This is a genomic window from Veillonella parvula (assembly GCF_042850485.1).
Classification (GTDB): domain Bacteria; phylum Bacillota; class Negativicutes; order Veillonellales; family Veillonellaceae; genus Veillonella; species Veillonella parvula_Q.
The window spans coordinates 1,348,769-1,464,111 of sequence record NZ_AP031417.1 but is presented as its reverse complement, the minus strand read 5'-3'; the positions used below and the strand labels follow the sequence as shown (position 1 = coordinate 1,464,111).

General features: G+C 38.9%; 107 protein-coding genes, 1 tRNA gene and 1 pseudogene (2 of these 109 running past the window's edge). 107 read left to right on the top strand and 2 right to left on the bottom strand.

The window, feature by feature from the left end:
- The 7 genes from argF to ACGHIY_RS06560 form a co-directional block, all read left to right on the top strand.
- Nucleotides 1–347: the 3' portion of an ornithine carbamoyltransferase gene (argF, locus tag ACGHIY_RS06590; protein WP_390525389.1), read on the top strand. 664 nt of this gene lie to the left of the window's left edge; 347 of the gene's 1,011 nt are visible here — the last part of the coding sequence; its start codon lies beyond the left edge, outside the window; its stop codon occupies nt 345–347.
- Nucleotides 348–457: 110 nt separating this feature from the next.
- Complete coding sequence (gene argC / locus ACGHIY_RS06585; RefSeq protein WP_004698661.1) at nt 458–1,408, top strand: N-acetyl-gamma-glutamyl-phosphate reductase; 951 nt, start codon at nt 458–460, stop codon at nt 1,406–1,408.
- Between the two features lie 10 nt (nt 1,409–1,418).
- Nucleotides 1,419–2,276 (top strand): acetylglutamate kinase, encoded by an 858-nt coding sequence (argB, locus tag ACGHIY_RS06580; RefSeq protein WP_004696608.1) that lies wholly within the window; start codon nt 1,419–1,421, stop codon nt 2,274–2,276.
- 85 nt (nt 2,277–2,361) lie between these two features.
- Nucleotides 2,362–3,549 carry an aspartate aminotransferase family protein gene (locus tag ACGHIY_RS06575; protein ID WP_390525388.1) on the top strand — a complete coding sequence of 396 codons (1,188 nt, stop codon included), beginning with the start codon at nt 2,362–2,364 and terminating at the stop codon, nt 3,547–3,549.
- Between the two features lie 137 nt (nt 3,550–3,686).
- Nucleotides 3,687–3,869, top strand: a complete 183-nt coding sequence (locus ACGHIY_RS06570; RefSeq protein ID WP_042977898.1) for a hypothetical protein — start codon at nt 3,687–3,689, stop codon at nt 3,867–3,869.
- Nucleotides 3,870–3,964: 95 nt separating this feature from the next.
- A complete protein-coding gene (locus tag ACGHIY_RS06565) occupies nt 3,965–5,143 on the top strand; it encodes a M20 family metallopeptidase (protein WP_390525387.1) in 1,179 nt (392 codons plus the stop codon).
- 167 nt (nt 5,144–5,310) lie between these two features.
- Nucleotides 5,311–6,504, top strand: a complete 1,194-nt coding sequence (locus tag ACGHIY_RS06560) for an MFS transporter (protein WP_004696599.1) — start codon at nt 5,311–5,313, stop codon at nt 6,502–6,504.
- A 134-nt stretch (nt 6,505–6,638) separates the two neighbouring features.
- On the opposite strand, the gene ACGHIY_RS06555 is transcribed toward ACGHIY_RS06560, so the two are convergent.
- Entirely contained in the window at nt 6,639–7,625 is a 987-nt protein-coding gene (locus ACGHIY_RS06555; protein ID WP_004696596.1) for a GMP reductase, read from the bottom strand.
- A gap of 183 nt (nt 7,626–7,808) precedes the next feature.
- Here ACGHIY_RS06555 and thiT point away from each other — a divergent pair, with 183 nt between their 5' ends.
- The 70 genes and pseudogenes from thiT to pyrR all read left to right on the top strand — a co-directional run bounded on the left by thiT (nt 7,809) and on the right by pyrR (nt 83,295).
- Nucleotides 7,809–8,339: an energy-coupled thiamine transporter ThiT gene (gene thiT / locus ACGHIY_RS06550; protein WP_278457714.1), complete on the top strand. Its 531-nt coding sequence runs from the start codon at nt 7,809–7,811 to the stop codon at nt 8,337–8,339.
- A complete protein-coding gene (mobB, locus tag ACGHIY_RS06545; RefSeq protein ID WP_390525386.1) occupies nt 8,332–9,456 on the top strand; it encodes a molybdopterin-guanine dinucleotide biosynthesis protein B in 1,125 nt (374 codons plus the stop codon). The genes thiT and mobB overlap by 8 nt, the downstream gene beginning before the upstream one ends.
- Nucleotides 9,437–10,672, top strand: coding sequence for a molybdopterin molybdotransferase MoeA (locus ACGHIY_RS06540; RefSeq protein ID WP_390525385.1), 1,236 nt, complete (start codon nt 9,437–9,439; stop codon nt 10,670–10,672). The genes mobB and ACGHIY_RS06540 overlap by 20 nt, the downstream gene beginning before the upstream one ends.
- A gap of 356 nt (nt 10,673–11,028) precedes the next feature.
- On the top strand, nt 11,029–11,364 hold the full coding sequence (locus ACGHIY_RS06535; protein ID WP_128113931.1) for a cupin domain-containing protein: 336 nt from the start codon (nt 11,029–11,031) through the stop codon (nt 11,362–11,364).
- Nucleotides 11,365–11,368: 4 nt separating this feature from the next.
- A complete protein-coding gene (locus tag ACGHIY_RS06530) occupies nt 11,369–11,692 on the top strand; it encodes a zeta toxin family protein (protein ID WP_390525771.1) in 324 nt (107 codons plus the stop codon).
- A gap of 15 nt (nt 11,693–11,707) precedes the next feature.
- Complete coding sequence (locus ACGHIY_RS06525) at nt 11,708–12,730, top strand: AraC family transcriptional regulator (protein WP_287511408.1); 1,023 nt, start codon at nt 11,708–11,710, stop codon at nt 12,728–12,730.
- Nucleotides 12,731–13,093: 363 nt separating this feature from the next.
- A complete protein-coding gene (locus ACGHIY_RS06520; protein WP_024062029.1) occupies nt 13,094–13,360 on the top strand; it encodes a SemiSWEET family transporter in 267 nt (88 codons plus the stop codon).
- A gap of 265 nt (nt 13,361–13,625) precedes the next feature.
- Nucleotides 13,626–14,654 (top strand): AraC family transcriptional regulator, encoded by a 1,029-nt coding sequence (locus ACGHIY_RS06515; RefSeq protein ID WP_287511405.1) that lies wholly within the window; start codon nt 13,626–13,628, stop codon nt 14,652–14,654.
- Nucleotides 14,655–15,039: 385 nt separating this feature from the next.
- Entirely contained in the window at nt 15,040–15,942 is a 903-nt protein-coding gene (gene ttdA, locus ACGHIY_RS06510; RefSeq protein WP_054746885.1) for a L(+)-tartrate dehydratase subunit alpha, read from the top strand.
- Entirely contained in the window at nt 15,942–16,553 is a 612-nt protein-coding gene (gene ttdB, locus ACGHIY_RS06505) for a L(+)-tartrate dehydratase subunit beta (protein ID WP_024062026.1), read from the top strand. The genes ttdA and ttdB overlap by 1 nt, the downstream gene beginning before the upstream one ends.
- A 102-nt stretch (nt 16,554–16,655) precedes the next feature.
- A complete protein-coding gene (locus tag ACGHIY_RS06500) occupies nt 16,656–17,924 on the top strand; it encodes an SLC13 family permease (RefSeq protein WP_024062025.1) in 1,269 nt (422 codons plus the stop codon).
- A gap of 192 nt (nt 17,925–18,116) precedes the next feature.
- Complete coding sequence (locus ACGHIY_RS06495; protein ID WP_118091374.1) at nt 18,117–19,391, top strand: SLC13 family permease; 1,275 nt, start codon at nt 18,117–18,119, stop codon at nt 19,389–19,391.
- Nucleotides 19,392–19,783: 392 nt separating this feature from the next.
- The gene (locus ACGHIY_RS06490) at nt 19,784–21,454 is read left to right on the top strand and encodes a formate--tetrahydrofolate ligase (protein ID WP_390525384.1); all 1,671 of its coding nucleotides are present in this window, start codon (nt 19,784–19,786) and stop codon (nt 21,452–21,454) included.
- Nucleotides 21,455–21,483: 29 nt separating this feature from the next.
- Complete coding sequence (locus ACGHIY_RS06485; RefSeq protein WP_205112529.1) at nt 21,484–22,101, top strand: cyclodeaminase/cyclohydrolase family protein; 618 nt, start codon at nt 21,484–21,486, stop codon at nt 22,099–22,101.
- Nucleotides 22,102–22,281: 180 nt separating this feature from the next.
- Nucleotides 22,282–23,610: a nucleobase:cation symporter-2 family protein gene (locus ACGHIY_RS06480; RefSeq protein ID WP_012864632.1), complete on the top strand. Its 1,329-nt coding sequence runs from the start codon at nt 22,282–22,284 to the stop codon at nt 23,608–23,610.
- 214 nt (nt 23,611–23,824) lie between these two features.
- Entirely contained in the window at nt 23,825–24,265 is a 441-nt protein-coding gene (locus ACGHIY_RS06475; RefSeq protein ID WP_173014547.1) for an MOSC domain-containing protein, read from the top strand.
- A 26-nt stretch (nt 24,266–24,291) separates the two neighbouring features.
- Nucleotides 24,292–25,257, top strand: coding sequence for a GTP 3',8-cyclase MoaA (moaA, locus tag ACGHIY_RS06470; RefSeq protein ID WP_390525383.1), 966 nt, complete (start codon nt 24,292–24,294; stop codon nt 25,255–25,257).
- Nucleotide 25,258: 1 nt separating this feature from the next.
- The gene (locus ACGHIY_RS06465) at nt 25,259–25,561 is read left to right on the top strand and encodes a hypothetical protein (RefSeq protein WP_008601476.1); all 303 of its coding nucleotides are present in this window, start codon (nt 25,259–25,261) and stop codon (nt 25,559–25,561) included.
- An 83-nt stretch (nt 25,562–25,644) separates the two neighbouring features.
- A tRNA-Lys gene (locus ACGHIY_RS06460) sits at nt 25,645–25,720 on the top strand.
- 279 nt (nt 25,721–25,999) lie between these two features.
- Nucleotides 26,000–26,941, top strand: coding sequence for a Dyp-type peroxidase (locus ACGHIY_RS06455; protein WP_390525382.1), 942 nt, complete (start codon nt 26,000–26,002; stop codon nt 26,939–26,941).
- A 184-nt stretch (nt 26,942–27,125) separates the two neighbouring features.
- Nucleotides 27,126–28,625 carry a threonine synthase gene (gene thrC, locus ACGHIY_RS06450; protein ID WP_008601471.1) on the top strand — a complete coding sequence of 500 codons (1,500 nt, stop codon included), beginning with the start codon at nt 27,126–27,128 and terminating at the stop codon, nt 28,623–28,625.
- A 210-nt stretch (nt 28,626–28,835) separates the two neighbouring features.
- Nucleotides 28,836–29,723 (top strand): DMT family transporter, encoded by an 888-nt coding sequence (locus tag ACGHIY_RS06445; protein ID WP_008601469.1) that lies wholly within the window; start codon nt 28,836–28,838, stop codon nt 29,721–29,723.
- Between the two features lie 172 nt (nt 29,724–29,895).
- Complete coding sequence (locus ACGHIY_RS06440; RefSeq protein WP_039965060.1) at nt 29,896–31,563, top strand: ATP-dependent endonuclease; 1,668 nt, start codon at nt 29,896–29,898, stop codon at nt 31,561–31,563.
- Nucleotides 31,564–31,847: 284 nt separating this feature from the next.
- Complete coding sequence (gene mscL / locus ACGHIY_RS06435) at nt 31,848–32,315, top strand: large conductance mechanosensitive channel protein MscL (protein ID WP_039965058.1); 468 nt, start codon at nt 31,848–31,850, stop codon at nt 32,313–32,315.
- A gap of 123 nt (nt 32,316–32,438) precedes the next feature.
- The gene (locus ACGHIY_RS06430; protein WP_316060926.1) at nt 32,439–33,488 is read left to right on the top strand and encodes a D-glycerate dehydrogenase; all 1,050 of its coding nucleotides are present in this window, start codon (nt 32,439–32,441) and stop codon (nt 33,486–33,488) included.
- A gap of 82 nt (nt 33,489–33,570) precedes the next feature.
- Nucleotides 33,571–35,259 carry a glutamine--tRNA ligase/YqeY domain fusion protein gene (locus ACGHIY_RS06425; RefSeq protein ID WP_390525381.1) on the top strand — a complete coding sequence of 563 codons (1,689 nt, stop codon included), beginning with the start codon at nt 33,571–33,573 and terminating at the stop codon, nt 35,257–35,259.
- 190 nt (nt 35,260–35,449) lie between these two features.
- On the top strand, nt 35,450–36,082 hold the full coding sequence (locus tag ACGHIY_RS06420) for a hypothetical protein (protein ID WP_221740907.1): 633 nt from the start codon (nt 35,450–35,452) through the stop codon (nt 36,080–36,082).
- Nucleotides 36,083–36,186: 104 nt separating this feature from the next.
- Nucleotides 36,187–36,774, top strand: a complete 588-nt coding sequence (locus ACGHIY_RS06415; RefSeq protein ID WP_008714331.1) for a DUF3793 family protein — start codon at nt 36,187–36,189, stop codon at nt 36,772–36,774.
- Nucleotides 36,775–36,784: 10 nt separating this feature from the next.
- Nucleotides 36,785–37,204, top strand: coding sequence for a flavodoxin (locus ACGHIY_RS06410; protein WP_004696544.1), 420 nt, complete (start codon nt 36,785–36,787; stop codon nt 37,202–37,204).
- A gap of 398 nt (nt 37,205–37,602) precedes the next feature.
- Nucleotides 37,603–38,235, top strand: coding sequence for a transcriptional regulator (locus ACGHIY_RS06405; protein WP_004698662.1), 633 nt, complete (start codon nt 37,603–37,605; stop codon nt 38,233–38,235).
- A gap of 9 nt (nt 38,236–38,244) precedes the next feature.
- The gene (gene dpaL, locus ACGHIY_RS06400) at nt 38,245–39,456 is read left to right on the top strand and encodes a diaminopropionate ammonia-lyase (protein ID WP_390525380.1); all 1,212 of its coding nucleotides are present in this window, start codon (nt 38,245–38,247) and stop codon (nt 39,454–39,456) included.
- A 12-nt stretch (nt 39,457–39,468) separates the two neighbouring features.
- Nucleotides 39,469–40,779 (top strand): YgeY family selenium metabolism-linked hydrolase, encoded by a 1,311-nt coding sequence (locus ACGHIY_RS06395; RefSeq protein ID WP_004698551.1) that lies wholly within the window; start codon nt 39,469–39,471, stop codon nt 40,777–40,779.
- A 152-nt stretch (nt 40,780–40,931) separates the two neighbouring features.
- Nucleotides 40,932–42,125: a knotted carbamoyltransferase YgeW gene (ygeW, locus tag ACGHIY_RS06390; protein ID WP_004698646.1), complete on the top strand. Its 1,194-nt coding sequence runs from the start codon at nt 40,932–40,934 to the stop codon at nt 42,123–42,125.
- A 68-nt stretch (nt 42,126–42,193) separates the two neighbouring features.
- A complete protein-coding gene (gene arcC, locus ACGHIY_RS06385) occupies nt 42,194–43,129 on the top strand; it encodes a carbamate kinase (RefSeq protein WP_195394639.1) in 936 nt (311 codons plus the stop codon).
- Between the two features lie 54 nt (nt 43,130–43,183).
- Nucleotides 43,184–44,512, top strand: coding sequence for a putative aminohydrolase SsnA (gene ssnA, locus ACGHIY_RS06380; RefSeq protein ID WP_195394640.1), 1,329 nt, complete (start codon nt 43,184–43,186; stop codon nt 44,510–44,512).
- A 28-nt stretch (nt 44,513–44,540) separates the two neighbouring features.
- On the top strand, nt 44,541–46,232 hold the full coding sequence (locus ACGHIY_RS06375) for a selenate reductase (protein WP_390525379.1): 1,692 nt from the start codon (nt 44,541–44,543) through the stop codon (nt 46,230–46,232).
- Complete coding sequence (gene hydA / locus ACGHIY_RS06370; protein ID WP_390525378.1) at nt 46,229–47,578, top strand: dihydropyrimidinase; 1,350 nt, start codon at nt 46,229–46,231, stop codon at nt 47,576–47,578. Before ACGHIY_RS06375 ends, hydA begins: the two co-directional genes overlap by 4 nt.
- Before the next feature lie 17 nt (nt 47,579–47,595).
- Nucleotides 47,596–50,146: pseudogene (gene xdh, locus ACGHIY_RS06365) on the top strand (selenium-dependent xanthine dehydrogenase).
- Nucleotides 50,147–50,291: 145 nt separating this feature from the next.
- A complete protein-coding gene (locus ACGHIY_RS06360; RefSeq protein WP_004698561.1) occupies nt 50,292–51,677 on the top strand; it encodes a nucleobase:cation symporter-2 family protein in 1,386 nt (461 codons plus the stop codon).
- Between the two features lie 204 nt (nt 51,678–51,881).
- Nucleotides 51,882–53,069, top strand: coding sequence for a RuBisCO large subunit C-terminal-like domain-containing protein (locus ACGHIY_RS06355; RefSeq protein ID WP_004698549.1), 1,188 nt, complete (start codon nt 51,882–51,884; stop codon nt 53,067–53,069).
- A gap of 105 nt (nt 53,070–53,174) precedes the next feature.
- Complete coding sequence (locus tag ACGHIY_RS06350) at nt 53,175–53,981, top strand: MBL fold metallo-hydrolase (protein WP_004698746.1); 807 nt, start codon at nt 53,175–53,177, stop codon at nt 53,979–53,981.
- Between the two features lie 2 nt (nt 53,982–53,983).
- Nucleotides 53,984–54,463, top strand: a complete 480-nt coding sequence (rlmH, locus tag ACGHIY_RS06345) for a 23S rRNA (pseudouridine(1915)-N(3))-methyltransferase RlmH (protein ID WP_390525377.1) — start codon at nt 53,984–53,986, stop codon at nt 54,461–54,463.
- 111 nt (nt 54,464–54,574) lie between these two features.
- On the top strand, nt 54,575–55,030 hold the full coding sequence (locus tag ACGHIY_RS06340) for a CBS domain-containing protein (RefSeq protein ID WP_004696521.1): 456 nt from the start codon (nt 54,575–54,577) through the stop codon (nt 55,028–55,030).
- Nucleotides 55,031–55,193: 163 nt separating this feature from the next.
- Complete coding sequence (gene tig, locus ACGHIY_RS06335; protein WP_390525376.1) at nt 55,194–56,498, top strand: trigger factor; 1,305 nt, start codon at nt 55,194–55,196, stop codon at nt 56,496–56,498.
- 36 nt (nt 56,499–56,534) lie between these two features.
- On the top strand, nt 56,535–57,128 hold the full coding sequence (gene clpP / locus ACGHIY_RS06330; RefSeq protein WP_004696517.1) for an ATP-dependent Clp endopeptidase proteolytic subunit ClpP: 594 nt from the start codon (nt 56,535–56,537) through the stop codon (nt 57,126–57,128).
- Between the two features lie 12 nt (nt 57,129–57,140).
- Nucleotides 57,141–58,394, top strand: a complete 1,254-nt coding sequence (clpX, locus tag ACGHIY_RS06325) for an ATP-dependent protease ATP-binding subunit ClpX (RefSeq protein WP_004698679.1) — start codon at nt 57,141–57,143, stop codon at nt 58,392–58,394.
- 65 nt (nt 58,395–58,459) lie between these two features.
- Entirely contained in the window at nt 58,460–60,769 is a 2,310-nt protein-coding gene (gene lon / locus ACGHIY_RS06320; RefSeq protein WP_004696511.1) for an endopeptidase La, read from the top strand.
- Entirely contained in the window at nt 60,769–61,467 is a 699-nt protein-coding gene (gene yihA, locus ACGHIY_RS06315) for a ribosome biogenesis GTP-binding protein YihA/YsxC (protein ID WP_024062006.1), read from the top strand. The genes lon and yihA overlap by 1 nt, the downstream gene beginning before the upstream one ends.
- Complete coding sequence (locus tag ACGHIY_RS06310; RefSeq protein ID WP_120055435.1) at nt 61,464–62,435, top strand: polyprenyl synthetase family protein; 972 nt, start codon at nt 61,464–61,466, stop codon at nt 62,433–62,435. Before yihA ends, ACGHIY_RS06310 begins: the two co-directional genes overlap by 4 nt.
- A gap of 1 nt (nt 62,436) precedes the next feature.
- Nucleotides 62,437–63,327, top strand: coding sequence for a twin-arginine translocase subunit TatC (tatC, locus tag ACGHIY_RS06305; RefSeq protein WP_120055433.1), 891 nt, complete (start codon nt 62,437–62,439; stop codon nt 63,325–63,327).
- Between the two features lie 20 nt (nt 63,328–63,347).
- Nucleotides 63,348–66,005, top strand: a complete 2,658-nt coding sequence (locus ACGHIY_RS06300; protein WP_008714302.1) for a valine--tRNA ligase — start codon at nt 63,348–63,350, stop codon at nt 66,003–66,005.
- 12 nt (nt 66,006–66,017) lie between these two features.
- A complete protein-coding gene (locus ACGHIY_RS06295) occupies nt 66,018–67,325 on the top strand; it encodes a bifunctional folylpolyglutamate synthase/dihydrofolate synthase (RefSeq protein ID WP_390525375.1) in 1,308 nt (435 codons plus the stop codon).
- Nucleotides 67,326–67,334: 9 nt separating this feature from the next.
- Nucleotides 67,335–68,573, top strand: coding sequence for an O-antigen ligase (locus tag ACGHIY_RS06290; RefSeq protein WP_004696499.1), 1,239 nt, complete (start codon nt 67,335–67,337; stop codon nt 68,571–68,573).
- Between the two features lie 528 nt (nt 68,574–69,101).
- On the top strand, nt 69,102–70,607 hold the full coding sequence (locus tag ACGHIY_RS06285; RefSeq protein WP_004698680.1) for an acetyl-CoA hydrolase/transferase family protein: 1,506 nt from the start codon (nt 69,102–69,104) through the stop codon (nt 70,605–70,607).
- 28 nt (nt 70,608–70,635) lie between these two features.
- A complete protein-coding gene (locus ACGHIY_RS06280) occupies nt 70,636–72,282 on the top strand; it encodes a methylmalonyl-CoA mutase (protein ID WP_004696495.1) in 1,647 nt (548 codons plus the stop codon).
- A gap of 28 nt (nt 72,283–72,310) precedes the next feature.
- Nucleotides 72,311–72,706 carry a cobalamin B12-binding domain-containing protein gene (locus tag ACGHIY_RS06275; RefSeq protein WP_004696492.1) on the top strand — a complete coding sequence of 132 codons (396 nt, stop codon included), beginning with the start codon at nt 72,311–72,313 and terminating at the stop codon, nt 72,704–72,706.
- 79 nt (nt 72,707–72,785) lie between these two features.
- The gene (meaB, locus tag ACGHIY_RS06270) at nt 72,786–73,724 is read left to right on the top strand and encodes a methylmalonyl Co-A mutase-associated GTPase MeaB (RefSeq protein WP_004696489.1); all 939 of its coding nucleotides are present in this window, start codon (nt 72,786–72,788) and stop codon (nt 73,722–73,724) included.
- Nucleotides 73,725–73,775: 51 nt separating this feature from the next.
- Entirely contained in the window at nt 73,776–74,198 is a 423-nt protein-coding gene (gene mce, locus ACGHIY_RS06265; RefSeq protein ID WP_004696488.1) for a methylmalonyl-CoA epimerase, read from the top strand.
- Between the two features lie 150 nt (nt 74,199–74,348).
- On the top strand, nt 74,349–75,878 hold the full coding sequence (gene mmdA, locus ACGHIY_RS06260; RefSeq protein WP_390525374.1) for a methylmalonyl-CoA decarboxylase subunit alpha: 1,530 nt from the start codon (nt 74,349–74,351) through the stop codon (nt 75,876–75,878).
- Between the two features lie 73 nt (nt 75,879–75,951).
- Complete coding sequence (locus ACGHIY_RS06255) at nt 75,952–76,296, top strand: OadG family protein (protein WP_195213103.1); 345 nt, start codon at nt 75,952–75,954, stop codon at nt 76,294–76,296.
- A 23-nt stretch (nt 76,297–76,319) separates the two neighbouring features.
- Entirely contained in the window at nt 76,320–76,487 is a 168-nt protein-coding gene (locus ACGHIY_RS06250; RefSeq protein WP_004696483.1) for a hypothetical protein, read from the top strand.
- Between the two features lie 101 nt (nt 76,488–76,588).
- The gene (locus ACGHIY_RS06245; protein ID WP_004696481.1) at nt 76,589–76,978 is read left to right on the top strand and encodes a biotin/lipoyl-containing protein; all 390 of its coding nucleotides are present in this window, start codon (nt 76,589–76,591) and stop codon (nt 76,976–76,978) included.
- A 70-nt stretch (nt 76,979–77,048) separates the two neighbouring features.
- Nucleotides 77,049–78,170, top strand: coding sequence for a sodium ion-translocating decarboxylase subunit beta (locus ACGHIY_RS06240; RefSeq protein WP_195213104.1), 1,122 nt, complete (start codon nt 77,049–77,051; stop codon nt 78,168–78,170).
- A 194-nt stretch (nt 78,171–78,364) separates the two neighbouring features.
- Nucleotides 78,365–78,622, top strand: a complete 258-nt coding sequence (locus tag ACGHIY_RS06235) for a hypothetical protein (protein ID WP_004696478.1) — start codon at nt 78,365–78,367, stop codon at nt 78,620–78,622.
- Between the two features lie 38 nt (nt 78,623–78,660).
- Nucleotides 78,661–79,962 carry an SLC13 family permease gene (locus ACGHIY_RS06230; protein WP_390525373.1) on the top strand — a complete coding sequence of 434 codons (1,302 nt, stop codon included), beginning with the start codon at nt 78,661–78,663 and terminating at the stop codon, nt 79,960–79,962.
- A 241-nt stretch (nt 79,963–80,203) separates the two neighbouring features.
- Nucleotides 80,204–80,467: a SemiSWEET family transporter gene (locus ACGHIY_RS06225; protein WP_302942460.1), complete on the top strand. Its 264-nt coding sequence runs from the start codon at nt 80,204–80,206 to the stop codon at nt 80,465–80,467.
- Nucleotides 80,468–80,957: 490 nt separating this feature from the next.
- The gene (locus tag ACGHIY_RS06220; protein WP_005386021.1) at nt 80,958–81,122 is read left to right on the top strand and encodes a DUF362 domain-containing protein; all 165 of its coding nucleotides are present in this window, start codon (nt 80,958–80,960) and stop codon (nt 81,120–81,122) included.
- Nucleotides 81,123–81,229: 107 nt separating this feature from the next.
- Nucleotides 81,230–81,670, top strand: a complete 441-nt coding sequence (gene lspA / locus ACGHIY_RS06215; protein ID WP_004696470.1) for a signal peptidase II — start codon at nt 81,230–81,232, stop codon at nt 81,668–81,670.
- Nucleotides 81,671–81,756: 86 nt separating this feature from the next.
- Nucleotides 81,757–82,680 carry an RluA family pseudouridine synthase gene (locus ACGHIY_RS06210; protein ID WP_390525372.1) on the top strand — a complete coding sequence of 308 codons (924 nt, stop codon included), beginning with the start codon at nt 81,757–81,759 and terminating at the stop codon, nt 82,678–82,680.
- Between the two features lie 93 nt (nt 82,681–82,773).
- Nucleotides 82,774–83,295, top strand: a complete 522-nt coding sequence (gene pyrR / locus ACGHIY_RS06205; RefSeq protein WP_004696466.1) for a bifunctional pyr operon transcriptional regulator/uracil phosphoribosyltransferase PyrR — start codon at nt 82,774–82,776, stop codon at nt 83,293–83,295.
- Nucleotides 83,296–83,419: 124 nt separating this feature from the next.
- On the opposite strand, the gene ACGHIY_RS06200 is transcribed toward pyrR, so the two are convergent.
- Nucleotides 83,420–84,763 carry a nucleotidyltransferase family protein gene (locus tag ACGHIY_RS06200; protein WP_118091358.1) on the bottom strand — a complete coding sequence of 448 codons (1,344 nt, stop codon included), beginning with the start codon at nt 84,761–84,763 and terminating at the stop codon, nt 83,420–83,422.
- 186 nt (nt 84,764–84,949) lie between these two features.
- Here ACGHIY_RS06200 and ACGHIY_RS06195 point away from each other — a divergent pair, with 186 nt between their 5' ends.
- The 30 genes from ACGHIY_RS06195 to hemZ form a co-directional block, all read left to right on the top strand.
- Nucleotides 84,950–85,513: a hypothetical protein gene (locus tag ACGHIY_RS06195; protein WP_004696462.1), complete on the top strand. Its 564-nt coding sequence runs from the start codon at nt 84,950–84,952 to the stop codon at nt 85,511–85,513.
- 3 nt (nt 85,514–85,516) lie between these two features.
- On the top strand, nt 85,517–86,722 hold the full coding sequence (locus ACGHIY_RS06190) for an acetate/propionate family kinase (RefSeq protein ID WP_004698711.1): 1,206 nt from the start codon (nt 85,517–85,519) through the stop codon (nt 86,720–86,722).
- Between the two features lie 152 nt (nt 86,723–86,874).
- Nucleotides 86,875–87,495 carry a hypothetical protein gene (locus tag ACGHIY_RS06185; RefSeq protein WP_390525371.1) on the top strand — a complete coding sequence of 207 codons (621 nt, stop codon included), beginning with the start codon at nt 86,875–86,877 and terminating at the stop codon, nt 87,493–87,495.
- Nucleotides 87,496–87,581: 86 nt separating this feature from the next.
- Nucleotides 87,582–88,148, top strand: a complete 567-nt coding sequence (locus ACGHIY_RS06180; protein WP_390525370.1) for a Maf family protein — start codon at nt 87,582–87,584, stop codon at nt 88,146–88,148.
- Between the two features lie 172 nt (nt 88,149–88,320).
- Nucleotides 88,321–89,019 carry a DNA repair protein RadC gene (gene radC, locus ACGHIY_RS06175; RefSeq protein ID WP_004696456.1) on the top strand — a complete coding sequence of 233 codons (699 nt, stop codon included), beginning with the start codon at nt 88,321–88,323 and terminating at the stop codon, nt 89,017–89,019.
- Nucleotides 89,020–89,298: 279 nt separating this feature from the next.
- Nucleotides 89,299–90,336: a rod shape-determining protein gene (locus ACGHIY_RS06170; RefSeq protein WP_004698656.1), complete on the top strand. Its 1,038-nt coding sequence runs from the start codon at nt 89,299–89,301 to the stop codon at nt 90,334–90,336.
- Between the two features lies 1 nt (nt 90,337).
- Nucleotides 90,338–91,255: a rod shape-determining protein MreC gene (mreC, locus tag ACGHIY_RS06165; RefSeq protein ID WP_004698531.1), complete on the top strand. Its 918-nt coding sequence runs from the start codon at nt 90,338–90,340 to the stop codon at nt 91,253–91,255.
- A complete protein-coding gene (gene mreD / locus ACGHIY_RS06160) occupies nt 91,252–91,746 on the top strand; it encodes a rod shape-determining protein MreD (RefSeq protein WP_008714280.1) in 495 nt (164 codons plus the stop codon). The genes mreC and mreD overlap by 4 nt, the downstream gene beginning before the upstream one ends.
- Nucleotides 91,747–91,765: 19 nt before the next feature.
- Nucleotides 91,766–93,688: a penicillin-binding protein 2 gene (gene mrdA / locus ACGHIY_RS06155; RefSeq protein WP_008714278.1), complete on the top strand. Its 1,923-nt coding sequence runs from the start codon at nt 91,766–91,768 to the stop codon at nt 93,686–93,688.
- A gap of 1 nt (nt 93,689) precedes the next feature.
- A complete protein-coding gene (locus ACGHIY_RS06150; protein WP_105086663.1) occupies nt 93,690–94,613 on the top strand; it encodes a P-loop NTPase in 924 nt (307 codons plus the stop codon).
- Nucleotides 94,614–94,621: 8 nt separating this feature from the next.
- Entirely contained in the window at nt 94,622–95,725 is a 1,104-nt protein-coding gene (gene rodA / locus ACGHIY_RS06145; protein ID WP_083791376.1) for a rod shape-determining protein RodA, read from the top strand.
- Between the two features lie 55 nt (nt 95,726–95,780).
- Entirely contained in the window at nt 95,781–97,664 is a 1,884-nt protein-coding gene (locus tag ACGHIY_RS06140; RefSeq protein WP_390525369.1) for a TIGR03960 family B12-binding radical SAM protein, read from the top strand.
- On the top strand, nt 97,636–98,331 hold the full coding sequence (locus ACGHIY_RS06135) for a TIGR03936 family radical SAM-associated protein (protein ID WP_316138547.1): 696 nt from the start codon (nt 97,636–97,638) through the stop codon (nt 98,329–98,331). Before ACGHIY_RS06140 ends, ACGHIY_RS06135 begins: the two co-directional genes overlap by 29 nt.
- 34 nt (nt 98,332–98,365) lie before the next feature.
- Nucleotides 98,366–99,793 carry an Rne/Rng family ribonuclease gene (locus ACGHIY_RS06130; RefSeq protein ID WP_287541265.1) on the top strand — a complete coding sequence of 476 codons (1,428 nt, stop codon included), beginning with the start codon at nt 98,366–98,368 and terminating at the stop codon, nt 99,791–99,793.
- 27 nt (nt 99,794–99,820) lie between these two features.
- Nucleotides 99,821–100,399 carry a manganese efflux pump MntP family protein gene (locus ACGHIY_RS06125; protein ID WP_390525368.1) on the top strand — a complete coding sequence of 193 codons (579 nt, stop codon included), beginning with the start codon at nt 99,821–99,823 and terminating at the stop codon, nt 100,397–100,399.
- A gap of 203 nt (nt 100,400–100,602) precedes the next feature.
- A complete protein-coding gene (gene rplU, locus ACGHIY_RS06120) occupies nt 100,603–100,914 on the top strand; it encodes a 50S ribosomal protein L21 (protein WP_004696434.1) in 312 nt (103 codons plus the stop codon).
- Nucleotides 100,915–100,916: 2 nt separating this feature from the next.
- Nucleotides 100,917–101,231: a ribosomal-processing cysteine protease Prp gene (locus ACGHIY_RS06115; protein ID WP_008601403.1), complete on the top strand. Its 315-nt coding sequence runs from the start codon at nt 100,917–100,919 to the stop codon at nt 101,229–101,231.
- Between the two features lie 12 nt (nt 101,232–101,243).
- A complete protein-coding gene (gene rpmA, locus ACGHIY_RS06110) occupies nt 101,244–101,528 on the top strand; it encodes a 50S ribosomal protein L27 (RefSeq protein WP_004696430.1) in 285 nt (94 codons plus the stop codon).
- A gap of 154 nt (nt 101,529–101,682) precedes the next feature.
- Complete coding sequence (locus tag ACGHIY_RS06105; RefSeq protein ID WP_060919192.1) at nt 101,683–102,339, top strand: ATP-binding cassette domain-containing protein; 657 nt, start codon at nt 101,683–101,685, stop codon at nt 102,337–102,339.
- The gene (locus ACGHIY_RS06100; RefSeq protein WP_060919191.1) at nt 102,336–103,100 is read left to right on the top strand and encodes an ABC transporter permease; all 765 of its coding nucleotides are present in this window, start codon (nt 102,336–102,338) and stop codon (nt 103,098–103,100) included. The genes ACGHIY_RS06105 and ACGHIY_RS06100 overlap by 4 nt, the downstream gene beginning before the upstream one ends.
- A gap of 296 nt (nt 103,101–103,396) precedes the next feature.
- Nucleotides 103,397–104,419, top strand: coding sequence for an iron ABC transporter permease (locus ACGHIY_RS06095; protein ID WP_060919190.1), 1,023 nt, complete (start codon nt 103,397–103,399; stop codon nt 104,417–104,419).
- A gap of 1 nt (nt 104,420) precedes the next feature.
- The gene (locus ACGHIY_RS06090) at nt 104,421–105,419 is read left to right on the top strand and encodes an iron ABC transporter permease (RefSeq protein ID WP_060919189.1); all 999 of its coding nucleotides are present in this window, start codon (nt 104,421–104,423) and stop codon (nt 105,417–105,419) included.
- Nucleotides 105,420–105,433: 14 nt separating this feature from the next.
- A complete protein-coding gene (locus ACGHIY_RS06085; protein WP_390525367.1) occupies nt 105,434–106,243 on the top strand; it encodes an ABC transporter ATP-binding protein in 810 nt (269 codons plus the stop codon).
- 1 nt (nt 106,244) lies between these two features.
- On the top strand, nt 106,245–107,333 hold the full coding sequence (locus ACGHIY_RS06080; protein ID WP_316708500.1) for an ABC transporter substrate-binding protein: 1,089 nt from the start codon (nt 106,245–106,247) through the stop codon (nt 107,331–107,333).
- 310 nt (nt 107,334–107,643) lie between these two features.
- Complete coding sequence (gene hydG, locus ACGHIY_RS06075; RefSeq protein WP_077708570.1) at nt 107,644–109,062, top strand: [FeFe] hydrogenase H-cluster radical SAM maturase HydG; 1,419 nt, start codon at nt 107,644–107,646, stop codon at nt 109,060–109,062.
- A 194-nt stretch (nt 109,063–109,256) separates the two neighbouring features.
- Nucleotides 109,257–111,239, top strand: coding sequence for a single-stranded-DNA-specific exonuclease RecJ (gene recJ, locus ACGHIY_RS06070; protein ID WP_390525770.1), 1,983 nt, complete (start codon nt 109,257–109,259; stop codon nt 111,237–111,239).
- Nucleotides 111,240–111,250: 11 nt separating this feature from the next.
- Entirely contained in the window at nt 111,251–113,491 is a 2,241-nt protein-coding gene (locus ACGHIY_RS06065) for a RelA/SpoT family protein (protein ID WP_390525366.1), read from the top strand.
- Nucleotides 113,491–114,126 (top strand): MBL fold metallo-hydrolase, encoded by a 636-nt coding sequence (locus ACGHIY_RS06060; protein ID WP_120055413.1) that lies wholly within the window; start codon nt 113,491–113,493, stop codon nt 114,124–114,126. Before ACGHIY_RS06065 ends, ACGHIY_RS06060 begins: the two co-directional genes overlap by 1 nt.
- Nucleotides 114,127–114,167: 41 nt before the next feature.
- Nucleotides 114,168–114,656: a Fur family transcriptional regulator gene (locus ACGHIY_RS06055; RefSeq protein WP_004696420.1), complete on the top strand. Its 489-nt coding sequence runs from the start codon at nt 114,168–114,170 to the stop codon at nt 114,654–114,656.
- Nucleotides 114,649–115,343, top strand: the 5' end (the start) of a protein-coding gene (hemZ, locus tag ACGHIY_RS06050) for a coproporphyrinogen dehydrogenase HemZ (RefSeq protein WP_390525365.1). The gene runs 733 nt beyond the window's last position; only the first 695 of its 1,428 coding nucleotides appear in the window; it begins with the start codon at nt 114,649–114,651; its stop codon lies off the right edge, out of view. The genes ACGHIY_RS06055 and hemZ overlap by 8 nt, the downstream gene beginning before the upstream one ends.

Here is a 115,343-nt window from a genome sequence, read left to right as displayed (position 1 = left end):
TTAAAGGCTTAGATGTCATTTACACTGGTGTGTGGGTAACGATGGGCGATACTTACGATATGTGGGAGGAACGTATCAATACATTTAAACCGTTCCAAGTAAATGCAGAAATGATGGCATTAACTGGTAATCCCAATACTAAGTTCTGTCACTGTTTACCTGCGTTCCACAACACAGAAACACAAGTAGGTAAAGATATTTATGAACGGTTTGGCATGGATGGCATTGAGGTAACCGAAGAGGTATTCGAAGGTCCAAACTCATTGGCGTTCCAAGAAGCAGAAAATCGTCTCCACACGATTAAGGCAGTTATGGTTGCTACCTTTGGAAATTATCCATTGAAATAAGTTCATCTTCCTAAATGGTGATGTATGGTATCGTTTGTTTTCTATTTATATTGGATAAAGGGCTATATAAATAGGTGTGAGTCACCAATAGGTGAGAATTGAGGTTTATTATGACACCCCATAGAGTATTTATTGTCGGTCATGAAGGCACAACGGGTCTTAGAATTCATGAACGATTATCCGATCGAAAAGATATAGAACTCTTAGCGACTGCTGATGAGGATCGCAAAAATGTAGAGGCCATTAAAGTGGTTGCAAAAAAAGCGGATCTTGTATTTCTTTGCTTACCTGATGTGGCATCTAAGGAAATTATGGCCGCTATTGGTGATTTTCCATGTAAGGTTATTGATACTTCTACAGCGTTTAGAACTACAGCTGGTTGGGCATATGGGTTCCCAGAACTTGGTGAAAGCTACAAAACAGATATTGCAACTAAAAAACATATTGCAAATCCTGGCTGTCATGCGAGCGGTATGATTGCTTGTATAGCGCCTCTTGTAAAAGCAGGGCTCGTGCCAGCGGATTATCCTTTCACCATTACATCCTTAACAGGCTATAGCGGTGGTGGTAAGAAGATGATTGGTCAATATGAAAGCAGTCCTAAGGACTATTTCCTTTATGCGCCTCGTCAATATGGGCTTGGCCAAGAACATAAACATTTACCCGAAGTACAACATGTATGCGGCCTTAGTGAAGCTCCAATTTTTATGCCAATTGTTGATGATTACTACTCTGGAATGGAGGTTACCGTAGGTATTCATAGTCGTTTATGTCATAAACCTGTTTGTATTGATAAGGTACAACAAACGTTAGAATACTTTTACAAAGATAGTACAATCGTTACGGTTGCACCATTTACTGAAAATAGCAATAGCGGTATGTTAAACGCTAATCAATTGAGCAATACGGACAGTATGAAAATCTATGTCACTGGTAACGATGAACGCATCATGGTTCACGCCATTTTCGATAATTTAGGTAAAGGTGCATCGGGTGCCGCCGTTCAATGTATGAATATTGCATTGGGGTTACCAGAGGATACTGGTTTAGTATTAGGTTAGAGAGGAATCTATGAAGAATGTAACAAATGCAATGCGGGCGCATATCTTAACGGCGGCCGTTCCATATATAAAACAATACACAGACCAGTACGTTGTCGTTAAATACGGTGGCAATGCCATGGTGGATGAAGAGTTAAAGAAATCTGTCATGAAGGATTTACTATTACTTCAATTAGTGGGGGTAAAAGTAGTCCTCGTTCATGGTGGTGGTCCAGCTATTAATAGTACCTTAGAGGCGATGCAAATTGAATCACATTTCGCTAATGGATTACGCGTTACCGATGAAGCAACGATGGATGTTGTACAAATGGTGCTAGCCGGCAAGGTGAATAAAGGGCTCGTGGCGGATTTAACGGATCTTGGTGGCAAAGCTGTTGGCCTTTGTGGTGTAGATGGCAACATGATTCAAGTTCATAAACAAAACGAAGAACTTGGTTATGTAGGTTATATTGATACCATTGATACGAGTATTATCCATGACGTAATTAGCCGTGGCTATATTCCGGTTATTTCTTCTATCGGCATGGGAGCCGATGGCAAGACATATAATATTAATGCTGATACGGTAGCCGCGAAAATTGCGGGCGCTCTCAAGGCGGAAACCATGGTGGCTATGACTAATATTGATGGTGTACTGCGAGATGTGCATGATCCAGATTCTTTAATTTCTAAAATTACAATGGCCGAGGCAGCTCAGTTAAAAGCGGATGGCGTCATTGCAGGCGGTATGATTCCAAAGGTAGATTGCTGCTTAGAGGCCATAGAAGCAGGGGCACAAAAGGTATTCATCATTAATGGTGAAATTCCACATGCCATTCTTATCGAGTTATTAACCGATGAAGGCCTTGGTACAATGTTTGTTGCTTAATATAGTAAACATAATACTGGTAATCATCTATTGGGTATCTTTTACATAGATAGACGACGGCATGACCGTACATTTGGAGGATATAATGAGTAATGCAATCGATTTTGAACAACAAGATAAAGAATATATAGCCAATACGTATGGTCGGTTCAACGTATGCTTTGAAAAAGGAAAAGGTTCTCTCTTGTGGGACGTAGATGGTAAAGAGTACATCGACCTTGGTTCTGGTATTGGCGTAACCGCTTTTGGCGTTGATGATGATGAGTGGACTGAGGCTGTTACTAAGCAGTCTCATGCATTGAATCATATTTCTAATTTATACTATTCCTTGCCACAAATTGAGCTAGCGAAACAGCTCTGTGCGAAAACGGGGATGAAAAAGGTATTTTTTTCTAACTCTGGTGCGGAGTCTAACGAATGTGCTATTAAGGCAGCGCGTAAATATAGCCATGACAAATATGGCGAAGGGCGTCATATAATTGTTACCTTAGTCAATAGTTTCCACGGTCGTACTATTACCACCTTGTCTGCTACAGGACAAGATGTATTCCATCAACATTTCTTCCCATTTACAGAAGGTTTTATTCATACACCAGCCAATGATATTGACGCGGCCTTAAAAGCTCTTGATAATCCAGCAGTTTGTGCCATCATGATGGAACCTATCCAAGGTGAAGGTGGGGTTATGCCCTTAGATAAAGAGTTTGTCCAAGCGGTAACAAAATATGCGCATGAACACGATCAACTGGTACTCATCGATGAGGTACAAACTGGTAATGGTCGGACTGGTAGTCTATATGCATACCAACAATTTGGCATTGAACCAGATGTGGTATCTACTGCAAAAGGCTTGGCGGGAGGTCTACCAATGGGGGCTACTTTGTTCAATGAAAAGATGCAGTATGTTTTAAATGCTGGTGCCCACGCTACTACCTTTGGGGGAAATCCAATCTGCGCGGCTGCAGGGAACACTATTATTAGCCGGTTAACTCCTGAATTTCTCGATTCTGTAAAAGTAAAAGGGGAATACGTAAAATCTACCTTAACTGGTAAACCTGGTGTCATTGGTGTTAGTGGTATGGGGCTCATGCTCGGTATTGAGACTACAGTAGATGCAAAAGCTGTCATTGCAAAATGTTTAGAAAAGGGCGTAGTATGCTTATCTGCTAAAAATAAGGTACGACTTTTACCAGCCCTTAATATTCCACAAGAGCAATTAGAAAAGGCGGTACGTATTTTAGCTGAAGTGATTGAAGAATTAGCTGAAAAATAAGAATTCGTCTAGCTTTCATAAATATTGTTTACTATAGTTATGTAACATTGAACTATGGAAATAAACCGATGATTATATAGACTTTACTCCGTATTCGTGTTACCCTAAAAGAAACAGTCTATATTGGAGGAGTAAATATGAATACAGAATCCTTACGTAATGAAGTATTGGTTCCAGCGGTAGCAAAAACGTTGGACATTGCGGCAAAAGCAAAGCCTACAAAAGAAGAACTTATCACAACGGCAAAAATCACTGCTGCTGTGACAGTTGCAACGGCTATTGTATCCTTAGCGGTACAAGCGGTATTGCGCAACCGATAAGAAACTAAGAAAACGACATGGCGTTGCCTGTCGTTTTCTTTTACTTTTACCATGTTATTCCTAGTAATGTTGGGATTTAGTGAGGAGGCGATATCATGCATAGTCGCGATTTAATAGAGCAATATAAAGGCTACGTGCAAGATTGGCGTAGATATTTTCATAAACATCCAGAGCTTAGTAATGAAGAGTTTGAAACGACGAAGACCTTGGCTAAAGAGCTAGAGTCTATGGGCGTAGAGGTTCATGTAGATACAGACCGTGGTATCGGATTAATCGGCATTATTCATGGTTTTAAGCCTGGCAAAGCCATTGCGTTACGTGCTGACATCGATGCATTGCCTGTTCATGAACATAATGCAGTAGATTATAAATCTGAAGTAGAGGGTAAAATGCATGCCTGCGGTCATGATGGACATATGGCTATTTTACTAGGTGCGGCAAAGATGCTAATGTCTATGAAAGACCGCATCGAAGGCGATGTATATTTAGCATTTCAACCTGCGGAAGAAACTGGAGCAGGGGCTCCGGATTTCATTAAGTTTGGCGATTGGTATGATAAGGTAGATGCTATCTTTGGAGGGCATGTGTGGATCGATTTGCCAGCGGGTCTTGTGTCTGTTGAGGAAGGTCCTCGTATGGCTGCAAGTAGCCAAATTACTATTAACGTAAAAGGCAAACAAGGTCATGGTGCGCAGCCACACCAAGCGGTCGATGCTATCGTGGTGGCTAGTGCCATCGTTATGAATTTGCAAACTGTGGTTTCTCGTAATGTGAGTGCCCTTGATTCCGTCGTTGTTACGATTGGCAATATTCACTCTGGCTCAGAATGGAATGTCATTCCTGGGGAAGCTTCCATGGGCGGTACGGTTCGTTTCTTTGATCCAAACCAAGAACAATACATTGTCGATACGATTCGCCGCATTGTGAAACACACTGCAGAAGCCTATGGAGCGACTGCTACATTAGAATATATAAAAAAAGTGCCTCCTACTATTAATGATCTTGAATCCAGTGAACTTGCAGAACGTGTCGTTATTGATACATTAGGTGAGGACAAGCTTTCTAAGATGCGTAAAGTAATGCCTGGAGAAGATTTTGCTTGGTATTTACAAGATAAACCGGGATGCTTTGCCTTTATTGGTATTCAAAACCCTGAAGTAGAAGCTACATACGATCATCATAATAATAGATTTAATATGGATGATACCGTATTATCTGCAGCATCTGCGGTGTATGCGGAATATGCCATTCAGTGGTTAAAAGAAAATAAATAAATTTTAACCCAATAAACCCCTTTACTTTTTTCGTAAAGGGGTTTATTATATTCCAATATTAGTCATATGTAATTAAAATGGTTTCCTGTAATAGTGCATATTTTAGAGCTTTGCGGATAAAAAGGACCTTTCTTCGCCGGACGGTTCTAGAAGCCAGAAAGGATGTAATGAACGATCAAGTTTCTATTTCAACAGCAAATATTCGTGGTGCTTTTGGGGCATTTTTTATCCCTGGTATGTACACAGCTTTATGGGCTGGTTTTGTGCCATATTTAAAAGCAAAACTTAGTATTGGTGAAGATGTATTAGGTTCCATGATTTTGTTGCTCGGTGTAGGTTCTTGTTTATCCATGGCTATAGCAGGTAAGCTTGTAGAAAGCTTTGGGTGTAAGAGAGTCGTTTTGTTAGCTAGCTTTATTGGTATGGTATCTCTTGCCATCGTTACTATGTGTCCTACTATTGCTACAACAACAGTAGCCCTGTTCTTTTTTGGTATTGGTGTAGGCCTTAGTGGTGCTTCTGCTAATTTACAAGCTATCCTAACAGAAAAGGTGAGCAAAAAACATTTAATGGGCGCCTATCACGGTGGCTGGAGCTTAGGTGGTTTTACTGGTGCCGGTGTTTTGCTCGTGCTTTTAAAAATCTTATCGCTGCCTGTTAATGAAAGTATTTGGGGGCTACTCATCGTATTATTTATTGCGATGGTCATAGTTAGCCAATTTATGTTGACCTTTGGTAGTGACCCAAATGCAAAGATTACTAAAAAATCTAAAAGTCCATTGTCCTTCCATCCAATCGCTCTTATTTTTGGTTTATTGTCCTTTGTTTCTTACTTGGTAGAAGGTGCTGTAGGGGATTGGAGTGCATTATATTTATTTGAAGATAAAGGGATTCTTATCGAAGAGGCTGTCATGGGTGTAATGCTCTTTAATGGTACTATGTGTATAGGCCGTTTGCTTGGTAATAGATTAGGTAAACACTTAACATCAAAGCAAGTTGTTGTTGGTGGCTACTTACTTGGCTCTATTGCGATGGGGCTTATCGTGTTCTTGCCAGGTCATGCATCCATGTATACTTACTTATTATTGGGTATTTCATTAGCTATGATAGTACCAAACCTATTCTCTGCAATGGGGGAACAAAATGTCATTCCTATGACACAAGCGGTCGCTACATCCACAATGCTCGGTTATATGGGGATTCTGATGGGGCCTGCCTTGATTGGCTTCATTGCGCACGGTACAAGTCTTACAGTAGCATTTATTGTATTGACTACATTGCTTGTTGTAAGTGCAGGTATTGGTAAATACGCATACCATTTAATGAGTAAAGACTGTGGTCTTAGTGAAGAACAGATTTAATAGTCTATAATTAAGGAGCTACGATTTTCGTATCGTAGCTCCTTTTTCATATTTTTATATTTTATGTATTTCTCGCATTAAAAAGACACAGGTTTTGAACCTGTGTCTTTTAGCGTTATTATATATTGATTAGATTAGCGATCGCCATTGAAGATAGAGTTTTTAACAAGTACATAGTCTACTTTGCGAATGGCTTGTAGAGTTGTACCGCCAGCGTAAGAGATAGCGGATTGTAAATCTTGCTCCATTTCAGTTAATGTATCAAAGATAGAACCTTTGGAATCGATGAAGATTTTTTTACCTTCTACATTTTTGCGTTCCCCTTTTTGGAACTCAGAAGCGGAACCAAAGTATTCTTTTACAGCTTTGCCGTCAACAATCTTTTCTTCCCCTGGGGATTCCTCGTGACCTGCAAAGAGGGAGCCAATCATAACCATAGTAGCACCAAAGCGAATGGATTTTGCGATGTCGCCATGGTCACGAATACCGCCGTCAGCGATGATAGGTTTAGTAGCTGCTTTTGCGCACCAGCGAACAGCCGCTAATTGCCAGCCACCAGTACCAAAGCCAGTTTTCAATTTTGTGATACATACTTTACCAGGACCGATGCCTACTTTAGTCGCATCAGCACCAGCATTTTCTAGTTCACGAACTGCTTCTGGAGTGCCTACATTACCAGCGATAATGAAGGTTTCAGGTAAGTTCTTTTTTATGTATTGAATCATTTCGATGACCGCATTGGAATGACCATGTGCAATATCAATAGTGATATATTCTGGGGTTAAGTTTGCTTTCTTAAATTCATCAACTAAAGCAAATTCTTCAGCTTTTACGCCGATAGAAATAGAAGAATATAGGTTAAGGTCGTGCATGCGTTTTACAAAGTCCATACGACGTTCTGGTTGGAAACGATGCATGATATAGAAATACCCTTCACGAGCTAATTTTTCAGCCAACTCTTCGTCGATAATAGTTTGCATATTAGCAGGTACTACTGGCAAGCGGAATGTGCGTTTACCTAATTTTACATGTGTATCACATTCGCTACGACTGGAGACAATACATTTGTTAGGAATCAATTGCACGTCTTCATAATCAAAGATGTTAGTTGTATTAATCATAGTTTCTATATCTCCTTCGAGTATTACATATTGAACCTGTACCATTATACAAGAGACTCATAAAATTTTCAATACATTCCGAATATTTTGTTTGGTATAAGGGATAAACTGTAGTACAATACAAGTAGATTGTATAAATAATATATTCATTTATAGATATATGGTAAAAGGAGGTTGATTAATGTGGAACAGTCTAAAACCCGTATGCTTGCTGAAGCTGGCGTAGCAATTGCCATTGCTCAAGTGTTGTCATTTATTACGATTTTTCATATGCCACAGGGGGGCTCTATTAAGGCGGCAGCATTGGTACCACTCATGATTTACGCGTATCGTTGGGGCGGAACACGAGGTATCTTCGCAGGTGTTGTATATGGTATATTACACTTTATTTTAGGCTTTAAATCATCTGTTCATTATTTAAGTATTATATTAGACTACCTGGTTGCTTACGGTGCTATTGGCGTTTGTGGTTATTTTAAAGATTCTCTTTCTGGTCTTATCACTGGATCCATCGTAGGTATTGTATTGCGTTGGGGAGCATCTGTTACGAGCGGTGCTGTAGTCTTTGCTAGCTATGCTCCACAAGGGCAGAATCCTTGGGTTTATTCCATGATTTATAATGCATCCTATATGGTGCCAGATGGTCTTTTAAATATTGCAGTTTTACTATTCATCTACCAAGGTGTTAAACGAGGTTTACAACGTCGTGGATAAATTAGGTTTAATTATTTTGGCTGGAGGACTCAGTACTAGAATGGGGCAACCTAAAGCTTTGTTGCCTTGGATTAATGGTGAAAGTCTTATATCTCATGCACTTCGTAAGGGATTAGATGCAGATGTTCAAGATATTCTTATCTCTATCGGTGATGACGAGCAATTAGGACTTGCTATCCAGACTCATATTATAGATACATTATCGAACGATGAGAAAAATAAGGTTTCTATTGTTCGGGATTCTGTTGGGCGATGCGGACCTTTAGGGGGGCTGTATAGTACTCTAGCTGTTGGCACTAGTTCTGCTTATGCGGTAATGGCAGTAGATATGCCATTCATGGAAATGGATTTGTATTATGATTGGCTCTATCAAGTAGATCATAATGATTGGAATGCCATTGTCCCATATAGTGAAAGTGGTAAATCTGAGCCGATGGCGGGTATTTATAGGCCATATATTGCGTCCTTAATTCAATCTATTCTTGTTGGCGAAAATGTATCGTTGCATCATGCCCTCGATGTTATTGGTCATGTAGAATCAATTGATGCTACTGATTTTAGTTGGGAGCTAAGCAATATTAATCGATTTGAAGACTATCAATGGGCGCGAGCTTTAGCGGAAAATGAATTCCGCCGTGTACCTTTAATTAGTGTGGTCGCATCGAAACGTAAAACAGGTAAGACTACTGTTGTAACGCGCCTTGTGTGTGAGTTACAAAATATCGGTTTATCCGTTGGTGTAGTAAAAAGCGATAAGCATGGCTTTCAGATGGATCATGAAGGAACAGATACAGACCTTGCCTATAAAGCTGGAGCTGATGCGGTTGCAATTGCAGGGCCTACTGAAACAGCGATTCGTATACGCACGAAAGAACAATCCAACTTGTATGAAATATCACAGTTTATGCCTGTAGATATAGTTATACTAGAAACGAGATCCCAAGGGATTGCCCCAATTATAGAGGTTACTCAAGAGGGATATACGGAAGAGTTGATCTCGGACCCAATGGACCGAGTGGCGACGATAGAAATTAGCAAATTGGATCAAGACGTACCTGAATTGGTACGCCACATACAGGAAATGATGAGGAGTTTAAATGGCCGTCGTTACTGTTGAGAAGGCTCTCCAATTATGGGATGAGGCCTTACAAACGCAAGTTCATAAAGTTGAAACGATTGCAGTTAAAGCTGCGAAGGGATACGTACTAGCAGAGGATATTATTGCGCCAACGGATGTACCTGCTTTTTCAAAATCTGCAATGGATGGGTATGCTATCGCCTATGAAGAAGGTCGTAATGAATATATCGTTGACGGCATCATTGGAGCTGGTGTTGTATGGAGACAGCCTGTAAAGCCTGGCCATGCAGTACGGATTATGACTGGTGCACCAGTACCAGATACATGTGATACCGTTATCATGCAGGAACAAGTAGTAGGCACAGGTGAACCGCATACATCGATTACAATTCAAGGTAAATATCGTTGTGGTGATCATATTATTCCACAAGGTGAAGAGTGTAATGTCGGTACTATTGTGATTCCGCACGGTACAGAGGTAACATCTACAGTACAAACCATTTTGACGGGACTTGGCATTATTGAGATCTCTGTTAATGTCATGCCTCGTGTATTAGTTCTTACCTCTGGTCATGAGGTTATTGAACCTAGTGAAAGCTTAACGCCTGGTAAAATTTACAACTCCAATCGAGCTATGATTTGTGGACTCTTAGAGGACTTAGGTTTTCACAAGATAACACATTATCATGTAAGTGATGCTCCAGAGGCGTTAGACTCTGAAATCAATCATGTTTTAAAACTTAGTGAAGAAGCAGATGTTATAATCAGTTCTGGTGGTGTATCGGTAGGTCTTTTTGATACGATGCCTCTTATTTATGAAAAATTGGGGGCAGAATCTATCTATGCCCGTATTCAAATGCGACCGGGTGCAGCATCCTATGGTGCGGTTACCCCGAAAGGTCAGATTATCTTTGGCTTGTCCGGTAATCCAGGGGCTGCTTTTAATGGATGGCATTTAATCGTAGCACCTACCTTGAAGCGTTATAAAGGGTTGGCTAATTGGACGACTCCAGTGGTGGCTTGTGTAATGGATACAGAAATCTTCAAACGTAATGTTTTTGATCGCTATGTACAAGGAAAAGTGGTGTTCGGCGGTGGTGTGCCACGCTTTGTGGCTAACCGTCATTTTAATAGTAGTAGCATGTTAGGGCTATATACTGTGAATGCGTTGGCATGTATTCCACGAGGAACTCATGAAGTACATCCTGGTGATACATTTAATGTGTATCTATTAGGCTTGCTGCCTGCAGTTTAGACCCTTTTGATTTTTAGACTCTTACTCTAAGGCATTAGATTTTTTAGAGTTATAGCGTTTTAGAGTTTTAGATACAAATATACTAGTTAAAAAACTATAATATTTATAGCTAACCATAATGTAAAAAAGACGAGGTTTCTTAGGAGGCCTCGTCTTTGCGTTTATTCAAAACATTTCGTTTATCCAAAAATAATTTTAATTTTGTTACCAAAGATACTGAAATTAAATCTCAATTAAATTATAATAAAATTAAGGGAAGGATATTTTTTAGTTATATCAATTGGTTTTGATAAAATTGTTTTAATCTACTTTTTATTTACTTTTACTATTATATAGCTATATAAGGAGTGATTTCTATGAGTAAGACTTTCACAAAAAATATCCCGGTAAACGAAATTTTGCATTTAGGTGAGCACCTAGAGTATAAAGAGGGGCAAGTGATTAGTATTACAATTGCTCAAAATGAGCGACTCAGCATTACACTATTTGCGCTGCCTAAGGGGGAAGAAATCTCTACGCATGTAACAGTAGGCGATGCGATTGTGCAAATCCTCGATGGAGAAGCGCATATCGTTGTTGGTGATACGGAGCATAATGTGAAGACTGGTGAAACCTTGATCATGCCGTCTGAAGTGCCTCATAGTTTGGATGCACGAGAAAGCTTCAAGATGCTGTTGACTGTAGTTAAATAAATATATCATAATAAATGCATCCCTTATATCAATAAGGGGTGCATTTTATATGTATTCTTTACAAGCCAGAGCTACACCTAAAGAGCATCACGATGAAATTGTGAAATCTTTGGTATCTAATATTAATGAACTTGAACAGAGTGGACTTTTTGAAAGCGTTCAAGTGTATAAACGTGATTTAGTACAGGTGTATCATTCAAAACAATGCACTGAACCTGTTGGACCTGTGGTAGACCAAATTTTATTCGGTTCTTGGTCTCAGGATGAAATCGATTTGTTGGTGCTAGGTAGAATACAAGAACAGGAGCTGCGAAAGCAGTTATGTTAAAGGACTTTGGAAATTATGGATTACTTCGACTATTCATATAAACATAATTACATAGAGTTTAGCAGCAACATATATCGAGTTGGTACATACCATTACAATTGGTATGGGAAAACGGAGATTTTTATCTTGTTAAAAGGGCGCGTTGAGATGAGTTGTAATGATGAGGTGTTTACATTAGAGCCCTTTGATGCGGTTATTATTTCCCCTCAAGTAGGCCATTCAACACTAGCTCTTGAAGAAGATGTAATCGCTTTTTCAATTCGTGTAGGACATGAGTTTTATCAACAGTATGATTCAGAGTTTGGTTCGTACCATTTTGTTGTTCGTTCCGATGAAAGCACTCGTCATAATCAATTTTTTACAACCTTGCGCCACCATGCAGCTATGATGATGTTGTTGATGGCTAAAGGTGAAAGTCCCGTACATCGCATGTGGGTAGAGCATCATTATTTAGCATTAGCTGGCGATGTGTTTAGGGAGTTTGATCCAGTTAAACTTGTTCATGAAAATGTTAGACCTGGTGATATAAAGCCGGCTACCTTTGATAAGATGATTGCTTATATCGATGAACATTATCAACAAAAAATTGAGTTAGAAGATATTGCTAAAATTGGTGGCTATAATGTAGCTTATACCTCTCAGTTCTTTAAGCGACAAATGGGTATTTCCTTTATTGACTATCTATTACGTTTGAGACTAAGGGAGGCAACAACTCGTTTGACTAGCTCTGATGAGGCAGTTGCTAGGATAGCTAGCAGTTGTGGCTTTGCAGATATTAAAGCCTTTAATGTGGCTTTCAAAAAACATTTCCACTTGACACCAACAGAATATCGTAAACAAGTAAAAGAAATTGGACGTAAAACAACATTACAAAATGGGGTAGAAATTGTTTCTGTTGAAAATCAAGATGTTCTAGATTTGTTACACTCGTTCTTGTCCTACGAAGATGATTCAAGAGCTAAGAGCGAGCTAGAGTTTATGAGTCAAAAACTAGAAACCTTAAAGGCGAAGTTAGCTGATGTTGTAAAGGCGTTATAATTAGTAGTCTAAATTAATGGTCTGACTCCGACTTGTTGTAAATAGAAGTTGGCTTAATGTAAATTAAATTTTTTTGACCATATAGAAATATTGGAATTGGGTGATTTTCTATATATATATAAATACTCTAAAGGTACTAAAAAAGCACTACTTTTGATAGATAGAGCTTTTTTGCATGTATTTTATAGGTAAATTTATATAATTTTATAGTCTCTAAATAAGAAAAACATATAGAAAACCTTAACTTTTGCTTAATTTAATTCAAAAAATTACCTTTTAATATGGATAGTTAGATTATCCAAACTGAGTAAAATATACTTCATCAGGAGTTCAAAATAATCAGTTAATAATTTTGGAGGATATATGAATCGAGTAAAATTTATGGAAAACTTAGGGAAGGTAGCAACTGTAACTGCTGTAGCAATGTATGTATCTTACTTCCCACAAATTATGAATAACTTAGCGCATCCAGGAACTGGTGATTGGATCCAACCATTAGTGGCGGCTATCAACTGTACATTATGGGTATTATACGGTTTGTTTAAAGAACATAGAGATATTCCAGTAGCATTAGCCAATGCACCAGGTATCTTCTTCGGTTTAGCAGCAGCTATTACGGCTCTTATGTAATATTGATGAGTAAGGCTGTTTTGTTATTAAAGTTTGGTATAAATATAATAATTAAGATGTCGTTGACCAAAGTTAAATAAATATATCATAATAAATGCATCTCTTAGATTAGGAAGGGATGCATTTTTGTATTTCGGTTTTAACTATCTGGTAGGTATTGAAATTAGTGGAGAAATCTTTGCTTGTATTATTTTTACCAGAAAAGATTACCTTTTAATAATTAGTTGTTTGATTTTACAGTGTTTACAGGGAATGATTAGATATCATGGATTACTTTCACTATACATATAAACACAATCATATAGATTTTAGTAGCCACATATATAAGGTTAGCACATATCATTACAACTGGCATGGAGAGACTGAAATTCTTATCTTGTTGAAGGGTCGTATTGAGATGAGTTGTAATAGTGAGGTTTTTACGATGGAACCTCTTGACTCTATTATTATTTCTCCTCAGGTGGGGCATGCCACCCTAGCGCTTGAAGAGGATACGACGGCTCTTGTTATTCATGTAGGGAAAGACTTTTTCCAGCAGTTTGATCCAAATTTTGGAATGTATCAATTTGTGGTGCGTTCAGATAAGTCGAATCGGCATAATTCGTTTTTTACCTCTTTACGACATCATGCAGCGATGATGATGTTGATAAAGGCGAATGGTGAAAGTCCCATTAATCGTATGTGGTTAGAACATCATTATTTAGCATTAGCTAGTGAGGTATACGATGAAATTAATGCGGTTAAGTCGATATATGTACATTCAAAGCCTGTGGATATGACTGTAGCTACCTTTGATAAGATGATTGCTTATATTGATGAAAACTATCAACAAAAGATTGAGCTAGAAGATATTGCAAAAATTGGTGGATATAATGTGAACTATACATCACAATTTTTTAAACGCCAATTAGGAGTCTCTTTTCTTGAGTATCTGTTGCGTTTGAGACTACGTGAGGCCACAGTTCGTTTGGTCAACTCTGAGGATGGGGTAGCGCATATTGCGAGTAGTTGTGGCTTTGCAGATATTAAAGCCTTTAATGTGGCCTTTAAAAAGCACTTCCATACCACGCCATCGGAATATCGCAAGCAAGCAAAAGAATTAGGACGTAAGACAAAGCTTCATGATTGGAAGGAGATCATCTCTACACAAGAGGAAGATATTATAGAAGTACTACAATCTTGCTTACCCTATGAACATGATACTAGGCATAAGCTTGAGCTAGAGGAAGCGAATCAAAAGTTACAAGATGTTAGAGCTCAGCTTGAAGTAGTTGTTAGGAAACTACAGGGCTAGGATCACATTTTTATATCACTGTAATGGTGGAATTATTTCATCATTTTAAGTTCTAATTATGATGAATATACAATCATTAGGTATAGGTAAATTTGTATATATTATAATCCTATAAAAATAAATGGTAAAAGAGCACTACTTTTCGATAGGTAGTGCTCTTTTTGATATTTTGGTATAGGTGTAATTGTATATTTTAAATGGGTAAAAATATAATCATATAGGTGATTTTGTATTAATTTGTCTTGCTTTCACCATCAAAAAACAACTTGTAAATTGGATAGTTATATTCTGAAAAAAGAGTAGAATGAAATCATCGAAAGGAACTAAGGTTCCGAAACAGAAATAATTTGCATCTTAAATAATGAAGTCTTTTTGGAGGTTTACGATGAGTACGAAAGAACAACAAGTGCAAGAAATGACAAATGTCATTGCAAAGTTCATTGCTTATGTAGCAAAAAAGTTGCCTGATGATGTAGAGGCTAAAATCAAAGAGCTTGCAGCAGATGAAAAAAATCCATTAGCAAAAACAATTTATGAAACAATGAAAAAGAATCAGGAGTTGGCCTTCGATTTAAATCGTCCATCCTGCCAAGATACAGGTGTTCTACAGTTTTGGGTGAAGGTTGGTTCAAACTACCCATTGATTGGTGAATTGGAAGAAATCTTGCGTAATGCTACATACCAAGCAACACAAGATGCGCCACTTCGTCATAACTGTGTAGAAACATTTGATGAATTTAATACTGGTAAAAATATTGGTCGTACAGCACCTTACATTACTTGGGATATCGTACCTGGTCGTGATGATGTAGAAATCTTCCCATACATGGCTGGTGGCGGTTGTTCCTTGCCAGGCTCTGGTAAAACATTGATGCCAGGTGAAGGTTATGAGGGAGTAGCTAAATTCGTATTAGATTTGATGACAAGTTATGGTTTAAATGCATGTCCTCCATTATTGGTTGGTGTAGGTATTGCTACATCCATCGATACTGCGGCAGCTATGTCTAAAAAAGCCTTGATGCGTCCCGTATCCTCTAAAGCAGATAATGAAAAAGCAGCATACATGGAGCAATTACTGGAAGATGGTATTAACGCATTGCACATTGGGCCACAAGGTATGGGTGGCGATAAATCCGTTATGGGCGTAAACATCGAGCACGGCTCTCGTCATCCATCTGTAATTTCCGTAGCTGTAAACGTTGGTTGTTGGAACCATCGCCGCGGTCATGTAGTATTTGATAAAGACGGTAAGTACGAAATTCTATCTCACAAAGGAGTGACATTCTAATGGCTAAACATATTTTGACAACACCAATTCAAGCTTCTGATCTCGAAGGTATTAAAGCAGGGGATATTATTTACTTAAATGGTCACATCACAACATGCCGTGATGTAGCTCATCGTCGTCTTGTTGAATATGGTCGTGAATTACCAGTAGATGTTCGTAACGGTGCCATCTTGCATGCTGGTCCAATCGTGCGTGACCATGGGGATGATAAATTCGAAATGATTTCCGTAGGTCCTACTACATCCATGCGTATGGAAAAATTCGAATATGAATTCGTAAAGCAAACTGGTGTACGTCTTATTGTAGGTAAAGGCGGTATGGGGCCTGAAACAACACGTGCTTGTAAAGATTTTGGTGCTCTTCACTGCGTATTCCCAGCAGGTAATGCGGTTCTTGCCGCAACAGAGGTAGAGGAAATCGAATCTGCTAATTGGCGTGAACTTGGTATGCCTGAAACCTTGTGGACTTGCCGCGTTAAAGAATTTGGTCCTCTCATCGTATCCATTGATGCAGATGGTAATAACTACTTTGAAAATAAGAAAGTAGAGTACAATGCGAAAAAAGAAGAAGTGTTAGAAGAAATTTACAAACACGTAAGCTTCATTAAATAATTTCATTGTGCGCTTTAACTTAATAGGGGGATTATACGGATTTTGTACAATCCTCCTTTTTTGTACCCTTTTTAGGTATATTACACGTAGTGGGAGGTATTTATGGATACAAGTGTAATGATAACTCTTGGCTTCTTGGTGTTTGCCATCGTCATGTTTGCATGGGAGAAAATTCCATTGTCTATTACAGCGATGATTGTGGCTGTAGGCTTACATCTAAGTGGTGTATTATCCGCTAAAGATGCATTCGCAGGCTTTGTAGATCCAAATGTGTTGCTCTTTATGGGTATGTTTGTTATTGGTGCGGCTTTCTTCGAAACGGGTGTAGCCGTAGAGGTAGGGAATGTAGTTCATAAATTTGCTAAAACTGAAACATCCTTACTTGTAGCTGTTATGATGATTACAGGCATTTTATCTGGTTTTTTATCTAATACTGGTACAGCCGCTGTACTAATTCCTGTAATTATCGGTATTTGTAAAAAGAGTGGCTTTAAACAAACTAAATTGTTGATGCCATTGGTGTTTGCTGCTGCAATGGGTGGTAATATCTCTCTTATCGGTGCGCCTGGTAATATGATTGCACAAGCGGGCTTACAACAAGCGGGCCTAGGCTCTTTTGGTTTCTTTGATTATGGTTTAGTAGGTTTACCAATCCTTATCGTAGGCACTATATTCTATGCTACAATTGGTAAACGTTTCTTACCAGATGCTCCAAGTCATCAACCGGATGGTGCTTTTGAAAGTAATGAAGATTATAGCCATGTACCATCTTGGAAAAAATGGACAGCTGCCATCGTATTAATCTTGACAATTGTTGCTATGATTTTTGAAAAACAATTAGGTGTAAAACTCTATGTTAGCGCTTGGGTAGGTGCACTAGTCTTGGTGGCTACTAATGTTATAGGCGAAACAGCAGCAGTAAAATCTATTGATATGAAAACAATTATGCTCTTTGCTGGTTCCATGGCCCTTGGGGATGCAATGGTTAAAACCGGTACAGGTAGTGTTATTGCTGATATTATCGTGAATAGCCTTGGTGCGAGTCCATCCCCAATCGTTGTATTGGTAGTATTGTTTGTTCTTGGTGTGTTTATGACAAACTTTATGTCCAACACGGCGACCTGTGCTTTATTAGTTCCCATTGGGCTTAGCCTAGCATCTCAACTTGGATTTGATCCGAAAGCAGTTCTTGCGGCTATCGTAATTGCTAGCTCCTTAGCATATGCTACTCCGATTGGTATGCCAGCAAATACTATGGTATATAATATAGCGGGTTACAGCTTCATGGATTATGTGAAAGCAGGCTTACCACTTATCGTTGTATCTAGTATTGTGGCGCTTGTGTTATTGCCAATTCTATTCCCATTCTAATAATAAATATAATTTTATAGAAGAAGTCTTAATGCAAATTGTTTTAAGGCTTCTTTTTACTTTGTGTATAAGACTATAACTTAATTACATATGTAAATAAAAAATGATAATAAAAAAAGAATCGCTTTATGTTTACATCAAAACGTTAAATTTATATACTATAAAAGTATGACTACCATGAAAGGAATTCTCATGGATTATAGTGTTGCTATTACACTGGGATTTCTTGTATTTGCAATCGTAATGTTTGCATTGGAGAAAATTCCATTGTCTATTACGGCTATGATTGTGGCCGTTGGATTACATCTTTCTGGTGTATTAACTGCAGCGGAAGCTTTTAAAGGTTTCGTTGACTCTAATGTTATTTTGTTTATTGCTATGTTTATTATCGGCGCTGCTTTCTTTGAAACAGGTGTAGCTGTTGATGTTGGTAACGTTGTTAATAAATTTGCTAAAAATGAAACTATCCTTATTATTGCTATTATGATGCTTACAGGTATTATGTCTGGCTTCTTATCTAATACAGGTACTGCAGCGGTTATGATTCCTGTTGTTATTGGTATTTGCAAAAAGGGTGGTTTTAACCAAACTAAATTCTTAATGCCAATCGTATTTGCCGCTGCTATGGGGGGGAATATTTCTATGATTGGCTCTCCTGGTAATATGATTGCAAATTCTAATTTGCAAGAAGCCGGCCTTGGATCCTTTAGTTTCTTTGCTTATGGTGAAGTAGGTTTACCTATGCTTATCGTAGGTACTTTATTCTATGCATTCATTGGTAAAAGATTCTTACCTGAGGTTCCAACGCGTGAACCTGATCCAAACTATCAAAAAAATGCTGATTTTAGTCATGTTCCAGTTTGGAAAAAATGGGTAGCTGGTTTGGTATTGGTGTTGACTATCGCTGCTATGATTTTTGAAAAACAAATTGGCGTATCCTTAGCGGTTAGTGCTTGGGTAGGTGCACTTGTTATCGTAGCGACAGGAGTTATTACCGAAAACGAAGCAGTTAAGTCTATTGATATGAAGACAATTCTACTATTTGTAGGTTCCTTAGCTCTTGGTACAGCAATGGTAAAATCTGGGGCAGGTGCATATATTGCAAATCTTATTGTTGATGCTTTGGGGGATACACCTAATCCATTGGCATTATTAGCGGTACTTTTCTTCCTATCTGTATTTATGACAAACTTTATGTCCAATACAGCAGATGTTGCATTGCTAGCTCCAATCGGATTGTCTTTAGCATCTCAATTAGGTTTTGATCCTAAGGCGATTCTTGTTGCAATCGTAATTTCTAGCTCTCTTGCGTATGGTACACCTATAGGGATGCCTGCGAATACTATGGTATATAATGTAGCTGGTTATAGTTTTAAGGACTATGTGAAAGCCGGCGTACCGTTGATTGTAGTATCTGCAATTGTATCTTTAGTATTGTTACCGATTTTGTTCCCGTTTAACCCATAATTATATTAAGGTTAGTCATACAAGGGGCTGTAACAGGATGTGGTTGTACCACATTCTAGTTGCAGTCCCTTTATAATATAAAAAATACCAAGAAAATTAAGTTTGTAACATCCTAGGTTTTCTTGGTATTTTTTGTTTTTAGACGCACCTAGGGTTGTTTTGTTACAGCCCCTTATTTCTTATTTGGAGAAAATATTTTGGTAATAAGTTAATATAATATAGAGATAGGCAAGAATTGATTAGACATATGGTCTACTTTCATATATAATAGATTACTGTAGTTGCACAAATATACACCTACAGTAGACAGTTAATATTAAATATTGAATATTAGAGAGTAAGGTTATAGTTGTTATATAGTTTATAGATGGCCTTAGTGCCGAGGAGGCTTTATGTTAAGCGATATTGAGATTGCCCAACAGAATAGAATGGAAAAGATTCAGGTTATTGCCAATAAATGTGGTTTAACACCTGATGATATTGAACAATATGGTCATTATAAAGCTAAAATTTCTTTTGATGCTATTCGTCGTTTAGAATCTGAGCCAGATGGTAAGTTAGTGCTAGTCACAGCGATTACGCCAACACCAGCAGGGGAAGGTAAGTCTACAACGAGCATTGGTCTCGTACAGGGGCTACAAAAAATCGGTAAAAATGCAATTGCTACATTACGTGAGCCATCCTTAGGACCTGTTTTTGGGATTAAAGGTGGTGCAGCAGGTGGTGGTTATGCTCAAGTTGTACCTATGGATGACATCAATCTTCATTTTACAGGTGATATGCATGCTATTACAGCGGCTAACAATTTATTATCCGCTATGATCGATAACCATATCCATCAAGGAAATGAATTGCAAATCGATTTGCGTCAACTATCTTGGACACGTGTTCTAGATATGAATGATCGTGCTCTTCGCAATGTGACAGTTGCACTTGGTGGCAAAGTATGTGGATTCCCTCGGGAAGATCATTTTATGATTACTGTAGCTTCTGAAATCATGGCTATTCTTTGCTTAGCTAAGGATTTAGAAGATTTGAAAGAACGGTTTGGTCGCATCGTTATCGGTTGTAACTTAGCAGGTGATCCTGTTTATGTTCATCAACTTGGTTGCCAAGGGGCAATGGCGCTTCTCATGAAAGATGCTATCAAGCCAAATCTCGTACAAACATTGGAACATACACCAGCTATTGTTCACGGTGGTCCCTTTGCAAATATCGCTCATGGTTGTAACTCCATTGTAGCTACAAAACTAGGACTTAAGCTTGGTGATATCGTAGTTACTGAAGCCGGCTTTGGCGCTGACTTGGGTGCTGAAAAATTCCTTGATATTAAATGCCGATACGGCGATATTTTCCCTGATGCAATCGTTATCGTAGCTACATTACGAGCTCTTAAAATGCATGGTGGTGTACCAAAACAAGAGTTGAATACAGAAAATGTTGAAGCCGTAACTAAAGGTTTCAGCAACTTACAAAAAGCAATTGAAAACATGCGTTATTTCAATGTGCCTGTATTAGTGGCAATCAATAAATTTGCTAGCGATACAGATGCAGAAATTGCTGAGTTGACTCGCCTATGTGATGAGTTTGGCGTGCCTGTAGAGCTTAATGAATGTTGGGAAAAGGGCGGCGAAGGCGGCACTGATATGGCGAAAAAAGTTGTAGAGTTACTTGAAGGCCCTAAGCCAACACCTAAATTCGTATATGAGTTAGAAGATAGTTTAGAGGACAAAGTTAATAAAATCGTTAAAACTATTTATGGTGGCGATGGTGTTATCTTTACGGACAAAGCCAAAAAGCAAATTAAACAATTAGCAGATTGGGGACTTGATCGTTTGCCTGTATGTATGGCGAAAACGCAATACTCCTTATCCGATAATCCAGCTCTTTTAGGCGCACCAACTGGCTTTACAATTACTGTATCCGATATTCGTGTTGCTAATGGGGCAGGCTTTATCGTGTGTCGTACAGGTGACGTAATGGTTATGCCGGGCCTTCCTAAACGTCCTGCTGCTCTTAATATGGATATCGAAGCAGACGGCACAATTAAAGGCTTGTTCTAATAGAAAGTATTTTTACATGAGGCTATGTTATGAAATTAGTAGAACAACGAGTAATAGATTTTGTGGCTGCTACTGCCTCTAAAGAGCCAACGCCAGGTGGTGGTGCTATTGCGGCATTGACTGCCGCAACGGGGGCGGCTTTAGCAGAAATGGTAGCCAACCTAACAGTTGGTAAAAAGGGCTATGAAGCGGTTCAGCCTGAAATGGAGGAGCTTCAAGCTAAAGCAGAAGCGATTCGCAAGCGCATGCTCGAATTATCTCAAGCTGATGCAGATGTATTTAATATCTTTATGAACGCCTTAGGATTGCCAAAGAATACAGATGAAGAAAAGGCTGCGCGTACAGCTGCTATTCAACAAGCATACAAAGATGCGGCTATGGTACCTTTTGAAATTGGAGAATTAGCGAATCAAATATTTGATTTAGCAGAATTAGCCTCTCGTAAGGGGAATCAAAACCTTATTACAGATGGTATTATTGCTGCCATTAATGCGCGTGCTGCGGTGAAATCGGCTTTTTTGAATGTGCGTATTAATTTATCTGGTATTAAAGATGAAAGTTTTGTAGCAGAACTAACATCTAAGATGTATGCCATTGAAAAAGATCTTGATGTTAAAGAGTCGTCTATCATAGGGTTATATGAATAATAAGAGATTATAATATAAATCCAATAATATAACCGAGCAAACTATAAAAGTTCGGGAAATAATATAAAGAGAGCCTATTAATACATATAAAATAATAGACTCTCTTTTTTGTATTGTTAAAATCCGAACGATAGTGTAAAATAAACGGGTGATATTTCGAGATTTTATGTAGGAGACATTATGACAGATCAAAAACAAATGAATACGGTCGATAGCATGCTGCCCATACCACAGCTCTTTGCCTTTGGTTTACAGCATGTACTTGCTATGTATGCTGGAGCTGTTGCGGTACCGATTATTGTGGCACAGGCGATGAATTTACCGGTGGAGGACTTGATTCGACTTATTACAGCAGACTTGTTTACCTGCGGCATTGCGACCTTAATTCAAACATTAGGCTTCGGTAATATAGGTGGGCGTATCCCTATGATCCAAGGTGTTACCTTTGCATCTGTCGGACCTATGACTATGATTGGGGCACAGCATGGTATGACTGCCATTTACGGTGCCATTATTGTAGCAGGTCTATTTACTTTTATAGTAGCTCCATTCTTTAGCCGTCTAATTCGACTGTTCCCCCCTGTTGTAACGGGAACCATAATTACTCTTATTGGGATTAACTTAATGCCAGTTGCCATTAATTGGATGGGGGGCGGCGTAGGAAATCCAGAATTTGGAAGCTATACAAACATAGGACTTGGGTTTCTTACGTTCTTAATTGTTGTATTTGTATACAAGTTTGCTAAAGGTTTCTTAAGTAATCTTTCTGTATTAATAGGCTTGATCGCAGGCACAGCAATTGCCTTTGCAATGGGGGTTGCTAATTTTGATGAAGTTGGTCGATCTCAATGGGTTGCTTTCATTGAACCATTCTATTTTGGTTTGCCAACCTTTGACTGGGCTTCTGTACTATCTATGATTATCGTCATGCTCGTTGTCATGGTAGAGACGACAGGTGATAGTATTGCTATTGGTGAAATTGTGGATAAGCCAATAGGTCGAAAAGAATTGGCTTCTGTTATTCGTGCCGATGGTATTTCTACTTTAATAGGGGGAATTCTTAATAGTTTCCCATATACAGCCTTTGCTCAAAATGTAGGACTTATTGCGGTTACAGGTGTTAAAAGTCGCTTTGTAGTAGCTGCATCTGGAGTAATCTTAATTTTGTTAGGTTTATTCCCTAAATTAGCCGCTATTGTTGCTAGTATACCAAATGCAGTACTCGGTGGTGCTGGCATTGCTATGTTTGGCATGATTGTTGCTAGCGGTATTCGCTCTCTTGGCAAGGTTAGCTTTGATGGTAATCATAACTTGATGCTTGTGGCGATTAGTATTGGTGTGGCTATGATCCCTATTGCGGCGCCGAACTTTTATGCTAATTTCCCTGATTGGGCACAAATTATATTAAAATCTGGCATTACCTTTGGTAGTATTACGGCAATCTTGCTTAACTTATTACTCAATGGTGTTAATCATGGCGATGAAATTCAAGAAATGGGTCGTCGCTAAATAATACATACGAGAACTCTATTCCTATAGAATAGAGTTCTTTTTAGTGATTAAATTCACAGGGAAAATGTATGAATACTATGCTATAATATATAGATAATTGTAGAACTATTTTGTGATACTTTCATAAAATAGGAATACAGTCTGGATTTACAATTAAGTGTTTATAAAAAGTTATGTATATGGAATGTTCCCATAAGAAGGGAAGGGGCACGTGGCAGACGGAAAGATTATTGCTATCTCCATTAGTGAGAAAAAAGGGCAAAAAAAACATAATATTGAATCCGCCAATCTCATTGTAGATCATGGGATGGAGGGAGATGCTCATGCAGGAAATTGGCATCGTCAAATCAGCTTACTTGGTATCGCTAGTATTGAACATATGCGGGCGCAAGGTGCAGATGTTAAACCTGGTGATTTCGCTGAAAACATTACAGTAGAAGGTATGGTTCTTTATGAATTAGCTGTAGGGACTCACTTACAAGTAGGTGATGATGTGATTCTTGAAATTACTCAAATTGGCAAGGAATGCCATCATGGTTGCGAAATCATGAAACAAGTTGGTTCTTGCATTATGCCTACACAAGGTATCTTTGGTAAGGTTCTTAAAAACGGTACGATTCGCGTAGGTGATGAAGTATCTATTATTAAATAATTTTGAGTTGGTAAACGAGGTGTATTATGAAAGACGCATGGGGCCGTACAATTGAATATGTACGTCTGTCGCTGACAGATGCGTGTAATTTTTGTTGTCCCTACTGCCGGCCTGCAGAAATTACGCCTCAAAGTCAAACGCAACTATTGTCTGTTGATGAATGGATGACCATTTTAGGAGCTTTCCATCATATTGGTGTGAAGGCAGTACGCCTCACAGGTGGTGAGCCTTTGCTCTATCCACATATTGAAGAACTACTAGGTCGCATTAAAGAATCAGGTTGGTTTGAAGATATCTCTATGACTACCAATGGCAGTTTATTAGCTTCACGAGCGCAACGGTTAAAAAAATTTGGCTTGAATCGTGTGAATATTAGTTTGGACTCTCTTGAAACTGAAGCTTTTGCTACCTGTGTTGGTAAAACGGGACAGTTGGAGTCTGTTCTCGACGGTATACGTAGTGCTATTAATGCTAACTTTAAATCCGTTAAGATTAATACCGTTTTATCTCGTTATTGGTCCGATGATGAAGTTAAATCTTTATTACAATATGTTGAAAAATGGCCTGTTGTTTGGCGGTTTATTGAATACATGCCGTTCCAAGGTGATGCCTTTCATGGGCCTACCTTTGATGAATGGAAGGAACAATTAGAACGCGTTAGTGGCGGATCTCTCACAGAGGTTCATTCTGTTTATGGCTTTGGTCCAGCTACATATTTGGCACTGCCTAGTGGTAAGGCCGTGGGCTTTATTTTTTCTATGTCTCATAGCTATTGTGATACATGCAATCGTGTGCGCCTTACATCTGATGGTCAAATGCGATTGTGCTTGTTGCGAGATGATGAGGCTGACCTTGTATCGCTCGTGCGCAATGGTGCCTCAGAAGAGGCTTTAGCCACGCATATCGAACGTGCTTTGCAACGAAAACAAGAACGACATGATGGTATAGGCATGGAGCAACCAGAACGACCAATGTGGCGAATCGGAGGGTAGTATGGGATTTTTTGATTTTTTAAAGCCTAGATCAAAGGAAAATATTGAATCATGCTGGCCTGGAGGCAAGATGCTTCAAGTCCATATAGAATACGATACACAAGAGTCTGTTTTTACCTATTTTGGTCGTTATGGGTTACAGTTTAGCGTTCCTAAGTCTAATTTAACGAATATTATTGTTAAAGAAGTAAGCCGCACTCATAGTGTGCTTCAACTATATAGTGGTGAAAACTGCGTAGGGACTAGTGATTTACTCCCTACTGAGGCCTGTAATATTATGAAGGATTGGGTATTACAATATTAATAATATGAATGTTGATATTTTATAGGAGTGTAATAAATTTTCTTTACATTCCTATAAAATAAGCATATAATTATTCATGTCATGGACCACTAGCTCAGCTGGCAGAGCACCTGACTCTTAATCAGGGTGTCCAGGGTTCGAACCCCTGGTGGTCCACCAGAGTAAAGAACTCACATTTTATGTGAGTTCTTTTTTTGTAAATATTTTTCTTTTAGCTTTTTATATATCTTTTTAACCTTTACATAGTTATTTACATGGTTAAAATACGTTGTGGTTTAATCCTATTTTTCTCAAACGAGTAGTCATTGATTCCATTAAGTTTATAAACTTTGATATTAATTGAATATAGTATTGATACAATATAATATATTTTATAGACAGTAAAACTATAATAGCTTATGATGGTTTTATAATAGTTTTCTCACTAGGAGGTACCAAATGGCAGTAGATGTTTCTAGAACACAAGATGTGTATAAAGATGCTGGCCAAAGTGTCAACTTCACTACTTTGTTATTAAACCGTAAAGATCATGAGGCAGAGCTTGAAGTGATTCAAGATATGGCAGATCGTATTCAAGCCATTAAACGTTCTGTTAGTATTCGCGCTAATGGGGAAGGTTTGGGCATTGCCTTTGGCTTTAGCCGTAAGGCATGGGATTATTTGTTTCCTAATGCACCGGTACCAAAAGAGTTAGAAGACTTCCAAGGCATAAAAGGTGATAAACAAGATGTACCAGCTGTAGTAGCTGACTTATTTTTGCATGTCCGCTCTAATGATGAATCTGTTACGTATACTGTAGTAGATCAAATTATGGAGTTCTTACGCCCTATTACATCTGTTGTAGATGAAACCCATGGCTTCCACTACGAACAAGGTCGTGCGATTATTGATTTCGTTGATGGTACGGAAAACCCTGTTGGCCAAGAGGCTGTAGAGTGGGGCGTTATTGGTGATGAAGATCCTGAATTCACTAACGGCTCTTATGCATTTGCTCAAAAATATGAACATGATCTTGATGCATGGCGTGCACTTCCTACAGAAATGCAAGAAAAATTCATTGGTCGTCGTAAATTTAGCGATATTGAATTAGAGGATGATGAAAAAGATCCGGCAGCTCACAATGTAGTGGCTCAAGATAATCGTGATGACGAAGAACACAAAATCGTTCGTATGAATGTTCCATTTGCTCAACCAGGACATGGCGTACGTGGTACATTTTTCATCGGTTATGCTCGTTACTGGGATGTAACTAAAACAATGCTTACCAATATGTTTACGCAAAACGATAAATTGCTTGATTACTCCAAACCTATTACTGGCATGTTATTCTTCATCCCATCTCTTGATACATTGGATGCTATTGCGGAAGGTGAACTATAACCGAATTCTGATTAATATTGGAAAGCTGTATATTCACTTAATTAGTTAGTAATATTTGGTTTTATCTATTAGATTAAAAATTTATTATATAATTCTATAGAAAGCGCCCCAAGTGGGCGCTTTTATGCTATAATAAATCTATTAAACTCGTAAAAATCCATTGTAGTCATGAATGAGGTATTCCATGAATTATACTAGCACCCGAGGTACCGTTGCGGTAAATGAAACATATGCATTGTTGCACGGCTTAGCAGAGGATGGTGGCCTATATGTACCATCTTTATTTCCTACAAACTGCTTAACTTACAATGATGTGAAAGATAAAAACTACCAAGAAGTAGCAGCCGTTGTTTTAGCAAAGTTGTTTCCATGCTTTTCCGAAGCTCATTTAAATGAAATGATTAATTCTGCTTATTGCGATGCTAACTTCAGCACCCGTGATATTGCACCATTACACTCTTTATTGGAAAAGGTTTCCGTGTTGGAATTATTCCATGGCCGCACACAAGCTTTCAAAGATATGGCCTTGTCCTTATTCCCATATTTGTTAGTGGCAGCTAAAGAGGCGGAAGGTGAGAAAAAAGAGGTTCTTATCTTAACGGCTACCTCTGGTGATACTGGTAAAGCAGCTCTTGAGGGCTTCAAGGATGTACCGGGAACTCATATTCAAGTATTCTACCCGACTGATGGCGTTAGTCCTATGCAAGCGGAACAAATGCAAAAACAAGAAGGGGAGAATGTTAATGTTACGGCTATTCATGGCAATTTTGACGATGCTCAACAATTCTTGAAACGCCTCTTTGTTGATAAAGCGACTGCTGAAGAGGTTGCTGAAAAAGGTATTATGTTCTCCAGTGCGAACTCTATCAATATTGGTCGTTTAGCTCCACAAGTAGTTTACTATGTAAATGCCTATGCTGAACTGGTTGCACAAGGTGCAATCCATGAAGATGAAGCTTTCAACGTTGTAGTTCCAACAGGTAACTTCGGTAATATCTTGGCTGCTTACTATGCTAAAAAAATGGGGATTCCTATCGGCAAATTGATTTGTGCATCTAATCAAAATAACGTACTTACTGACTTCTTTGAAAACGGTACCTACGATATGAACCGCCCATTCTATACGACGATTTCTCCATCTATGGATATTCTTGAATCCTCTAACTTTGAACGATTCTTATATTATATTTCTGGTGAAGATAGCGAACGTACAGTAGGATGGATGAAAGATCTTAAAACAACAGGCAAATTAACTGTTAATGAAGAAGAGTTCAAACGTGTTAAGACTGATTTTGCTGGTGCCTACGTTGATGATGAAGAAACAAAAGCAATCATTGAACAAGTATATAATTCTTACGGTTATGTAATGGATCCTCATACGGCAGTTGCTATGGGGGCGTATATGAAGGAGTTGGAGAAGCATCCTGAAGATGGCGCTCGTCATACAGTGATTGCATCTACAGCACATCCATTTAAATTTCCTACACCAATCTGTGAGGCATTGGATATCAAGGTGGGCGAGACTCCTTATGAAAGCTTAGATAATATCTCTGCTGTAACGGGTGTTGCCTTCCCTAAACAATTGGAAGCCTTACAATCCAAACCATTGCGCTTTACAAAAGCAATCGACAAAGAGAATATGAAACAAGAAATCTTAGATTTTGTAGATACATTCTCTAAATAATACAATGCCGCCTTTCCTTAGAAGGGCGGCATATCTATATGTTTTTTATTGAGTAATCATTTTTTATTGATTAACCAATTAAATTCATTTTCTCATTAAATTAACATTCATCATATGATATGGAATTTTGTTAGTATGTATTGATGTATTCATTATTTATAGAAATATGGGTTTATAATTATATAGAGAAATATAATTATAGGAGGGGCTATGGCTAAAAAGGGCCTTATATATGCATTGTTATCCGCACTTTTATTTAGTACGATGAATGTATTTGTAAAACTGTTAGGGACAAATATTCCACCTGGGGAGATCGCTTTTGCCCGTGGGTTCTTTGGGACTGTTGCGGTGCTCATTATTATGTATGTGAAGGGCATCCGTTTTTCAAAAGAGGATCGGGGGCTCCTCGTCATGCGTGGCTTATACGGCGGTTTTGGTATGGTATGTAATTTCATAGCATTGGTACACATAAAATTATCTGATGCAACAATTCTATTTCAGACGACAGGAATATTTGTTTTTATCTTTAGTGCTCTGTTTCTGAAGGAATCGATACCTAAAGGGGCTGGCAAATGGCTTGGAGTCATTTTGATTGCTGTCTTAGTAATGGTAAATCCTTTTAGTTATGAATCATTTTCTTGGTATGCATTGGTAGCAATTTTAGGTGCTGCTTTAGCTGCGGCGGCCTATACGACGATACGAACTATTAGTAAACGCGGAAAACATAGTAATTTTGAAATCATGGCCTATTTCATGATTACTGGCATGATTGCGGGCCTCGTCACTACTGATAAGCTCGTTATGCCTCAAGGTACAGATTGGCTCATTATCTTCGCTATCGGTGGTATTAGTGTAGTGGCTCAGTTTTTCTTGACTGGCGCCTTTGTTACGACCAATGCTGTAGTGGCTCAATTCTTGCAATACGTTGGCGTATTTATTAGTTCCTTCTATGGGTTCTTGATCTTTGGTGAAAGCTTATCCATAGCAACAGTAGGAGCTGGTATTGCTATGTTTATATCCTCTGTCATGTTGGCGCGTCTTAAAGAACAGAGTGGTCCATTAAGAGAGGGCAAGGTTATAGAGGATAAAATTAAATAAATGTCGAATATATACAGTATCAGACTGTATATGACAGTGGGGGTGCTGATTACATTCGTGATTGGCACCTTTTTACATAAAAGATAAAATACAGGGGTATTAGTTAGTGATTTATTGTAATGAAATATACTAGAGCTTTTTCATTTTGAAAGTAGCTACAGACGGAGGAGCTATGTATATAAAATGGATGCATATTGAAAACTATAGGAACTTAGCCGATGTAACGCTAAGCTTTCACAATGATATTAATTACTTTGTCGGTGAAAATGCGGTAGGTAAGTCTAATTTTTTAGATCTCTTAGAAATTATCATGGAGTGCCATGGTTTTATTGAAAGTGATTTTACGGATGTAAATAAGCCTATTCGCATTGATTTTGAAATATCTCTAGGTGAGTTAAATTATAAAAGCATGTATACTGCTGATGAGGGACCTACCTACCGTTTACGACTTGAACAAGTTGTACAAGAGGTATATCCACGATTATACAGAGTCACTGATGCAGGGATTGAGCCTATGCCGTTGTCTATGATTCGTCATGCTTTATATGTGTGTCATCGCGATACCTCAGAGCAGGAACTGTTTTCTATACCGTCCTCTATATATGTAGAATTAGGACAGCTATTACAAGCTTATGTGTCTCGATTAGAAATGCCTACTGATGATTTTCAGCGTGAAATTGTTAGTTTACGTAAGGATTTAGATCCTTACTGTATGCTCAATATTCAACATCTTGTAGAGGTATTGTCTACATCCTCCGCTATGGAACGTAAGTATTCTGCTGATAATGTACGATTGATTATGGCTGTGGCTCTCAAGATTTTGGCTCAAATTTATATGAAAGTGAGTAGTGCAACTACAAATTTAGAATCTTTACTTGTATATGATGCAAAGGGATACAAGTTTTTACCAATCTTTATAAGTGTGGATGAGCCTGAGCTACATTTAAGTCCGTATTTGCAACGGGCTGTGCTCAATTATTACCGTCAAATTGCAACTAATGAAAATGAAGAGTTTTTAGCATTGCTGCGAGATATTTTTAAAATAGATGGATTGTTAGGACAGCTCTTTGTGGTTACTCACAGTACGGATGCGCTAGTTGACGATTATCGTCATATTATTCGGCTTTATCGGGATGAAAATAATATGGTCTGTGCAGCGTGTGGAGTTACTTTCAATTTTCCTAAAGAGGTAGAGAAACACTTGATTATGCATTTTCCTGAGGCAAAAGAGGCTCTATACGCTCGGTGTATTATCATCGTAGAAGGGGAGACTGAGTACGGTAGCTTTACAGGCTTTGGTAAAAAATTAGGCGTGGACTTTGACTATTTTGGAATCTGTCTTATCAACGCTCGGGGCGAGTCCTCTATCAGTAAATTGCAAAAATTGTTTAATAGATTCTCTATTCCTACAGTAGCTCTCTATGATCGCGATGTAGAGGGAAAATATGCAAAAGCACATAGCAATATATTCTATACGGAGGAAATTTGTTTTGAAATGGATTTTGTATCGTATCTACTTGCGATGCACAAGCGTTCCATAATGGATGCCATCATCAAGGACATTATTGATGACGCTCGTCCAATGGTAACAAAGGATATGGCGCGGCGTGGTTATGCTAAATTAGGTATTACTAAAAGCCAAATTGTACAACGATGTTTACCAAATATTTCGGATCGTAAGTTGGATGATTTACATATCTATTACTTCTCTTGGTTTTATGCTAATAAAGGAGTAATTGTAGGGCGACGTATTAGTCAATTTTTAGATGCTTCCATGATACCACCTGCATTTATTGCAGTAATAGAGCGTGCTAAACTTCTTTCGCTAGGCTTAGGTTAATGGAGTAATACATTACTACTTCTAATTAATAGAGTCTGACCAAAGTTTTGTTAGACTCTATTTTTTCGAAGGTAACATAGCGTTTTAGAGTGTAGGCATAGGAAATATGGTGTAAAAAATACGCATAATAAGCGATTTATTACTATAATAGATAGAATTATAAAAAACTATATTAACTAAATTTTAAAAACTACATCGAAATTTCTTGACATCTTTTTATCTTTATTTTATGATTAGTACTGTTATTAATGCATTCTCAATTAAACGTATCTAGGAGTATGAAAATGAAAGACTTTCTAAATGACTTTAAAGCATTTGCTTTCAAAGGCAATATGATGGACCTAGCTATTGGTATGATTATTGGTGCTGCTTTCACAGCATTGGTTAATTCTGTTGTAAACAACCTATTCATGCCTATTCTCAGTGTATTCACAGGTGGTATTGATTTTAGTAATTTGTACTTGCCATTGAGCACAGGTTCTAAAGATGCATTCATGTCTGGTGCTGATATTGCTACAGCTCGTGCAGCTGGATCTGTATTGCCATATGGTACATTTATTACTGATTTGATTCAATTCTTGATTTTGGCATTTGTTGTATTCTTGATGGTTCGTGGTTTGGCTAAAATGATGAAATCTGCGAAAGAAGAGGAAGTTGCAGAAGCACCTGCAACGAAAGAATGTCAATTCTGTAAATCTGAAATCAATATCAATGCAGTTAAATGCCCTAACTGTACTGCAGATTTGAACTAGTTCAAATTTAAATTATACATAAAAGGAGTGAGGTTTTGACCTTACTCCTTTTTGTTGTATTACGTTAGCTTTCTAGTATAAAATATAATTATAATATATAGAATTTTTTAGGGAGGGATATACATGGAAAAGAAACCTCTAGTAGTAGTAAATGGACTGGTTCGCAAAGATGCGATTGCATATTTAAAAGAGCATGTAGATGTGCGCCAATGGACTGAAAAAACAGTGATGCCTCGTGAGGTACTGAAGGAATGGCTCATTGATGCGGATGGTTTGTGGTGTGTACGACCTTTAGATGTAGATGGTGATCTTGTAAAGAATGCGCCAAATTTAAAGGTTATAGCACAAGCGGCCGTAGGTTATGATAATGTAAATATTGATGAACTAACAGTGGCAGGTATTCCTTATGGCAATACGCCAGGTGTTCTCAATGAAACGGTAGCAGAACTTGCATTTACGTTGATTGCCACGGCTAGTCGTCGTATTATAGAAAATGCTAACTTTGTAAAAGACGGTCGTTGGGCTCAAAGACCTTCTAATATTAAAGGTTTTGATTTAAGTCGTCGCACTCTTGGTATCATTGGCATGGGGGCTATCGGCGTATCCATTTCTCGACGTGCCCGTGCGTTTGGTATGACTGTTGTGTATCATAATCGTAATCAACGTTTGGATGATAAGATTCATAAGACTACTTATATGGAGTTAGATGATTTATTAGCCATTAGTGATGTAGTATGCGTTATGGCTCCATTGACAGATGAAACATATCATATGTGTGATGAAGCGTTTTTCAAGAAGATGAAGAATACAGCTTTATTTGTTAATGTTGGTCGTGGACCTATCGTAGATACTGATGCACTTATCAATGCTCTTAAAATGGGTGAAATCGATTATGCTGCCCTCGATGTAACGGATCCAGAACCATTACCAGCGGATCATCCATTGTTAGATGTAGAAAACTGCCTTATTGTACCGCATATTGGCTCTTACACAGATAGAACTCGTTATGACATGTCTATTTTGACAGCGGATAATATTATTGCCGGCGTTCATAAGAAACCTTTAAAAACATGTGTAAATGAAGAAGTAAATTATAAGAAACCTCAAATGGATGTAGAGTCTGCGCTAGAAGAGCTTAAAAAGGCTGGCGTTGATTTAACTGATTTCGACTAAAAGTGGAAGACATTAAAAGATATGCGGTTTTATACAAAATATGGTAAAATAAAAGAATATTTTTCCTATGGAGGTAAGAACGTTGGAACATAAAGACATTGAAAAAGATGTAGCTCCTGAAGAAGTTGTATCTGTTAACTTTATTGAAGCTATTATCAACAAAGATAACGAAACTGGCAAATACGGTGGCCGTGTATTGACTCGCTTTCCACCAGAACCAAATGGTTACTTGCATATTGGACATGCTAAATCTATTTGCCTCAACTTTGGTATTGGTAAACAATACAATGGCTTAACAAATCTTCGCTTTGATGATACAAATCCTGTAAAAGAAGATGTCGAATATGTAAACTCCATCATGGAAGACGTTAAATGGCTTGGATTTGATTGGAATGAACAACCACGCTATGCATCTGATTATTTTGACCAAATGTATGAGTATGCTAAGAAATTAATCACCCTTGGCAAGGCTTATGTAGATGATCAAAGTGCAGATGAAATTAAACAAAATCGCGGCGATTTCTCTACTCCTGGTGTCAATAGTCCATACCGTGAGCGTAGTGTAGAAGAAAACTTGGCACTCTTCGAAGAAATGAAGGCTGGCAAGTATAAAGATGGGGAAAAGGTATTGCGTGCAAAAATCGACATGGCGCATCCTAATATCGTAATGCGTGATCCTGTTATTTATCGTATTGTAAATACAGAGCATCATAATACGGGTAATGAGTGGAAAATTTACCCTATGTATGATTTTGCCCATCCTATCGAAGATGCTATTGAACGCATTACGCATTCTATTTGTACATTGGAATTTGAAGTTCACCGGCCATTATATGATTGGGTGTTAGAGGAATGGGATGATACTGAAATTCCTCAACAAATTGAGTTTGCTCGCTTGAATGTAACTAAAATGGTTATGTCCAAACGTAAATTGCGTGCTCTTGTTGAGGCAGGCCTTGTAGCTGGTTGGGATGATCCTCGTATGCCTACTATTTCTGGTTTGCGCCGTCGTGGTTATACACCGGAATCTATTCGTGATTTCTGTGATCGCATTGGTGTAGCGAAGGCGGATAGCGTTGTTGATATTGCTTTGCTTGAGTTCTGTATCCGTGAAGATTTGAAACTCAAAGCTACACGCCCTATGGTAGTTATTGATCCTGTGAAAGTTGTTATTACGAACTATCCAGAAGGTCAAACTGAACTTTGCACAGTTGAAAACAATCCAGAAAATGAAGAGTTGGGTAACCGTGAAGTTGTATTCGGTCGTGAAATCTACATTGAACGCAATGACTTTATGGAAGAGCCAGTTAAGAAATTCTTCCGCTTGGCACCAGGTAAAGAAGTACGCTTAAAAGGTGCATACTTCATTACATGTACTGATGTTATTAAAGATGAAAATGGCAATATTACAGAAATACACTGTACATATGATCCAGAAACTAAGAGTGGTAGCGGTTGTACTCGTAAGGTAAAAGGGACATTGCACTGGGTTGAAGCATCTACTGCAGTAGATATTGAATCTCGCTTATATGATTATTTACTTAAAGAAGATTCGGATGGTAAAGACTTCTTGGGCGATTTCAACCATGACTCCTTACAAGTATTCCATAGTAAAGGGGAAGCATGTCTTGCTAATACTGTACCAGGTGATCATTTCCAATTCTTGCGTCAAGGTTACTTTGTAACTGATAAAGACAGTACTTCAGAACATATTGTGATGAACCGTATTGTTGGTTTACGCGATAGTTGGGCTAAGGCACAAAAGAAATAATATAACGCTTATTTTATATTACTATAATGTTAAAGAACCGCTCCTTGGTGGGCGGTTCTTTAACACTGGGTTATTACTATAAATACTTTAATGACAATAGATATTTAGAATAGCCTAAGCCATTGTTTGGCTTTAATCTCTAGATGTTGTATTGCTAGCTTATTATATTAAAGCTTTGATGAGGAAAAACATGAAGAAATTAGTATTACTTGCTACGGCAGCGGCTGTGTTGGCATCTGTGCCAGCTACTGGTTCTGCAGCAAATATCAAGTCCATTTTAAATAGAAGTCAAACTGTAACATATCAAGGTGTTAAATTGCCTGAAGGTGTTACTATGTATCAAAACAATCCTAAAGCATTATTTGCAGGGGAAGGGAAAAAAGACGTTAAATCTGTACTTCTTGAAGCAGGTGTATCTTCTGCAGATGTATATACATTAAATATTAAAACAGAAAACGAAATGCGATATGCTGTTTATGCTAATGTTGTATTAGGTAAACAATTATCTGGTCGTATGAGTGAAGCAAAACATATGAATACAGATTCTTCCTCAATTGGTGCATTGGCCGCTGCTATTAACAAGGGTGAGAGCCCTGCGCTTGGCACTTTTACGGTAATAAATCCATTAGTAAAACAAGGCAATGCCTATGAAGGTACATTGAAATATAAAAGTGTAGCTAATAATAATTCTTATAATGAGATATTACATATTAGTATTTCTGAAGATAAATATACAGGACCAAATGCTCATTTAATCGCTGTTGATGAAGCTAATGATAGTGTTGTATTCCCTAAAGTTAAAGGTTTATTACATACCAAATAATTAATAATTATTGAAAATATATATCAATTATTCTTGACAATTTTTCTCATCAAGAGTACTATGAGCCTATAGGAATTATTCTCATTAGAGGAAATTCTAACGATGTGCAACAGGCAGGTACTATTATGATGAATTCAATTGACCATATCATTGGATATCATTGTGCACCGGCAATTCGAGGTATTAAGCTATCGAACTTGGTTTCTATTCCACGGGACATGAATGAACAAATCCAATTTGTATTGATAGAGTATAATAAAGCGTTCAATGAAAAAGGATTGTTCTTCTTTGAATTATGTCGTTGTAAAGCGCGAAGACTATTATTGGTATTCCGTGAGAAGCAATTAAGAGACTATGTACGGCAACCTGCGGTGATGTTATTTTTGAAAGCCTACGGTTATCATGATCGAATGAGCATTATGGAGATGCTCGAACATCTTAGATATCGTATGGAAGTAAGCATTGAGTTTCCACATGAAATCGGCATTTTTCTAGGTTACCCATTAAAGGATGTGAAATGTTTTATTTCTTATCGTGGTGGGGGATACCGAATGTGCGGAGAGTGGAAGGTTTACCATGATGTGGTAAATGCGCAACGCTCTTTCTTGTGTTACAAAGCATGTCGTGAATTTTGTCAAACTCAATTGATGTTGGGAAAAACATTTAGTTCATTGGTCGCAAGAACGGCCTAGGAGGTACAAGATGATTGGTGTAATTTTTTGGTCCGGTACAGGCAATACAGAACGCATGGCTTATGAAGTAGCTGAAGGTATTAAAGCTGCAGGTCAAGAAGTTGAAGTAAAATCCGTTTCTGAAGTATCTGTTGATGAAGCAGCCGCTTATGAAAAATTAGCTCTTGGCTGTGCTGATATGGGTGCAGAACAATTAGAAGAAGGCGAATTTGAACCATTCTACACTGAACTAGAAGGCAAGTTGAGTGGTAAAAAAATAGCGATCTTTGGCTCCTATGGTTGGGGTGGTACTTGGTTGGAAGACTGGGGCACTCGAATTAAAGATGCTGGTGGCGAATTAGTGGCTGATGGCGTAGCAATCTTGGGCGAACCTGATGATGATGGTAATGCACAATGCCAAGAATTAGGTAAAACATTAGCAAACGCTTAATTTGATTTTAATTACTAACATAAATACTAATAGTTAATAATAAAAGGTTGTAATGACGATAATTCGTTATTACAGCCTTTTTTGTATGTACTTATGATTGATATGATGGAGCAAAGGTCATTAAAAATTTTGATATCGATAAGTAAATGTGATGAAAATCATAATGTTTATTTATCTTTATCTCTATTTGTGTATATAAGCGCATAATTATAAATAACTTTAATACATAATTATATTGCGTTTTTGTACACATAGTCCTATAATTTAGTTAAAGAACCTAACAAAAATTTAGGTTGATACAAAAATAGTTAGGGTTAATTTTATATTAGCTATTAACCGGGCTAGCGTAATTTAAACGGGAAAGGTTAATCTATGACATTGAAAGAGGGGTTATTTCAATGAGTACATTAGAGCGAATAAAAGTCATAGCCCATGGATTAGCGGTACAATTTGGACCATCCTGTGAAGTATTGATTCATGATTTACAAGGGGATATTAATTCTTCTCTTGTATATATTGAGAATGGAACTATAACTAATAGACATGTTGGTGATGGCCCATCGCATGTGGTTTTAGATGTGCTGAGTCATGACGATGGTAGCGAGGGCAGATTTGGTTATCTCACAAAGACTAAAGATGGTCGAATATTAAAATCTTCTACCATGTATATTCGTGATGATACAGGTCGTATAGCATACTTGTTGGGGATTAACCAAGATATAACAGAGTTTGTTATGATGCATCGACTTTTGGATAGTTTGGTCAATACAGGTCAGGAAGATGCAGGATCTGTTGAAAAAATTACGACGAGTGTATCGGAACTATTAGATGATTTATTACTAGACGTAGAGCGTTTAGTTGGTAAACCAGGACCATTGATGAATAAGGTGGAACGCTTAAAAGCTATTACCTATTTAAACGAAAAAGGGGCTTTTCTTATCTCGAAGTCTTCTGAGAAGATAGCAGAGTATTTTAATATTTCTAAGTTTACTCTTTATAGTGATTTAAATACTGTAAAGGAAGAATCCTAGGAGGCAAATATGGAACGAATTCAGTGGAAACGTAATACAATGGCACCATCAAGTGACAAGTTTTTGTCCGTTATGGATGTTAGAGAGGTTAAGAAAGCTAAAGCGTTTCATGAAAGTTTTCCACAATATAGCGTTACTCCACTTGTATCGCTTAAGAATTTAGCGTCTTATATCGGTGTTGATGCACTCTTTGTAAAAGATGAATCCTACCGATTTGGCCTTAATGCATTTAAGGTATTAGGCGGCTCCTATGCGATGGCAAAATATGTGGCGCAACAAACTGGTAAAGCTGTTGAGGATGTACCATATGATGTATTAACATCTGCAAAATTAAAAGAAGAGTTTGGTCAAGCTACATTCTTTACTGCCACTGATGGTAACCACGGTCGCGGTGTAGCATGGGCAGCTAATAAATTAGGTCAAAAATCTGTAGTATTTATGCCAAAGGGCTCTACAGAATATCGTAGAAAACAAATCGAAAACGAAGGAGCTACCGTAACAATCGAAGACTTCAACTACGATGAGTGTGTACGCTTAGCAACCAAAAAGTCTAAAGAAGTTCCTAACGGTGTTGTAGTTCAAGATACTGCCTGGGAAGGTTATGAAGAAATTCCAAACTGGATTATGCAAGGCTATGGCACCATGGCTATGGAAACAGCCAATCAATTAGAAGCTGATAATTGTAAAGTTCCTACACATGTATTTGTACAAGCTGGTGTAGGTTCCCTTGCCGGTTCTGTAGTGGGTTACTTCACTAATCTATACAGCAATGTGGCTAAAAAACCTAAATTAGTTGTTGTAGAAGCGGCAGCTGCAGCTTGTTTATACAAAGGTGCTGTAGCTGATGATGGTAAACCTCGTATCGTAGAGGGTGATTTAGAAACAATCATGGCAGGCTTAGCTTGTGGTGAACCGAACACAGTTTCTTGGGAAATTTTGAGAAATCATGCAGATGTATTCGTTTCTGCGCCTGACTGGGTGGCACGTTTAGGCATGCGCGTTGGCGGTGCACCGATTAAAGGCGATACTCCAATTACTACTGGAGAGTCTGGTGCAGTTCCATTAGGTCTTGTAATGGCAATTATGACAATGCCGGAATATGAAGACTTACGGAAAGAGTTAGAACTAGATGCGTCTTCAAAGGTACTCTGTTTCTCCACTGAAGGTGATACGGACCCTGAAAGATATAAAAATATTATGTGGTATGGTGAAGATCGTTAGGAGGCATTAATTATGGATTTACAAGCAATTAAACAAGCAGCGGCAACTTATGGCCCAGCGATGACAAAGTTTTTACGTGAGATCGTAGCATTCCCAGGTGAAAGTGCTGAAGAAAAAGATCATGTAAAACGTATAGAACAAGAGATGAAAGATCTAGGATTTGATGAAGTTGAAGTAGATCCTATGGGGAATATTCTTGGATATATGGGTACAGGAAAAACCCTCATTGCCTTTGATGGACATATTGATACAGTTGGTATTGGCAATCGTGATAATTGGGATTTTGATCCATACGATGGTTTCGAAGACGAAACTAAAATTGGTGGTCGTGGCGTATCTGACCAATTGGGTGGTATCGTATCCGCTGTATACGGCGCTAAGATTATGAAAGATTTAGGACTTCTAAGTGATAAATATCGTGTACTTGTTGTAGGCACCGTACAAGAAGAGGACTGTGATGGCCTTTGCTGGGAATACATGATTAAAGAACGTAATATCCGTCCTGAATTTGTAGTATCTACAGAACCAACTGATGGCGGTATCTATCGTGGGCAACGTGGTCGTATGGAAATTCGTGTAGATGTACAAGGCGTATCTTGCCATGGTTCTGCTCCTGAACGCGGTGACAACGCAATTTATAAAATGGCAGATATACTTCAAGACATCCGTGAATTGAATGCTAACTCTGCTGATGAAAGCACAAAAATTAAGGGCCTTGTTAAAATGCTTGATCCAAAATTTAACCCTGACCACTATGAAGAAGCTCGCTTCTTAGGTCGCGGTACAGTAACTACTTCCCAAATTTTCTATACTTCTCCAAGCCGTTGTGCAGTAGCTGACTCCTGCGCTATTTCCTTGGACCGTCGTATGACTGCTGGTGAAACTTGGCAAAGTTGCTTGGCAGAAATCGAAGAATTACCACATGTTAAAGAATATGGTGCGAAAGTATCCATGTACGAATATGCTCGTCCATCTTGGACTGGTTTAACCTATCCAATCGAATGCTACTTCCCAACTTGGGTAATTCCTAAAGATCATAAAGTAACAGAAGCTTTGGAAGAAGCATACACTAGCTTATATGGCAACGAACGTATTGGTGCAGAAGATACAGTTGAAATGCGTAAAGCTCGCCCATTAACTGATAAATGGACATTCTCCACAAATGGTGTATCTATCATGGGTCGTAATGGCATCCCTTGTATTGGCTTCGGTCCTGGCGCAGAAGCACAAGCACATGCTCCTAACGAAATTACATGGAAACAAGATCTTGTAACATGTGCCGCTGTATATGCATTGTTACCATCCGTATACTGCAAAGACTAATATCACATATATTGAATTAGATCTATTTTAACGAAAATAACTGAAAATAGTTGATATTAAGAATTTCATATGGTACCTCAACATTTGATGAGGCATCGTATAAAGTTAGATCCTAAGTAGCCCTTTAGGGAATTGAAAGAGAGGACTTACAGATGACAGACTTCAATAAAAGTATTGAAACACTACAAGGCTTAGATGTTAGTAAAATGTACGGCGAAGATTTCTTCCTAACTTGGGAAAAATCTGATGACGAATTAAAAGGTGTTTGGGCAGTAGCTGATGCATTGCGTGCTCTTAGAGAACGCAATATCTCCACTAAAGTATTTGACAGCGGTCTTGGCATTTCCTTATTCCGCGATAACTCTACAAGAACTCGTTTCTCCTTTGCTTCCGCTTGTAATTTGCTAGGCCTTGAAGTTCAAGATTTAGATGAAGGCAAATCTCAAATCGCTCACGGTGAAACAGTTCGTGAAACAGCTAATATGATTTCCTTTATGGCAGATGTTATCGGTATTCGTGATGATATGTATATTGGTAAAGGGAATGCTTATATGCATCAAGTATCTGATGCAGTTAAAGAAGGTCATGAAGATGGTGTACTAGAGCAACGCCCAACGCTTGTAAACCTACAATGTGATATTGACCATCCTACACAAATCATGGCTGATACAGCTCATATCATCAAAGAATTCGGCGGTGTAGAAAACCTTAAAGGCAAAAAGATTGCTATGACTTGGGCATACTCCCCATCTTATGGTAAACCTTTATCCGTACCTCAAGGTGCTATTGGCTTATTCACTCGTCTCGGTATGGAAGTTGTATTAGCACATCCAGAAGGGTATGAAGTAATGCCGGAAGTTGAAGAAATCGCTAAGAAACAAGCTGAAGCTAGCGGCGGTTCATTCCGTAGAACTAACGACATGAAGGATGCTTTCAAAGATGCAGACATCGTATATCCTAAGAGCTGGGCTCCATTCGGTGCAATGGAAAAACGTACAAAACTGTATGGTGAAAATGATCATGAAGGTATTAAAGCATTAGAAAAAGTTCTTCTTGAAGAAAATGGTAAACATAAAGATTGGGCATGTACGGAAGAGATGATGAGTCTCACAAAGGACGGCAAAGCTCTTTACTTACATTGCTTACCAGCAGATATTACAGGTGTAAGTTGTGAAGAAGGCGAAGTAGATGCAACAGTATTTGATCGCTACCGCATACCTCTTTATAAGGAAGCAAGCTACAAACCATATGTTATTGCAGCTATGATTTTCCTTAGCAAATTTAAAAATCCTGTAGAAACCTTAAAAGAATTAGAACGGAAGGGAACCGAACGAGTTCAACCGTAAAGTAAAGTTTAGGGGCCATCCGTATTGATGGCTCCTTTTATTCTTAATAGTTTGTTATGAGGCATAACATGAAAAAGAGAGTTGTAGTAGCATTAGGGGGAAATGCATTAGGCAATTCCTTACCAGAACAGAAAATTGCTGTAAAAAGTACAGCTAAAACAATTATTGATTTAGTAGAAGCTGATTGTGATGTAGTGGTAACACATGGTAATGGACCTCAAATTGGTATGATCAACAATGCGATGGCTGCATTGACTCGTGAAGTAGAAGGTCAACCAAACACTCCATTATCTGTATGTGTAGCAATGAGCCAAGCTTATATTGGTTATGACTTACAAAATGCTCTTCACGAAGAGCTCTTAAATCGTGGTATAAAAGATTTGCCAACAATGACTATGGTTACACAAGTACTTGTTGATCAAAATGACCCAGCTTTTCAAAATCCTACAAAACCAATTGGACACTTTATGACTCAGGAAGAAGCTGAATACGCAGAAAAGAATTACGATTATGTGGTAAAAGAAGATGCGGGACGTGGTTATCGTCGTGTGGTGGCATCTCCAGCACCAAAAGAAATTATTGAACTAGAAGCAATTAAAGGTTTAGTAGGTAAACAATTAATTGTTGCTTGTGGTGGGGGAGGTATCCCAGTAACTAAAGAAGGTAATGAACTTCATGGTGCAGCCGCTGTTATTGATAAAGATTGGACTAGTAGTTTATTGGCCCAAGAAATTGATGCTGATGTTCTCGTTATTTTAACAGCTGTTGAAAAGGTTGCCATTAACTTTGGTAAAGAAAATGAAAAATGGCTTGATGAAATAACCGTTACACAAGCTAAAGAATTTGTATCAGCTGGTGAGTTTGCAGAAGGCTCGATGAAACCAAAGGTAGAAGCCGCTATAGCATTTGCAGAATCCCAAAAAGGCCGTGTTTCAATTATCACATTATTAGAGAAATCTAAAGATGGTATAGCAGGAAAAACAGGCACACGTATCGTATTATAATAATATATAAGTTTATAAGTATGCATTTCAACGAATCGTTGAGGAGGTGCCCACATGATTATATTAGGAAAAGGTACTGTTATTACTCGCGACGCTGATAGACCTATCATTTATGATGGTGCTATTGCTATCGACGGGACTCAAATTGTTGATATTGGTATATATGATGAATTATGTAAAACGTATGTAAATGCAGAAATCATTGATGCTCATGGTGGCCTAATTATGCCAGGTTTCATTAATGCACATCACCATATTTATTCCGCTCTTGCACGAGGTTTATCATTGCCAGGTCCGGCACCGACTAACTTCGGTGAAATCTTGGAAGGACTTTGGTTCTACTTAGATAATAAATTGACCGCTCCTGATGTAAAAGCAAGTGCATTACTTACGTATTTAGGCTGTATCGAAAATGGTGTAACTACTATTTTTGACCATCACGCAAGTTATGGTGAAGTGCCTAACAGCTTATCCATCATTGCAGATGTAGCTAAACAGTTTGGTGTTCGCTCTTGCTTGTGCTACGAAGTGTCTGACCGTAACGGTGTTGATCAGATGAAAGCCGCTGTTGCAGAAAATGTACGTTTTGGTAAAGAGGCTAAAAAAGATCCATCTAGACTCGCTGCTATGATGGGCTTACATGCATCCTTTACTCTAAGTCCTGAAACATTAGATTATGTGAAAGCACAAAATGAAGACAAGTTAGGATATCACGTTCATGTTGCTGAAGGCCCAGAAGATGTGGCAGATAGTAAAGAAAAATATGGCATGACACCTGTTAGACGCCTCGTAGAGGCAGGTATTTTAGGCCCTAAGAGCATCGCTGGTCACTGTGTACACGTAACTGACGAAGATGTGGCATTATTGAAAAACTCTCAAGCTAAGGTCGTACATAACCCAGAAAGTAATATGGGTAATGCAGTAGGCACGACAGATATCTTAAAACTATTAGATGCAGGGATCACTGTTGGGCTTGGCACAGATGGTTATACAAATGATATGCTCGAATCTTATAAAGTAGCGAATTGTCTCGTGAAACATGAGCAACATAAACCATATGTAGGCTGGGGCGAAGTACCTCATATGCTATTTGAAAACAATCGCAAAATGGCTAATGAATTCTTCGATACTACGGTAGGCATCCTTAAAAAAGGTGCCGCAGCTGACGTAATTGTTCTTGATTACGCAGCACCAACACCACTTGATGAAAACAACATCAATGGTCACTTACTATTCGGTACTAATGGTATGTATGTGGTAACAACTATTAGTGATGGTGTACCACGCATGATTGATCGTAAATTACAAGGCATTGATAAAGCTGAAGTAATGGACGAAGTTTTAGCAACATCTAAAGGTTTATGGAAACGACTAAACCCATAACGCAAACGCTTTAAAGGAGTGTGACATTATGAGTGACATTATGTATCCGGTAAGTTTCGGAAATTTGATGAACCACATTATGACTGAGTACAAGATGTACAATCGTATTTACAATGTAAATAAAATTCATCGTACGAATCATGATCAACGCTTATCTATCTTTGGTAAATCCATTGAAAATCCTGTAGGCCCAGCAGCTGGCCCTAATACACAGTTGGCACAAAACATTGTGGCATCCTATGTAGCTGGTGCTCGTTGCATCGAATTAAAAACCGTACAAATCATGTACGGTGAAGAATTAGGTATTCCTAGACCTTGTATCTACTCTGTAGACGAAGCCTATAACGTAGAGTGGTCTTCTGAATATAGCTGTGATGAAGCTGCTGATGAATATATCAAAGCTTGGTTCGCATTGAAATTAATCTCTAAAGAATTAGGTTTAGGCAATCCAGATGGCTTTTTATTCATCATGAGTGTTGGCTACAACTTGGCTGGTATCAAGAGCCCTATGGTTGATAAATTCATCAACACAATGCGCAGTGCATCTCAATCTCCAATGTGGGATACATGTAAACAATGGTGCCTTGACCACGTAGATGAATTTGAACATATCGATGCTGATTTCATCAACTCTATTGGTGATGAACTTTGTCAAGCAATCACATTGTCCACAATGCATGGTTGCCCAGCAGAAGAAATCGAATCCATTTGTTCTTACCTTATCAGTGAAAAAGGTCTTCACCTATACTTAAAATGCAATCCTACATTGTTAGGTCCAAAACGCATTAGAGAATTATTGGATAACGCTGGCTTTGAGTACATTGACTTTGAAGATCACCAGTTTGAAGTTGACCTTCAATTTGACAAAGCTGTTCCAATGTTAGAACGTCTTATCGCTCTTGGTGAAAAACATAACAAGATTTTTGGCGTTAAATTGACAAATACATTCCCTGTACAAATTCACAACAATGAATTGCCAGGCGAGCAAATGTACATGTCTGGTAAATCCTTATTACCTGTAACAATTGGTGTAGCTGAGCTCCTAAGTGCTCAATTCGGCGAACGTTTACCAATGTCTTACAGCGGCGGTGCCGTAAAACAAAACATCAAAGCTATCTTTGATTGCGGTATCTGGCCGGTAACAGTATGTACAATTCTTCTGCAAGGCGAAGGTTACAATACTTTCAAAGGCTTAGCAGACGAAGTAGAATCTACTGATTACAATGCTGCTTTAAAAGTTCATAAAGAACTTATAGCTAAACTCGCTAAAGATATCGCTGAGAACAAAATTTTCAAAAAGAGCGATGCTATGAAGAAAAAACGTGAAGCAATGCCATCTTTCCCAGGTACACGTAGCTCTGACTACCACTGCCGCGTAGTTTGTGGCGCTTGTGTTCGCGTATGTCCTAATAGATGTAATGAAGTCGTTACTGTAAATGATGCTAAATTGATCGTCCATGTTGATCAAAGCTGTAATGAGTGTGGTAACTGTGCATGTCATTGCGTAGAACCTTGTCAACCATACAAGGATCGCATTACATTCTTCCACAATGCTGAAGCTTTAGCAGATAGTACAAATGATGGTTTCTACATCAAAGGCACTAGCTGTGGTTATCGCTTCAAAGGTGAAGAAGCCGTATGTGACATTGATGCATTACCTAAAGAATTGAAAGGAGTTGTACATGCCTTCTGTAAAGAGCATGTGTACTATGTATCATGATTATCATACAACAAGGGGAATTGGTCTTAGCTGATCGAATCCTTACCGGAGATTTATTAATTGATGGCGACAAAATTGTCACCATCGATGAACACGTTCCTGTTCCAGAAGGGGCTAAAGTAATTGATGCAAAAGGTTGCTACGTATTCCCAGGATTTATAGATCCTCATACGCACTTTCAAATGACCAATACTTTAGCATCGACTGCGGATGATTTTGATAGTGGTACGAAGGCTGCTATACTTGGTGGGACTACTTCAATCATCAATTTTGCTTCTCCCGAGGATGGCTCCCTTTGTAAAGGTTTAGAAGTTCACAAGGAGCGTGCCGCAGGGCGCTGCTCCTGTGACTACAAATTCCATATGGAGCTTGTAGAAATGAATGAAGAGGTATCTCATGAAATACCAAAGGTTGTAGAAGCTGGTGTATCGTCTTTTAAAGTGTACCTAGCGTATGGCTTCCGTTTAACAGATCGAGAAATTTATGATGCTATTGAAGCTATAAAACCAACGGGGGCGCTTGTAGGGGCTCACTGTGAAAACGGTGATCTTATCGATGCCTTTGTAGCAGATAAACGTAAACGTGGTGAATTAGATGTAGACAATCATCCACTCACAAGACCGGCCATGATTGAATCGGAAGCGATTAAGCGATTTAGTACAATTGGTGCTGCATTAGAGTATCCCGTGCATATTGTGCATGTAAGTTCTAAAGAAGGTGTAGATGAAGTTCTACGTGAGCGGGCATTAGGACATCAAGTCACTTGTGAAACATGTCCACAGTATTTGGTGCTTGATGAATCACGATATAAATTACCTGATTTTGAAGGGGTTAAATTTGTGATGAGTCCTCCACTTAGAACGATACGAGATCAAATGGCATTGAAGGATGCACTAGTAAATGGTGTTTTTCAAACCATTGGTTCCGACCATTGTAGCTTTACCTTTAATGATCAAAAATTAAAGAGTCGTCATGACTTTACCCGAATTCCTGGAGGTATTCCTGGAGCCGAAGAACGGGGCATCATTGCTTATGATGTGTTGGTTAACCAATGCAATATGAGCGCTGTAGATTTTATGAAATTAGTTAGTGAAAACCCAGCAAAGCTATATGGCATGTATCCCAAGAAGGGTACATTAGCTGTAGGTAGTGATGGGGATATAACAATTGTAGATAAGCATATAGAACATGTGCTTTCAAAAGAGTCCGCCCATACAAAGGCTGACTATATACCTTACGAAGGAATATCTGTAACTGGCAAGGTTCGAGATGTTATCCTTAGAGGTCACCATGTGGTACAAGATGGATCCTTAACAGAATCGTATCTTGGTGAATGTATTCCTTAATGAGAGGAGGGCTATATATGTACCGCTTTCAAGTGAATGGCACCCAATATGAGGTTCAAGAGGATCAACGTTTAATTGATTTCTTGCGATCTGATTTAAAGTTGACGGGCACTAAGGAAGGTTGTAGTGCTGGTGCATGTGGTACGTGTACAGTAATTATAGACGGAAAAAAAAGCAAAGGCTTGTGTAAGCAAACTATCTCAATTAGATGGTAAATCAATTGTCACGATTGAAGGTTTATCTGAACGAGAAAAAGCAGTATACACCTATGCTTTTGGTGAATGCGGAGCGGTGCAGTGTGGTTTCTGTATACCAGGTATGATTATTAGTGCAAAAGTATTGATTGACGAAAATAATGACCCTACACCTGACGATGTTAAAAAGGCGATATTAGGTAATATTTGCCGTTGTACAGGCTATGTAAAAATTGAAGAGGGCATTATGTTAGCTGCAAAAATGTTCCGTGAGAACTTACCAGTTCCAGAAAAGGATACAAATGGTAATGTAGGCGCTCGTTTACACCGTGTAGATGCTGAGGAAAAAGCATTAGGTACTGGACAATATGCTGATGATATCTATATGGATGGCATGATTTATGCCAAAGCATTGCGTTCTAAATACCCACGAGCTAGAGTTGATCGTGTTGATGTATCTAAAGCTCTTGAACATCCAGCGTGTGTAACGGCATTGACCGCTAAGGATGTACCATTCAATAAGACTGGTCATTTAGTACCGGATTGGGATGTACTTATCGCCGAAGGTGATATTACACGTTATGTAGGCGATGCAATTGCATTGGTAGCAACTACTGAGAAGAAGTATCTAGATGAAGTATTGGCTTTAGTTGAAGTTGATTATACTGAATTAGAACCTATACTAGATCCATTGGAAGCGCTAAAACCAGATGCTCCTCAATTACATCCAGAGGGAAATGTATTGTCTCGTCAAACGTTATCTCGTGGCGATGTAGATAAGGCTATTGCAGAGGCTGCTTTTGTAGTAACAAATCATTATTCCACGCCTCAAACCGACCATGCATTTATGGAACCAGAATGTGCCGTTGCATATCGTGAGGGAGACGAAATTCATCTGTATTCAGGTAGCCAAAATGTTTATGATGATCGGCGTGAAGTTGCTCGTATGCTTGGCATTCCAAATGAATCTGTAAAGGTTCATAGCATGCTCGTAGGTGGTGGCTTTGGTGGTAAAGAGGATATGACCGTACAGCATCATGCATCTCTCGTAGCTTGGCTTACAGGTAAACCAACTAAGGTTCTATTCTCTCGTCAAGAAAGTCTTAATATCCATACTAAACGTCATGCGATGGAAATGGATATTACAACAGCTTGTGATGCAGAAGGTAATCTGGTAGCAAGTAAGGTAAATATCGTTTCTAATTGTGGCGCGTATGCATCTTTAGGTGGTCCTGTACTTCAACGTGCTGGTACTCATTCTTGTGGCCCTTATCACTTTGATAATTTTGCCTTTGATGGTGTATGTGTTTATACAAATACTGTTCCTGGTGGTGCATTCCGTGGGTTTGGCGTAACACAAACTATCTTTGGTCAAGAGCAAAATATTGATGAATTAGCTGCGTTGGTAGGCATGGATCCTTGGGAATTCCGCTATAAAAATGTTGTACGCCCTGGTGACTCATTACCAAACGGCCAAATTTGTTCCAAAGAAACCGCTTTAGTAGAATGTTTGGAAGCTGTAAAAGATGCATATTATGCCTCTGATCGTACTGGTCTTGCGGTATGTTTGAAAAATAGTGGTATTGGTGTAGGACTACCTGATACGGGTCGTGTTATTTTAGAAGTACGTGATGGTAAAGTTCGTATTCGTACGGGTGCTGCTTGTATTGGTCAAGGCATGGCTACTATGGCAACACAAGTACTTTGTGAAACAACAGGCTTAACGGCGGATAAAGTATTTGTAGAACGTCCTGATACAGTACGCACACCAGATTCTGGTACAACTACTGCATCTCGCCAAACGCTCTTTACCGGTGAAGCAACGCGCAAAGCAAGTCTTCGCTTAAAAGAAATGTTAGATTCTAAAACATTAGAAGAACTGAATGGCGTAGAGATTTATGAAGAGTTCCTCGGTGAAACAGATCCATTTAATTCTGATAAATCGCATCCAAAAAATCACGTTGCCTATGGTTATGGTGCATGTGTAGCAACAATTGGTGAAGACAATAAGGTTGCTAATTTACATGTAGCATACGATGTAGGTCGTGTAGTGAACCCTCAATCCTGTACAGGTCAGGCCGAAGGTGGTGCCATTATGGGAATGGGTTATGCAGTTACAGAAGACTTCCCTTATAAAGAAGGGTATGTAACATCTAAATACGGTACGCTAGGACTTCTTAGAGCTACCCAATGTCCTCCAATTCATGTAAGTCTTATCGAAAAAGGGACACCAGAACAATATGCATACGGAGCTAAAGGTATTGGCGAAATCTCTAGCATTCCGATTGCACCGGCTATTGCAAATGCGTATCGTCGTATCGACGGAGAACCACGTAGGTCCTTGCCGATTAAACATACAGGTTATAAAAAATAGAATATTTGCTTAATGGTAGGGGCTTTTGCCCCTAGCCATCAAGGTTCCCACGTGAAGTCGATGAGATTTCTAAACTCTATCATGTACGATAGTATGACTATATTGTTTAACTAGTAACTAAAACGTAAGATATGAGGTGATTCTTATGAGTAAAGGTGCATCTGGTGTCGACCATGTAGATGGTATGCTGCCAATCCCGCAGTTATTCGCTTATGGTTTACAGCACGTTCTGGCTATGTATGCTGGGGCAGTAGCTGTACCAATTATTATTGCACAAGCTATGCATTTGCCAATTGAAGATTTAATTCGTTTGATTACAGCTGACTTATTTACATGTGGTGTAGCTACATTGATTCAAACATTAGGATTCGGACCAGTTGGCGGGCGTATTCCTCTTATTCAAGGTGTTACATTTGCTTCTGTAGGCCCTATGATTATGATTGGTCAACAGCATGATATCAATACGATTTACGGTGCGATTATCGTAGCTGGTCTCTTTACATTCCTTGTGGCACCATTTTTCAGTCGTTTGATTCGGCTATTCCCACCTGTAGTAACAGGTACTATCATTACTATTATTGGTATCAACTTGATGCCAGTAGCTGTTAACTGGATGGGGGGTGGCGTAGGCAATAAAAACTTTGGCGATCCACTATACATAGCTCTTGGTGTAGCTACATTTGTTCTCGTTATATTAACTTATCGATTTGGTAAAGGTTTCCTTGGTAATTTGGCAATCTTAGTTGGCCTTATTCTCGGTACAGCCTTAGCTATGATTGTTGGTATTACAGATTTTTCAGAGGTAGGACGTTCTCAATGGATTTCTGTTGTAACACCATTCTATTTTGGTCTTCCAACCTTTGACTTTGCTTCTATTGTATCTATGATTATTGTAATGCTCGTAGTTATGGTAGAAACAACTGGTGATAGTATTGCGGTAGGTGAAATTGTAGATAAACCTATTGGTCAAAATGAATTGGCTGCGGTACTTCGCGCGGATGGCTTGTCTACTATTATTGGTGGTATCCTTAATAGTTTTCCGTATACAGCATTTGCTCAAAACGTAGGTCTTATTGCTGTAACACGTGTTAAGAGTCGTTTCGTTGTAGCAGCATCTGGTGTAATTTTAATTTTATTAGGCCTTTTCCCTAAATTAGCCGCTATCGTAGCTTGTATTCCAAATGCTGTACTAGGGGGCGCAGGGATTGCTATGTTCGGCATGATTATCGCCAGTGGGATTCGTTCTCTTGGTAAAGTTAGTTTCGATGGTAACTATAACCTGATGCTAGTTGCCATTAGTATTGGGGTATCCATGATTCCTCTTGCAGCACCTCAATTCTATACACACTTTCCAGCATGGGCTCAAATTCTTTTGAAATCTGGTATCACAGCTGGTAGTATAGTAGCTGTTATTTTAAATGTAATGTTTAATGGTTTTGGTTATAAAACTGTTAACGAACCTAATCGTGCGACTCGTAAATATCGCCACTTCACACGATTCAAAGGTTATCCTAAACATTTCTACCAATAAGATATAGTTAGACGAGTTTACTCTCATGCGATTATATGTATTGTCTCTCACAGTAGAAACCTTGTTAGTATAGGTAAAACATCAATATATATGGTTTCGTTTGTTAAAAAGATCTCACTCTGATTTGGAGTGAGGTCTTTTTTTATGGAATCGTATACTACTTTGGTATATAATTAAATAATATTATTGCAAAGGAGACGCATTATGAAAGACGAGCGATTTATAGTTACATATAGAATAGAAGCGAGTACATATGAAGAAGCAAAATCAATTGCTTGGGCTGTTCAAGTGGAGCAAACTATAGAATTTCCTTATGAGTTTGTAACGGATCCATACATTAAAGAAACTATTACTGGTCGACTAGAATCTCTTGAACCTATAGTAGAAGACTCTCCTTATATCAATGTAGGTGTGATGCCAAATGCTGTAATTGACACCTCTCGTTACTATTTGGCTCGTATTTCATATCACGTAGATACCACGGCCTTAGAGGCTACACAATTTTTAAATGTTGTCTTTGGTAATTCTTCGTTACAGCCACATATTTGGGTAGTAGATATTGAACTATGTCCAACACTTTACGATGTGTTTAAGGGACCACAATTTGGCTTACAAGGAATTCGTCGATTAGTGGAAACCCCGACGCGTCCAATGATTCAAGCCGTTGTAAAGCCGATGGGCACACCGAATGTAGAATTGGCTCGTATGTGTGGCGCTTACACACGTGGTGGTGCAGATGTCATAAAGGATGATCATGGTATTTCTAATCAGTCCTTCTCTCAATATAAAGATCGTGTAAAACGATGTGCTGCTATGGTACAGGAAATGAATGCTGTACATGGTACACATACTTTATATGCTGCAAACGTATCAGGTGATGGTACAGATGTGTTAGAACGCGCTTATTTTGCCAAAGAGGCTGGTGCTACAGCTCTCATGGTGGCTGCAGGTCTCGTTGGTTTCGGTTGGTTACACAAATTAGCTACTGATGAAAACTTACGATTGCCCATTATTCATCATCCAGCTTATTCTGGTGGATTTGTAAGCCCTGGTGTATCTGGAGTAGCTGACTATTTACAACTAGGTTTATTACCTCGTATCTTTGGGGCTGATATGTCAATTTTCGTATCTTATGGTGGACGCTTTACTTTTACAGAGGAACAATGCAAGAGAATTTCCTCTTACATTAAACGACCAATGGGCTTGATGAAAGCAGCTTGCCCGGCACCGGGTGGTGGTGTTACAGATGCTCGTCTTAATGAACTCGTTGAGCTGTACGGAAATGATACTATGTTCCTCGTTGGCGGTGACATGTTCCGTCGAGGACCAGATATTGAGGCTAATATGTCGTACTTTGTAGAGCGTTTGACTAAATTATCTGAAAGAACGTAATAATAGCTTGAATTTAAATGAGTTAATACAATGTTTAACTAAATAACTAAGCTATTGACTTTTACAGAAATAATAGATTTATGATTAAGTATATGGAGTGTTTTGATGAGTGAATCATCACCGTTGGAGGTCCATGTCCTTGCCAGTGGTAGCAAGGGCAATTGTACAGTAATAAAAAAAGGGAACTCTGTCATATTGCATGATGTAGGCATTAGTTGCCGGCGCATTGTCAATGGGTTAAAAGAATTGCATATAGACATGGCTCAGGTGGAGGGCATATTCGTCAGTCATGAACATAGTGATCATATTGCGGGACTACAACAATTACTAAAACGATTTGATCTTCCTGTGTATACGAAGCAGGGCACATGGCGTGAAATTCAAGATAAGTTAATCGTACCGAAGAATCGATTGATTGAGCTTACAAAGGGCAGTTTAACGTTGGGCGGTCTCACCGTAGAGCCGTTTTCGGTAAGTCATGATGCGGCTGATCCAATTGGAATAAATGTGTTTGCTGGGAACGATAAGGCAACTGTTGTTACTGATACAGGTGTGATTTCAGATGATATTTTACGCAGGCTTGATGATACGACGCTGTTAGTGCTAGAGGCAAATTATGATCCGCATATGTTGCGTTTCGGACCCTATCAGCCGTTTTTAAAACAACGTGTGGCTAGTGATGAAGGTCATTTGAGTAATGAAATGGCTGCACAAGCTCTACTCATGATGAAGCGTCCTAATTTTATGCAAGTTATATTGGCTCATCGATCTGAAAATAATAATAACGCTGTCCTTGTTACTCAAACCATTGGTAAAATGCTTGTGGATGGTGGTGTTCGTATTGGACCTGAAATGAAGCTGCAACATGGTCAACCTAATGAAATCGTGTCCATCCAATCTGTGAAGAGGTAAAAATGAGATTTTATGTAGTCTGTATCGGCAAATTGAAGGATGCTTATTTACGTGAGGGCGTAGCAGAGTTTGTGAAACGCATGCGCCCCTATGGTGGCATTACAATTACAGAGCTGAATGAAAGTAAAATTGGAGATAAGCCGAGTAATGCGGATCGCAAACAAGTCGTTGCAGAAGAAGGAGACCGTTTATTAAAAGCGGTCCCTAAAAATGGGTATACCGTATTACTTGACGTGTATGGCAAACCAATGTCCTCTGAAGAACTCGCTAAGACGGTATCTAAACTTGAGGTGGATGGTGTGAGCGATATGGCCTTTATTATTGGCGGTGCCTTTGGGGTGAGTGATACATTACGTCAGACTGCAAATTATAAATTATCCTTTAGCCCTATGACTTTTACACATCAAATGGTTCGATTGTTACTTGTAGAGCAAATATATCGAGCATCAAAAATTAATCGCAATGAACCTTATCATTGGTAGAAGACGTATACCTAAAAATTATTTGTATAATACTTTCAGAAAAAAGGAGTTTTATTATACTGTGGCGAATAGTATAATAAAGCAAGATGTATTTATAAGGAGGAATTCACTATGAAAATCCAAGAAGTAATGAATAAATACCCTGTTACTGTTGGCAAAGATGCGCCGATTTCTGATGTAGCTGATTTATTAGTTAAATATAATTTAACAGCTGTGTCCGTAGTGGATGATGATAATAAGTTGTTAGGTATTATCTCTGAAGGTGATTTACTATACAAAAAGGTACGTCCTCATGTGCCTCATTATGTTAATGTATTAGGCGCTAGCATCTACTACAATGGCATTGGCGAATACAATGCTCAATTCAAAAAATTATTGGCATCTCACGTTCATGAGTTGATGACTGATGAAGTAATTACAACCACACCGGATAAAGATGTAGAAGAAATTGTATCTGTTATGCTTGATCAACATTTGAAAAATGTGCCAGTTGTAGATAAAGAGTATCGTTTGATCGGGATTTTGTCTCGTCGTGACATTATCAAATTGATTGCTAAAGATAACTAATTAGCATAATTATGTAAAATATGTAAAGACCACCCATTTTGGGGTGGTCTTTTAGTGTATATTGAGAAGAATTGCATTGACCTTGCATTTATGTTATTATTAGGAGTGCATAATATACTACAGAAATTTGGGCATATTGCCCTTTGAGGAGGACATATTTTAAATGAAAGCAACTGTAAATCCTGTTGATCAACACGTAGTAACGTTAACTATTGAAGTACCTGCAGCAGAAGTAGATAAGGGCATTAAACAAGCTGTAAAACGCATTGCAGGTCAAGTGAACATCCCTGGCTTCCGTAAAGGACATGCGCCTCGCCGTATTTTGGAAATGAACTTCGGCAAAGAAGCTATCTTGGAAGAAGCATTTGAAGTATTGGCTAGCCAATACTATAGTGCTGCACTTCGTGAAAATGATATCGTGCCTGTATCTGAACCTGAAATCGAACGGGAACAATTCGAAGAAGGCAAAGATTTGATTTTCAAAGCTACTGTAACTAAACGCCCTGAAGTTAAACTTGGCGATTACAAAGGCTTAGAAGCAGAAAAACAAGATGCTACAGTATCTGATGAACAAATCGAAGAACAGTTGAACAATATTCGTGAACAACAAGCAAAAATGGTTGTTGCTGAAGAAGGCGCTACAATTCAAAAAGATGACTTCGCAGTAATCGACTTTGCTGGTTCCGTTGATGGTAAACCTTTTGATGGTGGTGAAGGTAAATCCTACCCACTACAAATCGGTTCTGGTAGCTTCATTCCTGGCTTCGAAGATCAATTAATTGGCGCTAAAGCTGGTGATGATGTAACTGTAAAAGTAACATTCCCTGAAGACTACTTCGTAGCAGAACTTGCTGGTAAAGAAGCAGAATTCAAAACTCATATCCATGATATTAAACGTAAAGAATTGCCTGAATTGAATGATGAATTTGCAAAAGAAGCAAGCTCTTACGAAACTATTGAAGAATTGAAAAAAGATCTTCGCACTAAAATGGAGGAAGAAGCTTCCCGTCGTGCGATCGATACTTACAATGCTGACTTGATTCAAACAGCTGTTAAAAATGCAACTGTAGAAATCCCAGAAGTGATGATTAAAGATCGTGTAGAACAAATGATTCAAGAATTGGCTATGAATATGGAAGGCCGCGGCTTGAAACTTGAAGACTACTTGAAATTCTCCAATAAAACTATCGAAGATTTACGCTCTGAATACAAAGATTCCGCAGCTGAAAACGTACGCGCTGATTTAGTATTGGATGCTATTGCAACTGCTGAAGGTATCGAAGTAACTCCAGATGATATGAACCGTGAAATCTTCATTATGGCTCAAAACTTTGGGGCAGATCCTAAAGAAGTTTGGGATATTATTGCAAAAGAAGGTCGTGTAGCTATGTTGGCAGGCTCTGTAGCTCGCAAAAAAGCAGCTCGATTCATTATTGATAATGCAAAAGGCGCTGAAGCGGCTGAATAATAGTTTGCTCAACTAGGTACATGAAAAGGTGATTACATGTATGTACCAATCGTAGTTGAACAAGGTGAACGCGGAGAGCGTTCCTATGATATTTACTCTCGCTTGTTAAAGGATCGCATTATTTTCCTTGGTGGCCCCATCGATGATAATGTGGCAAATGCGGTTATTGCGCAAATGTTATTCCTGGAAGCAGAGGATCCTGATAAGGATATCCATTTGTACATCAATAGCCCTGGTGGTGTTGTCACTGCCGGTATGGCTATTTATGATACGATGCAATATATAAAACCAGATGTGTCTACTATTTGTGTAGGCTCTGCAGCGAGCATGGGTGCTGTGCTTTTAACAGCTGGCACTAAAGGTAAACGATATGCGTTGCCTCATGCGCGCATCATGATTCACCAACCATTAGGTGGTGTACAAGGACAAGCATCTGAAATTGAAATCCATGCCCGTGAGATTCTTCGCATGCGTGAAGAGTTAAATGGTATCTTAGCTTCTCGCAGTGGACAAGATATTGAAGTAGTAGCTCGCGATACAGATCGCGATAACTTCATGAGTGCTCAGGATGCCGTTGAATACGGCTTAATCGATGAGGTACTCACAAGAGAACCTGTAGAAAGCAAGTAATGGAGGCGCCCCTTGGCAAAAGATAAAGATACTATGCGCTGCAGTTTTTGTGGACGCACAAGCGAAGAAGTCCGCAAATTAGTGGCGGGTCCTAACGTGTATATTTGTGACGAATGCGTTGAAGTTTGTGAACGCATCATTGCAGATGAGTTGGGTGCGGTTGAGACGGACGACTTCAATTTAAAAGAATTGCCAACGCCTAGAGAAATTAAAGCTCATCTTGACGAATATGTTATTGGTCAAGATGATGCTAAAATCTCTTTAGCTGTGGCCGTATATAATCACTACAAACGCTTACAAACAGATAATGTAGTAGATGATGTAGAATTACAAAAGGCTAATGTATTGTTCATTGGTCCTACTGGTAGTGGTAAAACACTATTGGCTCAAACCTTAGCGAAAATGCTAGAAGTACCATTTGCTATTGCAGATGCTACAAGCTTAACTGAAGCTGGGTATGTGGGGGAAGATGTAGAAAACATCCTACTCAAAATTATTCAAGCTGCAGATTATGATATAGCTCGGGCTGAACGTGGCATTATCTATATCGATGAAATCGATAAAATTGCTCGTAAGTCTGAAAATCCTTCTATTACACGTGATGTGTCTGGTGAAGGTGTACAACAAGCATTGCTTAAAATCTTAGAAGGTACCGTTGCTTCTGTTCCTCCTCAAGGTGGTAGAAAGCATCCTAATCAGGAAATGCTTCAAATCGACACTACGAATATTCTCTTTATTTGTGGTGGAGCATTTGATGGTATGGACAAGGTTATTACTAAGCGTACCGCTAAGAAAACACTTGGTTTTGGTGCAGATGTACAGCGTAAAGAAGAACGTAATATATCGGCTATCTTAAAAGATGTTGTACCTGAAGATTTATTAAAATTTGGTTTGATCCCTGAGTTTATTGGACGTTTGCCTGTAATGGTGACATTAGATCAATTAGACAGAGATGCATTAATTCAAATTTTGACAAAGCCTAAAAATGCATTAACAAAACAATATGAAAAAATTCTATCCCTTGATGGTGTAGAGTTAACTTTCACTGAAGATGCATTAGAAGAAATCGCTGATGAAGCATTACAGCGAAAAACAGGTGCTCGTGGTTTGCGTGCTATCATTGAAAAGGTGATGAAACGCGTAATGTTTGAGGTTCCTTCCATGCCGGAAGTAACTAAGTGCATTGTGAATCGTGAATCCGTATTAAGCACAGGTGAACCTATACTCAAAAATGAGGCAGACCAAGACATCCAGTTGAAATCGTAATTCGAAGAAACTCATTTCTGTGTAGGAATGAGTTTCTTTTCATAATATATATACCTGGAGGAAGTATGAATTTACTCGAAGTTGGGATCCCTACCGTACCTCTCAGAGGCATGGTAGTATACCCGAATATCGTGATTCACCTCGATATCGGTCGAGACAAATCCATTAAGGCGGTGGAAGCCGCAATGAATGAGGACCGCATTTTAGCCGTCGTAACTCAAAAAGATGATGCTGTAGATGCACCAACAGTTCATGATTTAGCCCAAATGGGTACATTAGTAAAAATTAAACAAATGTTGCGCTTACCAGGTGGTATAGTACGTGTTCTTGTAGAGGGCATCACTCGTATTCGTCTTATGAATATTACTAGCATGGACCCTTATTATATAGGAGACTATGAACGAGTGGCGTCTGAATTTGAAGACGATGTAGAGCTTGAAGCTTATCGTCGTTTGGTTCAAGCTAAATTTGGCGAATGGGCAGAAGAAGCTAAATCAGTTACTGATGAAGGTGTAACGCGCGTTATGGAATTACGCAATCCTTGTGAATTAGCTGACCAAGTTGCATTTCTATTGCCTATTAATAATTTGAAACGTCAAGAGTTACTTGAAGAATTATCTGTGGCTCGTCGTCTTAACATGATTGTAGGCATTTTAAATATGGAATTACAAATCTCTGATTTGGAAAATTCCATCAATAATCAAGTGCGTCAATCTATGGAAAAAGCGCAGAAGGAATATTTCTTGCGCGAAAAAATCCGCGTTATCCACGATGAGTTGGGGGATAAAGGGGATCCCGAGGAGGAGGCAGAAGAACTACGAGTTAAGTTAAAAGCACTTAACCTAAGTGAAGACGTACATACGCGTATTGATAAAGAAATTTCTCGTTACAGCCGCATGCCTCAATTGATGCCGGAAGCAACAATTTTGCGCAATTACCTAGATTGGGTATTGGCATTACCGTGGAACGAATTAACGGAAGATCGTTTAGATATTAAGGGCGCTCATGCTATGCTCGAGGCCGATCATTATGGCCTTGAAAAGGTTAAGAAACGCATTTTAGAATTTTTAGCGGTTCGTAAATTAACCGGTAAAAATAGTGGCTCTATTCTTTGTTTAGTAGGCCCACCAGGCGTTGGTAAAACCTCTTTGGCTACCTCTATTGCTAAAGCAATGAATCGTAAGTTTATCCGTGCATCCTTAGGTGGTGTTCGTGATGAAGCTGAAATTCGTGGACATCGACGTACTTATATTGGTGCTTTACCTGGTCGTATGATTCAGGGGTTAAAAAATGTAGGTACTAAGAATCCTGTATTTTTATTGGATGAAATTGATAAATTAGCATCTGATTATAAAGGTGATCCATCCTCAGCGTTATTAGAGGTATTGGATCCAGAACAAAATAGCACATTTAGTGATCACTTTATCGAAGTACCGTTCGACTTCTCTGAAGTTTTCTGGATTACTACGGCTAACGTAGCATCTAATATTCCTGGTCCATTGTTAGATCGTATGGAAATTATTGAGTTGTCCAGCTATATGGAAGAAGAAAAACTAGAAATTGCTAAGCGTTACTTAACACCTAAGCAAATTAAGAAAAATGGCCTTGAAGATTACAAGGTTAAATTATCTGATGCTGTGTTAAGAAAGGTAATTTCCGAATATACTCGCGAAGCAGGTGTTCGTACTTTAGAGAAAACAATTGCTAAGATTTGCCGTAAGATTGCTTTCAAAGTAGTTGAAGAAGGCGGAGACGCACCAAAAGTCACTACTAAGAATCTTCACGAATTCTTAGGCGCACCAATCTTTGTTGACCAAGAGCGAGAAAAGAAAGCACAAGTTGGCTATGTAAATGGATTAGCTTGGACATCTGTTGGTGGTGTAGTATTACCATGTGAAGCTACAACTATGAATGGTACCGGTAAATTGGCTTTAACTGGTAGTCTCGGCAAGGTTATGCAAGAGTCTGGTCAAGCGGCTATGAGTTATATTCGCCATAATGCAAAAGCTTTAAAGATTGAAGAAGATTTTTATAAAAAGCTTGATATTCACGTTCACTTGCCAGAAGGGGCAACCCCTAAAGATGGTCCTTCAGCAGGTATTACAATGACATTAGCTATGGTATCTATTTTGACTAACCGCAAGGTTCGTTCTGATATTGCCATGACTGGTGAAATCACATTGCGTGGCCGCGTATTACCAATAGGCGGCTTAAAAGAAAAATTATTAGCAGCCTTGTCTCATGGTATAAAAGAGGTATTGATTCCAAAAGGCAATGAAAAGGATATTGCAGAATTACCTGACATTGTGAAAGAAGGCCTCATCATTACGCCAGTTAAGACAATGGATGAAGTATTAGCAAAGGCACTTGTGTAATGCAAAAGAAGAAAAAATCCACTAAACCAATGGGCCCAAAACCACAATATACACGAAAAGAACCAAAGGGGCCTCGTATTATAGCTGCAAAATATAATACTTCCTGTGTAAAGGCGGATCAATATCCTGAAGGGGATACCGTAGAAATCGCTTTCCTTGGACGCTCTAATGTGGGCAAGTCTTCGTTGATTAATTCTTTATGTAACTATCGTGGGTTAGCCCTCGTTAGTGGTCAGCCAGGTAAGACTAAGACGATAAACTACTTTGATATTGAATCAAAAGAGGATATTTCTGAAACCGAGGAACGCAGATATAACTGGTTTCTCGTTGACCTTCCTGGTTATGGTTTTGCAAAGACAAATAAAGGAAACCGCAATCTGTGGTCTTCCTTTATTGCCGATTATATTTTACATTCTGAACGATTGATGTTGTTGTGTTTACTTATCGATGGTCGCCATCCTGAAATGGCCATTGATAAGGTGGCCTTTGATTGGCTCGTCGAAGCCGGTGTTCCGTTACAAATTGTAGTGACCAAGGCCGATAAATTGACGGCTAAAGAAAAGTCTGCAAACTTGTCTATTATTAAAGAGCTATATCCAACGGCTACCCCGCCGATTTTGTACAGCTCTTTAAAGCATACTGGACGTGAGCTTTTACAACAACGAATCAATAAAATTTTGGTAGGAGATGAAGCATGAGTCAAACGAACGAATTAGAGATTATGGAACGCATTGCTCTAGATTTAGAGCGTGTCGAAGAGTCTCTTGCATCATCTTTTAATACCGGTGCAGAGGACTTCAATGCACTGATTCGACCGTTATCAGCAGCAGGTGGTAAGCGTTTGCGCGCTCAATTGTGTTTATTGATTGCTAATGCAGGTACATCTATAGAGCGTCAACGCATTAAAATTGCTGAGGCTGTTGAAATGCTTCATTTAGCAACACTTATCCATGACGATGTTTTAGATCAAGCTGAAATTCGCCGTGGGGAGGATACAATTCACATGCATAAAGGCAATAAGGTAGCTATCCTTAGTGGTGATTATTTATTTGCCAAAGCATTTAAAATCGTATCTGAAATGACGAATATGAAGTATCTTCAAGTATTCTCTCATATTATTACATGCCTCGTAGAAGGTGAGTTCATGCAAATGGAAGATGTATATCGCATCGATCAAGGCATAGAGCGTTATATGACAAAGACGCAAAAGAAAACAGCAGACTTCATGGAAGGCTGTATGGAGCTTGGTGGTCTCTTAGGAGGTTGGCAAGAGGATGAAATCATAGAGTTGAAAAAATATGGTCATGCATTAGGCATGGCATTCCAAATTACAGACGATATTATGGATTATCGTGAAACAGCGGAAACAACGGGAAAGCCTGTAGGGAATGATCTTCGAGAGGGACTATTGACGTATCCGTTATTAAGCATCGTTAACGATGGTAATAAAGATAAATTGCTTGAAGATATTAAAGGCTTAAATTATGGTGGTAATGAGCAAGACATTATTGATTATGTTATTGCTCAAGGTGGAATTGATAATACATTAGCTGTAGCTGATAAATATTGTAAAGATGCTCTAGCGGCACTCGCTGCAGTGCGTGATTTCCCAGGGAAGGAATTCCTTGTGATGGCTGTAGAAAATCTGGCTGATAGAAAGGTATAATATGGAACCATTCGAACCAAAATCGGATTTCGAATATCCCCTGCAAAAACCTTCTTTTGATAGTGTAGTTCGTCAAAAACGGCGTGAAGCAGAACAAAAGTTTGAGCAAGAACGATATAAGGTGGCAACTCAACACATTCCTGAGGATGTGGAAGATGAACCAGTTTATACGGCTATAGAGCAGAAGATGATGGATGAAGCAAGGGAATTGTCTCTTGTAGGACATCTTTCAGAGCTGCGAAAACGATTGATTATAATAGCTGTAGCAGTTATTGTGGGAACTTGTATTTCTTATTATTATGTAGACTTATTATTGGAAATACTCCTAAAACCGGCTGGCAAGCTTTATTATATGAGACCTACTGAAGCATTTTTTACATATATGAAGGTGTCTGTTGTAGGTGGCCTAGTCATAGCCGCTCCCATTATATTGCATCAGATTTGGCTATTTGTTAAGCCTGCACTAACTGTGCGAGAAAAGCAGCTATCTAACTGGATCTTACCAGTAGCAATTGGTCTATTCGGGATAGGTATTGTATTTTCTTATTTTCTCGTATTGCCTGCAGCGGTGAAGTTCTTTATGGGCTTTGCTACAGATGAATTACAACCGATGTTTTCTATTGGTCAGTATATGGATTTTGTATTATCCTTTGTACTGCCCTTTGGATTTATCTTTGAGTTGCCGTTGATCTTAATTATTTTGGGATATTTCAACTTAATCACATCACGCTTTTTAAAAACGAAGCGAAAGATATTTATTCTTATATCCTTTATCATAGGTGCTGTCATTTCACCTACACCGGATATGTTCTCGCAAACGATGATTGCATTACCTATGATATTGCTATATGAAACAAGCCTATTTGTATTGGCTAAAATTATGAAGCGCTAAGGAGTCTTTTAGGAGGAACGATGAAAACCTACGAAAATTTAACCACATATAATCCTGGTGAAATAGAAGGCAAATGGTATTCTTATTGGGAAAATCAAGGATACTTTCACGAAGAAGTAGACACGAATAAAGAGCCATTTAGTATCGTATTACCACCTCCTAATGTAACTGGTATGTTGCATATGGGGCATGCCCTTGATAACACATTACAAGACATCCTCATCCGTTTCAAACGCATGCAAGGCTACAATGTATTGTGGATGCCAGGTACAGACCACGCTGGTATTGCTACACAAATCAAAGTAGAAGAGATGCTTGCTAAAGAAGAAGGAAAATCTCGCTATGATTTGGGCCGTGAAAAATTCGTAGAGCGCGTGTGGGAATGGAAAAAAGAATATGGTGATACTATTGTAAAACAAATCCGTAGCCTTGGCGCATCCTGTGATTGGAACCGTGAGCGATTTACTTTGGATGAAGGGTATTACCATGCAGTGCGCGAAGTATTTGTAAGCCTTTATGAAAAAGGTTTGATCTATCGCGGTGAACGCATCATCAACTGGTGTCCTCGTTGTGCCACTGCGTTATCTGATGTTGAAGTTGAGCATGAAGACGAACATGGCCATTTATGGCATATTAAATATCCTGTAAAAGGTGAAGATAATCGTTTTGTTGTTGTTGCTACAACTCGTCCAGAAACAATGTTTGGTGACGTAGCAGTAGCAGTAAATCCTGATGATGATCGTTATAAAGATCTCATTGGTAAAACATTGATCTTGCCATTTGTTAATCGAGAAATTCCTGTAATTGCCGATGACTATGTAGATGCTAGCTTCGGTACAGGCTGTGTAAAAATTACACCTGCTCATGACCCTAATGACTTTGAAATGGGCCAACGTCATAATTTGGAATCCATCGTTGTTATGAACAATGATGCAACAATGAATGAAGGTGCTGGCAAATTTAATGGCTTACCTCGTGAAGAAGCGCGTAAACAAGTATTAGCAGAACTTAAAGAATTAGGCCTACTTGAAAAAATTGATGATCATGACCATGCAGTAGGTCATTGCTCCCGTTGTAATACAATCATCGAACCAATGGTATCTAAACAATGGTTCGTAGATATGAAACCATTGGCAGAGCCAGCTCTTAAGGTTGTTAAAGACCACGAAGTAGAGTTCGTTCCTGAACGTTTTACAAAAACATATGTGAATTGGCTTGAAAATATCCGTGATTGGACTATTTCTCGTCAATTGTGGTGGGGCCATCGTATTCCTGCATGGTATTGTGATGACTGTGGTGAAACGATCGTTAGCCGTGAAGATATTACAGAATGTCCTCATTGCCACGGTCATGTTACACAAGATCCAGATGTTCTTGATACATGGTTTAGCTCTGGTTTATGGCCATTTGCTACAATGGGTTGGCCTAAGCAAACTCCAGAACTTAAACAATGGTATCCAACAAGTGTGCTTGTAACTGGTTACGATATCATCTTCTTCTGGGTTGCTCGTATGATCTTTATGGCTCTTGAGTTTGAACATGAAATTCCATTTAAACATGTATTTATTCATGGTCTTGTTCGCGATAGCCAGGGCCGTAAAATGAGTAAATCTTTGGGCAATGGTATTAATCCGCTTGAAGTTATCGACCAATATGGTGCTGATGCATTGCGCTTTACTCTTGTAACTGGCAACACACCTGGTAACGATATGCGTTTCTATATGGAACGTGTTGAGGCTAACCGTAACTTTGCCAATAAGATTTGGAATGCATCAAAATTTGTATTGATGAACCTTACAAATTATGATGAAAGTTTCGTTCCAACAGCAGATGATTTGACATTAGCAGACCAATGGATTGTTCAAAAATACAATGAAACAGTACAAAGCGTAACATCTAATCTCGATAAATTCGAACTTGGTGAAGCGGCAAGTTCCGTATATGATTTCATTTGGAATACGTACTGCGATTGGTACATTGAATTAGCGAAACCTCGTTTGTATAGTGAAAGCAACGAACGTGATCGTCGTACAGTTCAATATTTACTTGTAACAATCTTACGTCATATGCTCGAATTATTACATCCATTCATGCCGTTCGTAACTGAACATATTTGGCAACATTTGCCACACGAAGGGGACAGCATCGTTGTTACTAAATGGCCTGGAGCATTGAAATTCGATAATCTTGAAGGGGCAGCACGTCAAATGGAAGTTATGATGGATGCTATCAAAGGTATTCGTAACATGCGTGCTGAAATGAATGTGCCTTTAGGTAAAAAAGCTGAGGTTATCGTAGCGCCAACAGATGAAGCATTAGCTAAAACTGTAGCAGAACATAGTGACTACTTCGTAACATTGGCTTGGGCTGAGAAAGTAACAATTCTTAGTATCGATGATCCAAAACCAGAAAATGCGACTGTAACCGTTGTCAATGGTATGGAAGTATATCTCTTACTTAAAGACTTGATTGACGGTGAAAAAGAAAGAGAGCGTATTGCAAAGGAAAAAATCCAAATGGAAAAAGAAATTTCTCGTTTGGAAGGTAAATTGTCTAACCAAGGCTTCTTAGCAAAAGCTCCTGAAGCTGTAGTAGCAAAAGAAAAAGAAAAGTTAGAAGAATATAAACAAAAACAACAAGCGTTATTGGAACGTGAAGCGTTCCTTGAAACCTTATAATAGGAGGTTTATATGACATATCAGGAGGCCTTAGCCTATTTGGAGCAGGCATCTTCATTTGGTATTAAACCTGGTCTTGAACGAATTACGGCTCTTATGGATGTGTTAGGGAATCCACAAGAAGATTATAAAATTGTTCATGTTACAGGTACAAATGGTAAGGGCTCGGTTACCTCATATATTTCCTACGCACTGTTTACAAGTGGATTACGGGTGGGGCGATTTACATCGCCTCACCTTCAATCCTATACGGAGCGTATTCAAATTAATGATGGAAATATAACAGAGGAAGCCTTTGGAAAATTAATTAGTCGCGTAAAGGTTGCCGTAGATACTATTATTAACAATAGAATAGAAGCGCCAACACAATTTGAAATATTAACAGCTGCCGCATTTTTATTCTTTAAGGAGCAAGGTGTCGACTATGCTGTAGTAGAAGTTGGTTTAGGTGGCTTACTAGATTCTACTAATATCGTGACTCCAAAAGTATCTGTTATTACTAATGTAACAATAGATCATCAAGCATATTGTGGTGATACTGTCGAGGAAATTGCACGCCATAAAGCGGGGATTATTAAACCTAAGGTGCCTGTAGTGACAGCTGCACAAGATACACCTCTTAATATCATTGAGGACGTAGCTAAAAAACGACATGCCAAGCTTTATGTTTTTAATAAAGATTTTGGTATTGATAGCCGCAGCGCTGTAACGGGTGGTCAAATGATTACGATTAGTTCTAACGATGCTGCACCTGCTATGTTGTTTACGACGATGGCTGGCATTCACCAATCTGTAAATCTCGCTTGTGCATTGATGGCCGTACGTTTATTGATGAAAGAGGATACGAACATCAGTGAAGAAACGATGCGTGAAGGATTTGCCCGCACTACGTGGGCGGGGCGCTTTGAAGTTAAACGAGGCTTAGATCGTACCTTTATATTTGACGGTGCTCACAATGCGGCAGGGGCTGAGTCTTTTGCCATGACGTACAATGAATTATTTAAGGACACACCGAAAACGGTGGTAATGGCTATCCTTAAAGATAAAGATCAAGAGGCTATTATTCGTGAAGTAATTAAATCTGGCGACACAGTCCTCGCTGTACCTGCACCAACAGATAGAACAGAGGTACCTGAAAACTTGGTTGAAGTGATTCGTCGTACTGTACCTAAGGTGACGGCTCAAACTGCAGAATCTGTTGAGGCTGCATTAGCATTGGCTTATAAACATACAAAGACTGGTGATATCATTGCTGTATGTGGTTCTTTATATATTCTAGGAGATGCTCGTCAGTGGTTTTTCCATGAGATGAGCCATTGAGGTGAGAATATGGAACTCTCACTCATTCCTAATCAGAAACGACTTACCTTTTATATTGAACGATTAATCTATGGTGTTGTCATTGCGATGCCACTTCAGCCAATGGTGGGAGATGTACTTCTCTGGTTGGCTATAGGTCTAGCATTATATGATTTGATTTCTAGTAAATCATTGAGTTTGCCGACAGGTTATTTATCTTGGACTGTTATGATCTTTGTTATCTGGACAGGTATATCGTCGTTAATGTCCCCAAACTGGGATTGGTCTATTCAGAGCTGGTTCTACCAAATTGTAGCGGGTGGGGGCATGTACTATTTAGTTCGTACCTATATCCGAACACCTAAACAGTGGAACTATTTTCTTCGTGCCTTTTTAGGTACAGCCGTTCTTGTATGCATTATTGGGGCCTATCAGTATATATTTGTTCCTAATATACATATAAAAGAATGGGTAGATGCAGCACAATTCCCTAAATTGATGCGTCGAATGGCGTCTACATTGCAAAATCCTAACTTGTTAGGGGCTTATCTATTGATGGTACTAAGTGTATGTATTAGCTATATTCTTGTTTATATGAAAGAGAATCGTACTCGTGAAGTTGTTACAATGCTGATTATTGGTGTTGTATTATTTTTAACGATGTTATTAACCTATTCGCGTGGTATTTGGATTAGTTTTGCGGCCATGATTCTGTATTGGGCTATTTTCGTAGAACGAAGACTATTCTTATCCTTGTTAGTGGTACCGTTAATTCTATACTTCTATGAAGGGGAAGTTGCTTCGCGACTTTGGTCTATATTCCAAGGTCATGATACGTCATCAGATCTTCGCTGGGCTCTATGGGATAGCACAATGTATATCGTACGAGAAAATCCAATCTTTGGTATTGGGTGGAATACATTCTACTTAGTTTATCCAGAGTATAACTATTACATTCAAGGTCCTAATGTGTTGATGTATCATGCCCATAATTTATATTTAAATATATTGGCTGAAACAGGTATTCCTGGCTTGCTATCATTCCTAGCAGTTATCGTCGGTCATGTTATTACATCTGTTCGTTTGAAAGGGGATATGTTCCGACAAGCTGCACAGATAGGTATAGGCGCTTTAGCTATCGGAGTTCTTTTTAGTGGATTGTCTGATTTTGAGCTCTATAGCCATCAAGTTACTATTGTTTTTTGGCAACTCCTTGGTTGGGTTGGGGCCTTTGTGAAAGTACAACTTTCCACAAAGGCCCATATGTAAAAGGTATATTTTGTATAATTAGTAAGTTTTATGGTAGCGATACAATTTCATAGTATGGTATAATTTATACATACCTTAGTAGGGTAAGCTTAAGTATATTTAACCGGTTTTCTAATGTTAGAATAATTGAACATTATTGCTTGCATTTGAAAACCGGTTTTTTGTATATCTATATTTTTATAGGAGGTGTAGCGGTCAGTTTCTGTATATATTATATTTTTTTTATTATATTGATAAGATTCTATATGTTGTATTGGGATAGTTCGATATACATAAAAAAACAACAATATATACTATTAAATTGATAATTCCTGTGAGTTATATCGGTGTGAATAAAACTTATGTAAAAATGTAAAAACCCATGCGTTTTAGTCATAATGCACGGGTAGAGTGTGATAAAAAATACATTTTAGTCATATAAGTTGACAATACATTGGATGTGGACTACGATGAAGTCGGTTTAAGGAACGTATTAGACCAAAGAGATTCAATTGTCGTTTAACAATGTTACTCTTAAAGGAGATGGTTATGGTGATAGACATCAAAGACCGCGTAAAAAATGTGGACCTGCAAGGTAAAATTGTCACTGCTTATGATGCAGCCCAGTTGATTAACCCTAATGATAAAGTTGGTATTTCCGGCTTTACACCATCGGGTTATGCAAAGGCAGTACCATTGGCATTGGCAGAAAGAATGGAAAAAGAACCATTCAAAATTGATTTGTGGACAGGTGCTTCCGTAGGTGATGAAGCTGATGGTGCGTTAACTCGTGCTAACGGTATCAATCGTCGTTTCCCATATCAAACAAATGGGGATACACGTAAAGCCTTAAATAGCGGTGCTGTTAAATACATCGATATGCATTTAAGCACAATGGCACAAAATGTTCGATATGGCTTCTTTGGTGATTTAGATGTAGCGATTATCGAAGCTGCACAAATTAACGAAGACGGCTCCATTGTTCCAACTACATCTGTTGGGAACTCTCCAACATTTGTTAGCCAAGCTAAAAAGGTTATCGTAGAAGTAAACGTATCTCAACCACTTTCCTTGGTAGGTATGCATGATATCTATGAACCACTCGATCCACCACATCGTAAACCAATTCCATTGGAAACACCTGGTGATCGTATTGGTACTGAAGCAATTCCTTGTGACCCAAGTAAAATTGTTGCAGTAGTACCTTGTGATGTTCCTGATACAACAAGACCTTTAGCGCCTATTGATGATGATGCAAAGGCAATGAGTCAACACCTTATTAAATTCTTCGAACAAGAAATTGCAGAAGGGCGTTTGCCTAAAAACTTGCTTCCATTGCAATCTGGTGTAGGTTCCGTTGCAAATGCGGTAATCAGTGGTCTTGCTAAAGGGCCATTCACAGATTTATCTATTTATACAGAAGTAATCCAAGACGGTATGTTTGACTTGATCGATGCTGGTAAAGTAACTGTATGTTCTGGTACTGCATTGAGTCCTTCTCCAGATGGGTTGAAACGTTTCTATGCGAATATTGATGAATATCGTAAAAAAATTATTCTTCGTCCGCAAGAAATTTCCAATAACCCTGGTATTGCCCGTCGTATTGGTGTCATTGCCATGAATACCGCTATCGAATTTGATATTTTTGGCAATGTAAACTCTACTCATATTATGGGTAGCAAAATGATGAATGGTGTTGGTGGCTCTGGTGATTTTGCACGTAGTGCATATCTCACTATCTTCTGTACTAACTCCGTTGCTAAAAATGGCGACATCAGTTCTATCGTTCCATATGTATCCCATGTGGATCATCCAGAACATGACACTATGATTTTCTGTACAGAACAAGGTGTTGCTGACTGTCGTGGTTTGAGCCCAGTGGAAAGAGCTCGTTTGATTATTGAAAAATGTGCTCACCCAGACTACAAACCTATGTTAACTGAATACCTAGAAAAAGCATTAGCTGCAACAAAGAATGCCCATACACCAATGTTGCTTGATGAAGCTCTTTCTTGGCATAAACGCTTCACAGAAACTGGAAGCATGAAAAAATAACCTGTTTTTTTAGGAGGATGATGAAAACATGGCTTACGAAAACTTAAAAGCCCAAATTGCTGAGTACAACAAACTTTGTGACGAAAAATGCGCAAAAACTCCAGAACGTCAAAACTTAAAATACAACCGTGTGTATACACCAGTTGATATTGAAGGCTTTGATTATGAACGCGATTTGGGAATGCCTGGCGAATTCCCTTATACTCGTGGCGTACAACCTACTATGTACCGTGGTCGTTTCTGGACAATGCGTATGTATGCAGGCTTCGCTACAGCTGAAGAATCTAACAAACGTTACCGCTACCTAATCGAATCTGGTGCAACAGGTCTTTCCTGTGCGTTCGACTTGCCAACTCAAATCGGTTATGACTCTGATGATGTTATGGCTGAAGGCGAAGTTGGTAAAGTAGGTGTAGCGATTGACTCTTTGGCAGATATGGAAATCTTGTTCGATGGCATCGACCTTGGCAAAGTATCCACTTCCATGACAATCAACGCTCCAGCATCCGTTTTGTTGGCAATGTATATCGCAGTAGCTGAAAAACAAGGTGTACCTTCCACAGAATTGAAAGGTACTATTCAAAATGATATTTTGAAAGAATATGCAGCTCGTGGTACTTACATTTTCCCTCCAAAACCATCTATGCGTTTGATCACTAATATCTTCGAATATTGTTCTCAATACGTTCCAAAATGGAATACAATTTCTATTTCCGGTTACCACATCCGTGAAGCAGGTTCCACAGCAGCACAAGAAATCGCATTTACAATTGCTGATGGTATCGCATACGTAGAAGCAGCTTTGAAAGCTGGTCTTGATGTTGATACATTTGCTGGTCGTCTTTCCTTCTTCTGGAATGCTCATAATAATGTACTTGAAGAAGTTGCTAAATTCCGCGCATCTCGTCGCTTATGGGCAACAATCATGAAAGAACGTTTTGGTGCTAAAAAACCAAAATCCATGATGCTTCGTGTACATACTCAAACAGCTGGTTCCATGTTGACTGCGCAACAAGTTGATAACAACATCGTTCGTGTTGCTCTTCAAACTGCAGCAGCTGTAATGGGCGGTACTCAATCTTTACATACAAACTCTCGTGACGAAGCTTTGGCTCTTCCTACAGAAGCATCTGTACAAGTAGCTCTTCGTACTCAACAAATCGTGGCTTACGAATCTGGTTTGGCTGACGTAGTTGACCCATTGGGCGGTTCCTACTATGTTGAAGCTATGACTAACGCTATCTATGACGAAGCTATGGCATACATCAAGAAAATTGATGAAATGGGCGGCGCTGTAGTAGCAATCGAAAAAGGCTACATCCAAAAAGAAATTCAAGAATCCGCTTACAAATGGCAAATGGAAGTTGAATCTGGCTTGCGCACAATCGTTGGCGTAAACAAATTCCAAGTTGAAGAAGAAGCTCCAAAAGACTTGCTTCGCGTAGACGCTTCCGTAGGTGCTAACCAATCTAAGAAAACTCAAGCAGTTCGTGCTAACCGCGATCAAGCCGCAGTTGATAAAGCCTTAGCTGATTTGAAAGCTGGCGCAGCTGACGAATCTGTTAACTTGATGCCATTAATTCTTGCAGCAGTTAAAACATATGCTACTTTGGGTGAAATTTGTAATGTATTGCGCGAAGTATTCGGTGAATACGAAGCTCATTCCACATTATAATATCGGCTGATTTCGGAGGTAATATATCATGGCAGAAAAACGTATTAGAGTAATTGTAGCAAAACCAGGTCTTGATGGTCATGACCGTGGTGCAAAAGTAGTAGCACGCGCACTTCGCGATGCTGGTTTCGAAGTAATCTATACTGGTCTTCGTCAAACACCAGAACAAATTGTTGAAGCAGCGCTTTCTGAAGACGTTAATGTAGTTGCATTATCTCTTCTTTCTGGTGCTCATAATACATTGTTCCCTAAAATTGTTGAACTTTTGAAAGAAAAAGGCATGGGGGATGTTCTTGTAATCGGTGGTGGCGTTATTCCTGACGCTGATATCCCTGGCTTGAAAAAAGCTGGCGTAGCGGCAGTATTCACACCTGGCACACCAACTAGCGATATCGTTAACTTTATTAAAGAAAACGTAAAATAATTGCTTGGGGCAAAGAGGGGTGCAACTTGAATAGTTGGCTCCCCTCTATTCCCATATTCGAAGATAGGTGGTGAGGCGAATGGATTTAGTTAAAGGCCTTTTTGAAGGTTCTAGACTAGCCTTAGCACGGTCCATAACAGCTGTAGAAAACGAGTATGATAATGCCATCGATATTATGAAGGCAATTTACCCTAAAACGGGGAACGCACGTATTCTCGGTATTACAGGGGCCCCTGGTGCTGGTAAAAGTACTTTGACCGATAAGGTAGTTAAACATTATTTAGATCAAGGTAAAAAAATCGGCATCGTTGCCATCGACCCAACTAGCCCATTCTCTGGAGGTGCTATCTTGGGGGACCGTATTCGAATGAATGATTTAACATTAAATGAAAATGTATTCATTCGAAGCATGGGCACGCGTGGTAGTCTTGGTGGATTATCTAAAAAGACTGCAGACGTTGTAAAACTCATGGATGCCTTTGGCATGGATTTAGTAATTATTGAAACTGTAGGCGTAGGTCAATCTGAAGTAGATATTGTAAAAAATGCTGATACTACATTGGTTGTACTGGTTCCTGGTCTCGGTGATGATATCCAAGCTATCAAGGCGGGTATTCTTGAAATTGGCGATGTATTTGCTATCAACAAAGCTGACCGAGATGGTTGCGATCGTTTGAATGTAGAAATTGAAATGATGCTTGACCTAGATTCTCGTGAAGTAAAATGGCGCCCACCAATTAAGCGCACAATTGCTAGTAAAGACCAAGGCGTAGATGAGCTTATCGACGCTTTAGATGAACATTTTGAGTATCTTGAAGATTCTGGTGAATTGGAATCTCGTCGGGCAGAACGTACTCGTGATGAAATCATCGCAATGATTAATGAACAAATTGGTCGTTATGTAGCTGATAAAATTGTTACAAGCGACGAATTTAATAGCCAAGTGGCAGCTGTTAATGAACGCGAAAGCGATCCATATACAGTTGTTAATGGCGTAATGACAAGCGTGCTAAAGTAGACGGCGACTACGTAGCATTAGAGATTTAGCCTTGAAAAGGAGATAATCAAAATGGCTTTTAAAGTATTACAAGTGGATCACATCGGTATTGGTGTTAATGATTTAGCAGCAACTAAAGAATTTTATAAAAATGCATTAGGCATTGAACATCTTCCTGAAGACGAAATCGTAGAAGAACAAAAGGTAAAAGTATCCTTCTTCCCTTGTGGTGATGCTGAACTTGAATTCTTAGAAACTACAACTCCAGATGGCCCTATCGGTAAATTTATCGAAAAAAATGGCGGTCGTGATGGTATCCAACACGTTGCATTGCGCGTTGATAATATTGAAAATGCTATTGCTGATTTGATGGCTAAAGGCGTTCGTATGATTGACGAAAAACCTCGTTATGGTGCAGGCGGTTCCTCAATTGCTTTCTTACATCCAAAAGCAACTGGTGGTGTATTGCTTGAATTATGTCAACGTATGAAATAATACAGTATCCAATTCACATAATTATATATGAGTTGTAGATATACATATACATATAATTCTACGTTATATATTAAATATGTATGCTTCTTGAACTTTATTCATTTATGAAATAAAATGATACTGTAACAAGTTTTATTTGGAGGTGCTATAATGGCAACAGTGCAGGAAAAAATTGAGTTATTGCACGAAAAACTAGCTAAAGTTAAAGCTGGTGGCGGCGAAAAACGCATTGAGAAACAACATGCTCAAGGTAAAATGACTGCTCGCGAACGCTTGGCTAAATTGTTCGATGATAATTCCTTCGTTGAACTTGATCAATTCGTTAAACATCGTTGTGTTAACTTCGGTCAAGAAAAGAAAGAATTACCAGGCGAAGGTGTAGTAACAGGTTATGGTACTATCGACGGTCGTTTAGTATATGCATTCGCACAAGATTTCACTGTAGAAGGTGGTTCTCTTGGTGAAATGCATGCTGCTAAAATCGTTAAAGTACAACGTTTAGCAATGAAAATGGGGGCTCCTATTGTTGGTATCAACGATTCCGGCGGTGCTCGTATTCAAGAAGCAGTAGATGCCCTTGCTGGTTACGGTAAAATTTTCTTTGAAAATACAAATGCATCTGGTGTTATTCCACAAATTTCCGTAATCATGGGCCCATGTGCGGGCGGTGCTGTATATTCTCCAGCATTGACTGACTTCATCTACATGGTTAAAAATACTTCTCAAATGTTCATCACTGGTCCTGCAGTAATCAAATCTGTAACTGGTGAAGAAGTAACCGCTGAAGATCTTGGTGGTGCAATGGCTCACAACTCCGTGTCTGGTGTTGCTCACTTTGCAGCTGAAAATGAAGATGATTGTATCGCTCAAATTCGTTACTTATTAGGCTTCTTGCCATCCAACAATATGGAAGATGCTCCATTGGTAGATACTGGTGACGATCCAACTCGTGAGGATGAAAGCTTGAATAGCTTGTTGCCAGATAACAGTAACATGCCTTACGACATGAAAGATGTTATCGCAGCTACTGTAGATAATGGCGAATACTATGAAGTACAACCATTCTATGCTACTAATATCATTACTTGCTTCGCTCGTTTTGATGGTCAATCCGTTGGTATCATTGCTAACCAACCAAAAGTAATGGCTGGTTGCTTGGACATTAACGCTTCTGACAAATCTTCCCGTTTCATCCGTTTCTGTGATGCTTTCAATATTCCAATCGTTAACTTCGTTGACGTTCCTGGTTTCTTGCCTGGCACAAATCAAGAATGGGGCGGTATCATTCGTCATGGTGCTAAAATGTTATATGCTTACTCTGAAGCTACAGTACCAAAAATTACTGTTATCACTCGTAAAGCATATGGCGGTTCCTACCTCGCTATGTGTTCCCAAGATTTAGGCGCAGACCAAGTATATGCTTGGCCTACATCCGAAATCGCTGTAATGGGTCCTGCTGGTGCAGCTAATATTATCTTCAAGAAAGACGAAGATAAAGATGCTAAAACAGCTAAATATGTAGAAGAGTTTGCGACTCCTTACAAAGCTGCAGAACGTGGCTTCGTAGATGTTGTAATCGAACCTAAACAAACTCGTCCAGCAGTTATCAACGCTTTGGCAATGCTTGCAAGTAAACGCGAAAACCGTGCTCCAAAGAAACATGGTAATATTCCATTATAATTCGATTCGGTAAACATATCATCGAATTTGGGAGATACCTTTCTTTACTACTTTTTTAGAAAGGGGAATGATTATGGAAGGACAAGCAGTTACTACCAATCCGTTACTCATAATGGCAATCAATATGTCTATTGTGTTCTTTGTTTTGATTGCTTTAGGTATTCTTATGAAGATTGTTTATTTAATCGATCCTACTAAGAAGAAAAAAGAAGCTCCTAAAACTGACACAACTGTTGCAGCTCCAGCAACTCCTGTGGCTGCACCAAGTGCATCTGCTCAAAATGAGGATGAAGTAGTAGCAGCTATCGTAGGTGCCATTGTGGCGATGGGGTACTCATCTGAACAAATTGCATCTATCCGACCTACAGCAACCAGTGCTAAATGGCGCTTGGAAGGTCGCTTAAGCGGTAGAGGTTAAAATAATTTTAGGAGGCATTTGTAATGAGCAATGCTACAACAACTAACGGTAAAGCTCCATCTCAAGATGTAGTAGCAGTAATCGTTGGTGCATTAGCGGCAATGGGTTATTCCGCTGATCAAATCGCGCATATCCGTCCAATCGTAAGCTACAATTGGAAAATGGAAGGCCGTTTGCGTGGTAATCGATAAGATAATTGGCTAATTTGATAATCCATGGGATTATTCAATTTATATGTGTAAAAATATTTATAAGTTTTGTGTAGAAATTACACATTTTGGAGGAATTTAAGATGAAAAAATTCAACGTTACAGTAAATGGTACAGCATATGATGTAGAAGTTAATGAAGTGAAAGCAGCGGCTCCTGCAGCAGCTCCTAAAGCGGCTCCAGCAGCAGCTCCAGCTCCTAAAGCAGCTCCTGCACCAGCACCAGCTCCAGCTGCAGCAGCTGCTCCAGTTCCAGCAGGTGCTGAAACTGTAAAAGCTCCAATGCCTGGTAAAATCTTATCTGTAGCAGTATCTGCTGGTCAAGCAGTTAAAAAAGGCGAAACTTTGTTGATTCTTGAAGCTATGAAAATGCAAAATGAAATTGCAGCTCCACATGATGCTGTAGTTTCCGAAGTTCGCGTATCTGCTAACCAAACTGTATCCACTGGCGACGACATGGTTGTTCTTGGTTAATACCAAGTTTTGTATGGCGCGGCGGTGCCGCGTCATATAACAATTTTATATTTGTGAAAGGGGAACGCATATGGAGGCTTTTGCTGTTGCGATACAATCCGTTCTTAACGATAGCGGGTTCCTCGCATTTGAACCAGGTAATGCTATTATGATTCTTGTAGGTTTGATCCTATTATACTTAGCATTTGCCAAAGAGTTTGAACCATTATTGTTGGGTCCGATTGCGTTTGGTTGTTTACTTGCTAATATTCCTCGTAACGGTTTTGAAGAAGGCGTTATGGCTCTTATTAGTGCAGGTATTTCCCAAGAAATCTTCCCACCTTTAATTTTCCTTGGTGTAGGTGCGATGACTGACTTCGGTCCACTCATTGCCAATCCTAAAACATTGCTTTTAGGGGCTGCTGCTCAGATCGGCGTATTCGTTGCACTTGGTGGTGCAATGACTTTGGGCTTTACAGTTCAAGAAGCGGCTGCTATTGGTATCATCGGTGGTGCTGATGGTCCTACATCTATCTACTTAGCTGCTAAGCTAGCTCCTCATCTATTAGGTGCTATCGCGGTTGCCGCATATTCCTATATGTCCTTGGTACCGTTGATTCAACCACCTGTAATGAAATTATTTACTACTCAAAAAGAACGTGAAATCGTAATGGAGCAATTGCGCGAAGTTACACGTTTTGAAAAAATCGTGTTCCCAATCGTTGCAACGATCTTCATTTCCTTATTGCTTCCTTCCATTACATCCTTGTTAGGTATGTTGATGTTAGGTAACTTATTCCGTGAATCTGGCGTAACTGATCGTTTGTCCGATACTTCTCAAAATGCGTTGATCAATACTGTTACTATTTTCTTAGCAACTGGTACTGGTTTGACAATGAGTGCGGAACACTTCTTAAGCTATCAAACAATCCTAATTATTGGTTTAGGTTTGGTTGCGTTTATCGGTGGTACTGCTGGTGGCGTATTATTCGGTAAATTGATGAGCTTATTTGATGGTGGTAAAACAAATCCACTTATTGGTTCTGCTGGTGTATCCGCGGTTCCAATGGCAGCTCGCGTATCTCAAGTAGTAGGTGCGAAAGCTAACCCAGCTAACTTCTTGCTCATGCATGCTATGGGTCCTAACGTAGCTGGCGTTATTGGTACAGCAGTAGCAGCAGGTACAATGCTTGCTATGTTGTCCAGTCACTAATAATTAAATAATTATTCACCCAGGTGTACCTAAATAGGTACACCTATTGGTGAATCAAAAAGCCCTTGGTCATTATGTAATCATACATAAAAAGGGAATATTTGCAATAAATGCTTTTCAGATCGGTCATTAGGTGATTAGCAAGATTTCACAGAATAACCTTCTAGTGCTTTTAATATAGTAGAGGTGGTCACTTGTTATCAATTGAATTAAAAATACTGATTTGTTTTGTTTGGGCATTTATTGTTTTTTTTATTACTGCACTGATTATCGGTGCTGAAGGCAAAGCTAAATGGTTTCAGCAGAGAACTAAATATTCTTGGTTTAACCGCCGTGGTTTTCTTGGTGAAACTTTATTATTTGGGTATCCTAAAACAAGAGAGGGATATGGGATTACTTTTATAATGGCTTCTGCCATTGGTATCGTAGGTTATATTTTATATCTCTTATAATTATGTCAGTGCATTTCTCTGAAGGGAGATGATGATGTATGGGTACTGCAGAACAAACCTTAATCGTCCTTGCAGTCATGGCTGTTTTATTCGTTACGGAAATTATTCCTCTAGCTATTACTTCTTTAGGCGGCGCAATTACATTAGGCCTTATGGGTATTATTACTCCTAAGGTTGTATTCTCTGGTTTATCTGATAGTACAGTTGTGTTGTTTGCTGGCATGTTCGTTGTTGGCGCTGCATTATTCTACACTGGTTTGGCTCAAAAAATTGGGGAAACCGTAGTATCTCATGCAGGCACTAGCGAAAATGGATTAATGCTTGCGATTATGCTTGTAACAGCTATCATGTCCGCATTCTTATCTAATACTGGTACAACAGCTGCTTTACTTCCTGTAGTTGTTGGTATCTGTGCTGTTGCTAAGATTCCTGCATCTCGCCAGTTGATGCCGTTAGCATTCGCTGCAGGCATTGGTGGTATCATTACAATGGTTGGTACACCACCTAATATCATTGTAAGTGGTACATTATCTAAATTTGGTATTGAACCATTTGGTTTCTTCGAGTTTGCTTGGATTGGCATTCCTTTGACTATCGCTACTATCGTATTTATGATGCTCATTGGTAAACATTTATTACCTAAACATGAAATTACTGATGCCGGTGATGTAGAACAAGAAGTAGCTGCTGAAGATATTTCTAACGATCCTAAGAAACAATTGTTCTCCGGACTTATTCTTTTAGGTGTAATCCTTGCCATGATTTTAGGCGAACCATTGAAAGAACACTTTGGTATTAACTTGCCATTGAGCATGGTTGCAGTTATCGGCGCAATGCTTTGCGTATTAACTGGTTGCTTGAACGAAAAACAAGCTTATACATCCATTGACTGGGTAACAATCTTCTTATTCGCTGGTATGATGCCAGTAGCAACTGCACTTGATCAATCTGGTGCTGGTAAAATGATTGCCGATGCAGTAATCGGCGTTATGGGCGCTGATCCTAGCCCTTACTTTGCTACAGCCGTATTGTTTATTTTATCTTGTGTTATGACACAATTTATGTCTAATACTGCATCTTGTGCATTATTGGCTCCTATTGGTATCTCCATTGCTCAAGGTATGGGCGCTGACCCTCATGCTGTATTGATGGCTATCGGCGTTGCTGCATCTTGTGCATTCGGTACACCTGTAGGTACTCCTCCAAATACATTAGTACTTGGTCCTGGTCAATACAAATTTACTGACTATGTAAAAGCTGGCGTTCCATTGGTTTTAGTTTGCTTCGTAGTAAGCTTAATTATCATTCCAATGGTATGGCCATTCTTCCCTGGTAAATAATAGGGAATAGGTTACTCTACTATACAAGCACACACGAGGTCGAATCGTAAGATTCGGCCTCGTTTTTTATGATTTTAGTCTATATGATTTTAATATAGATTACATATAAGTGTAATCAAAAGCAATATGAATTAAACTAATTTGCATGATTAATTTTACACAATTGACTACATCGAAAAAAAATATGATATAGTATATTGTGTAAGATATAATAATGTAATGTTGAATAAGGAGGTCATCTATGACAAAAGAAAGATTTAATATGTTAGTTGGTTCTATTGCTGCATTTATTGGTGTATTTGTATTTTTAGCCTATATCCCACAAATAATTGCTAATCTTCATGGTCAACCTAGTCAACCATGGCAACCATTATTTGCAGCAGTATCCTGTTTGATCTGGGTATTATATGGTTGGACAAAATCACCTAAACGTGATTATATTTTAATCGTACCAAACCTTGCAGGCGTTATTTTAGGTACACTAACATTCTTAACATCTATCTAAGTGCTATAAGAAAAAAATAGTATTATTGTTATATAGTGAATAATAGTAAAGATATTACTTTACTTTATAAATATAAATGAGGTCGAATCGTATGATTCGGCCTTTTTTAGAGTGAAGTTTATATGTTAGATTAAAATATAGATAAGCGTTAAATCTGTTGTAATAAAAAAATAGTTTTTATGATAATAAATATTGATAATTAAATTCCTATTATAATGATTAGGATTTTATAAAATTGATAATTACAACATTCTCATTTGTTGAATATCATATTCAATTAATTAAATGAAAAGTAATATCAAAATACCTATAAACATAGGCTTTGTATGATAAAAATGAAAAAGTAATATGCAAAAATATATACAGTTTTTTATCATTTTCATTTGACTTTCAAAAAGAACTGTGTGATAATGAGAACATAAGTTGAGGCAAGTGCCTTTCTAAATGATAATAAAAAGTTCTGATCTATATTTTTATGGAGGTCCTAATTATGAGAGTTATTGCTGATGGTTGCATTAAATGTGGTTCTTGCGCATCTGTTTGCCCAGTTTCTGCTATTTCTGAAGGCGAAACTAAATATGAAATCAACGATACTTGCATCGATTGCGGTTCTTGCGAATCCGTTTGCCCAGTATCTGTAATTTCCGCTGAGTAATCACAAATTAAACGGCCCCTCATTGAGGGGCTTTTTATTTTGCCTAAATTTGCTTAACTTAGTATAATAGGACTATTAAGACTTATATTATAGTAAGGGAGTTAATCTTGTTTTATACAGTACTTATCATTTGGTTATTATTGGACCAATTAACTAAATATTATGTAATGAATCATTTTTTGTTAGGTGAATCTTTACCTGTTATTCCTAATGTATTTCATCTTACCTATATTATTAATCGCGGTGCAGCCTTTGGCATGTTAGCGAATCAACGATGGTTTTTCTTACTAGTAGCTTTTGTTCTATTAGCTGTTTGTGCTTTTTATTGGAAGCGATTAGCTAAGGGCCATTGGACTTTGCAAATCGGATCCGCCTTATTAGTCGCAGGTGCAATTGGTAATGGCATTGACCGATACATGATTCATGGGGTAGTGGACTTTTTTGATTTTCGTGTATGGCCTATTTTTAATGTGGCAGATATTGGTATTTGTATAGGTGTAGCTTTTGTTGTATTTTATTTGTTTTCATTGAAAGAGGACCATGAATAGCTTTCATTATTAGGGCCCTTTATAGATTATTGACTTAATTCGTCAATAAATATATATCTTATACTTGACTCAAAGAGGAATAGAGGATGAATGAATATATTGTAAGTGCTGAGCAAGAAGGCATGAGACTAGATATATTTTTAACTGAACAGATGGAAGGATCTCGTAGCTATATTCAAAGTTTAATTAAAGGTGGTCATGTTACAGTAGGTGATAAAGTAGGAAAGGCTAATCTTCGGCTTACACCTGATACTGTAATTCATGTAGAAATCCCAGAGCCTGAATCGATTGAGGTTAAACCTGAGGATATCCCTTTAGATTATTTATACGAAGATCACGATATTGTTATTGTTAATAAACCTCGTGGCATGGTGGTGCACCCTGCAGTAGGAAATTATTCTGGAACCCTTGTAAATGCTCTATTATTCCATTGTAAGGACCTATCAGGCATTAATGGTGAAATTAGGCCAGGTATTGTGCATCGCTTAGATAAAGATACGTCTGGCGTTATGATGGTGGCAAAAAATGATGCAGCGCATATTGGTTTAGCAGAACAAGTAAAAGCACATTCTGCAAGACGTACGTACTGGGCGCTAGTACAAGGCAATATTGTAGAAGAAAAGGGGACTATAAAGGCGCCTATTGGACGCCATCCTAAGGACCGTATGAAAATGGCTGTTGTCTTTGAAAACAGTAAAGATGCAGTAACACATTTTAAAGTATTGGAGCGTTATGGTCATCAAACATTGGTTGAATGTAATTTGGAGACTGGCAGAACCCATCAAATTCGTATTCACTTTGCTCATATTGGACATCCTGTTGTTAATGACCCATTTTATGGATATAGACGTATGGATTTTCCTATAGAAGGGCAAGCATTACATTCTAAATCGTTAGATGTTAAACACCCTATTACAGGTGAAGAAATGCACTTTGAAGCACCGGTACCAGCTGATTTTGAGGCGTGCTTAGAATTTGCTAAGACCTACCGTGAAGATAAACGAAAATAGTCTAAATGTTTACATTGATTGTTTAAGTACTTATTTTTACTACTTATTTGGATATAGGGGCATAGAACAATCCTATGCTGTAAGGGCGTATATATGGAAAAGAAACGCTTATTAATGGATCAAGACGCTATAATGCGTGCGATTCGTCGTATTAGTCATGAAATTTTAGAACGCAATAAAGGTTTATCTAATGCGTTAATTGTAGGTATTGAACGGCGTGGTGTCATTTTGGCAAAACGTTTACAAGCGGAAATTGAGCGTATAGAAGGTATTCATATTGATTGTGAGTCTTTGAATGTTGCAGTGTATCGTGATGATCGTGATGCTCGTCCTAAAGAGGGGGAACCGTGTACGATTGATACAACGGAAAAGACAATTATCCTTGTAGATGATGTTTTGTATACGGGCCGTACTATTCGTGCTGCTTTAAATGCATTAATGACGGCTGGCAGACCAAGATCTATTCAATTGGCCGTCCTCGTCGATCGTGGTCATCGTGAATTGCCTATACGAGCGGACTATGTAGGTAAAAATATTCCTACATCACATCTTGAAAGTGTACGCGTTGCCGTCGCTGATCTGGATGGTGAAGAAGGGGTTACAATACAGGAATAATCTGTATTGTAACCCCTTCTTCTTTTTGAGTATTACTATATAATAAGATGATTAACTTAATAAAATTAAATTATTTGACTCTTATATTTATGTGCAGAATGTTTCTACCAGATTGTAGTTCTGCTTATTTTATGTATTGTGGCGTATAGGTGTAGTCCATATGACCCATTCGTTTAACTTCATTATGTAAGCATAAGGCTTGTATATCTGTAGCTAATGTATCAATTTGATGCATCGTTTGTCCCAACGTATTTAATTCATTAGGTGCTTTGGCCCATTTTTGAATAAGTGGTATTTCAAAATCATTTCGAAGCCATTGACGACCTCTATCGTTGAAGGCCAGTAAACGAGCATATTGTGGCGATTCCTGTATAGCACTTTGTAGTAAATCTTTTTGTATTCCTAAGGTGAGATAGGCTCCCATTCGTTGTAAACGGGCATAGGTATAGCGCTTTGATTTTATTTGCTTCATAACCAGGTCCCACGTAGGTTGTTGGGCCGCTTTGGACCATAAGTGTTCAATGCCTTCACTGAACTCTCCAAAGCTTTCTAGCTCCTTAGTTGATGTACGACGACTTAAGGTATGGACCATATCATAGTAGCGGTTATAGTTTACATAAGCACCATTAGAAATTATATTAGTCATATCGTCTGCAATAGTCTTAGGAATGATTGACTGAAGTTGTAACTCTATTTTACTATTTAGTGTATTTAATTTTGTTAATGTAGTTGCAGTTGAATTTGAATTTGAAGTTGTATTTGTATTTGTATTTGTATTTGTACTTGCACTGGTCGTTGTATCTATATCTGTAGAAGTGTAGATACTATTTTTATTACAATTGTTACTACCTGTAGCCATATTTGTTATAAGTTTACGCAATGCTGTACCAGAAGGAAAATCTTTTGTAATATTCGCGTCGTGATGATCTGATGTGCGTAAGATTGGTATATATTTTAAGGAAGGATAATAGGTAAGTCCTGCCCGAATATATTCAAGTCCTAACAGTGCATTAGGGGTGTTGAGCATCTCTGTATTAAGGGCTTTACGGAAGGCAGAGCCATAGGACATACCTTCGTTAATATAGGTCCGTAATACTGTTTGAGTACTTTCACAATCCATACGTTTAGTTATATCAACGAGTGTATCTAGATCAGCCGTTTCAGAACCAAAGGAGAGTGCATCGATATGTAAAGCTTTTACCATGCGAATAGCACCTGTTCCAAACAGTTGTGCACTACCCAAAGAATAGAGTGTAGGTAGCTCGATAACGATGTCTGCACCACCGAGAATAGCCCAACGAGCACGGTCAAATTTAGAAAAAATAGCAGGTTCTCCTCGTTGTACAAAGGAACCACTCATGATACAAATGCGCAGCGCTTCAGGATGCTCTTGTGCTAAGGTATGTAATTGATGCGCATGTCCATTGTGAAATGGATTATATTCACAGATGATACCGATTGTTTTCATAGTGACTCCTTTCATTATTGTTAGTGTAACAAAGCGAAGAAATGCTGTAAATAACATTTCATGATATCCATATAAAAGGTCTGGTTATAGAAATGATGTTATGTGCAAATATTAAGTTTAGTATAGATTTTCTTGACACTATAGGCTATAATTAACTGTAAATGCTGAATTGATGTGAGGTATATGATGAAACAAAATTGGAAACGTACATTACAAGGGGCTCTGCTCGGTGCTGTGCTGCTAGCAATGGCGGGATGTGGCTCTACAAATGTAATGGATACATATAGTTTTGGCCATCAAGTTATCCGTGCTGGTCAATCTGAAATTACCATTGCTTTGCCTTATGAAATGGGTAAAAGTACAAAAAATATGTCTGATAAGGGGTATCCAATCGATATTTATGGATCTGTTACAGAACATATGGTAATTGAGGTTGAGGCTTTACGGCCTGGTGAAAATAAACCGTTACCTACGGTAGATGAGTATATTAATCACAGTAAGTCTGAATTTGCTAAAGTAGGCGCGACCATCAAAGAAGAGTCCGTAGCATTAGAAGGTGCATCTGCTAAAAAGCTTGATGTTACTGTTACATCGCAAGGACAAATATTTAGAATTTCTCAATACGTATTCTTAGATCATGGCGTATTGTGGAATATAGTCTACCAATATCCTGAAAAGGATCAGGTAGGTGCTGATATCAGCAAAGAAATTCAAAACAAGATTCAAGTTACACAACAGAAAGAGGGTTAATCGATGAACGTATTAGTAGTTAACTGCGGTAGTTCTTCTTTGAAATATCAATTACTTGATATGACAACTGAAACAGAATTGGCAAAAGGTCTTTTTGAAAAGATTGGTGATCAAGATGCTATCTTCACTCACAAACGTCCTAATGCAGATAAATTAGAACGCATTGAACCAATTTTGAACCATAAAGAAGCGCTTCGCATTTTGCTAGATATTTTAGTTGATGCTGAATTTGGTGTTATTTCTTCCATGGATGAAATCGATGCTGTAGGTCACCGTGTAGTACACGGCGGTGAAAAATTTGCTGATTCCGTATTGATTACTCCAGCAGTTATGGAAGCATTGGAAGAATGTGCTTCTCTTGCACCATTGCATAACCCACCAAACATTCAAGGTATTGAAGCTTGTGAAGCTATTATGCCAAATGTACCTCAAGTTGCTGTATTTGATACTGCATTCCATCAAACTATGCCAAAAGAAGCATATATGTATGCGCTTCCTTACTCTTATTATGAAGATTATGGTATTCGTCGTTACGGCTTCCATGGTACATCCCATAAATATGTAGCGCAACGTTGTGCAGAATTAATGGGTAAACATATGACTGATCTTCGTATTATCACATGCCACTTGGGTAATGGTTCCTCTGTGGCTGCTATTAAAGGTGGTCGCTCCATCGATACTACAATGGGCTTCACTCCATTGTCCGGCTTGATTATGGGTACTCGTACAGGTGATATTGACCCTGCTATCGTTCCATTCTTGATGGAAAAAACAGGTATGACCTATGAAGAAATTGATAGAGTTATGAATAAAGAATCCGGTGTTTTAGGGATTTCTGGTGTATCCAATGACTTCCGTGTGATTGAAGAAGCTGCTGCTAATGGCAATAAACGCGCACAATTGGCATTGAATATGTTCCATTACAAAGTTCGCCGTGTAATAGGTGCCTTTGCTGCTGTTATGGGCGGTGTAGATGCTATCATCTTTACTGCTGGTATTGGTGAAAACGGTATTGGTAACCGTGATGCAATCTGTAACGGTTTGGAATATTTAGGTACTCGTATTGATTCTGAACGCAATAATGTTCGTGGTAAAGAACAAGAAATTAGTGTTGAAGGCTCTAAGGTTAAAATCTTCGTAATTCCTACAAACGAAGAAATCATGATTGCTCGTGATACTCAACGTATTACAGCAGCGTTGAAAAAATAATATAGTTCGCATCTGAACTGAGTGACTAATAGAGTCATAAAACCCCGTCTATATCTTGGATATAGACGGGGTTTTTGTAGTTTTTATGCATAGAATATCTTATAATAGGATGTATAGTTATTAATTAGTGATTTCTTTAAAAGGGGTAAAGCATGACAGTATTATATGAAGAAAAATCTCAGCGCACCAGAAGTGCAGAGTTATTGGTAGTATTTTTTGTGATTTTATTGTTGTGTGCAGCAGCTTATACAACGTATCGCAGTATTCAATTACATACGGTTTTATTAGCTGAGTATTTTATTGAAATCATGGCCATCATTGTTATGGTTAAACAGGCTGTTAGTAGATATACATATATTTTGACAGATACAAAGCTTGTGATTGAAGAGAACTCTATCTTTAGAAATCGTCATTTTGAAGTAGATTATAACATGATTGATGGGGTGTTCAAGTTTGAACGTGAGTTGTTGACAAATATTAAATACCGCTATAAATATAGAAAATGTTCTACCTCTGACCCGCGCCCGATTTGGTCTCTTGTGTATTCTATTGTAGATGGAAATAAAGTTAAAAATGGTCGTTTGCTGTTGAAAGCCGACGATAGATTCTTTGAAATATTAGAAGAGCATGTGCCTGGCCGTATTCGTGTGCCTCAAGCGGATATTATATTTTATGCAGCGGTGCGAGCTGATGCGGTAAAACATGGGGAAGATGTACAAGAATATTATGAAAGATTAATTTCTTCAAAAGAAGATAAAGGAACAACTATGTAAGGGATGGTAAGTTCTGGGGGATAGGCAGGATAGTTTAGTTATACCAAGAATTTTATGTACAAGTTTTTTAATACGAAGGAGCGTATATGGCTGGATTATATTTGGCGAGTCAATCACCACGTAGAACTGAATTATTAACACAGGTTGGGATTGATCATACTGTTGTATCCAGTACTTATGAGGAATCTAATGAGGGTTACGACAACCCTATTGAAATGGTGAAAGCCCAAGCATTAGGTAAGGCTCGTTGTGCTGTAGGTGTTCCAGACGGAAGTATTGTGTTAGGCGCAGATACTATTGTTGTCCTTGATAATAAAGTATTAGGAAAGCCACATGATGAATCCGATGCACGCCATATGTTGGAGCATTTATCGGGTAGAGCACATTCTGTAATCACTGGAGTCGCGTTACTCATCAAAGGGGAGGAGATAGTTTTTCACAATGAAACAAAAGTATATTTTAAACAATTAGCACCCTTTGAAATTGGGTCTTATATTGCTAGTGGGGAACCGATGGATAAGGCTGGAGCTTATGGCATCCAAGGAAAAGGTGCATTATGGGTAGATAAAATAGAGGGCTCTTATACTAATGTGGTAGGGTTACCAGTTGAACATGTATACGAGGAACTGTGCAAGGCGTTAGGGGCAAAATAGTACTAGCGTATTAGACAGATAGTGATATAATTGGCTGTGCTGTGCTGTGCTGTGCTGTGCTGTGCTGTGCTGTGCTGTGCTGTGCTGTGCTGTGCTGAATAATTTTTAAGAGAGTAGATGTGTTTATTGTTTGATTTACAAATGGTGTTATCTATTTGAATGGAGAGATTCTATGGAAGTACCAACAGTAAGTGTAAAAGATATGCTACCATTCCAGCGCCCGCGAGAAAAATTTCTCGCCTTAGGCCCTTCACATATGGCGATGGAGGAGTTGTTGGCTATTTTATTGCGTACAGGGGTAAAGGGGCAATCTGCGATTTCTTTGGCAAGTGATATCGTACAATCCTTTGATGATGGCGTATATGGTCTTAACCGAATGACCGTAGATAATCTAACCAAAATCAAGGGTATTGGTAGAGATAAAGCAGTGACGCTATGTGCAGCACTTGAAATGGGTAGGCGTCTAGGGGAGCTTAAGATTAAAGAGACTTATGAAGATTTTTCGCAACCTTTTGTAATAGCTCAATATGTGATGGAACGACTGCGGCACGAAGATGTGGAACATGTGTGGGCTGCCATGCTAACATCTCGAAATAAGCTTATTCAGTTGGAGCATATCTCTAATGGTGGATTGGTATCAAGCCTTGTAGAGCAAAGAGCAGTATTTAAAAAAGCTATAGCATGCAATGCGGCGGCTATTATTCTAATCCATAACCACCCGTCAGGTGATAGTAGACCAAGTGATGAAGATATACGGCTAACGAAAATGTTTGTTAGTGCTGGTCAATTTATGGGGATTCCTGTACTTGATCATATTGTTATAGGGGATAATGAATTTACGAGCCTCAGCGAAATTGGTAAATTGAGCTGAGCCTAAATAAACTGAACAAAGCCAAGTAAGATTATTAAAAGCACTCATTTTGAACTATACCTAATTTTGACGCATGGGTAAGTTCCTATAAATGAGTGCTTTTCCTTATTGTGTATGAGATTATATGTATGAAGTTATGTAATTTTTATGTATGACTTATGAGTACAGGGATTATGCGTTATCTGTGCTTTTAACAAAAGGAAAGGTACTGATATCAATGGAAAAAGTCGCGTTATATATGGTAAAATGGAATGATGATGTAATGAAGGAGAAATTACTATGAGTTCCATTTTACCTACTCTAGGAAAAGATGTAAGTATAGATATTGGTTCCATACAAACGCGCCTCATGGGGGGGACGCGAGGGACTGTTATAAGCGAACCATCGATTATAGCAACTGATACAAAACAAGAAAAAGTAGTAGCCGTTGGTGATGAAGCGGCGCGCCTCGTATTGCGCATGCCCGATATGTGGCGTCCGTTAACGCCTTTAAAGGATGGATTTATCGTTGACTATCGTGTTATGCATACTATGCTTAGCTACTTTCTTAATAAGGTGTCTAATGCGTTGCGTCGAGCCCGCGTTGTCGTAGGGGTTCCTTGTGGTATGACCGATGTTGAGCAACGAGCTATGATGGATGCTGTTATTCAAGCTGGTGCTCGAGAGGTATTCCTCATTGAACGACCTGTGGCAGCTGCTATTGGTTGTGGTGTGCCTATCTTTGAAGCGCAAGGATCTATGGTTATTGACATCGGTGGTGGCACTATTGATATGGGGATTGTTTCTTTAGGTGGTATCGTAGATAGCAAAACAATTCGTTTTGGTGGTTCTGATATTAATAATGCCTTATTGCGCTATGTGCGTGAGTGTTTTGGCGTTATCGTATCTGATGAGACCATATTAGATATTAAGCATACATTAGGTACAGCTATCGCTCCTTTAGAGGATGCAGAGTATGCCTTTCAGGGGCGCGATATGATGAACGGCTTAGGTAGACGTTGTGTGATTCATCAATCTGAAGTGTACCAAGTTGTAAATGAATGTTTGATAGGACTCTTGGATGAGGTTAAGCAAATGATTCGTGCTACGGCACCAGAAATCGTGGCTGATATTATGCAACATGGCATATGGCTTACTGGCGGTACGGCAAGACTATCTGGCTTAGCGGATCGGATTGGTACTGAAGTAGGTGTACCTGTTCACGTTCCTGAAGCACCTGAAACAAAAGTTGTGGTAGGCCTTAATGGGGCCTCATCTGATTTGGTGAGCTTATCGCGTTTTATTGTAAATTCTAAGAATAGAAAGGGCCGAGACTAGCATGATACAGTCAGATAAAAAGTTAATTATCATCGTTGTCATTGGTTGTATCCTAATGGCATTGCTCGGCTTTGCGTGGAAGCAACGGACTAGTATTCCCTTTGTTACGGTTACCCTTGAAGGAATTACAACGCCTTTCTCTTATGGGTCAGCTCGTTTATTAGAGGGCGTCCAAACTAGCTTTACAGTACTTAATAATGCTATTTTCTCTACTATCGAACGTGAAGAGGAAGCATCTCGTAAAGCTACATTGGAACAAAAGGTAGTTAACTACGATGAAGTAGTAGCAGAGAATATTCGCCTTCGTCAGCTTTTAAACTATAAGAGTAGCCATCCAGAATTCTCCATGACCCTAGCAGGTATCATTACAAAGGATTACGGTACTTGGACAAATACTTTCACCATTGATAAAGGGAGTGAAGAAGGTATGGCAGTTAATATGGCTGTTGTTGTACCTAGTGGTGTCGTTGGTTTTATTACAGATGTATATCCGCATTCTGCTCGCGTTCAAACCATTCTTGATCCGCGTAGCGCAATAGGTATCCTTGTACAACGACCTGAATCTCGTTTGTCTGGCGTTGTAAAAGGTAATGGCAATACACCTCGTACACCATCTATGGTAAATATTGCTCGCGATGGTGATGTATTGGTAGGTGATAAGTTGATTACCTCTGGATATGGAGGCATTTATCCGAAAGGTCTACCTGTTGGCAACGTGCAATCTATCGAAAATGATTCGGAAGGATTTGTTAAAAATGCGGTAGTCACACCGAGTGTAGATTTTCATCGTTTAGAAGAAGTTTTTGTGCTTACCTCGTCTTCTCTAAGTGCACCACAAAAACCAGAACTTGAACCTAAACTTGTGCCTCAAACACAACGAGATCAAGTAGAGGGTGCAAAGGGGGCCGTTAAACAATGATGCGTCTAGCTTTAGTTCTCTCTGGATTTTTAATATATTTTATACAAGCGCAATTATTGCCTACTATTTTTCATACAAATTGGTTACCAAACTTAATTTTGACGATAATTGTTATGATTACTTTATTTAAAGGTCGTCGTATGGGGCTGATATCCGCTGTTGTTGGGGGTATCGTACATGATGTATTGATATCTAACTTTTTTGGGCTCCATCTATTCCCTTACGTAATTGTGGTATACCTACTATCTGCCGTAAAGCATCGTATCTATGAAGAACGCTGGTATTGGTCTAGCGGTATAGTAGCTATTTGTACGCTACTAGATGGCGTTATTCGTAGCTTTATGATATTAGCTAGTGGTGGCGATTTGCACTTTGGACTATACTTGTGGCATATGGTATTACCCGTGATGTTCTGGAATGGCTTGTTAGGCGCTATTGTGCATGGTTTGTTATGGCGTAAAGATGATGAACAACAAGGTTATATTTGGTAAGGATTAAGGGGGTGAAAGAGTGCTTGAAGGCCTCTATAAACGAAGAAAAACGAATCGCTTTGATGTACTCTTTTACATTGTAGCCGGCATATTTATAGTCTTGGCATTACGCCTGATGTCGTTGCAAATCTTGTCTGGTGGTTATTACCAAGCTAAGGCAGAAGGCAACCGTTTGCGCATGGTATCCATGACAGCTGCTCGTGGTATTATGTACGATCGAAATGGTCAGATCTTAGTAGGTTCTAGACCGGCATACACTATCTCCATTTTGCCTACGGGGAAGGCTCTAGACGAAGGTGAAGTTGCTAAGTTGGCAACTTTGCTGAAAATTAAACCAGAAGATATTACAAAAAAGGTAAATGATCATAAATATGGTTATGAGCCAATTCGTATTGCTAATGATATTTCTATGGATGTAGTTACAAGCATCGAAGAGCATCGTCATGAATTACCAGGTGTTACCATAGATGTAGAACCACTTCGCTATTATCCATATGAAACGATGGCTTCTCAGCTCTTTGGTTATGTGGGTGAAGTGAGCGAAGAAGAATTAGAAGAGCTAAAACAGCAAGATCCAAATACCCTTATTAGTGGTGGTACTATTTTAGGCCGTTCTGGTCTTGAAAAACTATATGATTCCATCTTGCGTGGTACTGATGGTGGTAAACAGGTAGAGGTTGATGCTACAGGCCGACCGGTTGCGGAGGTAGATAGAAAGCATACAGTGCCTGGATCTAATATCCATTTGACAATAGATGCAAATCTACAAAAGGCTGCTGAAGAAGCTGTTAAGAACCAATTAGAACAGTTGCGTGCCCAAGGCATTCCAGCTCAAGGAGCTGCTGTAGTAGCAATGGATCCAAATACGGGTGCCATTTTGGCCATGGTCAGCGCCCCTGAGTTTAATCCTAACTGGTTTGCGAAAGGGATTACAACGGCACAGTGGAATCAATTGAATAACGATAAGAATCATCCATTTGATAATAAGGTTATTTCTGGTGAATATCCACCAGGTTCTCCGTTCAAGATTATTACAGGTACGGCGGCTTTAGACCTGAAAAAGGTTACCCCTGAAGAAATGATTTTTGATAGTGGTAAACATTGGCTTATCGATAAACGAAATGCAGAAGGTGAAGCATTAGGGTGGCTTAACTTTAATAAAGCTCTTGCAAAATCAGATAATGTTTACTTCTATGAAATGGGCAATCGCGTTGGCATAGAAGGACTTGTAAAATATGCTGGCTACTTTGGTATTGGCGAAAAGACAGGCATCAATCTTGTTGGTGAGGCCTCTGGTAATATGGCAAGTCCTGCTTATAAACGCAAAGTGTATGATGAAGATTGGTATTTAGGTGAAACCTTTGATGCGGCCATAGGTCAGTCTTTTACTTTGGTGACACCATTACAAATGGCTGTTATGCTCAGTGAAGTAGCAAATGGTGGCATTAAATACCGCCCATATGTAGTGAGCCGTATTGATAATAAGGATGGCACGCCAAAAGAAATCTTTGGCCCAGACAAGCTCGGTATCTTACCTGTACCAAAAAATATTATGGATCTTGTTCGCGAAGGCTTGCGTGATGTTACTAATGAAGGTGGTACAGCAGGGGAGTTGTTTAAAGGATTCCCTATTGATGTAGCTGGTAAAACAGGTACTTCAGAGAATGCACATGGCAGAGATCACGGCTGGTTTGTAGCCTATGCACCATATGATAAGCCACAAATTGTAGTGGTTGCACTTGTTGAGCAAGGTAGCTTTGGTGCGGGCTCTGCAGGGCCTATCGTACGAGATATATTGGCTGCGTACTTCAATGTACCAGTGAATAAGAAATCTAATGATACAAATAGTAAGAGCAATAAGGAAACTGCTACGGGGACAAGTATTAATAAAGGGCAAAAACCTCAGAATGCGGTAACTAGTGGACAACCAAGAAAGGATTAGTATGGGCGAGATAATCGGCGTTGTATCCGGTAAGGGGGGCGTAGGTAAGACTACGATTACCGCTTGCTTGGGTTCAGCCTTAAGCAATGCAGGGCATCACGTATTGCTCTGTGATGGAGATTTTGGATTGCGCGATTTAGACCTTGTGTTAGGAGTGGCAAATGAAATTATTTACGACGCATTAGATGCGAGCGAAGATAAAGACTATATGGATGATGCCATCGTATCAATTGCTGAAAACTTAGATTTTCTACCAGCTAGCCAAAGTGCTCGTTGGGAAGATATAGGTCGTAAAAAATATAAAAAATTAGTTCGTCGCCTCTCTGAGACATATGACTATATTTTAATTGATGCTCCTGCTGGTATCGGTAAGGGCATAGAGTCTATTTTAGAATTAGTAAATCGCTGCATCGTGGTGACGCATCCTTTATGGGTGTCCTTACGTAATGGGGCGCGCATGATTCAAGTATGTCAAGAACATAATATTCGTGATTATGCTATTGCTTTTAATGCAGTACCTATCGATGGAGAGAATATCAATTTATATGATATGTTAGAAGTCCTTCGCGCTGAATATGTAGGGGCTATAATCCCTTATGATGAGGATATTTTGACCTATACACAAGATGGTCGTTTGTTAGAATTTGTTTCTAGCGAACTAAAAGCTATGTTAGCACCTCTTGTTGATTATGTAACTACCGGTGAGTGTTGGGAAGACTACGATGTACAAAAGCACTTCGATGCTTATGTAACTAAGAAAAAAACATCGAAGGAGCAAGATAGTACACCAAGTCTTGCAACAGTAGGTGAGTCTATTTTTGAGGATTCTAACAATGTTCATTACATTAATCGTGGCGGTTGGACCACGCAACGCTTATTGGTGCAAGGGAAACAAAGCTTGTGGCGCCGTAGCAAGTTGAAATAGGTGATATGATGTGGCGTAAAATATGGACAGATAGCGATTGGACTATCATCATATGTACTATATTACTTGTCGGAATTGGTCTTACAGCTATTGGTAGTGCTACCCATGTGAATCATGAGGCTATCGGTTTTGGTAGTTTAGTGGTAAAACAACTCGTATTCTTTTTAGCAAATATAGCTGTCGTTATAGGCATGCAATTTCTAGATTACCATCGCCTTAAAGGGTGGGGGAATATGATTTATGTGATTACCATGCTTATGTTAATTGCAGTTATGGTAGTTGGTACCTCCGCACTAGGTGCACAGCGTTGGATTCAACTGGGGCCAATTACTATTCAGCCTTCAGAGTTTTCTAAACTATTGATGATTATCTGTATGGCTAAAATGTTAGAACCGCGCATTGGCAAGTTAGATACTTTTAAATCCCTATTGATGCCAGTGTTATATGTAGGGATTCCTATCCTTCTCGTATTCTTACAACCTGACTTGGGGACATCCCTCGTATATATTGCTATATTTGTAGGGATGCTCTTTATATCTGGTATCAAAACTAAGCTTATAAAAATTATTGCGAGTGTGGCTTTACTCTTGATGCCTTTGGGCTGGTTTGTACTGAAAGAATACCAAAAGCAACGTATTCTAGTATTTTTAAATCCAGATATCGATCCCTTCGGTTCTGGCTATCATATTATTCAATCTAAGATTGCCATCGGGTCGGGTATGATTTTTGGTAAAGGTATCTTTAATGGTACTCAAAGTCAGTTGAACTTTTTACCAGAAAATCATACGGACTTTATCTTTTCTGTAATCGGCGAAGAATTTGGCTTTGTAGGATGCATTGTAGTATTGCTATTATTGTTTATGCTTATTTATCGCAGCATTCAAGTAGCATATACCTGCAATGATAATTTCGGTATGTTATTAGCAACGGGTATTGGTACGATGTTTGCCTTTGAAGTGCTCGTAAACGTAGGCATGACGATTGGTATCATGCCTGTAACGGGGATTCCGTTGCCATTCCTTAGCTATGGTGTTAGTGCGCTAACAACTAATATGCTGAGCATTGGCATTTTATTAAATATTGCTAGACAGCGGACAAAATATATATTTTAATATCCTTTCATAGGATTGATTGTGAAAGAAGTCTTTCATTAAAGACGGAGGATGTATGATTCAATTAGATACGTCATGGTTACAACATGTCCAAAAGCCCGCTCGTTACACGGGCGGCGAATACAATAGTATCGTGAAAGATCACAGTACTGTTGATGTAACTATGGCTTTAGGTTTTCCCGATGTGTACGAAGTGGCCATGAGTCATTTGGGCATCAAGATTTTGTATGGTCTCGTAAACCGTCGTGAAGATGCGGTAGCCGAGCGCGTATTTGCACCGTGGCACGATATGGAAGAGGAAATGCGCAAGCGTAATATTCCATTATTTTCCTTAGAAACACGTACGCCTATTAAAGACTTTGATGTGTTAGCATTTACGCTTCAATATGAAATGAGTTTTACTAACATTTTAAATATGCTCGATTTAGCAGGCATTCCTATGTATGCTAAGGAGCGTGATTTAGATTTTCCACTGCTTGTATGCGGTGGCCCTTGTGCGTATAATGTAGAGCCTATTGCTGATTTCTTTGATATCGTATCCCTCGGTGAATCCGAAGAGTGGGGCGATGAATTCATCGACTTATTTAAAGCAGAAAAAGCCAAAGGCTTCCCAGGTGGCAAAGAAGGCTTTTTGCGTAAAGTAGCCCAAATTCCTGGCACATATTGCCCGGCTTTATACGATGTAGAATACACCGAACAAGGCGATTTTAAATCGATTACGCCGCGTTTCGAAGACGTACCTGCAACCGTTGAGAAACGTATTATAGAGGATGTAGAGAATGTATTCTATCCAACAAAGCCTGTTGTACCGTTCCTTGATATAGTGCATGACCGTGCTGTATTGGAGTTATTCCGTGGCTGTACGCGTGGTTGTCGTTTCTGTCAGGCCGGTATGCTCTATCGTCCGGTTCGTGAAAAGACGCCAGAACGTTTGTTACAGATTGCTAAAGATACAATTGCCAATACGGGGTACAATGAAATATCCTTGATGAGTTTGAGCTCTGCGGACTATTCTAAATTGCCTGAACTCGTAGATATGCTCATGGAAGAGTTTAAAGATAAACAAGTTAGCGTTAGCTTACCGTCATTGCGTATTGATAGCTTCTCTATCGATATTGCGAAAAAGGTACAGCAAGTGCGCAAGAGTGGTCTTACCTTTGCTCCTGAAGCAGGTACGCAACGGATGCGTGACGTTATCAATAAGGGCGTTAGTGAAGAAGATTTGTTGGCCGCATGTACTAATGCCTTCAAATCAGGATGGAACACGGTTAAATTGTATTTTATGATGGGGCTTCCTACAGAAACAGACGAAGATTTGGCTGGTATTGCAGATCTTGCGTACAAGGTGCTTGACTTGCACCGTGATATTACAGGCAAACGTAATGGCTCTGTAACGGTGAGCGTATCCTTTTTCGTACCAAAAACACATTCTCCATATCAATGGTATGGTCAACAAGATGTGGAGGAAATTCATCGCAAACAACGTTACTTGAAGTCTCTTATCAATAATCGTAACATTTCCTACCACTACCATGATGGTTATACTGGTTACATGGAAGCCGCTTTTGCTCGTGGGGACCGCAGATTGTCTAAAGTTCTCGTAGAGGCTTGGAAGGCAGGTTGTAAATTCGATGGTTGGACCGAGTTCTTTAACTATGAAACTTGGTTGAAAGCATTTGCTGACTGCGGATTGGATCCTGCATACTATGCACGTCGCACCCGTGATTTTGATGAGCCTTTGCCTTGGGATCATTTAGATTGCACTGTAAGTAAAGCTTTCTTAAAACGCGAGTGGGAGCAAGCGGTAGCAGCTAATCTTACAGGCGATTGTCGTCGAGCTCCATGTAAGGGCTGTAATGTATGTCCAGAGCTCAATACAGCTATTATTGACTATAAGGAGGGTGGCAGAGTTGAAAAAGTTACGTTTGGCCTTAAATAAGGGCGAAGAATTACGATTCCTGTCACACCTTGATTATGCTCAAGCTGTAGAGCGGATGATACGTCGAGCAGAAATTAAAATGGCGTATTCTGAAGGGTTTAACCCTCACATGAAAATTAGCTTCTCCTCTGCACTCGCCTTAGGCGTAACCGCAGCGGCTGAATATATCGATATGGATGTGCTTGAAGAGGACAGTTTAGAGTCCATTATGGACCGTTTAAACCGTGTAGCGCCTTCTGGTCTTGAGGTTCTAGATGGTAAAGAAATGCCTGAAAAGGTGAAAAAGATGATGGCCATCTGTAACTTTGCTATCTATGAGGTAACAGGCCCTGTGACAGATGAAAATGCTGATTGGGCTGCGTTACTCAAACCTTTTAATGAAGCAATGGAAATTTCTTATGAAAAGGTAACACCTAAGAAAACTCGTACCATTGATGTAAAAGAGTTTGTAAAAGAACCGATCGTAGCCTCTGTTAAAGAGGGTATGGTGACCCTTACAATGGGCATCGGCATTTATCCGCAAGGCACGATTAAACCTAGCGAAGTATGGAATCTAGGGAAGGATCAGTATAATTGGCCTATTACAACTAGCTACGAAATTCATCGTAAAGCAATTATGGTAGAAAACGAAAAAGGCCGCTATACGCCTTTAGAGATTAATTACTAATTATAATTTAGATGACAAAGAAGGGAGGGATAGGATGCATAAAATTTTGGTCAATGTTATGCGTGAAGAAATTCGTATGGCTGTTATCGACGAAGAAGGCCAGCTAGTGGACTTTGTCTTGGAGCGTACCGATGAGTCTCATATGGCAAATCATATGTACAAAGGCACAGTAAAGAACGTATTAAATGGTATGCAAGCGGCCTTTGTTGATATTGGGGGCTCTCAAAATGCGTATTTGAACCTTCAACAAGGGAAGGAACAGAAAATTTTGCCACGCCTATCTGTGGGGCAACAAATTCTCGTTCAAGTAGTGAAAGAAGAAATGCTCGGTAAAGGTGCCCGCGTGACTGCAGACGTCAGTTTGGCTGGTCGTTATATGGTACTATTACCATATTCTGAAGGCATGCATATTTCTAAGAAAATTACAGACGAAACCATGCGCAGTAAACTACAAGAATTGGCAACTCCTTATGTACAAGAAGGTTGCGGTTTTATCATTCGTACTGCAGCAGCTAAGGCCAGTGCCGATGAAATCGGTCGCGATATGGAGTATCTGTGGCGGACCTGGCAACATGTGTTGAAGCGCTTTAAGGTGGCGAAGAGCGGTACTGATTTATATAGTGACGCGGATTTCTGGTTCCGCCTTGTACGGGACTATGCGCATCGCAATGTAGAGGAAATTATCGTCGATTCCGATATGGGAGAATCCCGATTGCTGGACCTCTTAGGGCATGGACCTACGTCACAACAAATTAAAGTAACACGTCATCGTGATAGCACACCGATTTTTAAAGCAAATCACATTGAACCTCAATTGGAAGATCTTATCTCTCGCGATATTAATCTTCCTTCTGGTGGTTCAATCCGTATTGATCATACTGAAGCTCTTACCGTGTTTGATGTGAACTCTGCTCATTATACTGGCAAGTCTAATAAGCTGGAAGATTTAGCTTTCACAGTCAATAAAGAGGCGGCAAAAGAAATCTGTCGTCAATTGCGTTTGCGCGATATTGGCGGTATTATTGTGGTCGATTTTATTGATATGAAAGATAAAGAGCATCAACAAGAATTGTTAAAATTGTTGGGGGTACAAGCTAAGTTAGATAAAATGAAAACTGTTGTATGCGGCATTAGTTCGCTTGGCCTCGTAGAGATGACCCGAAAGCGAGCTCGCCAAGGTTTGCAAACCTTGATGTTTGATACATGCCCTCAATGTGGTGGTACGGGCTATATGTTGTCAGGGCGTACTGTATATATGCAGATTGTGCGTCGTATCCGCGAGTTATTTAAATCGGGACGTATTAAAACAGATTTAGAACTCGAAGTTCATCCGGAGGTAGCTCAGTATTTAACAAAGGCTGTTCTCGAGGATTTAGGTGAGTCTATAGGGCGCAAGATTTCTATTGTGGTAAATCCACAAATTAGCCGTGAAGGGTATTCCCTGATGGCTGTCACTGAATAATATGTAGTTTGTTTATAGAGGAGTACCGTGTCTGTATTTGAAATTATATTAATTAGTATAGGCCTAGCGATGGATGCCTTTGGTGTATCTATCGGTAAGGGGCTGACAATGCCTGTAGGTGAGAATGGTCGCAAGGTAACCTTGGCATTTCTTTTTGGTTTGTTCCAGTTTCTTATGCCTCTTATTGGTTGGCTCATCGGTCGTCAATTTATCGATGTGATTGCTGATTGGGACCACTGGATTATCTTTGGACTTCTTGGTTATTTAGGTATCGCTATGATCAGAGAGGGACTTAGCGATGATGATGATGAAGATGACGATGATAAGCAATTCTTGGGTGTCTGGGAAATGATGATGCTCTCCGTAGCGACTAGCCTTGATGCAATGGCTGTAGGACTTACCTTTGCATTCTTACCTATTAATGTATGGAAAGCATCTACGATGATTGGTGTTATTACCTTTGGTATATCTTTAGTGGGTGTTTACTTAGGTAAATTTATGGGCCGATTTGTTGGAAAATATGCAGATATAGTAGGTGGAGGTGTATTGATCCTCATCGGTACAAAGATACTTTTACAACATCTTGGGATTATTGGAGAATTTTAAGGTATATATATATGTGAAAGTGTTAGAAACTGAGCGGATTCTGTTGATTTTTGTTTGACATGACTGTGTAAATAGGATATACTATATCAGTATTAGTTCGGTTTACTGAACTTTGCAATCCGCGTGAAGCAGGTTTAAACGCCCGACCGAAGTTCGGGTCGGGATACCGAATTCAGCGAGTTCGATAACAAGGAGGTGTTCTCATGTACGCAATTATTAAAACTGGTGGTAAACAATATCGCGTTGCTGAAGGCGATGTAATTACTATCGAAAAATTGGAAGCAGCTGCTGACGAGTCCGTTACATTCGAAGAAGTTTTGACTGTAGTGAATGACGGCGACGTTAAAGTTGGCGCTCCTCTTGTAAACGGTGCAAAAGTTACAGGTACAGTTCTTGAGCATGGTAAAGGTAAAAAAATCTTAGTATTCAAATACAAAGCTAAATCCAACTACCGTCGTCGTCAAGGCCATCGTCAACCGTTCACAAAAGTTCGTATTGAATCTATCCAAGCTTAATTATGGTTTCCATTGGAATCCAGCGGAATAGTGATGGCCAAGTAGTTGGTTGTCATATGTCCGGTCATGCAGGATATGATGAACATGGCTTCGATATCGTATGTGCCGCAGTGTCCGCCTTGTCGGCAACGGCAATGTTAGGACTCACCCAAATTGCTCGACAAGAAGGGGAGTATACGAATAGCGAAGGTCAATGTGATATAGTTCTCTCTGGTACGATTAATCAGAGTGGACAGGATATTCTGGGGACTATGCTTCTCGGTTTAGAGGAAATTAGCCGTCAATATCCAGAGTTTGTCCAAATTCACGAAATATAGGAGGTGAACTTAATGTTTACTTTTGATTTGCAATTGTTCGCACATAAAAAAGGTGTGTCCAGTACTCGTAACGGTCGTGACAGTGAATCTAAACGTCTTGGTGTTAAATGCCATGATGGTTCCATCGTAAAGAGCGGTAACATCATCGTTCGTCAACGTGGTACTCACTTCCACCCTGGTACTAACGTAGGTATCGGTAAAGATGACACTTTATTTGCACTTGTGCCTGGTAAAGTAGCATTTGAACGTGCTGGTCGTTATAACCGTAAAGTTAGCGTATACCCTGTAGAAGCTTAATTTTATAAGACTATTAATCCCTAGTGGTTTCCACTAGGGATTTTTTGTTGCTTATTTTTGTTTATTATGGTGTAAGTTGTATTGGTATAATATAATATAGTTTAAAGTGATTATTAAATATATCATAGAGTCTTGAAATATGATCGGAGGCATTATGGCACTATTAGAGTTATCTAATATATCCTATGTTGTAAAAGAAAAGTCTATTATCCGTGATGTATCTCTATCTGTACATGAAGGAGAGTATCTCACTATTGTAGGTCCTTCTGGTAGTGGTAAAAGTACACTTTTAAAATTATGCAGTGATTTAATTAGCCCTACCTCAGGGATTATTACTTATAATGGGCGTGATTTAGCCACTATAGATCCAGAAAGTTATCGTAAAGAGGTTGGTTATTGCTTTCAAAGACCTTACTTGTTTGCAAAAACGGTGCGTCGTAATATTTTGTTCCCTTATGATATTCGAGGTATGGAACCTGATATGATTCGTATCAAATATCTTTTCGATTTACTTCATATGCCTATCGAATATCTTGAGCGCCGTAATGATGAATTATCTGGTGGAGAAATGCAACGGATTTGTCTTATTCGCAGTCTTATCTTTGAACCTAAAGTATTGCTTTTAGATGAGGTAACCTCTGCATTAGACGCTGTCAATACGGCTATTGTAGAACAGGTAATCGGTGAGCTCCATAAAAATGGAATGACCATCATAGCAATTACACATAGTGAGGAACAAAGCCTACGCATGTCTAATCGTCGTATTACAATTGTAGATGGATCATTAGCTAAAGAGGAGGTATTACGATGAGTCAATTTCATGCTATTTCAGCCACGTCATTATGCCTTGCATCTACATTAGTTATTATCAGTATGTTTATGTCCTATCAGCAGGAGTTGAAGTTAGAGAAAGATATTTTTATAAGTGCTTTGCGGGCTACCATACAGTTATTTGTTATAGGTTTTATTTTAGCTTATATTTTTAGTACCGAAAGTCCTATATTTATAATTGGTTTATTAGGATTTATGGCTATCAATGCGGCCTATAATTCTTCTAAGCGGGGAAAGGGAATTCCTTATGCTCTGTGGATTTCTTGGTTTGCTATAACCGTAGGTGCAAGTATTACTTTAACGATTTTGCTTTTAACGGGCGTGCTTAATTTTACTGCTTATCAAGTGATTCCTGTTGGTGGTATGGTCATTAGTGGTGCTATGGTAGCGATTGGGCTTTGTTATCGGCAAATGCTATCAAATTTTGAATTGCGTCAACAAGAGGTAGAGATTAAACTAGCGCTAGGAAGTACACCTAAGCAAGCGTCAAAAGCCATCGTGCGAGATGTTATAAAGACTGGATTGCAGCCAACTGTGGATAGTGCTAAGACCTTAGGAATTGTGGCTTTACCAGGGATGATGACAGGTCTTATTTTAGCGGGGATGCCCCCGCTTGAAGCTGTAAAATATCAAATGATTGTGACATTTATGAGTTTATCTACCATATCGATTGCTTGCTTTATTACTTGTCAATTAGCGTATAGAACATTTTTTAATAATAGAAATCAATTAAATAGGTAAGCTTAGTACCTTAAATATATTTTTATAGTACATCAAATTAGAATATTTAATCAAAACTTAGAGTAGTAACCTTAAGGTTACTACTATTTTTTATATAGTAAGAAATATTTTTGTATGCTTATAGGTATACAAATTGATGGATATAATTCTGTATAGTTATAAAGGTTTACTTATATTGTTGTTAATATTGCATTATTTCTATAAATGATATTGAGATTTATTATTGAAAAAGATAGAAGAGTGTTGATATAATATATCAGTAAATTCTATAGTATTTTGTATTGTAAGGAGTTTTTATGAGCAATTATGATGTAGAAACAAGGGGAGGGCGTGCAGCTAAAACTACGCTACTAGGTATATTAGCCTTAGCTATTTTAATTGCCACATCTCTTGGTTCACTCTTCATTGGGATACGCTATATCAGCATAGATGATATTACTCTATCCTTTACCAACTATGATCCTAATAGTATAGGACAGATGATCGTTCAAACATTGCGCCTGCCACGTATGATAGCAGGTATCGTTGTAGGTATTAGCTTTGCCGTATCAGGTGCACTGATGCAAGGTGTTACCAATAATTCTATGGCAAGTCCTTCTATTTTGGGGATTAATGCAGGTGCTAGTTTTGGTCTAGCTGTTGGAATGATTTTATTTCCTTATTTAACCTTAAATGGAAGTATTTTATTTTCCTTTGCTGGGGCTGCGTTGGCAACACTATTTATTTTAGCTCTTGCTAAACGCGTAGGTGGTAAAGCTACCCCTGTATATCTTGCACTTGCAGGTACGGCTATTAGTGCAGTATTTGTAGCTGTTACACATATGCTTGTTGTGTACTTCCAAGTAGCACAAGAATTAAGCTTCTGGACTGCCGGCGGTATAAGCGGTATTCGCATGGAACAAGTATTACTCGTATTACCTTGGACTATTGTTGGTATTCTTATTGCTATGTACGTATCAAAATCTGTTACGCTTTTAAGCTTTGGTGAAGAGGTGGCGATTGGTCTAGGTAGTAATTTAAATCGCGTCCGTGTGTTATCTGGTTTGACAGTACTTATTCTTAGCGGTTCTGCTGTTGCTCTAGCCGGTCCTATCGGTTTTGTAGGTCTCGTCATTCCACATATAACACGTAAACTGGTGGGCATCGATTATCGACTAGTAATTCCATTCTCTGCACTTTTTGGTGCGGTTCTTGTTATGATTGCAGACGTTGTGGCTCGTATCATAAATCCTCCATTTGAAACACCATTAGGTGCCATTACTGCGCTCGTAGGGGTTCCATTCTTTATTTATTTAGCAAATCGTAAGGGAGGGAAATAAGATGAAAAAACGCTTTTTTGCCTACTCTTTCGTTATGACACTTATATTATTAGGTGCTATATATGGACATCTTCATACAGGATTTAGCGATATGTCTACATCTGATCTTATTCGCATTCTTTTTGGCGGTGGTAATGATGTAGAAAATCTCACGGTTTTTGATTTTCGTTTAGTTCGTACCATCTTGGCTGTATTTATTGGTATGGGCCTTGCTATGTCTGGTGCGATTTTCCAAACTATATCTCGTAATGAATTGGCTAGCCCAAGCTTGTTAGGCGTAAATGCTGGTGCTGGCTTAGGTGTAGTTCTTTTAGTGTATTTTGCAGGTTCTACAACGGCGTGGGGGATTTGGACATTACCAACTGTTGCCGTAGCTGGTGCTGTTGTGGCAGCGCTTTTAATTTATCTTTTATCTTGTCGAGGCCGCGATATTATTTCGCCATATCGTTTAATCTTAACAGGTATTTCTATGAGCGCAGGGTTCCATGCATTGCAAGTCTTACTCGTAACGCGTTTGGACCCTAATAAATTTTATTTAGTTAATACCTGGACAATCGGTACCATTTCGGGTAATACCTGGGAGCACGTATGGGTGCTTGTACCAGTTGTCATTGTATTATCACTTATTCTCTATGCTCGTTATATGGAGTTAAATTTATTAAGCTTAGCTGATGAAACGGCGATTGGTCTTGGCGTACATATAAATCGCTCTAGATTCGTATACTTAATTATTGCAGTTCTTTTATCTGGGTTCTGTGTAGCTATCGGTGGTAGTATTGGTTTTGTAGGGCTTATTTCCCCTCACATTGCACGTCGTTTAGTTGGTGCCGACCATGCGTATTTCTTGCCGTTAACAGGTCTAATTGGCGCTATTTTAGTGGTCACTGCCGATTGGATTGGCCGAGCCATTATTGCGCCTGACGAAATCCTCTTAGGCATTATTGTAGCCTTAATCGGGGCACCATACTTCTTGTATATTTTAGCGAAAACAAAAGCGTAAAAGGGGAGATATAAATGAAATTAGAAATTAATAACTTAACCACAGGTTACGGTGATACAAAAATTATAGAAAACTTGAATCTTACAATTCCAGAAGGTAAAGTGACCGCATTGATTGGTGCTAATGGTTGTGGTAAGTCTACATTGTTAAAAACAATTTGTCGTATTATTCGTCCCATGGATGGTGATGTATTATTAGATGGTAAGTCTATTGGTGATTACAATAGTCGTGAATTAGCGAAGAAGGTTGCTATTTTACCTCAAAATCCTACAGCACCTGGTGAAATCACTGTTCGCGAACTTGTTATGTATGGACGTGCACCGCATCAAGGTAGCCTTTTTGCTCGTACTACAAAGGAAGATAAAGAAATTGTAGAGTGGGCTTTAAAAGAAACTGAATTACTATCATTTGCAGATCGTGGTATTACGCACATGTCTGGCGGTCAACGCCAACGCGCATGGATTGCCATGGCTATCGCTCAAAATACAGACATTCTATTCCTTGACGAGCCTACTAGCTTCCTTGATGTATCTCACCAAATGGATGTATTACATTTAGTAGAGCATTTGAATAAAGCTTATAACAAAACGATTGTTATGGTTATTCACGAACTTAATGAAGCCGCTCGTTTTGCTGATAATTTAGTTGCCATGAAGGATGGAAAAATTCAATACGAAGGTACGCCTCATACTATCTTCCATAATGAAATGTTGAAGGATGTATTTGGTGTAGATTCTACAATCATGAATGACCCTAAGACAGATCGTCCGTTCTGTATTCCTTATTCTATGAAAAATTATGGCCATACGGCACGTGAGGTGTAGTATGAAGCGTTTGTTAATTTCTGGTCTTTTGGGGGCTTGTATGCTCATGGGAATTGCAGGATGTGGTCCACAGGAAAATGGTATGACTCATGAAGCTATCTATGCTAATCTTGATGATAAGGTAAAAACAGCCCTTGAACGGTCAAATGATCCGAAAGACATTGATAAAGAGTTTAAGAAGCGATTAACGGCTATCCAAAAGGCAGCAGATAAAATTGTTACTGTTGAAGGAGATAAGATTATTGTCACTCATAAGCTCGGGACAACAGTTATGCCCAAAGAACATAAACGTATCGTGGTTGTTCGGACAGAAGATCCTATGATTGCATTAGATGAATCTTTTATAGGGGCAAATTTTAATGAAAAAAGCTATCTTTATAATGAATTAAGTAATCGTAATGTTCAAAATTTTAGTATTAATGATGAAACAAAGACTATCAACTATGAGCAGATTCAGGCTTTAAAACCGGATTTGATTATTATGCGTGACTCTTATGGCAAAGCGGCATATAATGCACTTTCTAAAATTGCTCCAACCATTTCTGTCAACGTAAATAAGGAAGAAGTTGCACTACTAACTATTGCTAAAGCACTTGGGGTCCCTGAAAAAGGGGAAGCTCGTTTGAAAGAATATTATTCACAGGCTAAGAAAACACGGATAGCTTTAGCTGAACATATGCAAGGGGAAACCGTAGCTTTTCTAAGAATTTTAAATAAAGAAATACGATTGTATCCGTATATGAAAAGCGATTTGAATGTCTTTATGGCTGAATTACTTAATATTAAACCGCCTGATATGGTATTAGAAACAGAACTTAACCCTACGAACAATGCGATTTCTTTAGAGCGATTACCCGATCTTGATGCAGGCTATTTAATCGTTTCTGCTGGTTACGGTGCTTCTAGTGCTAATAATCAAGGTGTAGCAGACCAACGATTGGCAAATCTTAAAAAAGATGAGTTGTGGAAAAATTTGCCTGCTGTAAAAGCCGATCATGTATTGCAAGTGGATAGTACTTTGTGGATGGCCCATGGTATTATTGCGAAAGAACGTGCTATGAAAGAGCTGTATGATACATGGGGAAAATAGGACTAAATACATTTGTAATATATAGTTAGTACTATTATGTAAGGGTTTATCTCGTGTAAAAATACATACATACATTTTAGTCATGTTCGATATAGATAATCGATATAGATTAGAAACTCCCATGATATAAAGGTTGCTTCCTCTTATGAGGTGGCAACCTTTTTGCATGTATCAAATTCCTGTGCTTTTTAGTAGGAATAGTGGTATACTATGTACAGTATCAGTGAAATACCAGAAGACTGGTTGTCATATACTTTCATAAACCTAAAGAGGGGTGGCATTGCCACTAGAAAGATTTGAGGTAAGTACTATGTATGATGTAAAATCTCCAAAGGCGGAGGAATTTATTTCCCATCAGGAAATCCTTGACACACTTGCCTATGCAGAGGAAAACAAGGAAAATAGGGAGTTGTTAGATGCTATTTTAGCGAAAGCTGCTACATTTAAGGGATTAAACCACCGAGAAGCAGCAGTTCTCTTAGAATGTCCGTTACCTGAATATAAGGAAAAGCTTTTTGCTTTAGCAAAGGAAATCAAGAAGGCTATCTACGGCGACCGTATTGTTCTATTTGCACCGTTATACTTGTCTAACTATTGTATCAATGGATGTGTGTATTGTCCGTACCACTCCAAAAACCGCGATATTAAACGTAAAAAATTAACGCAAGACCAAATCAGAGAAGAGGTTATTGCGTTAGAAGCGATGGGCCATAAGCGTATTGTAATTGAGTCTGGTGAAGATCCTCTTAATAATCCACTGGAATATATTTTGGAATCCATCAAGACGATTTACAGTATCAAAAATAAAAATGGTGAAATCCGCCGTGTAAACGTAAATATTGCAGCTTGTTCCGTTGAGGACTACAAAAAATTACATGAAGCTGGTATTGGCACGTATACATTATTCCAAGAAACATATAATAAAGAAAACTATGAAGCTTTACATCCTACAGGCCCTAAGAGCGACTACGCCTACCATACAGAGGCGATGGACCGCGCTATGCAAGGTGGTATTGATGATGTAGGCATCGGAGTTCTTTATGGTTTGGAACATTATAAATACGATTTCGTTGGTTTGTTGATGCACGCAGAACATTTAGAGGCTGTGTATGGGGTAGGTCCACATACTATTTCTGTACCTCGTATTTGTCCAGCGGATGATATCGATGTAGATGATTTCAGTAATGCTGTACCTGATGATGTATTTGAAAAAATTGTTGCTCTTATCCGCGTCTCCACACCGTATACAGGTATGATTATGTCCACTCGTGAAAGTCAATCCATGCGTGAACGTGGCTTGGCATTAGGTATCTCCCAAATTAGTGGTGGATCTCGTACTAGTGTAGGTGGTTACAAAGAAGAAGAAAAGCCAGAAGATAATACGGCACAATTCGATCGTAGTGATACGCGTACATTAGATGAAATCGTTAACTGGTTGCTAGACCTTGGGTATGTTCCAAGCTTCTGTACTGCTTGTTATCGTGCAGGTAGAACTGGGGATCGATTCATGGCTCTTGCAAAATCCGGTCAAATTCACAACTGTTGCCAACCTAATGCGTTGATGACATTGAACGAATATATCATGGATTACGGCAATGATGAAACTAAGGCTCATGGTTCTAAGGTTATTGAACAACAGTTAGAAAATATCAAAAATGATTTAGTTAAAGATAAAGCTAAAGCTTATATTGCACAGATGAAAGACGGCGAACGGGACTTCCGGTTCTAAGGAATTCACTGATATGGAGCCTCCTATTGATAATAGGAGGCTCTTTCTTGTTGAGAAAATAGCAAGCTTTAAATGAGAATAAAATATATAAAATAGTTTATTTTATTTGCATTTTAAGGTATAATAAATAAAAATGATAATGATAATACGTTGAATTCAAGAATAATATTGATTATAAACTACTGAGGGATATGATGATTAAGAAAAAACGTTGGCGCCTTTGTAAAGGTGATCAAGAGAAAGAGAATATCTTAATCCGTGAACTTGGTGTAAACCCTATTGTGGCTAAATTAATGGTGAATCGTCACATTGATGTAGACGAAGGTCGTCAGTTTTTACAAGGTACTTTGACAGATTTGTTAGATCCATTTACATTAAAAGATATGGATGTGGCTGTTTCACTAGTTCTGGAAACAATTGAATGTCACAAACCAATCGTCATTTATGGTGATTATGATGTAGATGGTATTACTGCAACATCAGTACTTTATCGATTTTTAAAGAAATTAGGTGCCGATGTTACCTATTACATACCAGAACGTCAAAGTGAAGGGTATGGCCTCAATTTAGAGGCTTTAGAGCACCTTATTGAACGGGGAACAGCTTTAGTCATTACTGTAGACTGCGGCATTAGCTCTTACGATATTGTAGAGGCTGTACGAGACCGTATCGATATGATTATTACGGATCATCATACGGCGCCTGATATGATTCCACGAGCCAAGGCCGTTATAAATCATAAACAAAAGGACTGTCCATATAAGGATAAAAACTTATCTGGAGTAGGTGTTGCTTTTAAGTTATGCCAAGCCTTGTGGCTTACAAAGCACGGAGAATGGTACTTAGATGATTTAGATATCGTTGCACTTGGCACTGTGGCAGATGTAGTGCCTTTGGTCGGTGAGAACCGTATCATTGTAAAATCAGGCCTTGAGAAGATGAATAGGGAACCTAACTTGGGGATTAAAAAGCTTATTGATGTAGCTGGGCTTCATGAACGAACTATTACATCTGGACATATTGGTTTTACCTTAGCACCTCGTCTTAATGCAGCGGGTCGCGTAACGCATGCAACGCGTGCAGTTGAATTACTTGTGACCGATGACGAGAATATAGTAGAGGCTATTGCGGAGGAACTAAACGAAACGAACCGTGAACGACAAGAGTTAGAACGAAATATTCATGAGTTGGCTCGTGTTGATGTAGCTAATCAAGGACATAAAGCTGATTATGTAACTATTGTGGCCGGCGAAGAGTGGCATCCAGGAGTCATTGGTATTGTTGCTTCTCGTCTAGTAGAGGAGTTTTACAAACCAACCTTAGTCATCAGTATTCATGATGGCATTGGTAAAGGCTCATGCCGTAGTATAGATGGCTTTAACATATATGATGCATTAAAATCTTGTGAGGATATCTTGCTACAGTTTGGCGGGCATGCTGCGGCAGCAGGCTTTAGCATCGATGCAAATCGTATTGATGAGCTACGAGAACGGTTAACCAAGTATTGCAAAGCAGTTATTACAGAAGAGGAATATATTCCTGTGGTTGCTATTGATGCGGAACTACCTGTTGATGATATCGATGTCGATATCATTGACCGCGTATCAGACCTTGAACCTTATGGGATGGCCAATAGCACGCCAGTCTTTGCTATTATGGAAGCTACCGTACAAGATATTATGCTCATGGGCCAATTAAAAAATCATTGTAAGATAATATTTGAAACTTCGAATGGTACATTAGATGCTATAGCTTGGAATCGTCCAGACTTATTTAAATTTATCTTCGTGGGAACTGTGGTAAAAGTGGCATTTTCTTTGCAAAAGAATGAATGGCAAGGCATGGTTTCTCCGCAGCTCATGATTCAAGCTATTGAACCATTGACTGAAGAGCCGATTAAACTTTCTACAGAAGGACTTAGACAAATGTATGTCATAATAAAACAGTCCATGCGAGGTCGTAGTCAATCGGTTTATAATGTAGAACAAGATATATTGCGCCGTAAGCCGGCAGATCAGAATAATCGCAGTGCTCTAACATCTATTGATGTATTTAAAGAATTGGGCATTGTTGAAGAATATACAAGTGATGATGGTCAATTAATGCTTAGATGGAACGCCATTGAAGGAAAATTAGATCTTGTCACATCCGTAACATTCCTTACTTATAGTGTATAGGAGGTGACATCATGACAACTGTAAATGAAGAAGGCAAAGCTTTGGTAGAACAAAGTACATTTGATAAAAGTAAAGCCTTAGCTGAGTTTATGGAGTATATCCATACGTATTTAACAGATGATGAGTGTGACCAAGTATTGAAAGCTTTTGAGCTTGCTGATAAGGCTCACGAAGGTCAGTTTAGAGCTTCCGGTGAACCGTATATTATGCATCCTTTAGCTGTAGCTGATATTTTGGCACATTTACAAATCGACCATATTACACTCATGGCAGCTCTTATGCATGATGTGGTTGAAGATACATCTTACTCGAAGGAAGACCTAGAGGAGATGTTTGGCTCTGAAGTAGCATTCCTCGTTGATGGGGTAACAAAATTAAACCAATTCCAGTATGAAACAAAAGAAGATCGCCAAATGGAAAACTATCGAAAGATGATTTTAGCTATGGCGAAGGACGTACGTGTCGTAGTTATTAAATTGGGTGATCGCTTACATAATATGCGCACCTTAAAGCATATGCGTAGTGACAAACAAAAACGTATTGCTAAGGAAACCCTAGAAATCTTTGCACCTTTGGCACATCGTCTTGGTATCTTCAATGTGAAATGGGAGTTGGAAGATTTATCCTTCCGTTATTTAGAGCCGGAAAAATACTATGATCTAGTCGATCAAATGAAACAAAAACGCCAAGTCCGGGAAGACATCGTTAATGATACGATGAGGCAACTTACAAAGGCCTTAAGTGAAGCCCATATCAAGGCGGATATCAAAGGTCGTCCAAAACACTTCTACAGTATTTATAAGAAGATGAAAAAGGATAATCGTGATTTATCCCAAATTTATGATTTGCTTGCCGTTCGTGTGATCGTTGATAGCATCCCTGATTGTTATGCAGTACTTGGCATTGCACATAGCTTGTGGAAGCCATTGCCTTATCGCTTCAAAGATTATATTTCCATGCCGAAGTCTAATATGTATCAATCCTTGCATACAACCGTTATCGGCACGATGGGGCAACCGGTAGAGATTCAAATCCGTACTTGGGAAATGCACCGTGTATCTGAATATGGTGTGGCCGCTCACTGGCGATATAAAGAAGGAAATAAAAACGGCGATAAAGAATTTGATCAAAAGGTTGCATGGCTGCGCCAGGTTCTTGAATGGCAAGATACTACTAATCCAACGGAACTCGTTAATGCTTTGAAATTAGACGTTTTCTCTGGTGAGGTATTTGTATTTACGCCAAAGGGTGACGTTGTTAAGTTGCCAATAGGCTCTGTACCTCTTGATTTTGCCTATCGAGTTCATACCGATGTAGGTCATCATTGTGTAGGTGCTAAGGTAAACGGTAAAATTGTACCGCTGGATTACACCTTGCAAAATGGTGATATTGTTGATATCATCACATCCAAAACAGGTCGTCCTAGCCTTGATTGGTTGAATATCGTAGGTTCTTCTGAAAGTAAGAGCAAAATTCGCAATTGGTTCAAGCGTGAAAATAAAGCTGAAAATATTGAAAAAGGCTTAGAAGCTCTTGAAAAAGAAGCAAAACGATTGAATCATAATTGGAAAGAATTATGTGCAGACAACCGTTTACAACATGTAACGAAACAACTTAAAGCCGGTACAGAAGAGGAAATGTTTGCAGCCTGTGGCTATGGCGGTATTCCTGTAAGCACTGTTCTCTTGCGTTTAATTGAACTTTATAAAAAGTCTAAAGAGGTAGAGGAATCTAAGCGCAGTACAGAGCAAATTATTGAGAAGTTAAAATCTCAAGGACAAAAGAAAACTAAAAATGGCACTGGTGTTCTCGTAAAAGGTGAAGCTGGTGTGATGGTGCGTATGGCAAAATGCTGTAATCCTGTACCTGGTGATGATATTATAGGTTACATAACCCGTGGTCGTGGCGTTTCTATTCACCGTTGTGATTGCCCTAGCATGGGCCATTCACCTGAAGATTTAGAGCGGATGATAGAAGTCTCTTGGGACGGTTCTTCTGGCGAATCTTTCCACGTAGGCATTGATATTCAAGCTTATGATCGAGCTGGCATTCTCATGGAGGTTATGGCGGTGCTTTCAGAATTGAAAATCACCATTACTAACATCAATGCTAAGGTTCAAGAAGATACAAAAAATGTAAGCATCAATTTGGTGGTTGATATTCGGGATATTTCGCAACTAGATTTCGTAATGACTAAATTGCGTCGTATTCGTGAAGTGTATACTGTTCAACGTAGTAAAGGAGGGGCTTAATGAGCGAACAACAATTAGTGCTTATGCGCATGCCTTTAGGTCCACTAGGAACAAATTGCTATGTTATCGGTGATAAAGCGATAGGTGAAGCTTTCATTATCGATCCTGCAACAGCTGAAGTACTAGATGCGCTAAAAAAACATGACTTAAAGCCGAAGGCGATTGTACTGACACATGGTCATGGAGATCATATTGGTGGCATTCAAGAGATTGTAAACATCTATCATGTGCCTGTATATATTCATAAGGGCGATGTACCGTATTTATCTGATCCTGAACTTAATCTTAGTGCTTATAGCAATCCAACGCCAATTAAGGTAAAAGCGGAAATTATTGAGGTTAAACAAGGTGATCACATTACATGTGGTGATATCGATCTTGAGGTGCTTGAAACACCAGGTCATACGCCAGGAGGTGTGTGTTATTACATGGAAGGTCTTGTGTTTGTAGGGGACACTCTATTTAGAGACTCCGTAGGCCGTACAGATTTTCCAAATGGTTCTTATGAGACCCTGATATCATCTATTAAGACTCAGCTTTATACATTGCCTGATAATACAATGGTTTATCCTGGTCATGGACCGGAAACAAATATAGGGTATGAAAAACAATACAACCCATTCGTTGGTCAGTAGGTTTAAACGAATTATTTTTTACAGTCGAGGGGAAATTTATTATGAACACAACATTAGAAAAATTAAAAGAACGCATTAAAGACAAAAAGTACAAATTGACAACTCAACGTCAAACAATCTTACAAGCATTCATCGATGCTGATGAAAATCACTTGAGTGCTGAAGATGTATATGTTCTTGTAAAAGAGGTGGCACCTGATATTGGGTTAGCAACAATTTATAGAACTCTTGATCTCTTCACAGAACTTGATTTGTTAAAACGTCTTGATTTTGGTGATGGTCGTAATCGCTATGAATTAAATGACGAAGAGTTCGCTCATTTCCATCATCATTTGATTTGCGTAAAATGTGGTAAAGTATCCGAGTTTGAAGACGACATGCTTGAAACATTGGAGTCTATTATCGCTAAGAAATTAAACTTCCGTACCATTGATCATCAATTGAAAGTATATGGTTATTGTAGTGATTGCCAAAATCATATGACTGAAGCAGAATTAGAAAAGCTTGAGCGTATGTCCCATCATGGTTAATGGATATCTATATACGGGTCCATTACCACTTGGCTCTGTAGTAGCTCATAACTGTGGCGCGGCCGGACTCTTTTCTGATAAGGTACATCCAGAGGTTATCCTTGAAGCGCATGAAGTGGAAGGGCTGTACACATTAACTGTTACCATTGGTGATTCGGTTCAGATTTTTGAAGGCCCTGTTTCCTCTATGGGGCGTCGCCAAATTGGACAAGCCTTGTTGCGCTATTTGCGTGAATATCAAGGCTTACCTGCTGAGGCTCCGTGGGGAACTATGGTAGGTGTGCGCCCAACAAAGCTACTACATAAATATATAGATACATATGGCTCTGTCCACGCAGCAACTCGTCACATTCGGGACGAGTTTTCTGTGTCTATGGAAAAGCTTGCTACTTTGGGGGCCATTGGCGAGTATCAACGTCCATTTCTATCTGATACAGATGATAAAAAGGTAAGCCTCTATTGTGGTATTCCTTTCTGTGACACGCGTTGCGTATATTGCTCATTTCCATATGGTCTCTATCAGGATTATGCTGGTAAAAGTCAATTTCTAAGGGCTTTAACCCGTGATATAGAAGATATGAAAGCTATTATCCAATCTTATAATCTAACCGTAGATACCCTCTATATGGGCGGCGGTACTCCGACAGTGCTAAAGGATGAAGACTTTCACCAGGTTCTAAAACAGTT

Coding starts and splice junctions, on each gene's coding strand:
- ACGHIY_RS06150 (WP_105086663.1), top strand. CDS start 93,690: ATGGGCGAGATAATCGGCGTTGTATCCGGTAAGGGGGGCGTAGGTAAG.
- ACGHIY_RS06100 (WP_060919191.1), top strand. CDS start 102,336: ATGAGTCAATTTCATGCTATTTCAGCCACGTCATTATGCCTTGCATCT.
- ssnA (WP_195394640.1), top strand. CDS start 43,184: ATGATTATATTAGGAAAAGGTACTGTTATTACTCGCGACGCTGATAGA.
- recJ (WP_390525770.1), top strand. CDS start 109,257: ATGATTAAGAAAAAACGTTGGCGCCTTTGTAAAGGTGATCAAGAGAAA.
- lon (WP_004696511.1), top strand. CDS start 58,460: ATGAATTTACTCGAAGTTGGGATCCCTACCGTACCTCTCAGAGGCATG.
- ACGHIY_RS06375 (WP_390525379.1), top strand. CDS start 44,541: ATGAGTGACATTATGTATCCGGTAAGTTTCGGAAATTTGATGAACCAC.
- ACGHIY_RS06055 (WP_004696420.1), top strand. CDS start 114,168: ATGAACACAACATTAGAAAAATTAAAAGAACGCATTAAAGACAAAAAG.
- rplU (WP_004696434.1), top strand. CDS start 100,603: ATGTACGCAATTATTAAAACTGGTGGTAAACAATATCGCGTTGCTGAA.
- ACGHIY_RS06285 (WP_004698680.1), top strand. CDS start 69,102: ATGGTGATAGACATCAAAGACCGCGTAAAAAATGTGGACCTGCAAGGT.
- ACGHIY_RS06140 (WP_390525369.1), top strand. CDS start 95,781: ATGATTCAATTAGATACGTCATGGTTACAACATGTCCAAAAGCCCGCT.
- ACGHIY_RS06420 (WP_221740907.1), top strand. CDS start 35,450: ATGAAGAAATTAGTATTACTTGCTACGGCAGCGGCTGTGTTGGCATCT.
- ttdA (WP_054746885.1), top strand. CDS start 15,040: ATGAGTACGAAAGAACAACAAGTGCAAGAAATGACAAATGTCATTGCA.
- ACGHIY_RS06255 (WP_195213103.1), top strand. CDS start 75,952: ATGGAAGGACAAGCAGTTACTACCAATCCGTTACTCATAATGGCAATC.
- ACGHIY_RS06430 (WP_316060926.1), top strand. CDS start 32,439: ATGGAAAAGAAACCTCTAGTAGTAGTAAATGGACTGGTTCGCAAAGAT.
- ACGHIY_RS06350 (WP_004698746.1), top strand. CDS start 53,175: ATGAGTGAATCATCACCGTTGGAGGTCCATGTCCTTGCCAGTGGTAGC.
- ACGHIY_RS06115 (WP_008601403.1), top strand. CDS start 100,917: ATGGTTTCCATTGGAATCCAGCGGAATAGTGATGGCCAAGTAGTTGGT.
- ACGHIY_RS06495 (WP_118091374.1), top strand. CDS start 18,117: ATGGATTATAGTGTTGCTATTACACTGGGATTTCTTGTATTTGCAATC.
- ACGHIY_RS06085 (WP_390525367.1), top strand. CDS start 105,434: ATGAAATTAGAAATTAATAACTTAACCACAGGTTACGGTGATACAAAA.
- ACGHIY_RS06310 (WP_120055435.1), top strand. CDS start 61,464: ATGAGTCAAACGAACGAATTAGAGATTATGGAACGCATTGCTCTAGAT.
- ACGHIY_RS06455 (WP_390525382.1), top strand. CDS start 26,000: ATGGCAGTAGATGTTTCTAGAACACAAGATGTGTATAAAGATGCTGGC.
- ACGHIY_RS06360 (WP_004698561.1), top strand. CDS start 50,292: ATGAGTAAAGGTGCATCTGGTGTCGACCATGTAGATGGTATGCTGCCA.
- ACGHIY_RS06250 (WP_004696483.1), top strand. CDS start 76,320: ATGAGCAATGCTACAACAACTAACGGTAAAGCTCCATCTCAAGATGTA.
- arcC (WP_195394639.1), top strand. CDS start 42,194: ATGAAAAAGAGAGTTGTAGTAGCATTAGGGGGAAATGCATTAGGCAAT.
- ACGHIY_RS06080 (WP_316708500.1), top strand. CDS start 106,245: ATGAAGCGTTTGTTAATTTCTGGTCTTTTGGGGGCTTGTATGCTCATG.
- ACGHIY_RS06240 (WP_195213104.1), top strand. CDS start 77,049: ATGGAGGCTTTTGCTGTTGCGATACAATCCGTTCTTAACGATAGCGGG.
- ACGHIY_RS06065 (WP_390525366.1), top strand. CDS start 111,251: ATGACAACTGTAAATGAAGAAGGCAAAGCTTTGGTAGAACAAAGTACA.
- ACGHIY_RS06195 (WP_004696462.1), top strand. CDS start 84,950: ATGAAACAAAATTGGAAACGTACATTACAAGGGGCTCTGCTCGGTGCT.
- ACGHIY_RS06200 (WP_118091358.1), bottom strand. CDS start 84,763: ATGAAAACAATCGGTATCATCTGTGAATATAATCCATTTCACAATGGA.
- ACGHIY_RS06230 (WP_390525373.1), top strand. CDS start 78,661: ATGGGTACTGCAGAACAAACCTTAATCGTCCTTGCAGTCATGGCTGTT.
- thrC (WP_008601471.1), top strand. CDS start 27,126: ATGAATTATACTAGCACCCGAGGTACCGTTGCGGTAAATGAAACATAT.
- argB (WP_004696608.1), top strand. CDS start 1,419: ATGAAGAATGTAACAAATGCAATGCGGGCGCATATCTTAACGGCGGCC.
- ACGHIY_RS06340 (WP_004696521.1), top strand. CDS start 54,575: ATGAAAATCCAAGAAGTAATGAATAAATACCCTGTTACTGTTGGCAAA.
- hydA (WP_390525378.1), top strand. CDS start 46,229: ATGATTATCATACAACAAGGGGAATTGGTCTTAGCTGATCGAATCCTT.
- ACGHIY_RS06300 (WP_008714302.1), top strand. CDS start 63,348: ATGAAAACCTACGAAAATTTAACCACATATAATCCTGGTGAAATAGAA.
- ACGHIY_RS06410 (WP_004696544.1), top strand. CDS start 36,785: ATGATTGGTGTAATTTTTTGGTCCGGTACAGGCAATACAGAACGCATG.
- pyrR (WP_004696466.1), top strand. CDS start 82,774: ATGGAAAAGAAACGCTTATTAATGGATCAAGACGCTATAATGCGTGCG.
- ACGHIY_RS06220 (WP_005386021.1), top strand. CDS start 80,958: ATGAGAGTTATTGCTGATGGTTGCATTAAATGTGGTTCTTGCGCATCT.
- tatC (WP_120055433.1), top strand. CDS start 62,437: ATGGAACCATTCGAACCAAAATCGGATTTCGAATATCCCCTGCAAAAA.
- moaA (WP_390525383.1), top strand. CDS start 24,292: ATGAAAGACGCATGGGGCCGTACAATTGAATATGTACGTCTGTCGCTG.
- radC (WP_004696456.1), top strand. CDS start 88,321: ATGGAAGTACCAACAGTAAGTGTAAAAGATATGCTACCATTCCAGCGC.
- ACGHIY_RS06190 (WP_004698711.1), top strand. CDS start 85,517: ATGAACGTATTAGTAGTTAACTGCGGTAGTTCTTCTTTGAAATATCAA.
- ACGHIY_RS06520 (WP_024062029.1), top strand. CDS start 13,094: ATGAATCGAGTAAAATTTATGGAAAACTTAGGGAAGGTAGCAACTGTA.
- ACGHIY_RS06540 (WP_390525385.1), top strand. CDS start 9,437: ATGGCCGTCGTTACTGTTGAGAAGGCTCTCCAATTATGGGATGAGGCC.
- argC (WP_004698661.1), top strand. CDS start 458: ATGACACCCCATAGAGTATTTATTGTCGGTCATGAAGGCACAACGGGT.
- ttdB (WP_024062026.1), top strand. CDS start 15,942: ATGGCTAAACATATTTTGACAACACCAATTCAAGCTTCTGATCTCGAA.
- ACGHIY_RS06500 (WP_024062025.1), top strand. CDS start 16,656: ATGGATACAAGTGTAATGATAACTCTTGGCTTCTTGGTGTTTGCCATC.
- ACGHIY_RS06290 (WP_004696499.1), top strand. CDS start 67,335: ATGGAACTCTCACTCATTCCTAATCAGAAACGACTTACCTTTTATATT.
- ACGHIY_RS06440 (WP_039965060.1), top strand. CDS start 29,896: ATGTATATAAAATGGATGCATATTGAAAACTATAGGAACTTAGCCGAT.
- ACGHIY_RS06170 (WP_004698656.1), top strand. CDS start 89,299: ATGAGTTCCATTTTACCTACTCTAGGAAAAGATGTAAGTATAGATATT.
- ACGHIY_RS06180 (WP_390525370.1), top strand. CDS start 87,582: ATGGCTGGATTATATTTGGCGAGTCAATCACCACGTAGAACTGAATTA.
- mce (WP_004696488.1), top strand. CDS start 73,776: ATGGCTTTTAAAGTATTACAAGTGGATCACATCGGTATTGGTGTTAAT.
- mscL (WP_039965058.1), top strand. CDS start 31,848: ATGAAAGACTTTCTAAATGACTTTAAAGCATTTGCTTTCAAAGGCAAT.
- rlmH (WP_390525377.1), top strand. CDS start 53,984: ATGAGATTTTATGTAGTCTGTATCGGCAAATTGAAGGATGCTTATTTA.
- ACGHIY_RS06210 (WP_390525372.1), top strand. CDS start 81,757: ATGAATGAATATATTGTAAGTGCTGAGCAAGAAGGCATGAGACTAGAT.
- ACGHIY_RS06060 (WP_120055413.1), top strand. CDS start 113,491: ATGAGCGAACAACAATTAGTGCTTATGCGCATGCCTTTAGGTCCACTA.
- ACGHIY_RS06575 (WP_390525388.1), top strand. CDS start 2,362: ATGAGTAATGCAATCGATTTTGAACAACAAGATAAAGAATATATAGCC.
- ACGHIY_RS06555 (WP_004696596.1), bottom strand. CDS start 7,625: ATGATTAATACAACTAACATCTTTGATTATGAAGACGTGCAATTGATT.
- ACGHIY_RS06405 (WP_004698662.1), top strand. CDS start 37,603: ATGAGTACATTAGAGCGAATAAAAGTCATAGCCCATGGATTAGCGGTA.
- ACGHIY_RS06515 (WP_287511405.1), top strand. CDS start 13,626: ATGGATTACTTTCACTATACATATAAACACAATCATATAGATTTTAGT.
- mreD (WP_008714280.1), top strand. CDS start 91,252: ATGATGCGTCTAGCTTTAGTTCTCTCTGGATTTTTAATATATTTTATA.
- ACGHIY_RS06245 (WP_004696481.1), top strand. CDS start 76,589: ATGAAAAAATTCAACGTTACAGTAAATGGTACAGCATATGATGTAGAA.
- ACGHIY_RS06105 (WP_060919192.1), top strand. CDS start 101,683: ATGGCACTATTAGAGTTATCTAATATATCCTATGTTGTAAAAGAAAAG.
- meaB (WP_004696489.1), top strand. CDS start 72,786: ATGGATTTAGTTAAAGGCCTTTTTGAAGGTTCTAGACTAGCCTTAGCA.
- ACGHIY_RS06565 (WP_390525387.1), top strand. CDS start 3,965: ATGCATAGTCGCGATTTAATAGAGCAATATAAAGGCTACGTGCAAGAT.
- ACGHIY_RS06275 (WP_004696492.1), top strand. CDS start 72,311: ATGGCAGAAAAACGTATTAGAGTAATTGTAGCAAAACCAGGTCTTGAT.
- ACGHIY_RS06280 (WP_004696495.1), top strand. CDS start 70,636: ATGGCTTACGAAAACTTAAAAGCCCAAATTGCTGAGTACAACAAACTT.
- ACGHIY_RS06095 (WP_060919190.1), top strand. CDS start 103,397: ATGAGCAATTATGATGTAGAAACAAGGGGAGGGCGTGCAGCTAAAACT.
- rpmA (WP_004696430.1), top strand. CDS start 101,244: ATGTTTACTTTTGATTTGCAATTGTTCGCACATAAAAAAGGTGTGTCC.
- ACGHIY_RS06535 (WP_128113931.1), top strand. CDS start 11,029: ATGAGTAAGACTTTCACAAAAAATATCCCGGTAAACGAAATTTTGCAT.
- dpaL (WP_390525380.1), top strand. CDS start 38,245: ATGGAACGAATTCAGTGGAAACGTAATACAATGGCACCATCAAGTGAC.
- ACGHIY_RS06465 (WP_008601476.1), top strand. CDS start 25,259: ATGGGATTTTTTGATTTTTTAAAGCCTAGATCAAAGGAAAATATTGAA.
- clpP (WP_004696517.1), top strand. CDS start 56,535: ATGTATGTACCAATCGTAGTTGAACAAGGTGAACGCGGAGAGCGTTCC.
- mreC (WP_004698531.1), top strand. CDS start 90,338: ATGATACAGTCAGATAAAAAGTTAATTATCATCGTTGTCATTGGTTGT.
- ACGHIY_RS06480 (WP_012864632.1), top strand. CDS start 22,282: ATGACAGATCAAAAACAAATGAATACGGTCGATAGCATGCTGCCCATA.
- ACGHIY_RS06185 (WP_390525371.1), top strand. CDS start 86,875: ATGACAGTATTATATGAAGAAAAATCTCAGCGCACCAGAAGTGCAGAG.
- mmdA (WP_390525374.1), top strand. CDS start 74,349: ATGGCAACAGTGCAGGAAAAAATTGAGTTATTGCACGAAAAACTAGCT.
- ACGHIY_RS06355 (WP_004698549.1), top strand. CDS start 51,882: ATGAAAGACGAGCGATTTATAGTTACATATAGAATAGAAGCGAGTACA.
- ACGHIY_RS06485 (WP_205112529.1), top strand. CDS start 21,484: ATGAAATTAGTAGAACAACGAGTAATAGATTTTGTGGCTGCTACTGCC.
- ACGHIY_RS06560 (WP_004696599.1), top strand. CDS start 5,311: ATGAACGATCAAGTTTCTATTTCAACAGCAAATATTCGTGGTGCTTTT.
- ACGHIY_RS06490 (WP_390525384.1), top strand. CDS start 19,784: ATGTTAAGCGATATTGAGATTGCCCAACAGAATAGAATGGAAAAGATT.
- ACGHIY_RS06445 (WP_008601469.1), top strand. CDS start 28,836: ATGGCTAAAAAGGGCCTTATATATGCATTGTTATCCGCACTTTTATTT.
- yihA (WP_024062006.1), top strand. CDS start 60,769: ATGCAAAAGAAGAAAAAATCCACTAAACCAATGGGCCCAAAACCACAA.
- ACGHIY_RS06295 (WP_390525375.1), top strand. CDS start 66,018: ATGACATATCAGGAGGCCTTAGCCTATTTGGAGCAGGCATCTTCATTT.
- ygeW (WP_004698646.1), top strand. CDS start 40,932: ATGACAGACTTCAATAAAAGTATTGAAACACTACAAGGCTTAGATGTT.
- ACGHIY_RS06130 (WP_287541265.1), top strand. CDS start 98,366: ATGCATAAAATTTTGGTCAATGTTATGCGTGAAGAAATTCGTATGGCT.
- tig (WP_390525376.1), top strand. CDS start 55,194: ATGAAAGCAACTGTAAATCCTGTTGATCAACACGTAGTAACGTTAACT.
- ACGHIY_RS06525 (WP_287511408.1), top strand. CDS start 11,708: ATGGATTACTTCGACTATTCATATAAACATAATTACATAGAGTTTAGC.
- ACGHIY_RS06570 (WP_042977898.1), top strand. CDS start 3,687: ATGAATACAGAATCCTTACGTAATGAAGTATTGGTTCCAGCGGTAGCA.
- rodA (WP_083791376.1), top strand. CDS start 94,622: ATGTGGCGTAAAATATGGACAGATAGCGATTGGACTATCATCATATGT.
- ACGHIY_RS06090 (WP_060919189.1), top strand. CDS start 104,421: ATGAAAAAACGCTTTTTTGCCTACTCTTTCGTTATGACACTTATATTA.
- hydG (WP_077708570.1), top strand. CDS start 107,644: ATGTATGATGTAAAATCTCCAAAGGCGGAGGAATTTATTTCCCATCAG.
- ACGHIY_RS06395 (WP_004698551.1), top strand. CDS start 39,469: ATGGATTTACAAGCAATTAAACAAGCAGCGGCAACTTATGGCCCAGCG.
- ACGHIY_RS06225 (WP_302942460.1), top strand. CDS start 80,204: ATGACAAAAGAAAGATTTAATATGTTAGTTGGTTCTATTGCTGCATTT.